Origin of the sequence: Achromobacter agilis, from assembly GCF_900496965.1 — a bacterium.
Lineage (GTDB): Bacteria > Pseudomonadota > Gammaproteobacteria > Burkholderiales > Burkholderiaceae_B > Achromobacter > Achromobacter agilis.
On the sequence record NZ_UFQB01000009.1, the window covers coordinates 1 to 111531 of the forward strand.

Annotated in this window: 104 protein-coding genes, 3 tRNA genes, 3 pseudogenes and 1 riboswitch (1 of these 111 only partly in view); of the genes and pseudogenes, 61 read left to right on the top strand and 49 right to left on the bottom strand. The window is 65.6% G+C overall.

Features of this window, described 5'->3' with window-relative positions:
- From AGI3411_RS12535 to hisN, 8 genes and pseudogenes are all read right to left on the bottom strand, one after another.
- A pseudogene (locus AGI3411_RS12535) lies at positions 1-76 on the bottom strand (GTP-binding protein); the annotation flags it as partial.
- A gap of 57 nt (positions 77-133) precedes the next feature.
- A tRNA-Thr gene (locus AGI3411_RS12540) sits at positions 134-208 on the bottom strand.
- Between the two features lie 10 nt (positions 209-218).
- A tRNA-Gly gene (locus tag AGI3411_RS12545) sits at positions 219-292 on the bottom strand.
- Positions 293-438: 146 nt separating this feature from the next.
- Positions 439-525: transfer RNA gene (locus AGI3411_RS12550), tRNA-Tyr, on the bottom strand.
- A 113-nt stretch (positions 526-638) separates the two neighbouring features.
- Positions 639-1802 (bottom strand): iron-containing alcohol dehydrogenase, encoded by a 1164-nt coding sequence (locus tag AGI3411_RS12555; RefSeq protein ID WP_129527705.1) that lies wholly within the window; start codon positions 1800-1802, stop codon positions 639-641.
- Between the two features lie 24 nt (positions 1803-1826).
- Positions 1827-3215: an aldehyde dehydrogenase family protein gene (locus AGI3411_RS12560; protein ID WP_129527706.1), complete on the bottom strand. Its 1389-nt coding sequence runs from the start codon at positions 3213-3215 to the stop codon at positions 1827-1829.
- 30 nt (positions 3216-3245) lie between these two features.
- Positions 3246-4631 (bottom strand): glutamine synthetase family protein, encoded by a 1386-nt coding sequence (locus AGI3411_RS12565; protein ID WP_129527707.1) that lies wholly within the window; start codon positions 4629-4631, stop codon positions 3246-3248.
- Positions 4632-4691: 60 nt separating this feature from the next.
- On the bottom strand, positions 4692-5498 hold the full coding sequence (gene hisN, locus AGI3411_RS12570; RefSeq protein WP_129527708.1) for a histidinol-phosphatase: 807 nt from the start codon (positions 5496-5498) through the stop codon (positions 4692-4694).
- A 226-nt stretch (positions 5499-5724) separates the two neighbouring features.
- Here hisN and AGI3411_RS12575 point away from each other — a divergent pair, with 226 nt between their 5' ends.
- From AGI3411_RS12575 to AGI3411_RS12590, 4 genes are read left to right on the top strand one after another with little or no spacing between them, the layout of a single operon-like run.
- Positions 5725-6732 (top strand): ABC transporter substrate-binding protein, encoded by a 1008-nt coding sequence (locus tag AGI3411_RS12575; protein ID WP_129527709.1) that lies wholly within the window; start codon positions 5725-5727, stop codon positions 6730-6732.
- Between the two features lie 35 nt (positions 6733-6767).
- Positions 6768-7775, top strand: coding sequence for an ABC transporter ATP-binding protein (locus AGI3411_RS12580; RefSeq protein WP_129527710.1), 1008 nt, complete (start codon positions 6768-6770; stop codon positions 7773-7775).
- Positions 7776-7806: 31 nt separating this feature from the next.
- On the top strand, positions 7807-9489 hold the full coding sequence (locus AGI3411_RS12585) for an ABC transporter permease subunit (protein WP_129527711.1): 1683 nt from the start codon (positions 7807-7809) through the stop codon (positions 9487-9489).
- 17 nt (positions 9490-9506) lie between these two features.
- Positions 9507-10268 carry a DeoR/GlpR family DNA-binding transcription regulator gene (locus AGI3411_RS12590; protein WP_129527712.1) on the top strand — a complete coding sequence of 254 codons (762 nt, stop codon included), beginning with the start codon at positions 9507-9509 and terminating at the stop codon, positions 10266-10268.
- Positions 10269-10277: 9 nt separating this feature from the next.
- Here the strand turns inward: AGI3411_RS12590 and AGI3411_RS12595 are convergent, their stop codons facing one another.
- The 4 genes from AGI3411_RS12595 to AGI3411_RS12610 form a co-directional block, all read right to left on the bottom strand.
- On the bottom strand, positions 10278-11270 hold the full coding sequence (locus AGI3411_RS12595; protein ID WP_129527713.1) for a Bug family tripartite tricarboxylate transporter substrate binding protein: 993 nt from the start codon (positions 11268-11270) through the stop codon (positions 10278-10280).
- 160 nt (positions 11271-11430) lie between these two features.
- Entirely contained in the window at positions 11431-13029 is a 1599-nt protein-coding gene (locus AGI3411_RS12600) for a rhodanese-like domain-containing protein (RefSeq protein WP_129527714.1), read from the bottom strand.
- A 5-nt stretch (positions 13030-13034) separates the two neighbouring features.
- Positions 13035-14219, bottom strand: a complete 1185-nt coding sequence (gene metC, locus AGI3411_RS12605; protein ID WP_129527715.1) for a cystathionine beta-lyase — start codon at positions 14217-14219, stop codon at positions 13035-13037.
- A 2-nt stretch (positions 14220-14221) separates the two neighbouring features.
- Positions 14222-14809, bottom strand: coding sequence for a cysteine dioxygenase family protein (locus AGI3411_RS12610; protein WP_129527716.1), 588 nt, complete (start codon positions 14807-14809; stop codon positions 14222-14224).
- A gap of 115 nt (positions 14810-14924) precedes the next feature.
- Between AGI3411_RS12610 and AGI3411_RS12615 the strand changes: the two genes are divergently transcribed.
- A complete protein-coding gene (locus tag AGI3411_RS12615) occupies positions 14925-15800 on the top strand; it encodes a LysR substrate-binding domain-containing protein (RefSeq protein WP_129527717.1) in 876 nt (291 codons plus the stop codon).
- Positions 15801-15812: 12 nt separating this feature from the next.
- Here AGI3411_RS12615 and AGI3411_RS12620 read toward each other — a convergent pair whose 3' ends face one another.
- The 6 genes from AGI3411_RS12620 to mnmG form a co-directional block, all read right to left on the bottom strand.
- Entirely contained in the window at positions 15813-16817 is a 1005-nt protein-coding gene (locus AGI3411_RS12620) for an asparaginase (RefSeq protein ID WP_129527718.1), read from the bottom strand.
- Positions 16810-17730, bottom strand: coding sequence for a ParB/RepB/Spo0J family partition protein (locus AGI3411_RS12625; protein ID WP_129527719.1), 921 nt, complete (start codon positions 17728-17730; stop codon positions 16810-16812). The genes AGI3411_RS12620 and AGI3411_RS12625 overlap by 8 nt, the downstream gene beginning before the upstream one ends.
- 43 nt (positions 17731-17773) lie before the next feature.
- On the bottom strand, positions 17774-18598 hold the full coding sequence (locus tag AGI3411_RS12630; protein WP_129527720.1) for a GNAT family N-acetyltransferase: 825 nt from the start codon (positions 18596-18598) through the stop codon (positions 17774-17776).
- A 9-nt stretch (positions 18599-18607) separates the two neighbouring features.
- Positions 18608-19408 carry a ParA family protein gene (locus tag AGI3411_RS12635; RefSeq protein WP_129527721.1) on the bottom strand — a complete coding sequence of 267 codons (801 nt, stop codon included), beginning with the start codon at positions 19406-19408 and terminating at the stop codon, positions 18608-18610.
- The gene (rsmG, locus tag AGI3411_RS12640) at positions 19405-20061 is read right to left on the bottom strand and encodes a 16S rRNA (guanine(527)-N(7))-methyltransferase RsmG (RefSeq protein ID WP_129527878.1); all 657 of its coding nucleotides are present in this window, start codon (positions 20059-20061) and stop codon (positions 19405-19407) included. Before rsmG ends, AGI3411_RS12635 begins: the two co-directional genes overlap by 4 nt.
- A gap of 134 nt (positions 20062-20195) precedes the next feature.
- Positions 20196-22115, bottom strand: a complete 1920-nt coding sequence (gene mnmG / locus AGI3411_RS12645) for a tRNA uridine-5-carboxymethylaminomethyl(34) synthesis enzyme MnmG (protein WP_129527722.1) — start codon at positions 22113-22115, stop codon at positions 20196-20198.
- Positions 22116-24039: 1924 nt separating this feature from the next.
- Between mnmG and AGI3411_RS12650 the strand changes: the two genes are divergently transcribed.
- On the top strand, positions 24040-24870 hold the full coding sequence (locus AGI3411_RS12650) for a hypothetical protein (RefSeq protein WP_129527723.1): 831 nt from the start codon (positions 24040-24042) through the stop codon (positions 24868-24870).
- Between the two features lie 79 nt (positions 24871-24949).
- Here the strand turns inward: AGI3411_RS12650 and AGI3411_RS12655 are convergent, their stop codons facing one another.
- A complete protein-coding gene (locus AGI3411_RS12655) occupies positions 24950-25156 on the bottom strand; it encodes a cold-shock protein (RefSeq protein WP_006216596.1) in 207 nt (68 codons plus the stop codon).
- A 233-nt stretch (positions 25157-25389) separates the two neighbouring features.
- Complete coding sequence (locus AGI3411_RS12660; protein ID WP_129527724.1) at positions 25390-26436, bottom strand: AbrB family transcriptional regulator; 1047 nt, start codon at positions 26434-26436, stop codon at positions 25390-25392.
- Between the two features lie 101 nt (positions 26437-26537).
- On the opposite strand from AGI3411_RS12660, the gene AGI3411_RS12665 reads away from it, so the two are divergent.
- Positions 26538-27704, top strand: coding sequence for a pyridoxal phosphate-dependent aminotransferase (locus AGI3411_RS12665; RefSeq protein ID WP_129527725.1), 1167 nt, complete (start codon positions 26538-26540; stop codon positions 27702-27704).
- Between the two features lie 184 nt (positions 27705-27888).
- Here AGI3411_RS12665 and AGI3411_RS12670 read toward each other — a convergent pair whose 3' ends face one another.
- From AGI3411_RS12670 to AGI3411_RS12690, 5 genes are all read right to left on the bottom strand, one after another.
- On the bottom strand, positions 27889-29415 hold the full coding sequence (locus tag AGI3411_RS12670; protein WP_129527726.1) for a tripartite tricarboxylate transporter permease: 1527 nt from the start codon (positions 29413-29415) through the stop codon (positions 27889-27891).
- Positions 29412-29849 carry a tripartite tricarboxylate transporter TctB family protein gene (locus tag AGI3411_RS12675; RefSeq protein WP_129527727.1) on the bottom strand — a complete coding sequence of 146 codons (438 nt, stop codon included), beginning with the start codon at positions 29847-29849 and terminating at the stop codon, positions 29412-29414. The genes AGI3411_RS12670 and AGI3411_RS12675 overlap by 4 nt, the downstream gene beginning before the upstream one ends.
- A 113-nt stretch (positions 29850-29962) precedes the next feature.
- Positions 29963-30961, bottom strand: a complete 999-nt coding sequence (locus AGI3411_RS12680; RefSeq protein ID WP_129527728.1) for a Bug family tripartite tricarboxylate transporter substrate binding protein — start codon at positions 30959-30961, stop codon at positions 29963-29965.
- Between the two features lie 132 nt (positions 30962-31093).
- Entirely contained in the window at positions 31094-32551 is a 1458-nt protein-coding gene (locus AGI3411_RS12685) for a sensor histidine kinase (RefSeq protein WP_129527729.1), read from the bottom strand.
- Positions 32541-33218: a response regulator gene (locus AGI3411_RS12690; protein WP_129527730.1), complete on the bottom strand. Its 678-nt coding sequence runs from the start codon at positions 33216-33218 to the stop codon at positions 32541-32543. The genes AGI3411_RS12685 and AGI3411_RS12690 overlap by 11 nt, the downstream gene beginning before the upstream one ends.
- A gap of 490 nt (positions 33219-33708) precedes the next feature.
- Here AGI3411_RS12690 and AGI3411_RS12695 point away from each other — a divergent pair, with 490 nt between their 5' ends.
- Positions 33709-35091 (top strand): ClcB-like voltage-gated chloride channel protein, encoded by a 1383-nt coding sequence (locus AGI3411_RS12695; RefSeq protein ID WP_129527731.1) that lies wholly within the window; start codon positions 33709-33711, stop codon positions 35089-35091.
- 43 nt (positions 35092-35134) lie between these two features.
- On the opposite strand, the gene AGI3411_RS12700 is transcribed toward AGI3411_RS12695, so the two are convergent.
- A complete protein-coding gene (locus tag AGI3411_RS12700; protein WP_244240339.1) occupies positions 35135-35587 on the bottom strand; it encodes a GNAT family N-acetyltransferase in 453 nt (150 codons plus the stop codon).
- Positions 35588-35798: 211 nt separating this feature from the next.
- On the opposite strand from AGI3411_RS12700, the gene AGI3411_RS12705 reads away from it, so the two are divergent.
- On the top strand, positions 35799-36134 hold the full coding sequence (locus tag AGI3411_RS12705) for a hypothetical protein (protein WP_129527733.1): 336 nt from the start codon (positions 35799-35801) through the stop codon (positions 36132-36134).
- A 4-nt stretch (positions 36135-36138) separates the two neighbouring features.
- Here the strand turns inward: AGI3411_RS12705 and AGI3411_RS12710 are convergent, their stop codons facing one another.
- Complete coding sequence (locus AGI3411_RS12710; protein ID WP_129527734.1) at positions 36139-36723, bottom strand: hypothetical protein; 585 nt, start codon at positions 36721-36723, stop codon at positions 36139-36141.
- A 57-nt stretch (positions 36724-36780) separates the two neighbouring features.
- Between AGI3411_RS12710 and AGI3411_RS12715 the strand changes: the two genes are divergently transcribed.
- Entirely contained in the window at positions 36781-37137 is a 357-nt protein-coding gene (locus AGI3411_RS12715; protein ID WP_129527735.1) for a winged helix-turn-helix domain-containing protein, read from the top strand.
- Positions 37138-37160: 23 nt separating this feature from the next.
- Here AGI3411_RS12715 and mnmE read toward each other — a convergent pair whose 3' ends face one another.
- Positions 37161-38513 carry a tRNA uridine-5-carboxymethylaminomethyl(34) synthesis GTPase MnmE gene (mnmE, locus tag AGI3411_RS12720; protein ID WP_129527736.1) on the bottom strand — a complete coding sequence of 451 codons (1353 nt, stop codon included), beginning with the start codon at positions 38511-38513 and terminating at the stop codon, positions 37161-37163.
- A gap of 115 nt (positions 38514-38628) precedes the next feature.
- On the opposite strand from mnmE, the gene AGI3411_RS12725 reads away from it, so the two are divergent.
- From AGI3411_RS12725 to AGI3411_RS12770, 10 genes are all read left to right on the top strand, one after another.
- Positions 38629-40215, top strand: a complete 1587-nt coding sequence (locus tag AGI3411_RS12725; protein WP_129527737.1) for an ABC transporter substrate-binding protein — start codon at positions 38629-38631, stop codon at positions 40213-40215.
- 22 nt (positions 40216-40237) lie between these two features.
- A complete protein-coding gene (locus AGI3411_RS12730; protein ID WP_129527738.1) occupies positions 40238-41212 on the top strand; it encodes an ABC transporter permease in 975 nt (324 codons plus the stop codon).
- Positions 41209-42129: an ABC transporter permease gene (locus AGI3411_RS12735; protein WP_129527739.1), complete on the top strand. Its 921-nt coding sequence runs from the start codon at positions 41209-41211 to the stop codon at positions 42127-42129. Before AGI3411_RS12730 ends, AGI3411_RS12735 begins: the two co-directional genes overlap by 4 nt.
- An 11-nt stretch (positions 42130-42140) precedes the next feature.
- Complete coding sequence (locus tag AGI3411_RS12740) at positions 42141-43151, top strand: ABC transporter ATP-binding protein (RefSeq protein ID WP_129527740.1); 1011 nt, start codon at positions 42141-42143, stop codon at positions 43149-43151.
- Positions 43148-44167: an ABC transporter ATP-binding protein gene (locus AGI3411_RS12745; protein ID WP_129527741.1), complete on the top strand. Its 1020-nt coding sequence runs from the start codon at positions 43148-43150 to the stop codon at positions 44165-44167. Before AGI3411_RS12740 ends, AGI3411_RS12745 begins: the two co-directional genes overlap by 4 nt.
- Positions 44168-44226: 59 nt before the next feature.
- The gene (locus tag AGI3411_RS12750; protein WP_129527742.1) at positions 44227-45426 is read left to right on the top strand and encodes a M20 aminoacylase family protein; all 1200 of its coding nucleotides are present in this window, start codon (positions 44227-44229) and stop codon (positions 45424-45426) included.
- A gap of 315 nt (positions 45427-45741) precedes the next feature.
- Positions 45742-46665, top strand: a complete 924-nt coding sequence (locus tag AGI3411_RS12755) for a TauD/TfdA dioxygenase family protein (RefSeq protein ID WP_129527743.1) — start codon at positions 45742-45744, stop codon at positions 46663-46665.
- Positions 46666-46711: 46 nt separating this feature from the next.
- On the top strand, positions 46712-47755 hold the full coding sequence (locus AGI3411_RS12760; protein WP_129527744.1) for an ABC transporter substrate-binding protein: 1044 nt from the start codon (positions 46712-46714) through the stop codon (positions 47753-47755).
- A 1-nt stretch (position 47756) separates the two neighbouring features.
- Positions 47757-48587, top strand: a complete 831-nt coding sequence (locus tag AGI3411_RS12765) for an ABC transporter ATP-binding protein (RefSeq protein ID WP_129527745.1) — start codon at positions 47757-47759, stop codon at positions 48585-48587.
- Between the two features lie 9 nt (positions 48588-48596).
- Positions 48597-49475 carry an ABC transporter permease gene (locus AGI3411_RS12770; protein WP_129527746.1) on the top strand — a complete coding sequence of 293 codons (879 nt, stop codon included), beginning with the start codon at positions 48597-48599 and terminating at the stop codon, positions 49473-49475.
- Here AGI3411_RS12770 and AGI3411_RS12775 read toward each other — a convergent pair.
- Positions 49450-49678: pseudogene (locus tag AGI3411_RS12775) on the bottom strand (hypothetical protein); the annotation flags it as partial. The gene AGI3411_RS12770 and the pseudogene AGI3411_RS12775 sit on opposite strands and share 26 nt — an antisense overlap.
- Here AGI3411_RS12775 and AGI3411_RS12780 point away from each other — a divergent pair.
- Positions 49671-49940 (top strand): annotated as a pseudogene (locus AGI3411_RS12780) (GlxA family transcriptional regulator); the annotation flags it as partial. The pseudogenes AGI3411_RS12775 and AGI3411_RS12780 sit on opposite strands and share 8 nt — an antisense overlap.
- Before the next feature lie 32 nt (positions 49941-49972).
- Here AGI3411_RS12780 and AGI3411_RS12785 read toward each other — a convergent pair.
- The 5 genes from AGI3411_RS12785 to rpmH form a co-directional block, all read right to left on the bottom strand.
- The gene (locus tag AGI3411_RS12785; RefSeq protein ID WP_129527747.1) at positions 49973-51418 is read right to left on the bottom strand and encodes a catalase; all 1446 of its coding nucleotides are present in this window, start codon (positions 51416-51418) and stop codon (positions 49973-49975) included.
- Positions 51419-51670: 252 nt separating this feature from the next.
- Positions 51671-53353 (bottom strand): membrane protein insertase YidC, encoded by a 1683-nt coding sequence (gene yidC, locus AGI3411_RS12790; RefSeq protein WP_129527748.1) that lies wholly within the window; start codon positions 53351-53353, stop codon positions 51671-51673.
- A gap of 48 nt (positions 53354-53401) precedes the next feature.
- Positions 53402-53695: a membrane protein insertion efficiency factor YidD gene (yidD, locus tag AGI3411_RS12795; RefSeq protein ID WP_129527749.1), complete on the bottom strand. Its 294-nt coding sequence runs from the start codon at positions 53693-53695 to the stop codon at positions 53402-53404.
- On the bottom strand, positions 53692-54063 hold the full coding sequence (locus AGI3411_RS12800; protein WP_129527750.1) for a ribonuclease P protein component: 372 nt from the start codon (positions 54061-54063) through the stop codon (positions 53692-53694). The genes yidD and AGI3411_RS12800 overlap by 4 nt, the downstream gene beginning before the upstream one ends.
- A 52-nt stretch (positions 54064-54115) precedes the next feature.
- Positions 54116-54250, bottom strand: coding sequence for a 50S ribosomal protein L34 (rpmH, locus tag AGI3411_RS12805; protein WP_006228069.1), 135 nt, complete (start codon positions 54248-54250; stop codon positions 54116-54118).
- Between the two features lie 393 nt (positions 54251-54643).
- Between rpmH and dnaA the strand changes: the two genes are divergently transcribed.
- The 7 genes from dnaA to AGI3411_RS12840 all read left to right on the top strand — a co-directional run bounded on the left by dnaA (position 54644) and on the right by AGI3411_RS12840 (position 64184).
- Positions 54644-56107, top strand: coding sequence for a chromosomal replication initiator protein DnaA (gene dnaA / locus AGI3411_RS12810; RefSeq protein ID WP_129527751.1), 1464 nt, complete (start codon positions 54644-54646; stop codon positions 56105-56107).
- A 2-nt stretch (positions 56108-56109) separates the two neighbouring features.
- Positions 56110-57219, top strand: a complete 1110-nt coding sequence (gene dnaN / locus AGI3411_RS12815; protein ID WP_165359161.1) for a DNA polymerase III subunit beta — start codon at positions 56110-56112, stop codon at positions 57217-57219.
- Positions 57220-57316: 97 nt separating this feature from the next.
- Positions 57317-59764 carry a DNA topoisomerase (ATP-hydrolyzing) subunit B gene (gyrB, locus tag AGI3411_RS12820; protein WP_129527753.1) on the top strand — a complete coding sequence of 816 codons (2448 nt, stop codon included), beginning with the start codon at positions 57317-57319 and terminating at the stop codon, positions 59762-59764.
- 267 nt (positions 59765-60031) lie between these two features.
- The gene (locus AGI3411_RS12825) at positions 60032-60883 is read left to right on the top strand and encodes an ABC transporter substrate-binding protein (protein ID WP_129527754.1); all 852 of its coding nucleotides are present in this window, start codon (positions 60032-60034) and stop codon (positions 60881-60883) included.
- A gap of 21 nt (positions 60884-60904) precedes the next feature.
- On the top strand, positions 60905-62413 hold the full coding sequence (locus AGI3411_RS12830; protein ID WP_129527755.1) for an amino acid ABC transporter permease/ATP-binding protein: 1509 nt from the start codon (positions 60905-60907) through the stop codon (positions 62411-62413).
- Entirely contained in the window at positions 62403-63752 is a 1350-nt protein-coding gene (locus AGI3411_RS12835; protein ID WP_129527756.1) for an amidase family protein, read from the top strand. The genes AGI3411_RS12830 and AGI3411_RS12835 overlap by 11 nt, the downstream gene beginning before the upstream one ends.
- Before the next feature lie 30 nt (positions 63753-63782).
- On the top strand, positions 63783-64184 hold the full coding sequence (locus AGI3411_RS12840) for an ectoine synthase (RefSeq protein ID WP_129527757.1): 402 nt from the start codon (positions 63783-63785) through the stop codon (positions 64182-64184).
- Positions 64185-64219: 35 nt separating this feature from the next.
- Here the strand turns inward: AGI3411_RS12840 and AGI3411_RS12845 are convergent, their stop codons facing one another.
- The 3 genes from AGI3411_RS12845 to AGI3411_RS12855 form a co-directional block, all read right to left on the bottom strand.
- Positions 64220-64894, bottom strand: a complete 675-nt coding sequence (locus AGI3411_RS12845) for a GntR family transcriptional regulator (protein WP_129527758.1) — start codon at positions 64892-64894, stop codon at positions 64220-64222.
- A gap of 88 nt (positions 64895-64982) precedes the next feature.
- Positions 64983-65828, bottom strand: a complete 846-nt coding sequence (locus AGI3411_RS12850) for an urea carboxylase-associated family protein (protein ID WP_129527759.1) — start codon at positions 65826-65828, stop codon at positions 64983-64985.
- A 94-nt stretch (positions 65829-65922) separates the two neighbouring features.
- Positions 65923-66846, bottom strand: a complete 924-nt coding sequence (locus AGI3411_RS12855; RefSeq protein ID WP_129527760.1) for a LysR family transcriptional regulator — start codon at positions 66844-66846, stop codon at positions 65923-65925.
- Positions 66847-67010: 164 nt separating this feature from the next.
- Here AGI3411_RS12855 and AGI3411_RS12860 point away from each other — a divergent pair, with 164 nt between their 5' ends.
- Positions 67011-67493: a VOC family protein gene (locus AGI3411_RS12860; RefSeq protein ID WP_129527761.1), complete on the top strand. Its 483-nt coding sequence runs from the start codon at positions 67011-67013 to the stop codon at positions 67491-67493.
- Between the two features lie 18 nt (positions 67494-67511).
- Positions 67512-68180, top strand: coding sequence for a flavin reductase family protein (locus AGI3411_RS12865; RefSeq protein ID WP_129527762.1), 669 nt, complete (start codon positions 67512-67514; stop codon positions 68178-68180).
- 24 nt (positions 68181-68204) lie between these two features.
- On the opposite strand, the gene AGI3411_RS12870 is transcribed toward AGI3411_RS12865, so the two are convergent.
- Positions 68205-69137 (bottom strand): LysR substrate-binding domain-containing protein, encoded by a 933-nt coding sequence (locus tag AGI3411_RS12870; protein WP_129527763.1) that lies wholly within the window; start codon positions 69135-69137, stop codon positions 68205-68207.
- 171 nt (positions 69138-69308) lie between these two features.
- Here AGI3411_RS12870 and AGI3411_RS12875 point away from each other — a divergent pair, with 171 nt between their 5' ends.
- The 6 genes from AGI3411_RS12875 to AGI3411_RS12900 all read left to right on the top strand — a co-directional run bounded on the left by AGI3411_RS12875 (position 69309) and on the right by AGI3411_RS12900 (position 74567).
- Positions 69309-70220 carry an amino acid ABC transporter substrate-binding protein gene (locus AGI3411_RS12875; protein WP_129527764.1) on the top strand — a complete coding sequence of 304 codons (912 nt, stop codon included), beginning with the start codon at positions 69309-69311 and terminating at the stop codon, positions 70218-70220.
- 93 nt (positions 70221-70313) lie between these two features.
- Positions 70314-71063 carry an amino acid ABC transporter permease gene (locus AGI3411_RS12880; protein WP_129527765.1) on the top strand — a complete coding sequence of 250 codons (750 nt, stop codon included), beginning with the start codon at positions 70314-70316 and terminating at the stop codon, positions 71061-71063.
- Positions 71064-71067: 4 nt separating this feature from the next.
- Positions 71068-71757 (top strand): amino acid ABC transporter permease, encoded by a 690-nt coding sequence (locus AGI3411_RS12885; RefSeq protein WP_129527766.1) that lies wholly within the window; start codon positions 71068-71070, stop codon positions 71755-71757.
- Positions 71758-71823: 66 nt separating this feature from the next.
- Positions 71824-72558, top strand: a complete 735-nt coding sequence (locus tag AGI3411_RS12890) for an amino acid ABC transporter ATP-binding protein (RefSeq protein WP_129527879.1) — start codon at positions 71824-71826, stop codon at positions 72556-72558.
- A gap of 5 nt (positions 72559-72563) precedes the next feature.
- Positions 72564-73619 carry a threonine aldolase family protein gene (locus tag AGI3411_RS12895; RefSeq protein WP_129527767.1) on the top strand — a complete coding sequence of 352 codons (1056 nt, stop codon included), beginning with the start codon at positions 72564-72566 and terminating at the stop codon, positions 73617-73619.
- 42 nt (positions 73620-73661) lie between these two features.
- Positions 73662-74567: an EamA family transporter gene (locus AGI3411_RS12900; protein ID WP_129527768.1), complete on the top strand. Its 906-nt coding sequence runs from the start codon at positions 73662-73664 to the stop codon at positions 74565-74567.
- Positions 74568-74652: 85 nt separating this feature from the next.
- Here AGI3411_RS12900 and AGI3411_RS12905 read toward each other — a convergent pair whose 3' ends face one another.
- On the bottom strand, positions 74653-74949 hold the full coding sequence (locus AGI3411_RS12905; protein WP_129527769.1) for an acylphosphatase: 297 nt from the start codon (positions 74947-74949) through the stop codon (positions 74653-74655).
- A 161-nt stretch (positions 74950-75110) separates the two neighbouring features.
- On the opposite strand from AGI3411_RS12905, the gene AGI3411_RS12910 reads away from it, so the two are divergent.
- The 5 genes from AGI3411_RS12910 to AGI3411_RS12930 all read left to right on the top strand — a co-directional run bounded on the left by AGI3411_RS12910 (position 75111) and on the right by AGI3411_RS12930 (position 80484).
- Positions 75111-76007, top strand: a complete 897-nt coding sequence (locus tag AGI3411_RS12910) for a phytanoyl-CoA dioxygenase family protein (protein WP_129527770.1) — start codon at positions 75111-75113, stop codon at positions 76005-76007.
- A gap of 205 nt (positions 76008-76212) precedes the next feature.
- Complete coding sequence (locus AGI3411_RS12915; RefSeq protein ID WP_129527771.1) at positions 76213-77376, top strand: alpha-hydroxy acid oxidase; 1164 nt, start codon at positions 76213-76215, stop codon at positions 77374-77376.
- 123 nt (positions 77377-77499) lie between these two features.
- The gene (locus tag AGI3411_RS12920; protein WP_129527772.1) at positions 77500-78573 is read left to right on the top strand and encodes an extracellular solute-binding protein; all 1074 of its coding nucleotides are present in this window, start codon (positions 77500-77502) and stop codon (positions 78571-78573) included.
- A gap of 67 nt (positions 78574-78640) precedes the next feature.
- Positions 78641-79576, top strand: a complete 936-nt coding sequence (locus tag AGI3411_RS12925; RefSeq protein ID WP_129527773.1) for a 2-hydroxyacid dehydrogenase — start codon at positions 78641-78643, stop codon at positions 79574-79576.
- 74 nt (positions 79577-79650) lie between these two features.
- Positions 79651-80484: an AraC family transcriptional regulator gene (locus AGI3411_RS12930; protein WP_129527774.1), complete on the top strand. Its 834-nt coding sequence runs from the start codon at positions 79651-79653 to the stop codon at positions 80482-80484.
- 9 nt (positions 80485-80493) lie between these two features.
- On the opposite strand, the gene AGI3411_RS12935 is transcribed toward AGI3411_RS12930, so the two are convergent.
- On the bottom strand, positions 80494-81390 hold the full coding sequence (locus AGI3411_RS12935; protein WP_244240340.1) for a LysR family transcriptional regulator: 897 nt from the start codon (positions 81388-81390) through the stop codon (positions 80494-80496).
- 192 nt (positions 81391-81582) lie between these two features.
- Between AGI3411_RS12935 and AGI3411_RS12940 the strand changes: the two genes are divergently transcribed.
- The 3 genes from AGI3411_RS12940 to AGI3411_RS12950 all read left to right on the top strand — a co-directional run bounded on the left by AGI3411_RS12940 (position 81583) and on the right by AGI3411_RS12950 (position 86476).
- A complete protein-coding gene (locus AGI3411_RS12940; protein WP_129527775.1) occupies positions 81583-82563 on the top strand; it encodes a Bug family tripartite tricarboxylate transporter substrate binding protein in 981 nt (326 codons plus the stop codon).
- A gap of 138 nt (positions 82564-82701) precedes the next feature.
- Positions 82702-84768: a hydantoinase/oxoprolinase family protein gene (locus AGI3411_RS12945; protein ID WP_129527776.1), complete on the top strand. Its 2067-nt coding sequence runs from the start codon at positions 82702-82704 to the stop codon at positions 84766-84768.
- Entirely contained in the window at positions 84752-86476 is a 1725-nt protein-coding gene (locus AGI3411_RS12950; protein ID WP_129527777.1) for a hydantoinase B/oxoprolinase family protein, read from the top strand. Before AGI3411_RS12945 ends, AGI3411_RS12950 begins: the two co-directional genes overlap by 17 nt.
- On the opposite strand, the gene AGI3411_RS12955 is transcribed toward AGI3411_RS12950, so the two are convergent.
- The gene (locus AGI3411_RS12955) at positions 86463-87266 is read right to left on the bottom strand and encodes a GntR family transcriptional regulator (protein ID WP_129527778.1); all 804 of its coding nucleotides are present in this window, start codon (positions 87264-87266) and stop codon (positions 86463-86465) included. The two genes, AGI3411_RS12950 and AGI3411_RS12955, sit on opposite strands and share 14 nt — an antisense overlap.
- A 239-nt stretch (positions 87267-87505) precedes the next feature.
- Here AGI3411_RS12955 and AGI3411_RS12960 point away from each other — a divergent pair, with 239 nt between their 5' ends.
- From AGI3411_RS12960 to AGI3411_RS13000, 9 genes are all read left to right on the top strand, one after another.
- On the top strand, positions 87506-88534 hold the full coding sequence (locus tag AGI3411_RS12960) for an ABC transporter substrate-binding protein (protein WP_129527779.1): 1029 nt from the start codon (positions 87506-87508) through the stop codon (positions 88532-88534).
- A 12-nt stretch (positions 88535-88546) separates the two neighbouring features.
- A complete protein-coding gene (locus AGI3411_RS12965; RefSeq protein ID WP_129527780.1) occupies positions 88547-89608 on the top strand; it encodes an ABC transporter ATP-binding protein in 1062 nt (353 codons plus the stop codon).
- Positions 89605-90471: an ABC transporter permease gene (locus AGI3411_RS12970; RefSeq protein WP_129527781.1), complete on the top strand. Its 867-nt coding sequence runs from the start codon at positions 89605-89607 to the stop codon at positions 90469-90471. The genes AGI3411_RS12965 and AGI3411_RS12970 overlap by 4 nt, the downstream gene beginning before the upstream one ends.
- Before the next feature lies 1 nt (position 90472).
- Positions 90473-91273: an ABC transporter permease gene (locus AGI3411_RS12975; protein WP_129527782.1), complete on the top strand. Its 801-nt coding sequence runs from the start codon at positions 90473-90475 to the stop codon at positions 91271-91273.
- Entirely contained in the window at positions 91273-92430 is a 1158-nt protein-coding gene (locus tag AGI3411_RS12980) for an NAD(P)/FAD-dependent oxidoreductase (RefSeq protein WP_165359162.1), read from the top strand. Before AGI3411_RS12975 ends, AGI3411_RS12980 begins: the two co-directional genes overlap by 1 nt.
- Positions 92414-92722 carry a (2Fe-2S)-binding protein gene (locus AGI3411_RS12985; RefSeq protein ID WP_129527783.1) on the top strand — a complete coding sequence of 103 codons (309 nt, stop codon included), beginning with the start codon at positions 92414-92416 and terminating at the stop codon, positions 92720-92722. Before AGI3411_RS12980 ends, AGI3411_RS12985 begins: the two co-directional genes overlap by 17 nt.
- Positions 92719-94161 carry an FAD/NAD(P)-dependent oxidoreductase gene (locus AGI3411_RS12990; RefSeq protein WP_129527784.1) on the top strand — a complete coding sequence of 481 codons (1443 nt, stop codon included), beginning with the start codon at positions 92719-92721 and terminating at the stop codon, positions 94159-94161. The genes AGI3411_RS12985 and AGI3411_RS12990 overlap by 4 nt, the downstream gene beginning before the upstream one ends.
- 127 nt (positions 94162-94288) lie before the next feature.
- A complete protein-coding gene (locus AGI3411_RS12995; RefSeq protein WP_129527785.1) occupies positions 94289-95452 on the top strand; it encodes an NAD(P)/FAD-dependent oxidoreductase in 1164 nt (387 codons plus the stop codon).
- Positions 95449-95835 (top strand): RidA family protein, encoded by a 387-nt coding sequence (locus tag AGI3411_RS13000; protein ID WP_129527786.1) that lies wholly within the window; start codon positions 95449-95451, stop codon positions 95833-95835. Before AGI3411_RS12995 ends, AGI3411_RS13000 begins: the two co-directional genes overlap by 4 nt.
- Here the strand turns inward: AGI3411_RS13000 and AGI3411_RS13005 are convergent.
- The 5 genes from AGI3411_RS13005 to AGI3411_RS13025 all read right to left on the bottom strand — a co-directional run bounded on the left by AGI3411_RS13005 (position 95810) and on the right by AGI3411_RS13025 (position 101869).
- Positions 95810-97090 (bottom strand): amidohydrolase family protein, encoded by a 1281-nt coding sequence (locus tag AGI3411_RS13005; RefSeq protein WP_129527787.1) that lies wholly within the window; start codon positions 97088-97090, stop codon positions 95810-95812. The two genes, AGI3411_RS13000 and AGI3411_RS13005, sit on opposite strands and share 26 nt — an antisense overlap.
- 156 nt (positions 97091-97246) lie before the next feature.
- Entirely contained in the window at positions 97247-98197 is a 951-nt protein-coding gene (locus AGI3411_RS13010; protein WP_129527788.1) for an ABC transporter permease, read from the bottom strand.
- A 10-nt stretch (positions 98198-98207) separates the two neighbouring features.
- Positions 98208-99278: an ABC transporter permease gene (locus tag AGI3411_RS13015; RefSeq protein WP_129527789.1), complete on the bottom strand. Its 1071-nt coding sequence runs from the start codon at positions 99276-99278 to the stop codon at positions 98208-98210.
- Between the two features lie 36 nt (positions 99279-99314).
- Positions 99315-100844, bottom strand: a complete 1530-nt coding sequence (locus AGI3411_RS13020; RefSeq protein WP_129527790.1) for an ABC transporter ATP-binding protein — start codon at positions 100842-100844, stop codon at positions 99315-99317.
- The gene (locus tag AGI3411_RS13025; protein ID WP_129527791.1) at positions 100841-101869 is read right to left on the bottom strand and encodes a BMP family protein; all 1029 of its coding nucleotides are present in this window, start codon (positions 101867-101869) and stop codon (positions 100841-100843) included. The genes AGI3411_RS13020 and AGI3411_RS13025 overlap by 4 nt, the downstream gene beginning before the upstream one ends.
- Positions 101870-102343: 474 nt before the next feature.
- Here AGI3411_RS13025 and AGI3411_RS13030 point away from each other — a divergent pair, with 474 nt between their 5' ends.
- From AGI3411_RS13030 to AGI3411_RS13055, 6 genes are all read left to right on the top strand, one after another.
- Complete coding sequence (locus AGI3411_RS13030) at positions 102344-103273, top strand: DedA family protein/thiosulfate sulfurtransferase GlpE (RefSeq protein ID WP_129527792.1); 930 nt, start codon at positions 102344-102346, stop codon at positions 103271-103273.
- A 50-nt stretch (positions 103274-103323) separates the two neighbouring features.
- Positions 103324-104250 carry a 2-dehydropantoate 2-reductase gene (gene panE, locus AGI3411_RS13035; protein ID WP_129527793.1) on the top strand — a complete coding sequence of 309 codons (927 nt, stop codon included), beginning with the start codon at positions 103324-103326 and terminating at the stop codon, positions 104248-104250.
- 266 nt (positions 104251-104516) lie between these two features.
- Positions 104517-105128 carry an NAD(P)-dependent oxidoreductase gene (locus tag AGI3411_RS13040; protein ID WP_129527794.1) on the top strand — a complete coding sequence of 204 codons (612 nt, stop codon included), beginning with the start codon at positions 104517-104519 and terminating at the stop codon, positions 105126-105128.
- Positions 105129-105276: 148 nt separating this feature from the next.
- The gene (locus tag AGI3411_RS13045; RefSeq protein ID WP_129527795.1) at positions 105277-105735 is read left to right on the top strand and encodes a nuclear transport factor 2 family protein; all 459 of its coding nucleotides are present in this window, start codon (positions 105277-105279) and stop codon (positions 105733-105735) included.
- Between the two features lie 44 nt (positions 105736-105779).
- A complete protein-coding gene (locus AGI3411_RS13050) occupies positions 105780-106349 on the top strand; it encodes a flavin reductase family protein (RefSeq protein ID WP_165359163.1) in 570 nt (189 codons plus the stop codon).
- 4 nt (positions 106350-106353) lie between these two features.
- On the top strand, positions 106354-106857 hold the full coding sequence (locus tag AGI3411_RS13055) for a nucleoside 2-deoxyribosyltransferase (protein WP_129527796.1): 504 nt from the start codon (positions 106354-106356) through the stop codon (positions 106855-106857).
- On the opposite strand, the gene AGI3411_RS13060 is transcribed toward AGI3411_RS13055, so the two are convergent.
- The gene (locus AGI3411_RS13060) at positions 106854-107522 is read right to left on the bottom strand and encodes a TetR/AcrR family transcriptional regulator (protein WP_129527797.1); all 669 of its coding nucleotides are present in this window, start codon (positions 107520-107522) and stop codon (positions 106854-106856) included. The genes AGI3411_RS13055 and AGI3411_RS13060 overlap by 4 nt on opposite strands.
- Before the next feature lie 151 nt (positions 107523-107673).
- Between AGI3411_RS13060 and AGI3411_RS13065 the strand changes: the two genes are divergently transcribed.
- On the top strand, positions 107674-108873 hold the full coding sequence (locus AGI3411_RS13065; protein WP_129527798.1) for an arabinose transporter: 1200 nt from the start codon (positions 107674-107676) through the stop codon (positions 108871-108873).
- Between the two features lie 41 nt (positions 108874-108914).
- Here AGI3411_RS13065 and ribB read toward each other — a convergent pair whose 3' ends face one another.
- Both ribB and AGI3411_RS13075 read right to left on the bottom strand, forming a co-directional pair.
- On the bottom strand, positions 108915-109634 hold the full coding sequence (gene ribB / locus AGI3411_RS13070) for a 3,4-dihydroxy-2-butanone-4-phosphate synthase (RefSeq protein WP_129527799.1): 720 nt from the start codon (positions 109632-109634) through the stop codon (positions 108915-108917).
- A gap of 113 nt (positions 109635-109747) precedes the next feature.
- Positions 109748-109902, bottom strand: a riboswitch (FMN riboswitch).
- 113 nt (positions 109903-110015) lie between these two features.
- The gene (locus AGI3411_RS13075; RefSeq protein WP_129527800.1) at positions 110016-110534 is read right to left on the bottom strand and encodes an SET domain-containing protein; all 519 of its coding nucleotides are present in this window, start codon (positions 110532-110534) and stop codon (positions 110016-110018) included.
- Between the two features lie 107 nt (positions 110535-110641).
- Here AGI3411_RS13075 and AGI3411_RS13080 point away from each other — a divergent pair, with 107 nt between their 5' ends.
- Positions 110642-111531, top strand: the 5' portion of a protein-coding gene (locus AGI3411_RS13080; protein WP_129527801.1) for a bestrophin family protein. It continues 31 nt past the right edge of the window; only the first 890 of its 921 coding nucleotides appear in the window; it begins with the start codon at positions 110642-110644; the stop codon falls past the right edge of the window.

Genomic DNA, 111531 nt, shown 5'->3' on the forward strand with positions numbered 1-111531 from the left:
TTTTGCCGTGGTCAACGTGACCAATCGTACCCACGTTCACGTGCGGCTTGGTACGTTCAAACTTGCCTTTTGCCATGGCTGACTCCTGACCTGGATTGCGCTTCTGACTGAAGAAAAGAACTTTGGAAATTAGTGGTGCCCATGGCGCGGATCGAACGCGCGACCTCTCCCTTACCAAGGGAGTGCTCTACCACTGAGCCACATGGGCATATAAAGCTTGGAGCGGGTGAAGGGAATCGAACCCTCGTCGTAAGCTTGGAAGGCTTCTGCTCTACCATTGAGCTACACCCGCGGCATACCCTTTCACCTTCTCTTTCCCAAACCCTTCAACTTCAAGCCCGGAAAACCTTGAGACCTTCTTTGCAAAGGCCATCTGGCGTTCCGAACCCTACATTGTAAATCCAGGCCAACTGCGCCTGGATTCGAGGAATGGGTCTCTGGTGGAGGAGGTTGGATTCGAACCAACGTAGGCGCAAGGCCAACAGATTTACAGTCTGCCCCCTTTAACCACTCGGGCACTCCTCCAGAGGAGAATTCGAGATTATGAACACTTTCAAATCCGCTGTCAAACGATTCGGACGAAATATTCAGAATTCTTGTTCAGCCACCCCCGCGTTTGCGCGCAGAGGGGGCGAAGCTTACAGGTTTCCGCGAATCGCTGCACGAAAAAGCTCGGCGTACTGCCCAGCCGTGTAATCGACCGGGTTGGTGCCGGCCGACGGATCCTCCGCCGCCATGCGCCCCACCCGCTCCGCCTGGGCCTCGTCGATGCCGATTTCCGCCAGCGTATGAGGGATGCCGACGGCCTCGCGCAGGGACAACACCCAGTCCAGCACGGCGCCGGGACCCGGCCGCGGCAGATCCAGATAGCGCGCCAGCGCCTCCAGCCGCGGCGCCACCGCCTGTTGGTTGGCCTTCAACACGTAGGGCATGAGGATGGCGTTCAGCGTGCCGTGGTGCGCGTCGTACAGTGCACCCAGCGGGTGCGCCAGCGCATGCATGGCGCCCAGCCCGCGCTGGAACGCCGTGGCCCCCATGCTGGAAGCCACCAGCATCTGCTGGCGCGCCTGCAGGTCGCTCCCGTTTGCCACCGCCTGGGGCAGGTACTCCTTGATCAGACGCATACCCTCGATCGCGATACCGGCCGCCATCGGGTGGAAGAACGGCGAACAGTACGCCTCGAGATTGTGCGAAAGCGCATCCATGCCGGTCGCGGCCGTTATCTTCGGCGGCAGGCCGACCGTGAGCTCCGGGTCCAGGATCACGATGGCCGGCAGCATGCGCGCGTGGAAAATGATGCGTTTGACCTCCGCGGACTCGTCGGTGATGACGGAAGCGCGCCCCACTTCGGATCCCGTGCCGGCGGTGGTCGGCACCGCCACCACCGGCGCCATGCCGGCCAGGTCGACCCTCAGGTAGTTGTCGCCGACGTCCTCGAAATCCCACAAGGGCCGCGTCTGCCCCGCCATCAGCGCGATGGCCTTCGCCGCATCCAGCGCCGACCCGCCCCCCATTGCGATCACGCCGTCATGGCGCCCTTGCCTGTAGGCCTTTACCCCGTCCTCGACGTTGCGGCCCGTGGGATTGCCCTTGATCTCGTGGAACAGGCCGCAATCGAGGCCCGCCTGCCCGCATGCGGCCACCGCGCCGCTCACCATCGGCAGGGCCGCAAGCCCGGGATCCGTCACGAGGAGGGGCCGCGCCATGCCGAGTTCACGGCACCAGTCTGGCAATTCCTTGATGCGGCCGGGGCCGGCCTTGATGGCGGTCGGGTAGTTCCAATTTACGCTGGGCACGGTCATGGTTCTGTTCCTGTGGGCCGCGTGTCAGACGCTGCGCAGATGAAAGGATTTGGCTTGCGTCAACTGTTCGTATCCGACCGCCGACAGCGATACGCCTCGCCCCGAATTCTTGACGCCGGTCCAGGCCAGAGCAGGATCGAGGTAATCGCAACGGTTCATGAAAAACGTGCCCGTGCGGACCTGGCGGCCGATGCGCAGGGCGGCCTCCTCGTCCTGCGTGAAGGCCGCCGCCGTCAGGCCATAGGGGCTGTCGTTCATCAGGGCAATGGCTTCCTCGTCGCTGTCGACCGCCATGATGCCGACGACCGGCCCGAAACATTCGTCGCTCATGACGCGCATACGGTGATCGACTTGCGTCAGCAAGGCTGGCGCCACATAAGGCGAGTTTTTACTCGCCTTATCGAAATGCGAGGAATCCATCAGGTTCCTAGCGCCGGCGGAAACGGCCTCATCGACGATATCCCGGATCTCGGCGGCGGCCCGCGCACGCACGACGGGTCCGAGCGTCGTGTCGGCATGCAGTGGATCGCCCAGCACATAACGACGCGTCAACGCGGCGGCCCGTTCCACGAAGTCGTCGTACCGGGACCGTGCCACATAGATACGCTGAATGCCGCAGCAGGACTGACCCGAGTTGAAGTAGGCACCGTCCACCAGCGTTTCGACCGCATGGTCGATCTTGGCATCCGCCCGCACGTATGCCGGATCATTGCCGCCAAGCTCCAGGCCGACGCCGATGAACCGTCCGGCCGCGCCCTCCTCCACGGCGCGCCCGCCTCGCACCGATCCGGTGAACGACACATAACCGATTTCCGGCGCGCGGATCAGCCGCTGCGCAATATCGTGGTTCGCATGCAGGTACTGGAACACGCCCTTGGGGGCACCTGCCTCGCGAAACGCGCGTTCGATGAATTCCGCGCACAACGGTGTCTGGTCCGAATGCTTGAGGATGACGGCGTTTCCCGCCATCAACGCCGCAACGATGCTGTTCACCGCAGTCAGCAAGGGATAGTTCCATGGCGCGATCGTAAGCGCGACGCCGATGGGCTCGCGGCTGATGAAGCGCGTGAAACCCGTCTGCGCCGGAACCTGGATGGGCGCCAGCGCGTCGCCCGCGATCGCGATCATGTGGCGCGCGCGGGCTTCGAAGCCCGCCACTTCGCCAGGGGTGTAGCGCAAGGGCCGCCCCATCTGGATCGTAATGGCGCGCGCGATCTCATCCTTGGACGCGACGAAACGGTCCACGGCTTCCGACACGATGCGCCCCCGCGCTTCCACGCCCAGCGCCTGCCAGCCCAGCTGCGCGGCCTGGGCGTCGGCAAGCGCCCGCGCAATCTGGGCTTCGCTGGCGTAGGGGCGGCGGACGACTTCGCGCCCGTCGATGGGGCTGATGGTGATGAGTTCCTGGGTCATGGCTGCCCTGTGCAAGCGAATGGATGGGGATCAGATGATTTCGAAATAGCGCGCCAGTTCCCAGTCGGTTACGTGGCGCCGGAACTGCCTTTCTTCCCATTCGCGCGTCGCCACGTAATGCTCGACGAAGGCGTCGCCGAACAGATGGCGCGCGGCCTCGGATTCGCGCAGCCGCTGGGCGGCCTCCCACAACGTGCTCGGCAGCCGCAGATGCGCGGGAAACTGCTGTGTATAGGCATTGCCCTGCACCATCGGCTCGGGCGCCAGGCCCTGTTCGATACCGTGCAGGCCGGAAGCCAGCGCGGCCGACAGGGCCAGGTAGGGATTGGCGTCGGCCGACCCGATGCGCACTTCGACGCGCTGCGATTTGTCGCTCCCCGGAATGAGCCGCAGCGCGGTGGTACGGTTCTCCATGCCCCAGGTGGCATCCAGCGGCGCCCAGTACCCGGGCACGAGGCGCGAATAGCTGTTGACCGTCTGGGCATACAGGGACATGAACTCGGGCAGGTAGCGCTGCACCCCCGCCATGAAGGACGCCTGCGTCGCGCTCATGCCGTGCGGCCGCGACTCGTCGTGAAAGGCGGAGCGCCCGGTTTTCCTGTCACGCAGGGACAGATGGATGTGGCCGCTTTGGCCCGGATGATCGTGCGACCATTTCGCCATGAAGGTCGCCATCAGGCCGTTCTGCTGCGCCAGGGCCTTGGTGAAGGTCTTGAAGAGGAACGCCTTGTCGCCGGCGGCCGCGGCCAGGTCGACTGCGATGGCGGCCTCCAGCACGCCCGGCCCGGTCTCGGTATGCAGGCCCTCGATGGGCATGTCCATGCGTTCGCACATGTCCAGGAGCTTGCGGTAGAAATCGCCTTCGACCGTGCTGCGCAACACGGAATAGCCGAAATTGCCCGGGGTCCAGTTCTCGAGGTTGCGGTAGTTTTTCGCGCGCACGGAGTGCGGCGTTTCGCGGAACATGAAGAATTCGTACTCGAGGGCGGCGTAGGCCTCATAGCCCATGGCCGCCGCGCGATCGAGGACCCTGTGCAACAAGCGCCGCGGGCAGATGGCGCCCGCGTCTCCCTCGAATTCGGCCAGAAACAGCAACATGTCTTCGCCCCCCGGGCCCTGCTCCAGAGGCAGCCTGCGGCCGGTCTGCGGAAGAATCCTGAGTTTGGCGTCGGGATAGGCCGTATGCCAGCCCGTGTACTGGGTGTTGTCGTAGAGCTGATCATCCAGGTCCCAGCCGAATACGACGTCGCAAAATGCCAGCCCCGAACGCAGCGCGCCCAGAAACTTGTCGCGGCGCAGGTACTTGCCCACCATGACGCCGTCGATGTCGGACAAACCGACCTTGATATGCGAGAGCGAGCTGGCTTGCACCAGCCGCTCTGCGTCCTCCACCGTTGCTACCCCTAGTGCATGCATGCTCGTTCACCTTGCTGTGGCTGAAGCGTTGCGTTGACCTGCGGGCGGGCGGCGCGGCGTTCAGGTCACGGCCGCCCCCAGCACCCGCATCGCCTGGCGATGCAGTTGCGGCGTGGCGGCCGCGACGACGCGGCCCTGCGATTCGAGGCCGAGGGGCTGCCCCGACCAATCGGTAATGACGCCGCCGGCCCCTTCGATCACGGGCATCAGCGCCAGGTAGTCATACGGTTGCAGGCCAGCCTCGACCACCAGGTCGACATGGCCGCTGGCCAGGAGCCCGTAGCTGTAGCAGTCGCCGCCGAAGCGGCGCATGCGCGCGGCCTGCGCCAGTGCGTCGAAGGCAGCCAGTTCGGCGCCGGCGAAGATGTCGGGCGAAGTGGCGTAAAGGATGGCCTGGCGCAATTCAGAGCACCCGCTGACGCGGCAGGCCTCGCCATTCAGGCTTGCCGGCACGCCGGCCGCCCCCACCCAACGTTCATCCAGCATGGGAATGTCGATCAGCCCCAACACGGGCTTGCCCTTGTGCAGCAGCGCCAGCAGGGTGCCCCACAGCGGGTTGCCGGAAATGAAGGCGCGCGTGCCGTCTATCGGGTCCAGCGACCACATCAGCTCGGCCTCGGCGTGCGAGACGCCGAATTCTTCGCCGAAGATGCCGTGATCGGGGTAGTCCCGGGCGATGGCCTCGCGCAAGGCAGCCTCGACCTCCCTGTCGGCCTGGGTGACCGGGCTGTCGTCCGCCTTGGTGTCGACCGCCAGCGGATGCCGGAACCACTTGCGCGACAAAGGCCGGACCCGGTCCGCCAAGGTGTGGGCGAACGAAGAATAGGCGGCCAGCTGCGTCGCGGATAACGGCAATGAGGTTTGCATCGACGATGCCTCCGGGCGTGGCGCGGGCTTGCAGCCCCTGGGGGGCAATTTCGGATTGGGGCGGCCCTACGCCAAAAAAACCCCTCATACAGGTTTTTCCAGTCTAGACACGTTGCCACAAATTTGCAAACATACCTAAAACTGCAACCCGCCTCCCTGTTTTGCTGGCCGCAGTCCGCATACGTAGCTCGCCACCGTTGCCGTGTATTCCAACCGGAGTCCCATCATGCAATGTATGAAGAAGCTCAGTCTTGTGGTTGCAGTAATTTCCCTAGGTTATGCGCAGGCGCATGCCGGCTCGATCACCGTTTACACCGCGCTCGAGGAAGACGAGATCGCGGCCTACCTGAAGGCGGCCAACGCAGCCATGCCCGATCTGAAAGTGAATGTGCTGCGCCTGTCCACAGGCGATCTGGGCGCACGCCTGATCGCCGAGGCCTCGAACCCGCAGCAGGACGTCATCTGGGGATTTGCCGTCAGCAACATGCTGGACCCGCGCCTGCAAAACCTCCTTGAGCCGTATGCGGCCAAAGGCATCGACGCGCTGCCCGCCCGTTACAAGGGCGCGGACAACAAGTGGTTCGCGGCCACCGGCTACGTCGCCGCCTTCTGCGTCAATACCGACAGGCTGAAATCCAAGAACCTGCCGATGCCCACGTCCTGGGAAGACCTGACCAAACCCGTCTACAAGGGCGAAATCGTCATTCCCAGCCCCGCCGCGTCCGGCACCGGGTATCTCCAGATCGTCGCGCTGCTGCAGGGCCTGGGCCAGGAGAAGGGCTGGGCGCTGCTGAAAGACCTCGACAAGAACGTGGCGCAGTACACGCCCTCCGGCTCGCGCCCCTGCAAAATGGCGCGCGCCGGCGAATACGCGATCGGCGTGTCCTTCGCCTTCCCCGCCATGCAGTCCATCGAGGAAGGCTACCCCATCAAGATGGTGATTCCATCCAAATGGGTGGGCTACGAGCTCGAGGCGTCCGGGCTGATGAAAACGGCGAAGAATCCGGCGGACGCCAAGCGCTTCCTGGACTGGACCCTGTCGGCACAGGCGGGCGGCCTGTACAGCAAGTACAAGGAGCTCGTCACCATCCCCGGCGCCGCTCCCAACAAGGCGGCGCAAGCCGCGGGCCTGCCCAAGGACCTGGGCACGGTGCTGTACCCCGTGGACTTCCAGAAGTCGGCGGCGGAACGCGACGCCACGATCAAGACCTGGCAGCAAACCATCAAGCGTTGACGGCAGCGCCGGCCGCCGCCCGTCCTGGAGACGCCATGTACCTGGAATTGCGCGGGATACGCAAGACTTTCGACGGCTCGGCCGCGCTGGAAGACATCGACCTGTCCGTGGGCGAGCACGAGTTCGTCTGCCTGCTTGGCCCCAGCGGCTGCGGCAAGACCACGTTGCTGCGCATCGTGGCGGGGCTGCTACCGTTCGACCGGGGCGCCATCACCCTGGGCGGGCGGGACCTCAGCGCGCTGCCGGCGCGCAAGCGCGGCTTCGGCATCGTGTTCCAGTCGTACTCGCTGTTTCCCAACATGACCGTGGCCGAGAACGTGGGCTACGGCCTGCGCATCCGCGGCGAAAGCCGCGACCGCATCGCGTCGCGGGTGCAGGAGTTGCTGGCGCTGATCAAACTGCCCGATCATGCCGGACGCTATCCGCATCAGCTGTCGGGCGGCCAGCAGCAGCGCGTGGCCCTGGCCCGCGCGCTGGCCGTGGACCCGGCCCTGATCCTGCTGGACGAACCCTTGTCCGCGCTGGACGCACGCGTGCGCACCGACATGCGCGCCGAGATCCACGAGGTGCAGCGCCGCCTGAAGATCCCCACGATTATGGTGACGCATGACCAGGAAGAAGCGCTGACGCTGGCGGACAAGATCGTCTGCATGAATGATGGGCGCATCGAGCAGGTAGGGTCGCCGGCCGACCTGTACCTGCGGCCCCGCACGCGCTTCGTGGCGAATTTCGTCGGGCTGAGCAATCTGTTGCCCACCGATTGGGTACGTGACGCGATGCCCGAACTGCTGGCGACGCGGCCCGAAGGCGCCAGCGAGCGCTATGAAGCCTGCCTGCGGCCCGAAAACCTGCGCGTGGCGGCGGACGAGCGTGGCGCGGGCCGGGTGCAGGACATGACCTTCATGGGCAACCTCACCCGCTTGCGCGTCGCCTGGCGCGGGCGCGAGCTGGTCGTGGAACAGCACGGCGCGGCCGGCCTGTCGCGCGGCGCCCCCGTACGCCTGGATGCGGAGCCCGGCCAATGCGCCTGGGTGAGCGTATGAGGGACGCATCCATTCGTGCCGGAGCCCCCGCGTGAGCGCGGCCCACGCGAGCACGGCCGTCGCCGCGCCGGCAGGCCGCGCCCCCTGGTCCGCGGACCGCCTGCTGCTGTGGACCTGCGTCGGCATCCCGATGGCGGGCTTGGCGCTGTTCTTCCTCTATCCGCTGGCGACCGTCGCCTGGCATAGCCTGGTCGAAAAGGACGGCTCGATCGGCCTGGGCAACTATGCTGAGGTCTTCGCCACCCGGGGAATCCTGACGGCCACGCTGAACAGCCTGGTCATGAGCTTCGCCACCACGGCCGTCAGCATCGTGCTGGGCTTCGCCATTGCCTATGGCCTGGACCGCAGTTGCATGCGCGGCAAGGCCGCCGTGCGGGTGGCGCTGGTGCTGCCCTTGCTGGCCCCGTCGCTGGTGCAGGGCCTGGGGCTGATATTCCTGCTGGGGCGCAACGGCCTGGTGCATCGCTGGACTGGCTGGGAAATCGATATCTATGGCTTCTGGGGCCTGCTGATCTCCAACGTGTTCTATGCCCTGCCCCAGGCCGTCCTGATCCTGCAGGCGGCCTTGCGCAACATGGACGCGCGCTATTACGACGCGGCGGAAGTCATGGGCGCATCCGGCGCCCGCCAGTTCTTCGACATCACCCTGCCCAACTGCAAGTTCGGCCTGCTCAGCGCGGCCTTCGTCGTGTTCGTCATCACCATCACCGATTTCGGCAATGCGGCCGTGATCGGCGGCAACTACCGGGTGCTGGCCACCGAGATCTACAGCCAGGTCTCCGGACAGATGAATTTCGGCATGGGCTCCGTGGTGGGCATCCTGCTGTTGCTGCCGTCGCTGATCTCCGTGCAGATCGAACGCGTGGCCTCGCAGCGCCAGTTCGGTTCGGCCTCGCCCAGCGGGCTGAAGGTCGCGCCGCAGCCCGCCCGGGGGCGCGACGCCGCCTTCTGCGCCGGCGTGCTGCTGGCGAGCAGCACAATCATCGTCACGGTGGCCACGGTGGTCTTCGCCAGCTTCATGCGGCTCTGGCCCTATCGCATGGAATGGACGCTGAAGCACTACGACATCACGGTCAGCGGCGGCTACACGCCGCTCTGGACATCCCTGTACCTGTCCCTGGCCGCCGCGGGCGGCGGGGTGCTGCTGCTGTTCTTCCTGAGCTTCGGCGTGTGCCGTATCCCGCGCGCCTGGGCCAAGCCGGTGTATATGCTGTCGGTGCTGCCGGTGGGGGTGCCGGGCCTGGTCCTGGGCCTGTCGTACATCTTCGCCTTCAACGCGCCGGGCACGCCGCTGTATGCGCTGTATGGCAGCGCTGCGCTGATCGCCCTGTGCAACTTCTACCACTACCACACGCAGGGCTTCCTGACGATGATGACGGGCATGCGCGCCGTGCCGCAGGCGTTGGAGGAAGCGATCAGCTGTCTGGGCGGGGGCACGCTGCGGGTGCTGCGCGACGCCGTGCTGCCGCTGATCGGCCCGACCGTGCTGGGCGTCTTTTTCTTTTTGTTCATGCGGTCGATGGTCACCCTGTCGGCAGTGATCTTCCTGGTTACCCCTTCCATCAGCGTGGCGCCGGTTTCTGTCCTGCGCCTGGACGAAGCCGGGTTCGTATCGCAGGCGGCGGCCTATTCAACGCTTATCATGCTGGTCGTTGGAGGATCCCTGATGGTATTGCGCGGGCTGATTGCCTGGGCCGCCCGGCAGCGGACATAGACTAGGAAACATCGGACATGTGGCAAGAAGAGCGGTATCAGAGAATCCGCGCCCTGCTGTCGTCATTGCAGCAGGTATCGACCGACCGTATCGTCGGCGAACTCGGGGTATCCCGAGAAACGGTCAGGCGGGATCTGCTGGAACTGGAAGCATTGGGGGAATTGCGCCGTGTGCATGGCGGCGCGGTACCCATCCACAGCGAACCGCCCATCGCAGAGCGCGTGCATACCCGCGTCAAGTACAAGCGCGCCATCGCCCGCGCCGCCGCGGGCCTGGTATCCAGCGGCCAGACCCTGTTCCTGGACGCCGGCAGCACCACCAGCGTGCTGGCCGACGAACTGGCCAAGCTGTCGGGCCTGACCATCATTACCAATTCGTTCGACGTGGCCCTGAAGGTGGGCACCGCGGGCAGCGGCGCGAACCAGCTGATCATGCTGGGCGGCTCGGTGGACGGCCCGGTATGCGCCACCGCCGGCGATATCACGATCGGCGAGATCCACCGCTACCGCGCCGACCTGGCCCTGCTGTCCCCGGTGGGCGTGGATGCCGAATGCGGCGCCACCAACTACGACCTGCGTGAAGCCGAGGTGGCGCGCGCCATGACCGCCAGCGCCAAGCAACTGGTGCTGTTGGCCGATTTCAGCAAGATCGGCCTGTGCAGCCGCGTTTCCTACTGTAGCGCCGACCGCATAGACCATCTGGTCACCAACGCCAGCGCGCAGAAATCGCCGGCGTACGCCGCCTTGAAATCGGCGGTCGGGCGCATCCTGGCGGTGTGAAGCGGAATCTCAATCCAGCGACACGCCCGCGGCCTTCACCATGCCGGCCCAGTAGACCGTGTCTTCCTGCAGCCGCGTCTTGAACGCGTCGGGCTGGCTGCCCACCGCCCAGCTGCCGCCACTGTTGATCTTCGCGACAACGCTGGGCGACTTCATCGCCTGCCCCACCGCCTGCGCCAGATAGGCGATGCGTTCGGGCGGGGTGCCCGAAGGCGCGAAAAGGCCGTACCAGTCGTCGGCGGTGATGCCCTCCATGCCCGCCTGCTTGAGCGTGGGCGCCCCCTTGAACAGGCCGATGCTGTTCTCGTGGCTGAGCGCCAGGATGCGCAGCTTGCCCGCCGCCACCATGGGCTCGGCCGACGCCGGCGAAGTGATCAGCATGTCCACGGTGCCGCCCATCAGATCGGTGATGGCGGGCGCGGCGCCCCGGTATGGCACGTGCACGAGCTTCACGCCGGCCTTCTGCGACACCAGCGCCCCCATTAGATGGCTCATGGTGCCGTTTCCTGGCGTCGCGTAGGTGATGACGCCGGGCTGCTTGCGCGCGGCATCCAGGTAGTCGTTCAGGGTCTTGTACGGGCTCTCGGTGCGCGCCACGAGCACCAGCGGGGCGGACGTGATCTGCGAGATGGGCACGAAGTCCTTGACGGGATCGAAGCCCACGTTCTTATACAGGCGCGGATTGACCGCCATCACGCTGGTTTGCGACATCACCAGGGTGTAGCCATCAGGCTTGGCCCGCGACACCTGCGCGGTGCCGACATTGCCGCCGGCGCCCGAGCGGTTTTCCACCACCACACTCTGGCCCGTGATGGCGCCCAGTTCCTGCGCGAGGAGACGCGCGACGCCGTCATTGCCGCCGCCCGGCGGGAACGGCGACACGATGGTGATGGCCTGCTTGGGATAGTCGGCCAATGGCGCGGGCGCCTGGGCATGGGCTGCGCCCGCGCACAACAAGCCGGCAAAGGCCGCGGTCCTGCAAACGTATGCGATCTGCTTCATCTGGATTTCCCCTTGTGTTGGCGGCCGGATACTCGGCCGTCCGTTGCATTTCGGTTCGCAATGAACCGCCCGCACCCCGGCGGCGTCGGCCGCGGGGCGTACTGTCTGGATGAATGCGTTTGCCGCGCCGCAGGCCTGCATTGGCCCGCGGCGCTACTTCTCAGCGGACCGGAAAGCGGTAAGCCGCGCGTTCGCGATCGTCGATCTGCCTGACCAGATTGGTTTCCCAGGCCAGGTACTGGCGCGCCGCGGCCTTGTTGCCGTCGTGGCGGTCATGCACGAAAAACAGGTAGTCGATGCAATCCGCGTCGGCAGGCGCATCGGGGGTGGATTCCAGCGCGATACCCTGTGCGGACCAGCTGGCCGGCGTGCCGGCATTGGCGCTGATGTCGTTCACGCCCAGCGCCAGCAGGTCTTGCGCCGCCCAGGCGGCCAGCGCGGCGTCTTCGGCCAGCAGCACCACCGGACGCGAAACGTCCAGGCGCAGGCGGTCGAAGCGCGGGCGGATGGCCCAGCGCGCGCCGGCGATATGCTTGGCGCGATAACGCATCCCGGGACGGATATCGACGAGCTGCGCGCCTTGCGCCATCGCGGCGGCCAGTTCGGCTTGGCCCAGCACGCGGATCTCCGGCGCCGGGGTCTCTTTCGCGCCGGTCTCCAGCCGGGCGTGCACGCCTTCCTTCAGCACGCTAGCATCCCAGCCCATCTGCCGCAGCCAGCTGGCGATGACCGGCGCGCGCACGCCTTCGGAATCGAAGACGACGATGCGCGCACCTCGCACGGCCACGTACTGGTCCGTGGCCTGGATCAGCTGGCCCCCGGGCGTATGCTGCGCGCCGGGCAGGGAGCCCTGGAGGTACTCTTCCGCGCTGCGCACATCGCACAGGAACGTGCTGCGTGCCGTGTCGCGCAGCCAGGCCTGAACCGCTTGCGCGGAAACCGTGGGCACGCTGTGGCGCTCGGCCAGCGCCGCGGAACGCTGCGCCAGCGCGGGCACGTCCTGCGGCGCGATGTCGTCGCCGTAGCGGCGGAGCGCGCCGTGCTCCAGTTGCAGGTCTTCCAGATACCAGCCCTGCGTGCCATTTTCCAGGGCATACACGGGATTGGGCACGCCCAGATTAATCAGCGTCTGCGCGCCGATGATGCTGCGCGTGCGGCCCGCGCAGTTGATGACAATAGTGGTCTGCGGGCTCTTGGCCAGCGTATGGGCGCGCAGCGCCAGCTCGCCGTTGGGGCAGCAGACGCCGCCCGGAATGCTCATCTTCTGGTATTCGGCATAGGGCCTGCCGTCCAGCACGATCAGGTCGTCGCCGCGCCGCTGGCGCTCGGCCAGCTCGCGGGCGCCGATGCGCGGGGTGTGGAAGACTTCTTCGGCCAGCTCGCCGAATGTTTTGCTGGGCACGTTCACGCCGGCGAAGGCGGCGTAGCCGTCTTGCCGCCATTGCGCGATGCCGCCCGCCAGGCGGTGCACATTGGTGTAGCCCAACGCGGCCAACGCACGCCCCGCGCGCGCCGCCGTGCCGTCGGCGCCGCCCTCGTCGTAGATCGCCATCCGCACGTCGCGCCGCGGCGCCAGGCGCGTGATATCCACCTCCAGACGGCTGTAGGGAACCGGCACGGCGTAGAACAGGTGGGACTCGCCGTATTGGCCGTGTTCGCGCACGTCCAGCAACGCGATTTCGCCGCCATCATGCAGCCATTGCTTGAGCGTGTGCGAATCAATGTCGGCGACTGAATGGTCTTGGGTGGGATGCATCATCGGATTCAGAGGGGACGGGAAACAGGGGAAAGCGCGGACAGCGCGTGTTCGAGATCGGCGATGAGGTCTTCGGGATCCTCGAGGCCGATATGCAGGCGCGCCATGACGCCGCGCCGCCCGGTATCGGGCAACGACCGGCTGGTGTCCAGCCGCACGGGGATCACTAGGCTTTCAAAGCCGCCCCACGAGGCGCCGATGCCGAAGAGCCGCAGGCTGTCGATTAGGCGTTCGACATCCGCCTCGCCGAATTCGCCCGAGAACTCCACCGTCAACAGGCCATTGGCGCCGCTGCAGTCGCGCTTCCAGATGGCATGCGAGGGATCGCCGGGCAAGGCCGGGCACAGGACGCGCGCCACTTCCTGGCGGCCCAGGAGCCAATCCGCTACGCGCAGCGCGCTGCGCGCATGCTGCGCCATGCGCAGAGGCAGCGAGCGCATGCCGCGCAGCACCAGGAACGCATCGTCGGCGCCGACTGTCTGGCCCAGGTCGATGGTGGCGCGTTCCAGCGCGCGCCAGGCGCGCGCATTGGTCACGACGGCGCCCATCATCACGTCGGCGTGTCCGCCCAGGTATTTGGTGGCCGCCAGGATGGAGATATCTGCGCCGAGCGTCAGCGGCTTGTAGAGCAGGCCGGACGCCCAGGTGTTATCCACAGCCAGCCAGCAATCATGCCGGCGGGCCCGTTCCGCGAGCCCGGGCAGGTCCGGCATCTCGTAGGTCAGCGACCCGGGCGACTCCGCATAGATCATCCGCGTGTTGGGGCGGATGAGCGCGGCAATGCCCGTGGCATCCGGCCGGTAGTACGTATATTCGATACCCAGCCGCGACAGGTGCTCGGCGCAGAAACGGCGCACGGGCTCGTAGACGGCATCGGTAAGAAGCACGTGGTCGCCCGCCCGCAGGTAGGCGAGCAGCACGGTGGCGATCGCGGCCTGGCCGGTGGGATACAGCTTGGCGCGATGGCCGGCCTCGAGTTCGACCAGCGCGTCTTCGAGCGCGTGCGTGCTGTCGGTGCCGCGCGCGCCATAAGAAGGCAGGCGTTCCTCTTCGCGGCGGGCGCGCGTATCGCGCCAGGCCTGCACGCTGTCGAAGACATAGGTGCTGGCGCGCGTGACGGGGGTATTGACCCAGCCTCGGTGGGGACGCCCGGCGCGCAGCAGGCGCGTCGCGGGCCGAAAGGGCTTGTCCATGGTCAGCGGCGGGTTTGCACGCCGATCGGCATGACCTTGCACGTGCCGGACTCCAGATCGAACGCCAGGCGCTCGGTCAGCGTCTCCAGCGCGCGTCCGTACATATGCAGATGGCGGATGACGCTGTCTCCCTGGATTTCCACAGCGTGGATATCGTCAGGCATCAGGGCGATGCCCGCGCCCGGGCCCACCACGACGGTTCCGGTCTTTTCCAGGCGGCCAACGCCCGGCTTGGAACCATCGTCGACGCGATCGTAGACGTAGTTGTATTCCACGCCCTCAACGGCGGCGATACAGGCCCACGTCGTGTGATTGTGCGGAACGATCTGTTTGCCGGGGCGCATGACGTTCAGGTACAGCGCGTAGCGCTTGTCGGCATCTTCGGCGATCAGGTAGCGCGCCTGGCGCTCGCCGTCCTCCGGCGCGGGATAGCGGTCCGCCGCCCACCAGTCGGTGTGGCCGGCCAGCCCGACCAACTCGTCGAGCACGACCTTCAGGCTGTCTCGGTTCAGCCCCTTATTTCCTACAGTTTTCTTAATATTTCCGATGGCGTCGTCGATGCCAGCCTGATGAGGATGCGGATTGCTCACTTTGGTTTTCCCTGAGTTCAGTCGTTATTGGATTTAATGTATCCCCCCGCCCGACCTCGAACAATTTAAATTGCCTTAATATCCCATTAGCGTTCCTAATACTTTTGAGCCCTCAATGCGCAACCTGGATCTGGACCTGCTCCGTACCCTGACCGCCATCGCCCAGTACGAGACGTTCTCGGAAGCGGCCAATCGGCTCTATAAGACGCAGTCGGCCGTTACACAGCAGATGCAGCGGCTGGAATCCACCATCGGCCAGCCCTTGTTCGAAAAGCAGGGCCGCAACAAGGTGCTGTCGTCGCACGGCCGGCGCCTCGTCGCGTACGCCCGCCATATGCTGGCCATCAACGACGAGGCCCTGCGCGCCCTTCAGGACGGGCCGCTGGAAGGCGACCTGCGGCTGGGCGCGCCGCTGGACGTGGCGGACACCATACTTCCCACGCTGCTCATGCACATCGCGCGCTCCGCGCCACGCGTGAAACTGGAGATCCGCACCGATCGCAGCCCCTTCCTGATGGACGCGCTGCGGGCCGGCGAGATCGATCTCACGATCTCCACCCGCTTCGATCAAGACTTCGAGGGCGTTGCGCTGCGGACATCCCCTACGGTGTGGCTGGCGTCCGCGGACTATGTCCACGACGTGCACGCGCCCGTGCCGCTGGTACTGGCCGACGAACCCAGCATCTTCCGCCGCCTGGCCCTCAATGCGCTGGAACAGGCGCAAGTGCGCTGGCACACCAACTACGTGGCGCCGAATCTGGTGGGGATAAAGGCGGCGCTGCGCGCCCGCCTGGGCGTGACGGCGCGCAGCGTGGAATTGCTGGGGCCGGAGATGCGCGTGCTGGGCGAGAAGGAAGGATTGCCTCCCCTTCCCGACGTGACGTACTTCCTGTGGATAAGGCGTGACCTGATCAATCCGCTGACGCGGCAGGTCTATGACATGCTCAGGGCCAACCTCGGCCTCGCGCAGCAGGGCGACGTGACGGCCTAGCCGCGACGGTGTTCAATAGCGGTCGAACAGGCGCTGCAAGGCCGCCGGATCGCGCGTAACGGACAGGCCGAGCATCAGCAGGATGCGTGCCTTTTGCGGGTTCAGGTCGCGCGCGGCGACAAACCCCATCCCGGCATCGTCCAGCTCGACATCGCGCGCCACGAATCCGCTGCCGGTGCGGCTGGAACGCACGACCGCGACGCCGCTCGCGGCGGCCCGCAGCAGGCCGTCAATGGCCAGGTCGGTTGCGTTGCCGTCCCCGACACCCGCCAGCACGATGCCGTCCGCGGCGCCGGCCAGGAAATCGATCAGGTCGGCCTGCAGATTGGCGTGGGCGTAGACAATGTCCACGCGGGGCCATCCCGCCCTTTCCAGCAATGCGAGTGAAAACTCGCTTTCTGCCGTGTGCGTGGTGGTGTTGCGGGAGTAGAAGAACGGCGCGGCGCCGTGCATGACGCCGGCACGGCCGCGATTGGGCGACGAAAACGCGCACAGGCCCGCGCTGGCGATCTTCTGGATTTCGCGGGCGTAATGCACGTCTTCGTTCATGACAACCAGCGGCCCGCGGCCGCGGGCCTCGGGATGGCGCGCCAGCGCCACGGCGTTATACAGATTGGCCGGCCCCTCGGCGCCCAGCGCGGTGGCGGGGCGCATGGCGCCCACCAACACGATGGGCTTGTCGTGGCGGATGACCAGGCTCAGGAAGTACGCCGTTTCCTCCAGTGTGTCGGTGCCATGCGTGATAACGATACCGGCCACCGACGCGTCCTGGCACAAGGCGTCCACGCGCATGGCCAGCGCGCGCCATACGTCGTGCGTCATGTTCTGGCTGCCGACGTTGGCGATCTGCTCGGCGCGGATGTCGGCAATGCCGGCCAGCTGCGGCACGGCGGCCAGCAGGTCGCCGACTGAAAACGAACCCGCCTTGTAGCCCGCGGAGGTCGCGTTGGCCTGGGCGCCCGCGATCGTGCCGCCCGTCGCCAATACTGCGATGACAGGCAGCGCGCGATCAGGCATCCACCACTCCGGAGAGGCCTTGGCGTTCCAACAGAGAATTCAGGTGTTCCCAACCGTGGAAGTCGATGACGATCTGGCCCTTTTCCTTGGCGCCCACCTTGAGCGCGACGCGCGTGCCGAGATGATCGGACAAGGCCTCTTCCAGACGGGTCAGGTCGCGCGACGCGCCGTTGGCCTTTTTCTTGGGCGAGGCGGATGCATCGGCGTCCTTGGCGGTCTTGGTGACCAGCTTTTCGGCTTCGCGCACCGACAGGCGACGCGCGATGATCAGGTTGGCAAGCTGGATCTGCGTGGCAGCGTCCACCGCCAGCAGCGCGCGCGCATGGCCCATGTCTACGTCGCCGGCCAGCAGCATGGTCTGCACCGGCGCGGCCAGGTTGAGAAGGCGCAGCAGGTTGCTGGTGGCGGAGCGCGAACGGCCGATCGCTTGCGCGGCCTGCTCGTGCGTAAGGCCGAATTCGTCCAGCAGCCGGCGCACGCCCTGCGCCTCTTCCAGGGGGTTCAGGTCTTCCCGCTGGATGTTTTCGATCAGCGCCATGACGGCCGCGTTCTCGTCGGCCACTTCACGCACTAGCACCGGCACTTCTTTCAGGCCGGCGATCTGGGCGGCGCGGAAACGGCGCTCGCCCGCGATGATTTCGTAGTGGCCGGGAGCGGCCTCGCCCAATGCGCGCACAAGAATGGGTTGCATGATGCCTTGCGTGCGGATCGATTCGGCCAGCTCGCCCAATGCGCCCTCGTCCATGCGCGTGCGCGGCTGGTATTTGCCGGCGCGCATCTTCGATACGGGCAAGGTGGACGGCGGACCCTCGGGCTTGGCCACGGCCTTGCCGATATTTTCGATGGCGGGCGCGTCTGCTCCGAGCAAGGCGTCCAGTCCGCGACCCAATCCCTTGGGTTTCTTGGTGGCCATAGTTAAATCCTCTTTCCTTCTGTTTTTGTATCTCGAGCTGGGCTCAGGCGTCCGCGTGCTCGGCGGGCAAGCGGTACCAATACGCGTAACAGTCTTTGAAACCGTAGCGGCCGTACAAGGCGCGCGCGGCTGAATTTTCCGGCTCAACCTGCAAATAGGCTGTCGTGGCGCCGCCGGTAGCGCCCTCTGCCAATAAATGTTCCACCAGGGCGCCGGCGTAGCCTTTGCGCCGCTGCCCCGGATCGGTGACGATGTCGAACAGGCCCAGCAGGTCGCCGTCCCGGACACCCAGGCCCGCGGCGACGCGTCTTCCCGCGGCGTCCGTCGCCAGCACCGGCAGGATATCCACAGCCAGTCCTTGGAGACGCTTGCGGTGTTCATCGACGTGCTCGGGCAATGAGCCGCGCATCTCTCCTACCACCGCCGCGAAGCGATCGGCATCGACCGAAAGAAATAGCAGGTCGCCCCTGACGCTGGGCCTGGGGACGAGCGGCATGCACATGACTCGGGTCTCGTCGGTGAAGGTATAACCGCGGGACTCCAACTCGGCGTCGAGGGAAAAATCGGGGCCGATGGAGGTAAGGCGCAACACCATGGGCAAGCCATGGCGCGCATACAACGAAGAACAATACGCCAGCCGCTCGTCCAACGTACGTGTGGATAACCCCAGCACATTCACGCTGCGGACGCGTTTGACAGGCGAATGCGCAAAACGCACCAGCCAGCCATCATAAAGCACCTGCGCGCCGACCGCCGTCGCATTCAACGCGGCCTCTTCCAGACGCACGCGCAGGCTGTCGCGCACGTCGACGGACGGCGTACGCGTGGCGGTTGTCTGCATCGGAGCAAAGAGCGCGGTGGCGTGCATGGATACGGCTTACTTCAGATCCTTCTTTACGCGCTCGATCATTTCGGCACCAAATGAAATGTAGGCCTGCGCGCCGCGTGACGCGCGGTCGTAGATCACACCGGGCATGCCGTAACTGGGTGCTTCGGCCAGGCGCACATTGCGCGGCACGACGGTCTTGAAGACCTTGTCGCCGAAGTGCGCTTCGAGCTGGGCAGACACTTGCTGTTGCAGTGTCATGCGTGGATCGAACATCACGCGCAGCAGGCCGATGACGCGCAGGTCGTCGTTGATGTTGCGATGCACGCGCTTGATGGTATTGACCAGATCGGACAGGCCTTCCAGCGCGAAGTACTCGCACTGCATCGGAATGATGACGCCATGGGCGGCGGCCAGCCCGTTGAGAGTCAGCAGGGACAGCGTGGGCGGGCAGTCGATCAGGACGAAGTCGTACTGACCCGTAACGGTATCGATTGCGGCCTTCAGCTGGCGCTCGCGCTGTTCCATCTGCACCAGGTCGATCTCGGCGCCGGAGAGTTCCCGGTTGGCAGGCAGCACGTCGTAGCCGCCGGATTCGGATCGCACGCGGGCCTGCTCGATGCCGGCTTCGCCGATCAACACCTGATACAGGTTCGACTCGAGTGAGTTCTTGTCGATGCCGCTGCCCATCGTGGCGTTGCCTTGAGGGTCCAGGTCCACCAGCAGCACGCGTTGGTTGTGCGTCGCAAGGCCCGCCGCCAAATTGATGGCGGTCGTCGTCTTGCCCACTCCGCCCTTCTGGTTGGCAATGCAGAATACGCGGGCGGTTGTGCTGGGGGGTATGTTCTTCATAGGGTTCCTTGACTACGGCGCATCCAGATCAGGCAGCGTTCCGCTTGCAGCTCCGGCACGTTCAGCGGCTGAATATGGTCGACTTGCCATTCCCCACGCGCATGCAGCGCCTGGATCTCATCCTCGGGGAGCTTGCCCTTCATGGCGACGAGGGTACCATCGTTGCGCACGTGACGACCTGCGAGTTGAGCAAAATCGTCCAAGGACGCGAAGGCCCGCGAGGTCACAATGTTGCACTCGGCCGGGGCCAGCGTTTCGATGCGCGCGTGTTGCGCCTGCAGGTTGGGTAAAGCCAGGACTCCGCTCATCTGGCGCACGAATGCGGTCTTCTTTTCAACCGCGTCCACGCAGGTCACGGACCAATTGGGCCTCATGATCGCCAGAACAACGCCAGGCAGGCCTCCGCCCGATCCGACGTCGTAGACCTTGGCCGCAGCGCCGGACGCGCCCAGCGCCTCGCTGAAGGGCCCTACGGCGGCCAGGCTATCGAAGAGATGCTGGACCAGCATCTGTTGCGGATCGCGAATCGCCGTGAGGTTGTAGGTGCGGTTCCAGCGCTGCATCTGGGACAGATATTCCAGCAGCTTTGCCATGGCGCCCGCGTCGGCGTCCAGCTCCAATTGCTCGCATGCGCGAGCAAGGCGGCTGGCCATATCGGCGCCGGTCTGATCGGTGCGGCCTTCGTGCTGCGCACTGCGGTATTCGCCCTTGGGGCGGCCCGGCGGGCTGATGGGATCGCCTTCGTGCTGCGCACTGCGGTATTCGCCCTTGGGGCGGCCCGGCGGGCTCATGCCGCTTGCTTGCGCGAGCCGTAATGCAGGCGCTTCAAGTGGATGAGGAGCAGCGAGATGGCAGCGGGTGTGACGCCGGAAATCCGGGCGGCCTGGCCGATGGTCTCAGGACGATGCGTCTTGAGTTTCTGACGCACTTCGAACGACAGGCTGGTCACCGCCTCGTAGTCGACGTCTACAGGGATCGGCTGCTGTTCGTGCGCAATGTGCTTCTGCACTTCGTCCTGCTGGCGGGCGATATAGCCGGCGTACTTGACCTGGATCTCAACCTGCTCGGCGAGCACCTCATCGTCCGCCACGCCGGGACCGGCAAGCAGCGTGCCGTCCGTATTGCGGGCCGCCATCAGCGCTTCATAGGAAACGTTCGGCCGTTTCAGGAGATCTGCTAGTGAGTACTCACGTTCAATCGCCTTGCCCAGCAGAGGTTCCGCCACTTCCGCAGGCAGCACCCGCGGGTTCACCCACGAAGATTTCAGGCGTTCGACCTCGGCAGCCACCGCGTCGCGCTTGCGGTTGAAAGTATCCCAGCGCACATCGTCGACGATGCCCAGCTGGCGGCCAATTTCAGTCAAGCGCAGGTCGGCATTGTCTTCGCGCAGGCTCAGGCGGTATTCGGCCCGCGAAGTGAACATGCGATAGGGTTCGGTCACGCCGCGCGTGACCAGGTCGTCCACCAGCACGCCCAAATAGGCTTCGTCGCGTCGCGGCGTCCATTGCTCGCGGTCCAGCGACAGAAGCGCCGCGTTGGTGCCCGCCAGCAAACCTTGGGCCGCTGCCTCTTCGTAGCCCGTTGTGCCATTGATCTGGCCGGCAAAAAACAGGCCCTCTATCGCTTTGGTTTCGAGCGTGCTCTTCAATCCACGTGGATCGAAGTAATCGTATTCGATGGCATAGCCGGGGCGCAGAATGTGCGCATTCTCGAGACCGGGCAGGGAATGGATCAGATCCAGCTGCACATCGAACGGCAGGCTGGTCGACACACCATTCGGATAGACCTCGTGCGTATCCAGGCCTTCCGGTTCGAGGAAGACCTGGTGCGACTCCTTGTCCGCGAAGCGGTGAATCTTGTCTTCAATCGACGGGCAATACCGCGGGCCCACGCCTTCTATCACGCCGCTGTACATCGGCGAACGGTCCAGGCCGCCGCGGATGATGTCGTGCGTACGGGAATTGGTGTGGGTGATCCAGCAAGGCAGTTGCTGAGGATGCATCCCGACATTGCCCAGATAGGAAAACACGGGGATGGGATTCAGATCGCCCGGCTGCTCCTCCAGCACGCTGTAGTTGATGGAACGGCCATCAATACGCGGAGGCGTGCCGGTCTTCAGGCGCCCTTGCGGAAGCTTGAGCTCTTTCAGGCGCTGGCCCAGGGAGATTGCGGGAGGATCCCCTGCCCGGCCGCCCGAGTAATTCTGCAGGCCCACGTGGATCAGGCCGTTCAAGAAGGTACCGGCGGTGAGCACCACGGTCTTGGCCCGGAACTTCAGGCCAATCTGGGTAACGGCACCCACGACACGGTCGCCCTCTACCATCAGATCCTCGACGGCCTGCTGGAACAGCCAGAGGTTTGGCTGGTTCTCCAGGCGGCCACGGATGGCTTTACGGTACAGCACGCGATCGGCCTGGGCACGGGTCGCGCGCACCGCCGGCCCCTTGGACCCATTCAGGATGCGGAACTGAATCCCCGCTTCGTCGGTAGCCAAAGCCATCGCGCCGCCCAGGGCGTCGACTTCTTTGACGAGATGGCCTTTGCCGATCCCACCAATGGAGGGATTGCAAGACATTTGACCTAGGGTTTCGATGTTGTGCGTGAGCAGCAGCGTCTGGGCGCCAGTGCGGGCAGCTGCCAATGCCGCTTCAGTGCCGGCGTGGCCGCCACCGACAACGATGACATCGAATGCGCGGGGATAGTCCATGATGGGGAGGTAAGAGAGCGTTCGGTGTTCATTATAGAGGCAGGCATTGCATGTTTCACGTGAAACATGTTTCGGTGCAGCAAAGGAGCCCCCCGAGTGTCTTGCGGCGTAGGCAAATGGCAACGGCGTACGTCGGATTCCGCACAATATGTCGGCATTTGCCGGTGTTTCCCTGGGATGTTCCACGTGAAACAACGGCACCGGCATGGCCTCCACGCCATCGACTGCGCTGTCAGTATGTGAAGCCGCCAGCCTATCGCGGTTGACGCGTTGATCCGATTGGCCCAGCAACCGCCGACGTTGGCCAACAGTCTGTTCCACCTGAAATGTTGGCCTTCGAAACTGACCACCCGCGCGCGATCCGGCAATGCGTGGATTGTCTATCGGAGTCCGATACGAGCCTCCACCGGCCTATAACGGGCTCGCACCGATACTCTTCTCACGCCCCATCATCCCCAAGGATGGGGGTAGTGTTTCACGTGGAACATCTACCACGCGCTTATCGACCGTGCACTCGAAGCAAGGATAAGCACTCTCCTGCAGTATCTTTGGCGCTTGCGTGCGAACACATGACGCCAGGTAGGCCTAGTATCTACTCGCGCGGCATAGAGACATGGCTCGATCAGTGTTCCACGTGAAACATCGGTAGGCCTGCGTACTGTTACGCGGGTAGGCTATGCAGGTTGGCCTTTACCCCGCCGATGGAATTGCTACGTGCTCCATTCATAGTCAAAACCGTAGAAAGCGTCCGCACGAGCCAACCGAGCAGACCTGGACGTGATCATTCAATGGATGTTTCACGTGGAACATCGGAAAGGATGTATGCCTCTCCACCTCGAGCCGCTGGCAACTTGTCCCTAGAACACTACGCCCATGACACTTAATGGCTACGGAGTTCAGACCAGATTATTCAAAATTAATTGTCGCGGCGTGTTCTGATGATTGAAGGTTTGGCAGTTCGACCCGCGGATGTTCCACGTGGAACACCCTTTTGCGCAAGAAATCGTGTCACTCAGAAGTGCAATTCACGTGAAATTTCTGCTTGGAGCCAGAGTCAGCACGGTGCTCCCTAAAAAATGCATGCCTATGTTTCACGTGAAACAGCGGATCTGAATAAGTAGGATCCGCGCAAGCATGTCAGACCCAGTGCAAATAGATAAAAGAAACTGCCTAATCGCTGCTCCCTTCTGTGCAAGAAATACGAAAAAAAACTGACATTTTTCCCCCTACCCTACCCCTACCCCTAAACAAACCACTTTTTCTCAGTTTCACGTGAAACATGAACAGACCCAACGGTCGACCAGAAGCGCGAACAAGGTATTCTGAGGAGCCGGCAAAGTCGCATCGAAGAATCTGGACGACGACCGATATCTCGACGATGGGCCTGGCCGAGACATCCAACCGTTCGCAACAGCTTGTCGATGAAGCCCATCATCGGAGAAATTCACTGCCCGCTGAACTTCTTAGCCGAAACCATGCCACTGCGGAACCCATCATCCAGTCGCGTGGCTACCTGCAGATTCTCCGAGAGGTTGGCCTATGCTCTCCGAATCCTGGCCATCAAGTTCATAACAGAGTTATCAACAAACCCTTTATGCCCTGCGTTGCCTGAAAGGCGTTTCACGTGGAACAACTCTGGGGATAAGTCGGCAGGGCAGATCCAAATCCGGCAGGCCAGACGACGAAAGCTGCCGCACCTGTAAACAACCCAGATCCATGAAAATGCACAAATGCGCAACGCCTTCCCTATGGGGCGCGCTGTGCACACATTCAAGAAAGGAAGAAATGGTTTGCCAGAAATGGCTGCTTGGACTGCGCGCTTAAAGCACGAATCACCGTGGAAAACTTTGTGGATAAGATGAAGTGAGCGGCCAACATGTCTCAAGATCCGGGGTAGGCCGCGAGGGACAGCAGGGAACCTGGCGTGTCTTCCAAGGTCAAAATCGCCAACCATGCGATTTGTCTGACTTATCCCCAGCGTTATCAGATGTGGTATTTATCCTGCGGACTTGCCGAGTTCGTGGATCCCGCCCCGTCGCACGATTCGTTGACCAAGCAAGCATCTTGCGCTTCCCGCCAATGCCGCACCATCATCCATTTGGCTGAGATCCAGGTTATCCTCAGCGCGCTGTGGAAAACCCGTAGAACAGCACCCGCGTCGAAGCCAGGTTCTCATGCGTCACCCAGCCGCGCTCGGCCGGCCTGCGCCGCTTCGCTTGACTGGCGGTGGCGACCGCCAATCTTTCCTCGCTCCGCCCCGGCGTTATCCGAAAGTCTGAATCGGCCTTCCTATCCCCATTTCTATCCACAGGCGCAGGCCTCGAATATGGAGGCCGAAAGGCGTAATTCTGTGCATAACCGGGATGGGGATATCTTTGTGAACAACCGTCCCCGGTTGGCCCAAAATCGAAGCGATACCGATTGGGAAGATAAGGCTGCCCTGCCCTGGGCTTACCGCAGATTCCAGCCAAAATCGTGCCAAACACATGTATTTGCTAGGGAAATATCGTGTTTTCCCTTCGGCATGACCGAGGCCGCACTGGTTCAACGACGAACCATGGCGCGCGGAAATCGATTCAAGAAAATAGGGATAACTGTGCAAAACCCAGGGCAAGATAACCCGCTTGCTTCATTACTGAGCACCAAAAGCCTCATGCCCAAAAATAATTATCCACAAACTTATCCACGGGTCGAGGATATGTTAGTAAACACTAACAATCCGCGCATGCGGAGAGAAAATCAGGGCCGCAAATGAAACAACGCCCCAGACCCGAAGGTCTTGGGGCGTTGTAGCCAGGTCGAACCTGGCGGACGGGAAATTGGGATTTCCCGATTTAGAGCGGGCGAATTTCGGCCGCTTGAGGTCCTTTCGGACCATCCTTAACTTCGAATTCGACTTCCTGGCCTTCGTTCAGGCTGCGATAGCCGCGGCCCTGGATGGCAGAAAAGTGTGCGAAAACATCGGTACCACCGACGTCCGGCGTAATGAAACCGTAACCCTTGTCAGCGTTGAACCACTTAACTTTGCCCTTCTGAGCCATTTTTTCTAGCGTCCTGTAATTAACTCGAAATGCAATGAATCAAGGACGCCGTGAGAACTGAACGACCGGTAGCGATACCTGCGTTGCTGCTGCGTTCCCGCTTGCTGCCAAGCTGCAGAACGAGTCCGCGCGCTGCTTGAATCAACTGCCTGACCAGCATACTCACCACGCATTACAGACTCATATAGTTGTTTTCCCCAATGTCGTATTTTTCAGACTTGAACACGTCTGATTCACGCAGATTCCGCCTGCCGCGCGGCCAGGACGGCATAGAGCGGCCCGGTAACAATCACGACGAATACCATCCGAGTTACATGGAATGCCGTCACCACCGGCACGCCCAGCTGCAACACTTTGGCGGTAATGGCCATCTCGGCAATGCCCCCCGGCGTGGTGCCCAGGATCAAGGTGGGAATAGGCGCGGCAGACCACCACGATAGCAACGCGCCCAAACCGAATGCCAGCGCCAGGGCGGTAATCGTGAAGGCCGCAACCGCCGCAATGAAACGCGGCGCCGCCCGGAAAAAATCCGGCCGGTAACGGTCGCCCAACGACCAACCGATAAACAACTGCCCCACCTTCGGCACATAGTCCGGCAGAGCCGACAACTCGATACCGGAGGCCGTCAGCATCATGGCGACAAGCATCGGGCCCAGCACCCAGGGATTTGGCAGCCGCAGCTTCATGAAGGCCGTTCCGCCGATGCAGGTCAGGGCAATCAGCAGCGCCAATCCGGCACCGTGAACCTCGCGCGGGCCCGGAATGGTGGGATCCAGCCCCGCAACGCCCCACCACTGAAAAATGAACGGCACCGTGACGACGACAAGCAGCACCCGCACACTGTGCGCCGTCGCCACCCGGTCTATGCGCGCGCCGTGGCGTTCCGCGAGGCTGGCCATCTCGCTTGCGCCGCCGATCGCCGACGCGAACCACGCCGTCTTGAAATCCACGTCGGTGTAACGGCGCAGGATCGCCGTGCCCATGAAAGCCAGCGCCAGCGCGAACAGCATGCCGACGATGATGGGCCCCGCGTTGCTGCCGATGTGTCCGATCACCTGGGGTGTGAAATAGAGGCCCAGCGACGTTCCGATTACCCACTGCCCGCCATTGCGCGCCGGCCTGGGGCAAGCCGTGCCCAGGCCTCCGATGCGCGTCGCGGCCGTCAGCAGCAGCGCGCCAAGCATCCATGGCAGGGGAATATGCGCCCGCACCGCCAGCAACGCTCCGATCAGCGCAATCGCAAAACCACCCAGCACCCTCCACCCTATATTCCGCACCACGTCCCCTTCCGCGCCCTAAGCTCACGAGAAAACCGAATTATGAGTTAGTGGGATACTTACGAAAACTCTCTTTGCTAGCAGCGTCCACTTCTCCGTTCACCATGATCCGATCCAAACTTCCCGACGTTGGCACCACCATCTTTACCGTGATGAGCCGCCTGGCCATCGAACACAAGGCGATCAACCTGGGCCAGGGGTTTCCCGATTTCGATCCGGATCCTGCCCTGTGCGAGCTGGTCTCCAAGGCCATGGCCGACGGCCATAACCAGTATCCCTACATGCCCGGCGTCGCGCCCCTGCGCGAAGCCATCGCCGCCAAGACGCGCGAACTCTACGGCCATGCCTACGACCCCGAAACCGAAATCACGGTTACCAGCGGCGCCACGGAAGCGTTGATGGCCACCGTGCTGGCGGCCGTGGGCAGCGGGGACGAAGTCGTCGTCATCGAACCTTGCTACGACTCCTACCTGCCCGCGATCCGGCTGGCGGGCGGCACGGCGGTGCCGGTGCCGCTGCGGGCGCCCATCGAAGACGACCCGTACTACCGCATCGACTGGCAGCGCGTGCGCGACGCCATCACGTCGAAAACGCGTCTCCTGATGCTGAACTTCCCGCACAACCCCACTGGCGCGGTGCTCGACGACAGCGACCTGGATGCCCTGGAAGCCATCGTGCGCGACACCGGCGTCCTGCTGGTCTCCGACGAGGTCTATGAGCACATCGTGTTCGACGGCAAACCGCATGCCAGCATCGCGCGCCGCCCCCTGCTGGCCGAGCACGCCTTCGTGATTTCTTCCTTCGGCAAGACCTATCACACTACCGGCTGGAAGATCGGCTATTGCTGCGCCCCGCGCCAGCTCAGCGCCGAGCTGCGCAAAGTGCACCAATTCATGGTCTTCACCGTGCCCTCGCCCATGCAGTTCGCGCTGGCCGAATTCATGCGCGATCCCAAGCCCTACCTGGATCTTCCGGCCTTCTACCAGGCCAAGCGCGACCGCTTGGCGCGGGGTCTGGAGAAGACCCGGTTCCGCCCGCTGCCCAGCCCCGGAACGTTCTTCCTGCTGGCCGACTACAGCCACATTTCCAAGCAGAACGAGGCCGATTTCGCGCGCGATCTCACCGTGAAAAACGGCGTCACCGTGATACCCGTATCGGCGTTCTACCGCCAGCCCGACGCGCCCGAATCGAACCACCGCATCGTGCGATTCTGTTTCGCCAAAAAGGATGCCACGCTGGACGCCGCATTGGAACGCCTGGCGCAAGTCTGATCCATTCAGAATTGCGTTTCACCCCCTGAAAACAGCATCATTTCTTCAAATATCGAGTAAAAGCTCATATTTAAATTCTGCTGCTTTCAAGCTATAAAAAAGGGGCGCCGCGAGGCGCCCCATGCAATTTCCGGTGACGATCCGGCGCGTCTGCGGGCTCTCCAGCGGACGCGCCGGCATCCCATCAAACCGGATCGGCGGCAACCTTTCTCGCGGCCCGTGCCCGGCGCATGATCTGCGGCACGATCACGACGGCGGCCGCGCCTGCCCACAAGGCGATCGCGACAGGGCTGGCGAACAGCACGCTCACGTCTCCGTCCGTAATCGACAAGGCGCGGCGCAGATTTTGCTCCATCATGTCGCCCAACACCACGCCCAACACCAGCGGCGCCATCGGCACACCGAACTTGCGCAGGAAGTAGCCCAGCGTCCCGATACCGGCGACCAGCAGCAGATCGAAGGTACCCGCGTTGATCGCGTACACGCCGATGTAGCTGATGCAGAGAATGCCAGGCACCATCAGCCAGCCCGGTACCGACAGCACCTTCGAAAACAGGCGCACGAGCGGCACGTTCATGATGAACAGCAGAACGTTGGCGACGAACAGCGAAGCGATCAATCCCCACACCAGGTCGGGCTTGGATTCGAACAGGACAGGGCCCGGCGTGATGTTGTAGAGGGTCAGCGCGCCCATCATTACCGCGGTGGTGCCCGAACCGGGCACGCCCAAGGTCAGCATGGGAACGAAAGAGCCGATGGCCGACGCAGTCGCGGCGGCTTCAGGCGCCACCAGGCCGCGCATATCGCCCTTGCCGAACTTCGCCTCCGGGTCTTTGGCTTCGATGATGCGCTTCTCTTGCGAGTAGGCTACGGCCGCGGCGACGCTGGCTCCCGCCCCCGGCAGCACGCCGACGCCGAAACCGACGAACGCGCTACGCACGACGCTCCACCAGGTGAATATCAGCTCTTTCAGGTTGAAGATCTTGCGGCCACTGGGCTTGACCTCGACGCTGTGGCCCGCCATCACTTTTTCGAGCATTTCCAGCATCTCGCTGACCGCGAACAACGCGATCACGACGACGACGAAATCGATGCCGTCGGCCAGGTGCACCGACTCGAAGGTATAGCGGTAGACGCCCGAATTCGCATCCACGCCCACGACCGAAATCGACAGCCCGATCATCGCGGCGAGCACGCCCTTCACAGGCTGCTTGCCCAGCAAGCTGGTCAGGCAGCAGAACGCGAAAATCATCAGCACGAAGTACTCGGCGGGGCCGAATGCGAGCGCCCATTTCGCCAGGAGCGGCGCCAGCAGGATGATGCCAACCACCGACACGATGGCGCCGAAGAACGCCGACCAGGCAGACAGCGACAAGGCGACGTTGGCCAGGCCCTGGCGCGCCAGCGGATAGCCGTCCAGCGTCGTCATGATGGCGCTGGCCTCGCCGGGCACGTTCAGCAGGATGGAGGTGATGCGGCCGCCGTACTCGGCGCCCACATACACCGCCGCCAGCAGGATCAGCGCCGTCTCGGGCGGCAGGTTCATGGCGAAGGCGATCGGAATCAGCATCGCCACGCCGTTGATGGGACCCAGCCCCGGCAACACGCCCACCATGGTTCCGAAGAAGGAGCCGATGGCGGCCACCAGGAGGTTCGTCAGCGAAAAGGCGACGCCGAAGCCAATGGTCAAATGATCGAGAATGGCGCTCATATCAGGCTCCCCAGCAGTCCGCCCGGCAGGACGACGTCCAGCACTTTGTCGAACAGCACGAAAAAGAAAAGGCTCATGACGACGCCGCCGATGGCGCATTTGATCCAGCCGCCCCCGAACAGGCGTCCGACAAATACCGTCATCAACGACGTGGCGATCACGAAGCCCAGCCACTGGAACAGGAAGGCATAGGCGGCGGCAAACACCACCATCAGCGCAATGCGGCCGTTGGCGCCCGGAGGATTCGCCTCGACCGCATGGCCGCCCTTGTAGACGAGCCACAGGCCGCACAACCCGATGATCAGCGCCAGCAGCAGGGGGAAGGCGCGCGGGCCCACCGGTTCATAGGCGAATGGGGCTTCGATTCCCCATCCCGCCGCGGTCATGAAGACAGAAAGCGCCAACGCCGCCAGCCCCAATATTCGATCGTTCATGATCACTTTTCCGTTGTAGTCGCATCGCGCGGCGCAGCGTCCCCCGCCGCCGCGGAAAAAACCGCGGCGGGAGAGCCCTGTCGGGCGCAATCCTGGGAGAAAAGGCCTGGCGCTTACTTCTTGACCAGACCGAAGGAATCAGCCAGTTCGCCGTACCGTTTGACCTGATCCTTCACGTACGCGTCCAGTTCGGGACCGGTCTTGTTGAACGGAAACAGGCCCTGCTGTTCGCGCAGCTTGCCAAACTCGGGGGAGTTGCTTGCCTTCTCGAAGGCGTTGATCCAGAACTGGTAGTCGCTGTCGGACACCTTGGGACCCACGTAGAAGCCGCGGATGATCGGCCACACGATGTCGTAGCCCTGCTCCTTGGCCGTGGGCACGGTGCCCAGCTTGCCCGGCAGGCGCTGATCGTTGAACACGGCCAGCACGCGGATCGGAGCGCCGCCCTCGAGCATGGTGAACGCTTCGGCCGCGTCGCCCATGTAGGCCTGGATATGGCCGCCGCGCAGCGCCGTCACGGCCTCGCCGCCGCCTTCAAAGGCAACGAAGCGCATTTTCTTGAAATCCACGCCGGCCGCCTTGGCGGTCAGCGCGGCCTTCATCCAGTCCTGGCTGCCCACGGTACCGCCTGCGCCCAGCACGATCTTGGTCGGATCCTGCTTGAAGGCTTCCATCAGGCCTTTCAGGTCGGTGTACGGGGAATCGTTGCGAACCACCGCAACACCGTAGTCCGTGCCGATAGCGGCCAGCCAGCGCACATCGTTGACGTTGTACTTGCCGAACTTGCCCTGGGCGAGGTTCAGCAGCGAACCGCCCGAAAACGCCACGATGGTGCCCGGCTCGTTGGGATGCTGGGCCACGATGTTGTTGTAGGCCACGGCGCCGATGCCGCCAGGCATGTAGACGATGCGCATGGCGGTCTTGAGCGCGCCGCTTTGCTTCAGGCCTTCCGTGGCCAGGCGGCAGGTCAGGTCGAAACCCCCGCCGGGCTGGGCCGGCGCGATGCATTCCGGGCGGCGGGGCTCTTCGGCTGCCTGGGCGGCGCCCAGGGACAGGGTAATCGCGCCAAGCGCCGCAACGGCGGCCAGGCGCAGCTTCAGACTCGTCTGCATTCTTGCGTCTCCGAGATTTATAGGTCTAGGTATGGCTGGAAGCCCCGCCCTGACGGTTTTCCGCAATGGCTGCCCCAGTGGACGCAACCGTACAAAATCGAAGCTTTCCAATACCTTTCAAAAGCTGTCGTTTTAATGACGCATCGCAGCATCCGGCGTTGATTCGAGGGTAAACACCAAGGCAGCCCTCAAGCCGGGCAACGGCGCCCGGTTTTCCAGGACGAGGCGCGCGCCCAGGATTTCGGCAATGGTGCCCACAATGGCCAGCCCCAGGCCGGCGCCAGGCTTGTTCTTGCCGGCCGCTCCCCGGCGGAAGCGGACGCAAGCGCGGGCGATGTCTTCCGCGGACATGCCCGGGCCGCTGTCCTCGACAACCAGCCGGGCCTGCCCGGCATCGGCCTGGATCCGCACGGTGACCTCCCCTGTGGGCGAGGTGTAGCGGATGGCGTTGTCCACCAGGTTGCTGACCGCCTCGCGCAGCAGCCAGTCGGCCCCCTGTACGACCACCGGCCGCTGTTCGGCCTCCAGGCCGATGTCCAGCTGGCGGACCCGGGCCGTGGGAAGCAGAGTCCGGATGACGCCATCGGCCAGGTCGACCAGGTCGACGGATTCAGGGACGAAACCGCCTTCGGCCAGGGAAGCGTCCTTAGCGCGCGCCAGAGCGAGCATTTGGTTGGTGGTACGTACGGCCCTGTCCAGGCCCTCCTGCATCGCCAGAAGGGCTGTACGGACCTCCTGGGGGTCTGTTTCTCGCAGGGCATAGGCCGTCTGGGTACGCAAAACGGACAGCGGCGTGCGCAATTGGTGCGAGGCGTCGTCCAAGAACTGGCTCTGGACCCTCGCCTGAGCCGCAAAACGGGCCATGTGGAGGTTTACGGCCGCAACCAGGGGTAGGACCTCCCCTGGCATGTCGGACGCGCTGACGGGGCTTAAATCGTCTGCAGACCGCCCTTCCACTTCCTGCCGTAATCGGACCAGGGGCCGCAAGGCCATGAAAACGCCCAGGATGATCAGCAGGACGCTGATGAGGATCACGGCCAGGTCCCGCTCCACGGAGCGCACCAGGACCTGGTGGAGGAACGCCTGGCGGGTATCCAGGCCTTCCGCGACCTGCACAATAACTCGTCCCCCTTTGTTTGCGTACAGGGGGGGATCCATGGGGCGCGCGAGCGCCGCGACGCGGACCGGGGTTCCCTGGTAGGTCGCATAGAAAAAACGCGGCTCGCCGGAAACCAGCGGTTCCGCGGGCATGGGCAGGTCGGGATGGCCGATTTCCGCCAGCCCATCTTCGGTCGCGACCCGGTAGAACACGCTGCCATTGGCTGTCAGCTCGAAAAATTCCAGCATCAGGTACGGCTGCTCCATGGCTAATCCACCGCTGGCTGTGGATATGTTGTGGTCGATGGCGCGCAGCGCTCCGGAAAGCGAACGGTCATAGGCAATGTCGACTTGGTTCCGCAACTGGTGGTTGGACAGCCAGAGCGCGCCCATCATCACGAAAACCAGCGTCGGAATCAGCCACCAGAGCAACTGGGTCTTCAGGGTCCGGTTCCGTTTTTGCCCGGTTTTTTTCGCACTTCTAGTTGTCAACAGCGTTCTCCAGGCAGTAGCCCATGCCCCGCATGGTCACAATCTGCACGCCGGTATCTGCCAATTTTTTGCGCAAGCGGTGTACCAGGACCTCGATCGCCTCCAGGTTGATGTCCGCGTCGTCCGTAAGGATGCGGTCCAGGATCTGCTGCTTGTTGATGGGTTCGCCGCTTTTCTGGATCAGCACCCGAAGTACGGAATGTTCACGTGGGGATAACTGCAGGGGCTGTCCGTTGACCGTGAATTTTTGCGCAGCAGTTTCGAAAACCAGGTTTCCCAGGGTAAGCCGCGGATGTTCGCGTCCACGGCTGCGCCGGATCAGCGCAATCAACCGTGCTTCCAACTCTTCCACAACGAACGGTTTCGGCAGGAAATCGTCAGCGCCCTGGTGAAGGGTCCCGATTTTTTCGGCCAGCGAATCGCGCGCGGTCAAGACCAGCACCGGCGTACGGTCGTCCCGCGCGCGGATCTTCGCCAGCAAGGTATGGCCATCCATGCCGGGAAGTCCGAGATCCAGGATGACGGCATCGAATTCTTCGATCGCCAACCGCCGTTCTGCAACCAGCCCGTCATCAGCCCATTCGACAACGAAGCCGGCATGCCTGGCGAGGCTTCTGGAAAGCCAGCGGGCAAGTTCGGCTTCGTCTTCTATCAGAAGGATGCGCATGGACGGAGTCCGGGGGGGGATGGCTGGGCGGAATGGGAAAACATGTTTGGCTTTTCCTTTATTTCTCTTTATATAAAGACTAATGATTAATAAGGGCTGTGGATAACTACCTTAACCTTGAAAACCTCTTTTTTTTCATGAGCTTGGAGCCGTTTTTGCCTGTGCAAGAACTCTGTGTGGGAAAAAAGTTGAAGTTGGACAAGATTTTGACCCCTGCCCGAAACCCCTGCTTGTTCAACTTGCCTCCACAAAATGTGCACAACCAGCCGCCTTAGGAGTTATCCACAGGCCGATTTCCGGAATCGGGTGGCAAAAGTGGCACTTTTACCCCGAAAAACGCGCTTTGGCACCCCCCGCTTTTTTGCCCTTCCAGAGGCCTGCAGAGGCTCCGTAAGCCGTCTTCGCAACCCGGGATCAGGGGGGAGGCATCTGGCCTTTCTTTACAGGGGACTGAACAAAAAGTGAGCAGGTTTCGCCGTAGAATCGCGCCATGGCGAGAGAAATCAGAATCAAGAATTCGGGCTGGGCGACCTGGCTGAGAAGCCGTCTGCTGGCCGACAATCTGCCGGTTACGGTGTGTGCAGCGGCGTTGATGGGCCTGTTTGGCGCGCTGGCCACTGTCGTCTTCCGGGAATTGCTGGGCTGGACGCAAATATTGCTCGGCGGGGGCGATGTTCCCCACGGCATGGTGTCCCTGGCGCGTGGACTCAGTCCCTGGCAGCGGTTTCTGATGCCGGCTGTCGGGGGCGCGATCGCAGGCGCGATCCTGCAGCTGGCCGCGAAACGGTTGCCCAGGCGTGGCGCGGCGGACTACATGGAAGCCATTGCGGTTGGGCGTGGCATCATCGGGTTCCGCCAGACGGTGGCCCGCAGCCTGTCATCCATTTTTTCCATCGGATCGGGCGCTTCTATCGGGCGAGAAGGCCCCATGGTGCAGCTCGCGGCGATGCTGTCGTCCTTGGCGGGCCGATACCTGGTCCTGCCGCCCAGGCATTTGCGGCTGTTGGTCGCCTGCGGCGCCACCGCGGGCATCACGTCCGCCTACAACGCGCCGATCGCCGGCGCGTTATTCATTTCCGAGATCGTCTATGGCGCGATTTCGTCCGCGACGCTGGTGCCGCTGATCGTATCGTCCGTCGTGGCCAACATCGTGACGCGCCAGATCCTGCATTACGATGCCGTGTTCCATATGCCGCCCTTCGATTTCGTGTCCGGCTGGGAAGTCATCAACTATCTGGGACTGGGCCTGATCGCCGGCCTGGCGGCGCCGCAATTCCTGCGGTTCCTGGACGTGGCGCGCAGCGCCTTCGGCCGGCTGCCATTGCCGTTGTGGGCCAGGATGGCCATGGGCGGCCTGATCGTGGGCGCCTTGTCGGTGGTGAATCCCGAGGTCTGGGGGAATGGCTATAGCGTGGTCAACAGCATGCTGCATACGCAGTGGGCGTGGCAGGCCGTTGCCGCCATTCTGTTGCTGAAGACGCTGGCGACCGCGGCCAGCGTCGGTTCGGGCGCGGTGGGCGGCGTCTTCACGCCCACGCTGTTCGTGGGGGCGGCGCTGGGCGCTTTGTATGGCACCGGCCTGCAGGCCTTGTTTCCCGCCGGCGATCTGTCGGCGGTATCCAGCTATGCCATCGTCGGCATGGGGGCGCTGCTGGCGGCCACCACCTATGCGCCGTTGATGTCGATCTTGATGATATTCGAGATGACGCTCAGCTACGAAGTGATGTTGCCGCTCATGTTGGCGTGCGTGACCGGCTATGTGATCGCGCATCGTATCCGGCCAGATTCCGTCTACGCGAAATCGCTGGCCAGCAACCGGCGCGCGCGGCTTGCAGCAGCTGGCGGGAAAGACGAAGAAAAGTCCTCACTATGAATTACGAGTAAATACTCGTATTTTTTAACGAAGAAAAAGACCTTCAGGAAAGCGCTTTCTTCATGAAGACGCGCTTCAGGCCGATCTCTTCGGCACGGTGCGTTTCAACGTAACCATGGCCGCGGTAAATGCTGATGTTCTCGGTCATCTTTTCCTGCGTGTACAGGCGGATGCTGGCGTAGCCGAGGCGGCGCGCCTCGTCTTCCGCGAACCGGAGCAGGCGGCTTCCATAACCTTTGCCTTGGGCGTCGGGCGACACGGCAATATTGTCCAGCAGCAGGCAGTCCGCCTCGGGAATCAGCACCAGGATGGCCTGGATGCCATCTTGCGTTTCCAGCACGCTGACCACGCCCTGCGCGACGCGGGCGCGGTAGTCGTCCAGCATGGGGCCTGGCGTCGCGCCGATGCGCAAGATATAAGGCGCGTATGCGCGCTCGACGATCTGTTCGATCGCGGATAGGTCGTCGGCGGTGGCGGGACGGATGTCGAATGGCACGGGGATCCTGGACGCAAGGAAAACCATCGAATCGCCGGCCCGCATGCCGTCCGGGCGCGGGCTGGCGAACCCAGAATATACGGAGGTTTCGCCCCCGCGGGAATGCCCGGCAAAATAGTTATAAAATTTATAATAAAAATGTCGCGTCACGCTTCTTTTGAAGTATGCGGCCCCAGGAAAAATTGCTGCGCGGTTCCCCACAGGAGCGTTCATGGCATCCGGAAAGTCCGTTCCGGCGGGTAGCGGCCCGCCCAATCTCTGGGAGGAGTTCTCCAGGTTCCACGGGGCGTGCGCGGCCGTTCTGGGCCGCGCCGAGCGCTGCCTGGATCAGGGCGAAGCGCTCTCGGAAAGCGAGAAGTCGGAACTGCGGACCATGGCGCTGAACCTTGGCGCGCTTGGCCGGTTGCTGCATGGCAAAAGAGGCCGCGATATGCGCCTGCTGGCGGAACGCCTGGACCAGGTTTTGAAACGCTGCGGCTTGGAAGCTGCGGCGCGGGACCTGGACGGCGAAGAGCCGGAACGGGATCCGGCGACGATGGCGAACTGAGCGTTCAGTCGGCCGCGTTCTCCTTGACTGCGCTTGCCCGCGGCCCGGCGGGGAGCCACCGCAGCAATGCCACGACGGTCTTCAGCGCGTACAGCACGAACAGCGACCCCGTTACGTCTCCCGTGAACATCGCTACGAATCCGCCCGGCAGCGCGGCTCGTTCCCCCTGGAAGAAAAACCAGGGGTGGTGGATCGTCGTGTTTACCAGCGCATAGACGACCGCGCAGACGACCAGGCGCCAGGCCGTGAGGTTACCGAGGTCCGGCCGCAGATGCAGCGCCGCCCGCGCCCAGCGATAAGCCAGGTAGGGAGCCGCCGCGGCCATGATGCCGCCGGCCAGGGAGCGCACGACATCGTCAGGGAAGTAGTAGAAAAAGCAGGCGATCCAGGACCCGATCAACAAGCCGATCGCGGCCGGCAAGCCGAGCAGCAGCGTGCCGACAAGACGTACGCCCGCAGGCAGATAGATCCAGTTGATGCCCCGGACGAACTCCAGGTTCGTGAATACCCACTCGTTGACTGCAAGACTTGCAAGGAACAGGATAGCCGTCGTCAGGGCCCATTTTGCCTGACCTAGAATGTTGTCCATATCCTAAGTATCATCGTCCACTTTTCGCCCTGGCATCGGTCGCCGCACGCATTATCCATGAAAGAACGAAAGAGGCCCGCCGACATCTATATGCGCTTCCTGCGTCTTGCAGAAGCGCTGCGCGGCTTGCCTTCCCTGCCATCGTTGGACCCGGTGGAGGAACGCATCCTGACGCTCGTCGCCCGCGCCTCCCAGGAAGAACGCCGCCTGTCCGTGCGCGATGTCATGGCCGTGGACAGCATCGGCTCGCCTGCGACACTGCATGCCCGCCTGAAGTCCATGCGTGAAAAGGGCTGGGTCCTGCTCGTGGATACCGAGGATGCCCGCCGCAAGCAGGTCGAATTGAGCCAGGCCGCGCTGCAGCATTTCGACCGCTTGTCGGAATGCCTGGTGGAAGCGGCCCGCAAACCGTAGCGGCATGCGCTCGGTGGCGCGACCTATTTCCCGATGCAGAAGCTGGAAAAAATCTCGCCCAGCAGGTCGTCGCTGGTGAACTTGCCGGTGATGCTGGACAGGCTGTCGTGAGCCAGGCGCAGCTCTTCCGCGAAGAGGTCCAGGACCCGGTCGTCCTGTCCGGCATGTTCGCCCGCGAGCGCCAGGTGCTCCGCGGCATCCTGCAGGGCGCGTAGATGCCGTTCGCGCGCCAGCCATGGGGATTCGGCCCCCGGGTTCCAGCCTGCGATCTGCAGCAATTCCGCGCGCAGCGCATCCAGGCCGATGCCGCTCTTGGCTGAAATGCCCAGGTCGCCCGGGCCCGCGGCGAAGGCGGTGGACAGCAGGTCTACCTTGTTGAACACCTTGAGGACGGGCGTGCGGGGCGGCAGACGGGCGGTGATCTGGGCGTCCAGCTCGTCGCCGGGCTGGGTGGCGTCCTGCAGGTGGAGGATGACGTCCGCGCGCTCGATTTCCTGCCAGGTGCGGGCAATGCCGATGCTCTCGACGGTATCCTCGGTTTCCCTGAGGCCGGCCGTGTCCACGATGTGCAGCGGCACGCCGTCGATGTGGATCTCTTGCACCACCTTGTCCCGGGTGGTGCCCGCGATCGGCGTGACGATGGCGATGTCGTCACCGGCCAGTGCATTGAGCAGGCTGGATTTCCCGACGTTGGGCTGCCCGGCGAGAACGACATGAAGGCCTTCGCGCAGGATCACGCCCTGGCGGGCCTGCGCGATCAGCCCAGCCAGGTCGGCGGCCAGCGCTTCGAGGGTGGGCCGCGCCTGGTACTTTTCCAGGAAATCGATTTCCTCTTCGGGGAAATCGAGTGTGGCTTCGACCAGCATGCGCAAATGGATGATGCGGTCGGACAGGTCGTTCACGCGGGCTGAGAACTCCCCTGACAGGGAGGCCATGGCGCCGCGCGCAGCCGCCACCGACGATGCGTCGATCAGGTCGGCCACGGCCTCGGCCTGGGCCAGATCCATGCGGTCGTTCAGGAAGGCGCGGCGCGTGAATTCACCGGGTTCGGCCAGCCGGACGCCGAGGTCTCGGCCGGCGGCCAGGCAGCTTTCCAGCACGCGCCGCAACACGGCGGGACCGCCGTGGCCTTGCAATTCCAGCACGTCTTCGCCGGTGTACGAATGAGGCGCCTGAAAGTAGATGGCGATACCTTCGTCCAGCAGTTCCCCGGTTTCGGCCTTGAACGGCAGGTAGTGCGCGTGGCGCGGGGTGAGCTCGCGCTGGAACAGGTGGCGCATCAGCCCGGAGAGGTCCGCGCCGGAGACGCGCACGACGCCGATGCCGCCTCTTCCGGGGGCGGTGGCAATGGCGGCGATGGGGGCGTAGGCGGACATATTTCAGCGAAGGCGAAGCGAGAACAATAAGGGAATATAACTGTTGCGCGGGGGCTTGTTTGGTGGTTACTGTGGCCCGGAGGTTCAAAACCCGAAACAACTCTGGGAGATCACAATGGCATCTCGGTTTTCGCGTGTCTTGGCCTGCGGCTCGGCCGCGGTGATTCTGGCGTTTGGCACACTCAGTTCGGCCATGGCCCGCGATCTGGTGATCGCCTTGAAGACCGAACCTTCTTCCATGGATCCGCAGTACCACGCGCTCACGCCCAATACGCAGATCTCCCAGACTATCTTCGACACCTTGGTCGCGACCGACGCGCAACTCAAACCGCAGCCCGCGCTTGCCGAATCCTGGACCGTGGACGGCAAGGTCTGGACGTTCAAGCTGCGCCCCAACGTGAAGTTCTCCGATGGCACGCCGTTCACGGCGGAAGACGTCGTCTTCACCTATGCGCGCGTGCCGAAGGTTCCAAACAGCCCGTCGCCGTTCACGCTGTACCTGGGGTCGGTCGAGAAGACCGAAGCGGTGGACCCGCAAACCGTGCGCATCACGACCAAGGACGTGGCGCCGAACCTGCTGGTCAACCTGGCCCAGTTGCCCATCATGTCCAAGAAGGCGGCGTCGGGGCCGGCCGCCGAAGGCAAGACGACCACCGAACTGAACAGCGGCGATGGCCTGATCGGGACCGGCCCGTACAAGTTTGTGTCATGGAAGCGGGGCGCGGAGTTCGTGCTGGCGCGTAACGATAACTACTGGGGCAAGAAGCCCGAATGGGACCGCGTGGTCTACCGTCCGATCAGCAACGCGGCGGCGCGCGTGGCGGCGCTGCTGGCCGGCGACGTCGATATGATCGAGGATCCTCCCACCGATGACCTGCCCAAGCTGAAGGCCGACAAGAAACTCTTCGTCGAAGAAACGCCGTCGGTGCGCGTGGTGTACGTCGCGCTCGACCAGTTCGCGGAGCCCTCGCCCGGCGTACAGGGCACGGACAAGAACCCCATGAAGGACAAGCGCGTGCGCGAGGCGCTGTCGTTGGCCATCAACCGCCAGGCGCTGGTCGAGCGCGTGATGGGCGGCGTGGCGCTGCCGGCGGGCAATTTGCTGCCCTATCCCATGTTCGGTTCGAGCAAAGAGCATTCGAAGGCGCCCAAGGCCGATGTCGAAAAGGCCAAGGCCCTGCTGAAGGAAGCCGGCTATCCCAACGGTTTCTCGATCACGCTGGGTTCGCCGTCGGGGCGCTACGTCAACGATTCGAAGGTGGCGCAGGCAATCGCCTCGATGTGGACCCGTATCGGCGTGAAGACCAGCGTGGACGCCCTGGCGCCCCCGGTGTTCTTCAAGAACCGCGACAGCTACGCGTTCTCGGCGTACCTGGCGGGCTGGTCAGTGACGAGCGGCGAAATGTCCAACGCGTTGACGTCGTTGCTGGTGACGCGCAATCCCGAAGCGGGTCTGGGCACCACCAACCGAAGCCGCTACTCGAATCCCAAAATGGATGCGCTGGTGAAGGAAGCGTCGTCCACCATGGATGAGGCCAAGCGCGCCCAACTGCTGTCCCAGGCCAGCAATATTGCCATGGACGACTACGCGATGCTGCCCATCCATTTCGAGCTGTCGGTGTGGGCCATGAAGAACGACATCCGCTATCAGGGCCGGCCGGACCAGGTCACGCTCTCGCAGTTCGCGACCCTGAAGAAGTAACGCGGGCGGCGGGCGGCATCTCGTGCTTGCAACGATCGTAAGAAGGCTGCTGCAGACCATCGTCGTCATGCTCGTCATGTCGGCGCTGGTCTTCGCCGGCATCTACATGGTGGGCGATCCGGTGTCGATGCTGGCCAGCCCGGAGGCCACCGAGGCGCAGCGCGCCGCGGTGCGCGCGTCGCTGGGCCTGGATCTGCCGCTGTGGCGGCAGTATCTGATCTTCATGGGCCAGGCGGTGCGCGGCGATTTCGGCAACAGCTTCCTGACGGGCGAGCCCGCCATGCACCTGATCCTGGAGCGTATGCCGGCCACGGTGGAGCTGGCATGCGTGGCCATGCTGTTGTCGGTGCTGATCGGCGTGCCGCTGGGCATCCGCGCCGGCCTGAAGCCGAACGCGCCCGCGTCGCGCGCGATCATGACGGGATCGGTGCTGGGCTTCTCGCTGCCGAATTTCTGGGTCGGCCTGATGTTCATCATGGTGTTCGCGGTGATGCTGGGCTGGGTGCCGGCGGGCGGGCGAGGACAGACGGTCAGCATCGGCTCCCTGCAGCTGAGCGTGCTGACGCTCGACGGCTGGCTGAGCCTGGCGCTGCCTGCGGCCACGATCGCATTCGCCAAGTGCGCGATGATCATCCGTGTGACCCGGGCCGCCACGCGCGAGGCCCTGCCCATGGATTACATCAAGTTCGCGCGCGCCAAGGGCCTGTCGGAAAGACGCGTGCTGGGCGTGCACCTATTGAAGAACATCCTGATCCCGGTGGTGACGGTTGCGGGCCTGGAGTTCGGCCAGGTGATGGCGTTCGCCGTCGTGACCGAGACCGTGTTTTCGTGGCCGGGCATGGGCAAGCTGCTGATCGATTCCATCATCAACCTGGACCGTCCGGTGGTGGTGGCTTACCTGCTTCTGATTGTGTTCTTCCTGGTCATGCTGAACCTCGTGGTGGACATCATCTATACGGTGCTGGACCCCCGCGTACGCCTGGATAGCCGCCGATGAATACGCCTGCCTCCATCGCCGCCGCGCCGGCAAAATCCAAGGAGCAGACGCCCTGGCGCCGCTTCCTGTCGGATTTCTTTGCGAGCAAGCTGGCCACGGTGGGCCTGGTCATGCTGGTCGTTATCGTGGGCGCTGCGCTGCTGGCGCCGTGGATCGCGCCGCAGAATCCGTACGACCTGGCCGTGCTGGACATCATGGATTCCAAGCTCGCGCCCGGCAGCGAAAGCGGCGACGGCGCCATGCATTACTGGCTGGGCACCGACGGCCAGGCGCGCGACCTGCTGTCGGCCATCCTCTATGGCATGCGCACGAGCTTGCTGGTGGCGACCGTGTCGGTGCTCGCCGCCTTCGGCATCGGCGCTACCGTGGGGCTGATCGCGGCCTATTTCGGCGGCCGCATCGATGCCCTGCTGATGCGGATTGTGGATATCCAGCTGTCGTTTCCGGCGATCCTCGTTGCGCTGATGCTTCTGGCGATCCTGGGCAAAGGTGTGGATAAGGTGATCATCGCGCTGATCGTCGTGCAGTGGGCGTATTTTGCGCGGGCGGCGCGGGGCGCGGCGTTGGTCGAGCGCGGCAAGGAATACGTGGAGGCGGCGCGCTGCATGTCCCTGTCGTGGGGGCGCGTGCTGTTTCGCCATGTGTTGCCGAACTGCATGCCGCCGCTGATCGTGATCGCCACCATCGACCTGGCGCACGCCATCGCGCTGGAAGCGACGCTGTCGTTCCTGGGCGTGGGCGTGCCGGTGACCGAGCCTTCGCTGGGCATGCTGATCTACAACGGCTTCGAATACCTGCTGTCCGGCCAGTACTGGATTTCCTTCTTTCCCGGCATCGCCCTGGCGCTGGCCATCATCGCCATCAATCTGGTGGGTGACCACCTGCGCGATGTGCTCAACCCGCGCCACGAGAATTGAGGGGCGGCGCCATGCAGACATCGCTTGTGGAAAAACCATCGGCAGCGCCCAAACCGATTCTCGAGGTGCATGGGCTGAAGACGCACTTTTTCACGCGCAACGGCGTGGTGAAGGCGGTGGACGGTGTGGACCTGACACTGGCCGAAGGCGAAATCCTGGGGCTGGTGGGCGAATCGGGGTCGGGCAAGAGCATTACGGGCTTTTCGCTGATGGGGCTGCTGGACGCGCCGGGCCGCATCGTGGAAGGCCAGCTGTTGCTGAACGGGGAAGACCTGCGTTGCGCCACGCCCGCGCGCTGGCGCCAGTTGCGGGGCCAGGAGATCGCGATGATCTTCCAGGACCCGATGATGACCCTGAACCCGGTATTGCGCGTAGACACGCAGATGATCGAGGCGGTCCAGGCGCACAGCAATGCGACGCGCGCACAGGCGCGCCAGCGTGCGCTGCAGACCCTGGCGATGGTGGGCATCCCATCGCCCGAAGAACGTCTGCGGACCTATCCGCACCAGTTGTCGGGCGGCATGCGGCAGCGCGTGGCGATCGCCATCGCCCTCTTGAACTCGCCGCGCCTGATCATTGCGGACGAACCGACGACCGCGCTGGACGTGACGATACAGGGGCAGATCCTGTTCGAAGTGCAGAAGCTGTGCCGCGAGACCGGCACCGGGCTGATCTGGATCACGCACGACCTGGCGGTGGTGGCCGGGCTGGCGGACCGCGTGTCCGTCATGTATGCGGGCCGTGTGGTGGAAACCGGAAGCACCGAGGCCGTGATCAGCCATCCCATGCATCCGTACACGCATGGTCTGATCGCCTCCATTCCCACGCCGGAATCCCGCGGCCAGCCCTTAGTGCCGATTCCCGGGATGACGCCGTCGCTGCTCAACCTGCCGCAAGGCTGTGCGTTCCGGGGGCGATGTCCACGCGCGACCGAGGCCTGTCTGGCCGAGCCGCAGCCCGTGGAAGTCCGTCCGGCGCAATGGGTGCGCTGCTGGCATGCAGGAGGCCCAGACATCAAATGAGCGCAGCGGAACACGACACCGCCCATCCCATCCTGTCGCTGCGGCAGGTCGAGCTGCGCTTCGTGCAGCACGTGGACCTGGCCGGCCGCATTGCCAACCTGCTGGGGGCGGGCCTGAAGACACAGGTCGTGCATGCCGTGGCCGGCGTGGACCTCGACGTGATGCCGGGCGAAGTGATTGGCATCGTGGGCGAATCGGGCTGTGGAAAATCCACCCTGGGCCGCATCGTGTCGGGGATCCTGCCGCCGACCGCCGGAGAAGTGCACTACCGGGGAAAGCCGGTACGGGAACTGACGGGGCCGCAACGGCGCGCCTACGAACTGGGCGTGCAGATGATTTTCCAGGACCCCTATGCTTCCCTGAATCCGCGCATGCGCGTGCGGGAAATCATCGGCGAAGCTCCCGTGGCCCATGGCCTGGTCCGGGCGCGGGACAAGGCGGAGTACGTAGCCGGGCTGATGCGCCAGGTTGGCCTGGATGCGAGTTTTTCACAGCGTTATCCCCATCAATTCTCGGGCGGCCAGAGGCAGCGCATCGGCATTGCGCGGGCCCTGGCGCTCAAGCCGTCCGTCATCGTTTGCGATGAAGCCGTCGCGGCGCTGGATGTATCGATCCAGGCCCAGGTGCTGAACCTGTTCGAAGCATTGCGCGCGGAACTGGACCTGACCTATCTTTTCATCAGCCACAATCTCAGCGTCGTCAGCCATATTTCGGATCGTGTGGCTATCATGTACTTGGGACGCGTGGTGGAACTGGCGCCCACCGATACCGTTTTCCGGCACGCCAACCATCCATACACCCAGGCCTTGCTGAAAGAACTGCCCACGCTGAAGCCCGGGCGGCGCACCTACCTGCCGATCAAGGGCGAACTGCCCTCGCCGCTGGATCCGCCGACGGGCTGCGCGTTCCATCCGCGTTGTCCACATGCCATGCCGCGCTGCAAGACAGAGCGGCCGTTGCTGAAGGAAGTCGCGCCGGAGCAACTCAGCGCCTGTCATTTGAATGATGCGGCCTAGGCCCTGGCCAGGGCCGGCGAACCGCCAATTTCCACACTTACCGATTATCCACAGCCATCATGAAAACCATCGACGAAATCGAACGCGTGCACGGCGATCTGACCGCGCTGCGCCGGGATATCCACGCGCATCCCGAACTGGCGTTCCAGGAAACGCGTACCTCCACGCTGGTGGCCGAGCGCTTGCGCGGCTGGGGGCTGGAAGTCCACACCGGCCTGGGGAAAACCGGCGTGGTGGGGGTGCTGCGCGCAGGCAGCGGCAAAAAGACGATCGGCCTGCGCGCCGACATGGACGCCCTGCCCATGCCGGAGCACAACCGCTTCGCGCACAAGTCCACCATCAGCGGACGCATGCACGGTTGCGGCCATGACGGCCATACGACCATGCTGCTGGGCGCGGCGCAATACCTGTCCACGCACCGGGATTTCGATGGCACGGTCGTGTTCATTTTCCAGCCGGCCGAGGAAGGCGGCAACGCCGGCGCGCGCGCAATGATGCAGGACGGCCTGTTCGACCGCTTCCCGTGCGATGCGGTGTTCGGCATCCACAACATGCCCGGCATGCCGGTCAACCAGTTCGGGTTCCGGGCCGGGCCGACCATGGCTTCCAGCAACCGCTGGGACATCGTCATCAAAGGCGTGGGCGGCCACGCGGCGCAGCCGCATGCATCGGTGGATCCGATCATCGTGGCCGCCGATATGGTGCATGCCCTGCAGACCGTGATCTCGCGCAGCAAGAATCCGCTGGACCAGGCGGTGCTGTCGATCACGCAGATTCACGCGGGCGACGCGTACAACGTGATTCCGGGCGAAGCCGTGCTGCGCGGCACCGTGCGCACGTATACGGTGGAGGCGCTGGACAAGATCGAGGCGGACATGCGGCGCATCGTCACCACCCTGCCGCAGGTATATGGCGGCACGGGCGAACTGGACTTCGTGAGGGCCTATCCCCCGCTGGTGAACTGGGAGAATGAAACGGCCTTCGCCGCCCAGGTCGCGGAGGACGCATTCGGCGCCAAAAATGTGCTGCGGGACATGCCGCCCTTCATGGGCGCCGAGGACTTCTCCTTCTTTCTGGAAGCCATCCCCGGCACCTATCTGTTCCTGGGCAATGGGGATGGCGGACATCGGCTGGAAAGCTACCATGGCATGGGCCCGTGCCAGCTGCATAACCCGAATTACGACTTCAACGACGCCCTGCTGCCAGTTGGCGCAACCTATTGGGTGAAATTGGTGCAGGCCTTCCTGTCCAAGGCCTGATTCTCGCAAGCTATTGATTTTAAAGGCGCAGGCTGTCATGGCTTGGCGCCTTTTCTTCTGTCCGGGCCAAGTTGTGCACCGGCTATCCACTGGCTGTCCACTGCCTATCCACCGGGATATCCCCTGGCTATCCACCGGTTTTCCCTGGCTTGTCACTAGGCTTATCCCTAGAGTTATCCACAGGCCGGAAATTTCTCTTTATGACGCAAGGGCTTGAACAAACGCCGAATAATTCGTTTGCCCAGCGGTAACGGGTTTTCATAATGGATCGCTCCAATGCCGGCCTGGCCGGCGAGTCACTGCAAGGAGCGATCCATGTCCCAGAGCAACGCGCTGCGCCGGTCCGAAGCGTATGCGGCACCGAGGTACGCCTCCGTTCCCGCGCCTCAGGATTTCCTGGTCCGGCCCCTGGCGGGCCCGGTGGGCGCGGAGATCGTCGGCATCGATCTGTCGCAGGAACTCGACGCGGCTGACTTCGCCCGGGTGCACCAGGCGCATCTGGACCACCACCTGCTGGTGTTCCGCGACCAGCACATTACCCCGCAGCAGCACATCGATTTCAGCCGGCGCTTCGGCCGCCTGATGATCCACGTGCTGCATCAATTCCACCTGCCCGGGTATCCGGAGATCCTCGTCGTGTCCAACATCGTGGAGGATGGCAAGCCGGTGGGGCTGGGCGATGCCGGCAAATACTGGCATTCGGACATCTCGTACAAGGAATTGCCCAGCCTGGGGTCGCTCCTGCATGCGCAGGAACTGCCGGCGCAAGGAGGCGACACGCTCTTCGCCAACATGCATCTGGCGTATGACACGCTGCCCGCCGCGCTGCGCGATGCCGTCGACGGCAAGCGCGCCGTGCATTCCTACCTGGCCAAGTACGGGCAGTTGCAGAAGGAAGGCGCCTGGCGCCCCAACCTGAGCGCGCAGCAGGTGGCGCAGGTGCAGGAGGTCGTGCACCCCGTGGTGCGCACGCACCCCGAATCCGGCCGCCGGGCGCTGTTCGTCAGCGAAGGCTTCACGACGCGTATCGAAGGCCTGCCCGAAGACGAAAGCCGGCAGATACTCGACGAGCTGTTTGCGCACAGCATCCGTCCCGAGCATCTCTACCGCCACGCGTGGCAGCCCCACGATCTGGTGTTCTGGGACAACCGCTCGCTGATCCACCTGGCCGCCGGCACGCCGGACCATCTGCGTCGCAAGCTGTACCGCACCACCATCGAAGGCGATACGCCCTTCTGAAAACGCCAGCCTCCGCCCGAACAACGACTTATCCACAAGGATCGCCATGCGTTTTTCTTCCGCCCTGCGGGACCGTTTTGTCCGAATCGCCACCGGCGCAGGCCTGGCGCTGGCGCTGGCCGTTCTGGCGCTCGCCTCGCCGACCCCGGCGATGGCGGAAGGCCGTATCCGCATCGCGGAGCAATACGGCATCGTGTATTTGTTGTTGAACGTCGCCCGCGACCAGCAACTGATCGAGAAGCACGGCAAGGCCGAAGGGCTGGACATCTCGGTCGAATGGGCCAAGTTGTCCGGCGGCTCGGCGGTAAACGACGCGCTGCTGTCGGGGGCTGTGGATATCGCGGGTGCGGGCGTGGGGCCGCTGCTGACGATCTGGGATCGCACGCGCGGCAAGCAGAACGTGAAAGGCGTCGCATCGCTGGGCAACTTTCCCTACTACCTGGTCAGCAACAATCCGGACGTGAAGACGATCGCGGACTTCACGGACAAGGACCGCATCGCGGTTCCCGCGGTAGGCGTGTCGGTGCAATCGCGCGTGCTGCAGCTGGCGTCGGCCAAGCTGTGGGGCGATGCGCAATTCAATAAGCTGGACAAGCTGTCCGTCGCGTTGCCGCATCCGGACGCCGCGGCCGCGATCATCGCCGGCGGCACCGAGATCACGGCGCATTTCGGCAATCCGCCCTTCCAGGAGCAGGAACTGGCCGAGAATCCCAAGGCGCGCATCGTGCTCAAGTCGTACGACGTACTGGGCGGACCCAGTTCCTCGACGGTGCTGTTCGCGACCGAGAAATTCCGCAAGGAAAATCCCAAGACCTACAAGGCGTTCCAGGCCGCGCTGCAGGAGGCGGCAGTCTTCGCCGCCGCCCACCCGGAGCAGGCCGCGGATACGTACCTGCGCGTCACAGGGGCCAAGCTGGACCGCGGCTTCCTGATCAATGTGATCAAGAACCCCGACGTGCAATTCAAGCTGGAACCCCAGAACACCTACGCACTGGCCGAGTTCATGCACAAGGTCGGCGCGATCAAGCACGCGCCGGCGAGTTGGCGTGACTATTTCTTCGACGATCCGCTCACGGCGCAAGGCAGCTGATATGGGCCTGACCGCCGCCGCGCCTGTGGATAAACCCGAAACGGCCACGCCTTTGCTGCTTGTGGATAAGGTGTCGATCGAATACAAGACGCGCGATCGGCGGGTACGCGCCACGCACCAGGCCAGTTTCGAGGTGCATGACGGGGAACGGGCCATTTTGCTGGGGGCGTCCGGCTGCGGCAAGTCGACGTTGCTCAAGGCGATAGCGGGGTTTATCCCGCCCACCGAAGGACGCATCGAGATCGATGGACAACCCGTGCGCGGCCCCGGGCCGGACCGCATCGTGGTGTTCCAGGAATTCGACCAGTTGCCGCCCTGGAAGACGCTGCGCCAGAACGTCGCGTTTCCTCTCCTGGCTTCGCGCAAGCTGGGCCGGCGCGAAGCGGACGAACGCGCCATGCATTACCTCGACAAGGTGGGCCTGTCCGCCTTCGCCGATGCCTATCCGCACACGCTGTCGGGCGGCATGAAGCAGCGCGTGGCCATCGCCCGCGCCTTGTCCATGCAGCCGCGCGTGCTGCTGATGGACGAACCCTTCGCCGCGCTGGACGCGCTGACGCGCCGCCGCATGCAGGAAGAGCTGCTGGCGCTATGGGAAGACGTGCGATTCACGCTGGTGTTCGTTACGCATTCGATCGAGGAGGCTCTGGTGCTGGGCAGCCGCGTATTGCTGCTGTCGCCGCATCCGGGCCGGGTGCGGGCCGAATTGAATGCCCACGCCTTCGACCTGCACAGCCAGGGTTCCGCGGCGTTTCAGTCGGCCGCGCGGCGTATTCACGACTTGCTGTTCGAGCCGGCCCCGCAGCCGCGGGCCGAACTGGCCGCGGCCTGAGGGACACGTATGAGCAATGCCTATGCCGGCCCGGTTCCGGTCCGTCCGGAGATCGAGCATGATTTGCCGCCCTTGCCCGCGCAGGCGGCCGAAAGGCCGCTGCCCTGGCATGAACGCCTGTGGCAGCAGGCCGGCCTGCGCAAGCTGGTCATCCTGGCGCTCCTGGCCGGCATCTGGGAACTGGCGGCGCGTTATACCGACAATGACCTGCTGCTGCCCGGCGCCGTGCAGACGGCGCAGGCCTTCGTCCAGGGCATGGCGAGCGGCGAATTGCCGGCGCGCGCCGGGCAGTCCCTGCGAGTGCTGGTGCAGGGTTATGCCGCCGGCGTGGCGCTGGCTTTCGTGCTGACCACGCTGGCCGTGTCGACGCGCTTCGGGCGCGACCTGCTGTCGACACTGACCGCCATGTTCAACCCGCTGCCGGCCATTGCGCTGCTGCCGTTGGCGTTGCTGTGGTTCGGCCTGGGCGAAGGCAGCCTGGTGTTCGTGCTGATCCATTCCGTGCTGTGGGCGCTGGCGCTGAACATGTATGCGGGCTTCCTGGGCGTGTCGGAGACCCTGCGCATGGCGGGCCGCAACTACGGCCTCGGGGGCCTGCGCTACGTCCTGCAGATCCTGGTGCCAGCGGCGCTGCCCGCCATCCTGGCCGGGCTGCGGATAGGCTGGGCGTTCGCCTGGCGCACCTTGATTGCGGCGGAGCTGGTGTTTGGCGCTTCCAGCGGCAAGGGCGGCCTGGGCTGGTACATCTTCCAGAACCGCAACGAGTTATACACAGACCGCGTGTTCGCGGGGCTGGCCGCCGTGGTGATCATTGGCCTGCTTGTGGAAAACCTCGGGTTCGACACGCTGGAGCGGCTGACGGTCAGGCGCTGGGGCATGCAGCGTTGACGCCGGGCCCGGCCGCATAGCGGGGCGCGACGGTGTTGCTGGACAGATGGCCCGCCATGGCCTGGCGCGCGGCCTCGTAGGCATCCCACTTTTCGCCGGCGTGCAGTGAGGGGATGGTGGCCGCCATAGACGCCATTCAGCGTTTCCGGAGAAACGGCGACGATGGACGCGATGTTGATGATCGCGCCGCGGCCGCGCGCCACCACGCACTGGCATTGGGCCGAGGCCTTGCAGCGGCGCCACCCGGGCATACAGGTCGAGGCCGACCGCATTTACATCGCCGATGGGCCGGTATGGACTTCCGCCGGCATGACGGCGGAGCTGGATCTGGCGCTGGCGCTCGTGGAAAAGGACCTGGCCGGCGTCGCACGCCTGAGCCCGCGCCAGTTCAGCCGGGTATTCACCGCCGAAACGGGCCAGTCGCCGGCCAAGGCCATCGAGGGGCTGCGGCTCGAGGCGGCCCGAACGGGGCCACCCCTCTTGCGGACGCGGGGAGGTTACAGCTTGAGTCCCAGCGCCTTGGCCACGCCGGCCGCGTAGGCCGGATCCGCCTTCCGGAAGTGTTCCAGCTGGCGGCGCTGGATTTCCTCGGGCACGCCCGCCATGTGGCGGCCGATGTTGCCGAACAGCAGTTCCTGCTGGGCCGGCGTCATCAGGCGGAACAAGGCGCCCGGCTGCGAGTAGTAGTCACTGTCCTCGCGGTGGTTCCAGCGATCGGCGGCCTGGCCGTCCAGCGCCAGCGGCGGCTCGGCCGCGGACGGGGTTTCCTTCCATTCGCCGAAGCTGTTGGGCTCGTAGTTCAGGGTCCCGCCCGCATTGCCGTCGACGCGCCCGGCGCCGTCGCGATGGAAGCTGTGGAACGGGCAGCGCGGCGCGTTCACGGGGATCTGATGATGGTTGATGCCCAGGCGGTAGCGGTGCGTATCGCCGTAGGAGAACAAGCGGCCCTGAAGCATCTTGTCCGGCGAGAAGCCGATGCCCGGGACCACGTTGGCAGGCGTAAAGGCGGCCTGCTCCACTTCGGCGAAGTAGTTCTCCGGGTTCTTGTTCAGCTCCAGCACCCCGACCTCGATCAGGGGGTAGTCGCCGTGCGGCCAGACCTTGGTCAGGTCGAAGGGGTTGATGTGGTAGGTCGCCGCTTCGGCTTCGGGCATGATCTGCACCTTCAGCGTCCACTTCGGGAAGTTGCCCTGTTCAATGTTGTTGAACAGGTCGCGCTGCGAGCTTTCCCGGTCGCGCGCGACGACTTGCGCCGCTTCCTCGTCGGTCAGACAGGCGATGCCCTGCTGCGACTTGAAGTGGAATTTCACGTAGAAGCGTTCGCCGTCCTTGTTGATGAAGCTGAACGTGTGCGAGCCGAAGCCGTGCTGCTGGCGCAGGTTGGCCGGGATGCCGCGATCGCTCATCAGGGTGGTGATCTGGTGTAGCGACTCGGGGTTGAGCGACCAGAAGTCCCAGGCGGCGGTGGCGCTGCGCAGGTTGGACTTGGGCTCGCGCTTCTGCGTGTGGATGAAATCGGGGAATTTCAACGGGTCGCGGATGAAGAAGACGGGCGTGTTGTTGCCCACGAGATCCCAGTTGCCCTCATCGGTGTAGAACTTGATGGCGAAGCCGCGCACGTCGCGTTCGGCGTCCGCCGCGCCGCGCTCGCCGGCCACGGTGGAGAAGCGCAGGAACAGGGGCGTCTGCTTGCCTACCTTGGAAAAAATGCTGGCGCGGGTATAGCGCGAGATGTCGTGGGTGACGGTGAAGGTGCCGTAGGCGCCCGAGCCCTTCGCATGCACGACGCGTTCGGGGATGCGTTCGCGGTCGAAGTGGGCGAGCTTTTCGATCAGCCAGAAGTCCTGCAACAGCGCCGGGCCGCGAGGACCCGCCGTTAGTGTGTTGTTGTTGTCCGCCACCGGCGCGCCCGAGGCGGTGGTCAGATGCTTCTTGTCGTTCATAGCACACTCCCTATGTCGTTCCTGGAACGCGGAGCCGTTCGTGGCCCGCGCCGTGTCCTCGACTGCCCGGCGTTGCCGGCCGGGCACATCGCCAACACATCATAGGTGGCTTACTTTACGTTGTGAAGTTGATTGATCCATCAGTTTTGATAAATAATAACTATCGATAGAGACGTTGCCGGCCAGGGCCGCCGTTGCCGCGGGCATAAAAAAACCGGCCCATCGGGGCCGGTTTTCTGGTGGAGCCGGGGATCAGCGGTTCGCCGCGGCTTCCGTCTTGCGCTGCAAGGCGCGGGTGATGGACCACTGCTGGGCGATCGACAGGGTGTTGTTGACGCACCAGTACAACACCAGGCCGGCCGGGAAGAAGAACATCATCCCGCCGAACACCAGCGGCATGATCATCATGACCTTGGCCTGGACGGGGTCCGGAGGCGTCGGGTTCAGTTTGATCTGCAGGAACATGGTGGCCATCATGATGGCGGGCAGAATGAAGAACGGGTCGCGGATCGACAGGTCGTGCACCCACAGGATCCACGGCGCGCCGCGCATTTCCACGCTGGCCAGCAGCACCCAGTACAGCGAGATGAACACCGGGATCTGCACCACCATCGGCAGGCAGCCGCCCAGCGGGTTGATCTTCTCGGTGCGGTACATCTCCATCATGGCCGCATTGAGCTTCTGCTTGTCGTCGCCGTACTTTTCCTTCAGGGCCTGCAACCGCGGTGCTACCTGCTTCATGCGGGCCATGGAGCGGTAGCTGGCGGCGGCCAGGGGGTAGAACACGGCCTTGATCAGCACGGTCAGGGCCACGATGGTCCAGCCCCAGTTGCCCAGGATGGAATGCAGCCACGTCATCAGCGTGAACAGCGGCTTGGCGATGATGGTCAGCCAGCCGTAGTCGACGACCAGTTCCAGGCCGGGGGCGAGCGCAGCCATGGCTTTCTGGTCTTGCGGGCCGACCCACAGGTGCGAATCGACGCGCGCGGCGGCGCCCGGGGCGACTTCGCCGACGGCTTCGATGCTGCGGGCGGCGTACAGGTTCTTCTGCACTTCCAGCAGTTCGTTGTTGCGCGGCTTGCCCTGCGGCGGCACCCAGGCGGTGGCGAAATAGTGCTGGACCACGGCGATCCAGCCGTTATCCGCCTGCTTGATGTAGCTCGCCTTCTTCTTTTCGATGTCGCTGAAGGTGATCTTCTGGAACTTGTCCTGTTCCGAGTAGACGGCGAAACCGGTGAACGTGTGATAGAAGCTGGACGTGTCGGCGGGGTCGTTGCCGTCGCGCTCGAGCTGCAGGTACAGCGCGGGCGTCACGGGGGCGGCGCCGACGTTGGCCAGGTCGTGGCGCACATCGATGTCGTAGCGACCGCGATGCAGCGTGAACGTCTTGGTGACCTTCATGCCGCCCGATTCGCTTTCGAATGCGACGACCAGGTTGTCGCCGGTCAGTTGGCGCTCGGAGGAGACGAGGCGGAACGGCGTCTGGTGCGTGGGGAAGCTCTGGCCGTTGGGCGCGCCAACGACACCGGTCTGCACGACGTAGTTCAGGCCGGCGGAGCGGTCCAGCAGCACCGTGGGCTTGTCCGGCTGGCCGGTGGCCGGGTACTTCAGAAGCTCGGCGCGCACGAGCTGGGCGCCCATTGTGTCGAACGTCAGGCGCAGAACGTCGGTCGTGATGACGATCTCTTCCGAGCGCGCGGTAGCGGGCGCGGCGGCGCCGGGAACGGCGGACGACGGAGCAGCTGCTGCCGGAGCGGGAGAGCTGGGCACCGAGGGCGTCGCGTTGTTCGCGGCAGCCTGCGGTTCGCTCGTGCTGGCCGCGGGCGTGGGGCCCCCGAACAGCGACGGCTTGCCGTTATGGATTTGCCAGTTGTTCCATAGGAGCAACAGCGAGAAGGAAAAAATCATCCAGAGGACGGTTCGTCGGATATCCATGGTGCCTACTGAAGTGAATACGGGCCAGCAAAGCCCGCCAGTTTAGCGTCAATCATGCTCGATGCGGTGGCTGTGGGAACAGCAATGGGTGCCATTGGTTCCCTTGGCCGGCGGAACCGGATCCAGCCCGCCCGGCGACCACGGGTGACAGCGGCCGATACGCCGGACCGCGAGCCAGAAGCCGCGCCAGGCGCCGTGGCATTCGATCGCTTCGATCGCATACGCCGAGCAGGTGGGGGTAAAGCGGCACTGCCTGCCGATCCAGGGACTCAGGAAGAACCTGTAGAACCGGATCGGGGCAATGAGTAAAGCAGCCCCTGGCTTGCGGGTTCGCCCGGTCATCGCGCGATGCGCCCAAAGTGAGCGTCCACTTCGGCTCTGACGCCGCGTTTAAGCGCGGTGAGCGTGGCGGGCGCGACTTTGCTATGCAAGCGCACGACGTAATCCTTCGCCGGCAGGTCAAGCCGCCGATGGCGGAACGCTTCGCGGATGACCCGCTTGATGGCGTTGCGCGTGCTGGCATGGGCGGCGAACCGTTTGGCGATCACCAGGCCCAGGCGGGCACAGGCATCCTGGCCAGGGGGCAGGTCATTGGAAGCGGCGCTCACAATGAAGAACGCCCCTCGGGCAAGACGCCGGCCTTTGAGGGCGGCGGCGAACTCGGAGGGGCGATGCAGCCGCGCCTCCGGGGGAAGCGTGGCGCGCGGCATGGACAGCGGATCGGGCGTCAGGTTTTTCCGGAAAATCCGGAAAGACCCGGACTTAGACGGCCAGACGCTTGCGGCCCTTGGCGCGACGGGCGCTCAGGATGGCGCGGCCAGCGCGGGTTTTCATGCGCACGCGAAAGCCATGGGTGCGCTTGCGGCGGGTAACGGAAGGTTGGTAGGTACGTTTCATGGACGATCCACAAAAAGAACAAAAGTCAGAAGGGACCTGCCCGGAGGGTTCCAGATCGCGCATTCAGGAAGCGGGTATCTAGCGGGCATTTTTGCAACATAGGCAAAAAACAACTCGTAGACGGGGCTCTGACCGGGAAAAACCCAGGCGACCTATAGAAGCTAGAACCGGCCAGTTGCCATGTCGATATGGGTGAAAACACCCCGACACGGCGAGCGCGGTCAAGCTCTCTGTGAAACCTTCTGACAGACAGAATTCGGAAAAGCCCACCATTTCAGCAAGTTTTCCCTGTCTTGTCAAACAGTTAAGCCTGCGCCGTCTGGACACTTATGCCCTACCCTGTGGATAACCCCAGCCTAGGCAAGGTAGAATCGAGGTTTGAATAAGAGCGACATGAAAGAATTCTGGCAGACCTGCGTCAGTCGTCTTGAGCAGGAACTCCCCCCCCAACAAATCAGCGCGTGGATACGACCGCTGGTCCCGCTTGCGTATGACGAGACGCAGGCGGTGCTGCGCGTTGCCGCACCCAACCGCTTCAAGCTGGACTGGGTGCGCAAGAACTTTTCCCACCAGATCGAAGCGTTGGCCGCGGAGTGGTTCGAGCGCCCGGTGCAGGTCCTGTTCGAGTTGCCTTCCCATGGCGCCGCGCCCCGCATGCCGGTCGCGCCCGTGCGGGCCGTGCAACCCGGTCAACCGCATCTGTCCGGTGCTTCCCCTTCAGGCGGCGCACCGCCGATGAGTGCCGCGGCTGTTCCCGCGGCGCCCGCCCCCGCGCCGGCCACGACGGTCGCCGCGCAGGCGGTGAACGCGGATGCGGCCAATATCGTGTACGAGCGCTCGCGCCTGAACACCGATCTGACCTTCGAAAACTTCGTGACCGGCAAGGCGAACCAGCTGGCGCGCGCCGCCGCGCTGCAGGTTGCCGAGAACCCGGGCACGTCGTACAACCCGCTGTTCCTGTACGGCGGCGTAGGCCTGGGCAAGACCCACCTGATCCACGCCATCGGCAATGCGATGGTGGCGGCGGGCACCGGCGTGCGCGTGCGCTACGTGCATGCGGACCAATACGTGTCGGACGTGGTGAAGGCGTACCAGCGCAAGGCCTTCGACGATTTCAAGCGCTATTACCATTCGCTGGACTTGCTGCTGATCGACGATATCCAGTTCTTCTCCGGCAAGAACCGCACGCAGGAAGAATTCTTCTACGCGTTCGAGGCCATGGTGGCGCAGCGCAAGCAGATCATCATCACCAGCGATACGTACCCGAAGGAACTGTCGGGCATCGACAGCCGGCTGATTTCGCGCTTCGATTCCGGCCTGACGGTGGCCATCGAGCCGCCGGAGCTGGAGATGCGCGTGGCGATTCTGCTGCGCAAGGCGGAATCCGAAGGCGTGCCCATGCCCGAGGAAGTGGCGTTCTTCATCGCCAAGCATCTGCGCAGCAACGTGCGCGAACTGGAAGGCGCGCTGCGCAAGGTCCTGGCCTATGCGCGCTTCCACGGCCGCGACGTGCTGACGGTGGATGTCTGCAAGGAAGCCCTGAAGGACCTCCTGTCCGTGTCCAATGGACAGATCACCGTGGAAAACATCCAGAAGACGGTGGCGGATTTCTACAAGATCAAAGTGGCCGACATGTACTCGAAACGCCGGCCCGCCAATATCGCCTTGCCGCGTCAGGTCGCGATGTACCTGGCGAAGGAGCTGACCCAGAAAAGCCTGCCGGAAATCGGCGATCTGTTCGGTGGTCGTGATCACACCACCGTCCTGCATGCCGTACGCAAGATTTCCGACGCCCGCGCTAAGCAAGCGGAGCTCAACCATACCCTGCACGTGTTGGAACAAACTCTAAAAGGATGAACATGCAACTCGTACAAACCACACGCGATGCATTGCTGAAACCGCTGTCGACTGTGGCGGGCATCGTCGAAAGACGCCATACCCTGCCCATCCTCGCGAACATCCTGATGCGCAAGGAAGGCAACAAAGTCGCCTTCATTGCGACCGACCTGGAAGTACAGATCACCACGCATGCCGACTTCGGCGTGGGCCAGGACAACGAGTCCACCACGGTCGCCGCGCGCAAGCTGCTGGACATCCTGAAGGCGCTGCCGGACACGGGCGACGTGCGCCTGGCGCTGGCCAGCAACAAGCTGTCGGTGCAATCGGCCAAGAGCCGCTTCGCGCTGCAGACGCTCGCCGCCAGCGAATTCCCCACCGTGGCCCAGCCCGAACAATGGGACGTTTCGCTGACCATGCCGCAGCGCACGCTGCGCCACCTGTTCAACATGGTGCACTTCGCCATGGCGCAGCAGGACATCCGCTACTACCTGAACGGCATGCTGCTGGTGTTCGAACCGGGCCGCGTGCGTGCGGTCGCCACCGACGGCCACCGCCTGGCGCACTGCTCGACAGAAGCCGACGGCATCAGCGAACGCCATGAAGTGATCGTTCCGCGCAAGACCGTGCTGGAAATGCAGCGCCTGCTGGAAGACTCCGACGAGCCCGTCTCCATCGACGTGGCGCCGGGCCAGATCCGTTTCCGCTTTGGCGACGTAGAGCTGGTTTCCAAGCTGGTCGAAGGCAAATTCCCCGATTTCACGCGCGTGATTCCGACGAACTACACGCGCCATTTCCTGGTCGGCCGCGAAGCGCTCCAGGGCAGCCTGCAGCGCGCCGCCATCCTGACCACCGACAAGTTCAAGGGCGTGCGCCTGCAACTGGCGCAGAACCAGATGAAGATTTCGTCGTCCAACGCCGAGCAGGAAGAGGCGCAGGAAGAAATCGACATCGACTACGGTCATGAAGCGCTGGACGTGGGTTTCAACGTCGGCTACCTGCTCGACGTACTGTCGAACGTCAAGGTCGACAGCATCCAGTGGTCGGTCATGCCCGACGCCAATGCGTCGGCGCTGATCACCTTGCCCGAAGACGACCAGTTCAAGTACGTCGTCATGCCCATGCGGATTTGATCCGCTCGCCTATCGTGGGTTTGTGCCGCTTGCGGGCTTGATGGCTCGCGGGCGGTCCGGCCGCCAGGCCGTTCTTTAAAGCGTTATCGATACAGACATGTCAGATCAGCAGAACACCACTCCCGAGAACAGCGGCTACGGCGCTGACTCGATCAAGATGCTCAAGGGGCTGGAGGCCGTGCGCAAGCGCCCCGGCATGTACATCGGCGACACGTCCGACGGTACCGGCTTGCACCACATGGTGTTCGAAGTCGTCGACAACGCCATTGACGAAGCCCTGGCCGGCTATTGCGACGACATCGTCGTCACGATCCACACCGACAACTCCATTTCCGTGACCGACAACGGCCGCGGGATCCCCACCGACATCCACAAGGACGACGAATTCCACCGCAGCGCGGCGGAAATCGTCATGACCGAACTGCACGCCGGCGGCAAGTTCGACCAGAACTCCTACAAGGTGTCCGGCGGCCTGCACGGCGTGGGCGTGTCTTGCGTGAACGCGCTGTCGGAATGGCTGCGGCTGACCATCCGCCGCAACGGCCAGGTGCACCAGATGGAGTTCCGCCAGGGCGAGCGCGTTGCGCCCCTGGCCGTGACGGGCACGACCGACAAGCGCGGCACCGAAGTGCGCTTCTTGGCCGACCCGATCATCTTTACCAACATCGAGTACCACTACGAGATCCTCTCGAAGCGCCTGCGCGAGCTGTCGTTCCTGAACAATGGCGTGAAGATCCGCCTGATCGACCAGCGCCAGGGCAAGGAAGAGAACTTCGCATTCTCGGGCGGTGTGAAGGGCTTTGTCGAATACATCAACCGCAGCAAGACCGTGCTGCACCCCAATGTGTTCTCGGTGTCCACCGAGTCGTCGGCGGGCGGCGTGACGGTCGGCGTCGAAGTGGCGATGCAGTGGAACGACAGCTACAGCGAAAGCGTGCTGTGCTTCACCAACAACATCCCGCAGCGTGACGGCGGCTCGCACCTGACCGGTCTGCGCGCGGCGATGACCCGCATCATCAACAAGTACATCACCGACAACGAGCTGGCGAAGAAGGCCAAGGTCGAGACGTCCGGCGACGATATGCGCGAAGGCCTGGCCTGCGTGCTGTCGGTGAAGGTGCCCGAACCCAAGTTCAGCAGCCAGACCAAGGACAAGCTCGTCTCGAGCGAAGTGCGCCCGGCCGTCGAAGAAGCCGTGGCCCGCACGCTGGAAACCTGGCTGCTGGAACATCCGAACGACGCCAAGGCGCTGTGCGGCAAGATCGTCGAGGCCGCCCGCGCGCGTGAAGCCGCCCGCAAGGCGCGCGAGATGACGCGCCGCAAGAGCGTGCTGGAAGGCGCTGGCCTGCCCGGCAAGCTCGCCGACTGCCAGGAAAAAGATCCCGCGCTGTGCGAGCTGTACATCGTCGAGGGCGACTCCGCAGGCGGCTCGGCCAAGCAGGGCCGCGATCGCAAGTTCCAGGCCATCCTGCCGCTGCGCGGCAAGGTGCTGAACGTGGAGAAGGCGCGCTTCGACCGCCTGATCGCCAGCGAACAGATCGCCACCCTGATCACGGCGCTGGGCACCAGCATCGGCCCCGATTTCAACGTCGACAAGCTGCGCTACCACCGCCTCATCATCATGACCGACGCGGACGTCGACGGCGCGCACATCCGCACGCTGCTGCTGACGCTGCTGTACCGCCAGATGCCCGAGCTGGTGCAGCGTGGCTACGTGTACATCGCGCAGCCGCCGCTGTACAAGGTCAAGGTCGGCCGCGAAGAGCGCTATCTGAAGGACGACCAGGAAGAAGCGCAGTTCATGCTGGCGCTAGCGTTGAAGGATGCCGAGATCATCTCTGGCGGCAACATCATCCGCGGCGAAGAGCTGAGCGAGCTGGCGCGCCAGTACGTGGCCGCCGACGGCGTGATTGCCCGGTTGTCGCGAGTGTTCGACGTGGCTGCGCTGTCGGCCATGGCCGAAGGCGTGGAAATCAATCTGGAGACGGCCGAGTCCACCGCGGATTCCGCGCGCCGCCTGGCCGACGCCATGCGCGATCCGGTAAGCGGCAACGGCGTGGAAGTCGTGGCCCAATTCGATGAGGCGACCGAGCGCCACCGCCTGTCGGTGCAGCGCATGCACCACGGCAACGTGCGGGTGAGCATCATCGACGCGGACTTCGTGAACGGCTCGGACTACGCCATCCTGTCCAAGGCCGCGGCGAGCTTCTCCGGAAAGGTCGGCGCGCGTTCGCTGGCCGCCCGCGGCGAAGGCGAGAAGCGCAAGGAACAGGCCGTGTCGGACTTCCGCGAAGCCATGCAGTGGCTGCGCAGCGAAGCCGAACGCGGCATCTCCAAGCAGCGCTACAAGGGCCTGGGTGAAATGAACCCGGACCAGCTGTGGGAAACCACGATGGATCCGAAGGTACGCCGCCTGCTGCGCGTGCAGATCGAGGACGCCATCGCGGCGGACGAAGTCTTCACCACGCTGATGGGCGACGACGTCGAACCGCGCCGCAACTTCATCGAAACGCATGCGCTGTCGGCGGGCAATATCGACGCTTAGGCATCGCTTCGACCGCCAGCGGCACATCAAGCCGGCCCCGGAAGGGGCCGGCTTTTTTTTGCCTTTGCCATCGTCCTGCCGCGCCCGGTGCTGGCGCTCCACGAGCGCGTTCGACGTGAAAACGCTAGGGAAAACACCCATATCCCGTGCCTTCCCATTGCCGCAGAATCGCAAAAATTGTTCAACAATCCTGGTTCGGGATGCACCTCCCGGAATGGGGCAGGCCCAGTCTTGCCGCGGGTTCCAGGGCGTTCAATAGGGGAAATCATGTCCACTACGATTCTGGCGGCAACACGGCGCGGTATGGCGCGCGCACTGGCCGCTTTCATGTTGTGCGCAGCATCTCCGCTGGTTCTGGCTTCCGCCACCATCAAGGCCGATAGCCTGACGGTCGGCTCCGACCTTACCTATCCGCCCTATGCCTACATGGAAGGCGGCAAGCCTGCCGGCTTCGACGCGGACTTCTCCCGGCTGCTGGCCGCCAAGCTGTCGCTGACGCCGGTGTTCGTCGATACGCGCTTTCCCGACCTGATTCTGGGCATGCGGGCGCACCGCTTCGATACCGTCGCGTCCGCCCTGTACGTGACGCCCGAGCGCACCAAGCTGATCGACTTCATTCCGTATCTGAAGACCGGCGCTTCGCTGGTGGTGCTGGCCGCCAGCCAATACGCGCCGGCGGGCCCGGAAGCGTTGTGCGGCAAGCGGGTGGCCTCGATCAAAGGCGCGTCCTGGACGCCCAAGCTGCAGAAGGTCTCGCGCGAGACCTGCCAGCCCAAGGGGCAGGGCGAAATCAAGGTGCTCGAGTTTCCGACCTCTCCGGAGGCGATGATGGCGCTGCGGTCTCAGGCGGCCGACGCCATGATCGAGGATGCGGCGGTGGTGCACGGCATGCTGGAGCAATCCAGGGATGGCCTGAAAGTGACCTCCACCTCCCTGCTCTATCCGATCGTGATCGGGCTGGGTATCAACAAGGAATCGAAAGCGCTGCGAGAGGCGCTGGCCGGCGCGCTGCAGCGTGCCCGCGAAAGCGGCGAGTATCAGGCGCTGCTGGCCCGCTATGGGCTGGAAGCACCCTCGGCCGCCGAGATCCAGGCTGCCCTGACGGGCCAGGCCCGGTAACGTCGCGACGGAAGCCGGAACATGCATTTCGATTGGGATTACGCCGTCAGCCTGCTCTGGGATACCGACTTCTGGAAGGCGTGCTGGGTGGTGGTGAAGCTGAGCACGGCGACCTGGGTGATCGGCGTGGCGGCGGGATTCCTGCTGGCGCTGGGAAAACAGGCGAAGAATCCCGTCGTCAGCCGTCTGGCGGGCCTGTACATCTGGTTTTTCCGCAGCCTGCCGCTGCTGGTGCTGTTGGTGTTCATCTACAACCTGCCGCAGGTATTCCCGGCCGCGGGTGCGTTGCTGTCGGACCCGTTCTACGCCGGCCTGACCGCCCTGGTCGTGAGCGAGACGGCCTTCATCGCGGAAATACACCGCGGCGGAATCCTGGGCGTGCCGCGCGGACAGATCGAAGCGGGACGGGCGCTGGGCATACGCTATGCGGGCATTCAGCGCATGATCGTGATTCCGCAGGCGCTGCGTATCGCGCTGCCCGCCCTGAGCAATGAATTCATCACGATCGCCAAGCTGACCTCGCTGGTGTCGGTGATCTCTCTGGCCGAGATCCTGCTCGTGGGCCAGCGGCTGTACACGCAGAACTTCCTGGTGTTCGAGACCATGCTTGCGGTGGCGCTGTACTACGTGCTGATCGTCACGCTGTTCGACAAGCTGCTGGGATGGCTGGAATCGCACATGAACATCCTGCGGCGCGCGCCCAAGCCGCTGGCGCTGGATGAGCAGGCGCGGCGCGCGGTGCAGGAAGGCGCCTCGGGGCCCGCGATGAAGGCCCCCGGCGACGAGCCCGCGCTGGAAGTGCGGCAGGCGCGCAAGCGCTTCGGCGATCACGAGGTGCTCAAGGGCATCGACCTGACGGTCAAGGCGGGGGAAGTCATCAGCATCATCGGTCCGTCCGGATCGGGCAAGACGTCCTTGATCCGCACCTTGAACGGACTGGAGACCCTGGACGGCGGCGAGGTGCTGCTGCATGGCAAGCCCTTTCTCGGATCGCCGGGCGCGGGCGCGCAGGCCGGGCCCGGCGAGCGGATCCTCGATATCGGCATGGTGTTCCAGAGTTTCAACCTGTTCCCGCACAAGACGGTGCTGCAGAACGTGATGCTGGCGCCGGCCTACCACCGGCGCGGTAGCACCGGCGCGCTGCGCTGCGAAGCGCTGGTGCTGCTCAACAAGGTGGGCATGCTGGACCACGCCCACAAGTATCCGCATCAGCTCTCTGGCGGCCAGCAGCAGCGTGTTGCGATCGCCCGCGCCCTGGCCATGCGGCCGTCCATCATGCTCTTCGACGAGCCCACCTCGGCGCTGGACCCCGAACTGGTGGCGGAGGTGCTGAAGGTGGTTGAAACGCTGGCGCGCGAGGGCATGACTATGCTGATCGTGACGCACGAAATGGGATTCGCGTTCAAGGTGTCGGACCGCGTAGTGTTCATGGAGGCCGGCCGCGTGTTGCTGGATGCGCCTCCCGCCGAGGTGCTGGGCAGCGCGGATCCGCGCGTGAAAGACTTCCTGAGCCACGTTCATGTCTCCTGATCAATCCGATGTGTCGTTGCGGGCGGTGTCGGCGTGCCTGGCGCAGATGTCCGCGGATCCTGACGCCGCGGCGCGTGCGCTGCTCTTGCGCCGCGACGAGGTCGCCCTGGCCGAGGCGCAGGCGCGCGACGCGTTGCGCGCGCTGGCGCCCGGGGGCGAGCCGCTGGCTGGCATGGTGCTGGGCGTGAAGGCCTGCTTCGATGTGCAGGGGTGGATAACCCATGCGGGCTCGCGGGTGCTGTCAGACGCGTCGGCCGCGGCCGAAGACGCTCCCCTGGTGCGCAGGCTGCGGCGCGCGGGGGCCGTGTTGCTGGCACAGAACAACATGACCGAGTTCGCCTACGGCGCGCTCGGCCTGAATGCGACGTTCGGCACGCCGCTCACGCCATGCCTGGCCGACATGCCCCGCGTGGCGGGCGGGTCCAGCAGCGGCGGCGCGGTGGCGGTGGCGCAGGGCATGGTGAATCTGGCCGTGGTGTCGGACACCAGCGGGTCGGCGCGCATCCCCGCGGCGTTCTGCGGGGTTGCGGGTTTCAAGCCGTCCCGCGGCCGGTATCCGGACGCGGGCATGATGTATTTGTCGCCGTCGTTCGATGTGCCGGGCATCATCGCCGCAGATGCCGCGCAGTGCCTGCGTGTGGATAAGGCGCTGGCGTCTCGGGAAGCGCTGTTTCCGGCGCCGGCCGTGCGCGGCACTGGGCCGCTGGCGAGCAGGAATTTCGTGGTGCCGGACCATGTCGAGGACCTGCTGGATCCGGAAGTGCGGCGCGCTTTCTCGGCATGGCTGGAGCGGCTGATGGCCGCGGGCGCGGTACTGCGGCGCCTGCCGATGCCCTGCGTGGCGCAGGCCGGCCCTGTGGCGCGCGACGGCGGCATTATCGCGGCCGAAGCCTACATGCTGCACGCGCCGCGCCTGGCGACGGATGCGGCCCGCTACGATCCCCGCGTGGGGCCGCGCATGCTGCTGGGGGCGCAGGTTCCTGCGCATGCCTATCTTGCGGCGCAGCGGCGGCTGGCGGAATTGCGCCGGGAATACGACGCGGCGATGGCGAGCGCGGGCGCGGACGCAGTGCTGACGCCGACCGTGCCCATGCTGCCGCCGACGTTGGCGCAGCTGGAAGACAACGAGGCTTACCTGAGTGAAAACTCCCGGGCATTCAGCCTGACGGAATTCGCAAACCGCCTGGACCTGCCCAGCATTTCGCTACCGGGCGATCTTGCCGACAGAAGAGCCGTCGGCCTGATGGCGACAGGCTTACGCGGTGGCGACCGCGCGCTGCTGGCTACCGCCGTGCAGATCGAAGCGGCGCTTGGATCGGCCGCACGCCGCCGGAACTGATTTCCCCACTCATTGGCTGATTAGCATCCCATGATAGTTATCCACAGCGACGAATTGACCGACACTGAACGCCACGCCCGGGGGCCGGGCTGGGAAAGCAAGCGCATCATCGTCAAGCGCGACGGCATCGGATATTCCGTGCACGAGACCCGCGTCTTCGAAGGCGCCGAGCTGCGCCTGCACTACAAGCACCACTACGAAGCGAACTACTGCATGGAAGGCGAAGGAGAGGTCGAGGACGTGGCCACCGGCACCGTCCACGCCATCAGGCCCGGCACGCTGTACGCGCTGGACAAGAACGACCAGCACGTGCTGCGGGCCGTGAAGGGGGATCTGAGACTGGTCTGCGTCTTCAATCCGCCCTTGAGCGGGCAGGAGACGCATCGGGCGGACGGCAGCTACGCGGAGCCGGAACGAGAGCAGCGCGCCTAGGCGCATGCGGGCGCCTGGCGCGTGCCTGGCGCCCGCTATTTGGCCTGCTGCTTCAGGCGGGTCAGCACGGCCATCAGCGTGCGTTCGGAATCGTCCAGGTATTCCGTCAGGGTTTGCGCCGCCAGATCGCGGCGTCCTTCCACGAGCAAACCGTGGATGCGGCGTTCGCGTTCGATCCAGTCGGGCGTCTGGATACGGCTTTCATCGACCTCCGACGCGAACACCAGGCGCAGCTGAGCGCAAAGCGTAAGAAAGAACTCGTCCAACAGCCGGCTGCCCAGCTGCGCAACGATGTGCTGGTGCACTTGCAGGCTCAACGTGCCGACGGTGCGCCATTGTTTCCTGGACAACGCGCGTTCGGCCGCGTTGATGGTCGTGTGCATCTTGTCGAGCAGCGCGGGCTGCAGCGGCAGCCCGCCTTCGATGGCCTGAAGTTCCAGCGCGCGGCGGGCCGCATAGATCTCGCGCAGGTCCTTGCGCTCCATGCGCCGGACCACGACGCCCTTGTGGCGGATGAATGTGGCGAGCCCTTCGCGGCCGAGCTGGTGCAGGACCTCGCGGATCGTATTGCGCGACGCGCCGTAGTCCGCCGCGAGATCGACTTCGACCAGTTGCGTGCCGGGCGGCAGTTTGCCTTCCATGATGTCGTCGCGCAGCTGGTGGCTGATGCGTTCGGCGATCGAGATTCCGCTGTCGCGTTCGGCGGGCATGATGGCATGGGCTCCTATAGAAAAGCGCCGCGGCTTGGCCGCGGCGTGGGGGCAGCAAGCCGAAGGCGCGGCGTGGGGGGATTTCCCTTTATTTCCACTCGACCTTTTCAGGGTGCAGTCCGTGGACGCCCTTATACGGTGAAACCTCGGGCGCTGTCCAGCCTTGCAGCAAGGCCGGATCCAGCGCGTAGACCTCCACGCCGAGCGGACGGCAGACGTCGATGGGATCGCGCGCCTCGGGGCCCCACATCGGCACGGACAAGTCGCCGCCCGGGCAGGTGGATAGCGCGCACAGCAGGTCCATTTCGGCGAAGAACTCCAGGTAGTCGCCCGGCTTGGCGGGGCACGCCTTCATGAAGTACTTGTCGTCGTCGTTCAGACCGGTGACCTGGAACACATTGAGCACGTCGTGCACGTCGAATTCGGTCAGGCCGTGGGGCGCCACCGCGCGGGTCAGGTTGGAGTGGCAATGGAAGTGGAAATCCTCGCCGCTTAGCAGCTTGTTCACGTAAGGATCGCAACGCGTGCCGAGCAGGTCATGGACGCGGCCGCCGTCGCTGTCGATGCCGTAGCCGGCCAGCGTGTCGTCGGTGATCGTGACCATCGGACGCAGGTACGGCAGCGTGGACCAGATGCGGTCATGCGTGCTGACATGCGCTTGCTGCAGCTGGCGGGTGCGCGAGGCCCACATGCGTTCGCGCGGGTTGTGCAGGTTCCACATGTTGAAGTCCGCGACCTGCGGGCCTTCGAGGGTCACGATGCGGAATACGTGGCCGGCGGGCACCTTCCAGGCGAAGCCGCTGCGGATGGGAACGACGTGGGATTCGACAAGCTTGCGCTGCGCCGGGTCGGCGATGAGCGTGCGGTAGAAGTCCCGGTCCACATTCAATACCGAACCCTTGCCTACCTGGTACGCCGCGGGGTAATTCGACATGGTCTGCCTCCTGATTCGATCCTGGAATCCATGCCAGGATTGTTGAACAATCATGGGGCAGTATACAGGAGCCAAGAGCGGCGGAAAGCCCTTTTCAAAAGGGTTGCGAAGCACTCCCGGAGGCGTCGCAAACCTGTTTGATCGTCTGGCGCAGCCAGCGGTGGGCGGGGTCGCTGTCCAGCCGCGGCGGCCAGGCCTGCACGACGGTGACCGGGGCCAAGGGCACCGGCACTTCGAACGCGCGCAGCTTCAGGCCCAGCCGCTCCACGCCGGGCATGAGGTCCTTGGGCATGGACGGCAGGATCAGGTCGGAATCGGCCAGGGCGAACATGGCGGAGTGAAATGTAGGCGTGATGAGCGAGACGTGCCGTTCCAGGCCCCGCTCGGCCAGTGCCGTGTCGATGGGGCCGTGCGAGCGGCCGCGGCGCGATACGCTGATATGGTCGTAAGCGGCGAAGCGCTGCGGGGTGATGTTGCCTTCGAAAATGGCGTGTCCGGCGCGCGCGAGGCCGCAGAAGGCGGTGGTGAAAAGGCCTTGCACCTTGATGTCGGCGCCGAACTTCTGCGATGAGCCGATGTAGAGATCGGCGTTGCTGTCCAGGGCATCGCCATCGGCCTCGCCTTCCGAGACGAAGCGCAATACGGTGCGCGGGGCGTGGCGGCGCAGATGCTCGCGCAGGCGGCCGCCGTAGCCGCCCACGAATACGTCGTTGGCGCGCAGCGTGAAGACGCGCGCCAGAGTGGCCAGGTCGATGTCCTGGCTGAACTCGGTGAACACGGCTTGCGCCTGTTCCACCACGCTCTTCACCCGTCCGTGCAGGGCGAGTGCCCGCGGCGTGGGCGCAAGCCCCCGGCCCGAACGCACCAGCACCGGGTCGCCCAGCGTCCGACGGATGCGGGCCAGACTGCGGCTTACGGCTGGCGTGCTGAGGTTCAGCCGGCGCGCCGCGCCGGCGACGCTGCCCTCCTGAATCAGCACGTCCAGGGTCAGCAGCAGATTGAGGTCTAGCGATTTCATGCGGCCAAGCATAGCGCGGGAGGATGGGCGGCCGAGGCCTGGGAGTTGCCCGGCGTGCATTTCTGGATTGCATATGGCGGCATTCCCCGGCGTACGGGCCGGGGCCAATATGCCCATTTCGGCGGCGCCTGGGCGCCTGCCTGACGAGAACCTAGGAGAAAAAAATGGCGCTGGAAGTTCTGGAGCTGCATCATCACGCGGTGCGCATGCCGCTGGGCAAAGTCGCGGCCATGGGCGCGTTCTATGGGGAGGTGCTGGGGTTGGATACCGACCAGGGCCGATGGGAGATTCCGGGCATCGCCGGATACTTCCTGGACATGGGCAACGATTGCCAGATCCATTTGCTGGGCAGCGACGGCCCTTCGCCGTATTCCCAGGGCCCGGGGCGCGACCCGGTGGAAAACCATGTGGCGCTGGCGGTGCGCGACATCGCGGCGGCGGAAGCTGAACTGCGGCGCCTGGGCGTAGACCATTGGAAGCTGGACAACGTGGCGGCGCCCGAGCTGATGCAGCTGTTCCTGCGCGACCCGGTGGGCAACCTGATCGAACTGCACCAGATCGGCCGTTGCCGCTGCAAGCGCAGCGACCGCGTGTTTGCCGATGCGAAGGCCGCCGAAGGGGCCGCGCCCACGCCGGCGCGGGATTGAGGCGGCAGGGGATCAGCCATGTTCATCGACCTGAATGACCTGGAGGGGCCGGCCCGCTACAAGCTGCTGACCGCAACGATCGTGCCGCGGCCCATCGCCTGGATCGTGTCGCGAGACGCCCATGGAGCGACGAACGTGGCGCCGTTTTCGTTCTTCAACGTGATGTCGGGCGACCCGCCGCTGATCTGCGTCGGCATCGGCGTGCGCGGCAACGCGCCCAAGGATACGGCGCGCAATATCGCTGAACGCGGCGAGTTCACGGTGAGCCTGGTGTCGGCCCCGCTGGCCGCCAGGATGAACGTGACGGCGGTGGATTTTCCGGCCGGCGTGGACGAGTCGCTGGAAGCCGGGCTGGTCCTGTCGCCGTCGAGAAGCATCAGCGTGCCGTGGGTGGCGCAGTCGCCGGTGGCGTTCGAATGCCGCGTGCACGAGCTGATCCGCATCGATCGCCGCACCCTGGTGGTGGCCGGCGTGACGGCCATGCACGTGCGCGACGAGCTGGTGGCCGATCGGGACAACCTGTACCTGGACGGCCCCGGCATGGACCTGCTCGCCCGCCTGCACAACCCGGGCTGGTACTGCCGCCCGCAGGCCGCGTTCCAGATGCCCCAGATGACGCTGGCGCAATGGGAGGCGCTGAAACTGTCCGGCGAAGCGGACCGCTATCTGGAGCAGGATCTCACTTGAAAGGCGGCGTGCGCCCGCGCGCCGTCAGCGCGCCGCCCGCGCCTTCAGGTCGGACATCTCTTCGAGCATGAGCTGGTGGGCATAGCGCGAGAACACGCTGACCAGCCGCGTGCGGGTGTGGTACGGGGGATAGAGCAAGGCCACCGTAACCGGCACCGCCGGACTGAACGGGCGGACTTCCACGCCGTTGGCTTCGAATTCCTCGCGGGCGGCCAGCGGATTGATGAGCGCCACGCCGAGACCCGCGCCCACCAGGGCGCAAATGGACGAACCCAGTCCGGCCTCGGCCACGATCTGCCTTTCGACCCTGGCCGTCTTGAATACGTCGTCGATCCTTTCGCGCAAGGGCGTGCCGCTGGTGAACGCCACGAACGGCTCGCCGGCGAAGTCGGCGGGCTTGAGCCGTTTCAGCCGGGCCAGGTGGTGCCCCTTGGGCACCACCGCCACGCAACTCATCGAGAGCACCGGTTCCACCTGGATGCCGGGCGAGTCTCCCGACAGCATGGCCAACCCTGTATCGCAGAACCCCGAACTGATCCAGTTGTGCACCGTGCTGGCATTGCCGGAATGGATGGACACCATGACGTCCGGGTATTCCGTCTTGAAGGCGGCGACGATGCGCGCCAGTAGGCCGCCGGCCAGCCGCGGCATGGCGGCCACGCTCAGGCGGCTGGCGCTGAATGAGCGGATGCTGGCCGCCGCCGATTCCAGGCCGGCCAGGCCGATGAAGGTTTTTTCCACCTCTTGAAAGAAGCGCGATCCGTCCTGCGTGGGGGTCAGGCGGCTGCCGTTGCGGTCGAACAGGGGGAACTGGGTGATGGCTTCCAATTGCGCGATTAAGCGGCTAACGTGCGGCTGCGAGGTATGCACGCGCCGCGCGGCGGCAGTCATCGAGCCGGTCATCATGACGGCCCGGAACGCCTCGATGTGTCGCAAGCCCATCCGTGGAATGGCCATATCAAATCCGTATAGAGGAATACTCGATTGGAACTGGATAAAACCATACTGCTAGTTGATACTTTTCGCCAGCCGCGGGGCTCATCGCGGGACGAGGCGGTTTCCTGCGGGCCGGGAAACGCCGATCGTAAATATAAGCATGCGCCGCTCATCCGGCGCCAAGGGAATCAGATGAAAGCACTTGCTGTGATCTCCGTCGCCACCGCCCTGCTCGGCAGCGCCGCCTCCGCTCACGCCGCAGGCCCGAGCCGGCTGGACAAGATCAAGGAAACCGGCGTGATTACCCTCGGCCATCCCGAGACCTCGGTCCCGTTCGCCTACCTGGACGGCAACCAGAAGCCGATCGGCTACACAGTGGAAATCTGCCAGGAAGTCGCCCAGTACGTAAAGGCGGCGCTGAAGCTGCCCAAGCTGGAGGTGCGCTACAACCCGACGACGTCGGCCACGCGCATTCCGCTGTTGGCCAACGGCACCATCGACCTGGAATGCGGCAACACCACCAACAACCTCGACCGCCATAAGCTGGTGTCGTTCGCGCCCACCACATTCGTGGCGCAGGTGGTGCTGGTGGCGCGCAAGGACGGCGGCGTGGATCCCAACAACCTGGAGTCTTTCCGCGGCAAGTCCATCGCCGCGCAGGCCGGCGGGCAGACCTTCCGGCTGATCTCGCAGCTGAATGCGAAAGGCAACCTGGGCATCACCATGGCGCCCACCAAGGACACCGCGGAAACCCTCCTGATGGTGGAATCGGGCCGCGCCGCGGGGTCCGCCAACGACGACGGCATTGCCTATGGGGTGGTGGCTTCGGCGAAGAATCCGGACGTGTTCGTGATCGGCAAGAAGGGCCTGGAAGTGGCGCCCTACGGCATCATGGAACCCAAGGACGATCCGGCCTTCAAGAAGGTGGTGGACGACGCGGTGCTGGACCTGATCAAGACGGGCAAGGTGGCCGCGATCTACGACAAGTACTTCAATTCGCCGATCCCGCCCAAGCAGATCAACCTGAAATACCCCATGAGCGACGCCCTGAAGCGCGCGCTGGCCAATCCCACCGATTCCGGCGACCCCAAGGTATACGAGTAAGGGGGCGGCCCGCGGGAGGAGCTTCCTCCCGCGGGCCTTGCCGGGGCAAGAACGCCGGCAAGGCGCGGACGGCATCGCCACCGAGGGGCAGGCATGAACTACAACTGGAGTTGGGGCGTCTTCCTGGAGATGTCGCCGGACGGCGTGCATACGTTCCTGGAGACGATTCTGATCGGCGTGGGCTGGACCCTCGCGCTGGCGCTGACGGCGTGGGTGTTTTCGCTGCTGCTGGGGTCGTGGCTGGGCGTCATGCGCACTGCGCAGTCGCGCCTGATGAACGCGGTCGGCGCGACCTACGTAGAGCTCTTCCGCAACGTGCCGCTGCTGGTGCAGATGTTCCTGTGGTATTTCGTGCTGCCCGAGCTGCTGCCGCATGCCTGGGGCCTGGCCATGAAGCAGATGCCGCAGCCCTGGGGCCAGTTCGTGCCGGCCTTGCTGTGCCTGGGATTTTACGGATCGGCGCGCGTGGCCGAGCAGCTGCGCGCGGGCATCCAGTCGTTGCCGCGCGGCCAGTTCCAGGCGGGCACCGCGCTGGGCCTGACCGAGGCGCAGGTGTACCGCTACATCATCCTGCCCGAGGCGTTTCGCATCGTGCTGCCACCGCTGACTTCCGAGTTCATGGGAACCGTCAAATATTCGTCGGTGGCGCTGACGATCGGCCTTCTGGAGTTGACCGGCCAGGCGCGTTCGATGGCGGAGTTCAGCTTCCACATCTTCGAGGCTTTTTCCGCCGCGACGGTGATTTACCTGATTCTCAACGGCATCGTCGTCCTGGGCATGCGGACGATCGAACGCCGCGTGGCGGTGCCCGGCCTGATCGGCGCCGCGGCCAAGAGGCCCTAGCATCATGGGCAAATTCGATTTCGACGTCATCGGCAGCGCTCTGCCGTACCTGTTCCAGACGGGCATGACGTTCACGCTGACCCTGACCGCGCTGGCGGCGGTGATGGGGCTGGCGCTGGGCACGCTGCTGGCCATGATGCGGCTGTCGCGGTTCCGGATACTGTCGGTGCCGGCGGGCATCTACGTGAACGTGATGCGTTCGATCCCGCTGCTGCTGGTGATCTTCTGGTTCTACTTCCTGGTGCCCTACATGGCTGCTTGGGTGGTGGGCTCGCCCACGCCGTTGCGCGTGGGCGCGTTCAACTCGGCGGTGATCACGTTCACGCTTTTCGAGGCCGCGTACTTCTGCGAGATCATGCGCGCGGGCATCCAGTCGATCGCGCGGGGCCAGGTATCGGCCAGCCTGGCCTTGGGGCTGACGCCCTGGCAGGGCATGCGGTTCGTGGTGCTGCCGCAGGCGTTCCGCAACATGGTGCCCGCGCTGCTCACGCGCGTCATCATCCTGTTCCAGGACACCTCGCTGGTGTATGTGCTGTCCCTGACCGATTTCCTGGGCGCGGCGGCCAAGATCGGCCAGCGCGATGGCCGCCTGGTGGAGCTTTATCTGTTCGTGGCGGTGGTGTATTTCGTCATCTGCTTCACGGCATCCCGCCTGGTCAAGCTGCTGGAAAAGCGCACGCGGGTGCTGCGCTAGCCGGCCGTTTCCGTCCTCTCCAAGTTATCCACAGGTTCAACGATGCAACTTACCCCCAAGCCCCCGATGATCGAGATCAGGCAGGTCAGCAAGTGGTACGGCGCGTTCCAGGTGCTCGATGATTGTTCGACGACCGTCGGCCGGGGCGAGGTCGTGGTGGTCTGCGGGCCGTCCGGGTCCGGCAAGTCCACGCTGATCAAGACCGTCAATGCGCTGGAACCCTTCCAGAAGGGGGACATCGTGGTCAACGGCATTTCGGTGGGCGACCGGCGCACCAACCTGCCCAAGCTGCGCGCCGTGGCCGGCATGGTGTTCCAGCATTTCGAGCTGTTCCCGCACCTGTCGGTGACCGAGAACCTGTGTCTGGGCCAGGTCAAGGTACTCAAGCGCGGCAAGGATGAGGCCCGCCAGCGCGCGCTGGCCCTGCTGGAGCGCGTGGGCCTGTCCGCGCACAAAGACAAGCATCCGGGCGAATTGTCCGGCGGCCAGCAACAGCGCGTGGCGATCGCCCGCGCACTGTCGATGGATCCGGTGGTGATGCTGTTCGACGAACCGACGTCGGCCCTGGACCCCGAGATGGTCAACGAGGTGCTGGATGTGATGACCGACCTGGCGGGCGACGGTATGACGATGATGGTGGTGACCCATGAAATGGGATTCGCCCGCCGTGTGGCCGACCGCGTGATCTTCATGGACGGCGGCAAGATCGTGGAGGACTGCGCGAAGGAGCAGTTCTTCGGCAATGTGGAGGAGCGTGCCCCGCGCACGCGCCAGTTCCTTTCCAAAATTCTGCAGCACTGATAGCCATGACCCAGCATACCCCCGCCGCCCAGCGCGCGCCCGTCGACCTGCGCAGCGATACCGTTACCCACCCCACCGAGGCCATGTACGAGCGCATGCGCGCCGCGCCGATCGGCGACGACGGCCTGGATGGCGATCCCACCGTGCGTGAGCTGGAGGCGCATGTGGCCGCCAGCCTGGGCAAGGACGCCGGGCTGTTCGTGCCCAGCTGCACCATGGCCAACCTGCTGGCCGTGCTGGCGCAGACGCAGCGCAACGAGCAGGTCGTGCTGGAATCTGCGGCCCACATGTACACCTCGGAACGCGGCGCCGCCACCTTCACCGGGCTCTTCTACCTGGGCGTGGCCGGTACCGACGGCGCGATGGACCTGGGGCGCCTGGAGGAAGCGCTGCTGACAGGCGGACACCGGCTGAAAACCTCGCTGGTGGCGATGGAAACGTCGCACAACAATGCGGGCGGCACCGTGCTGCCCCTGGATCATATGCAGGCGGTCCATGGCATGGCTAGCGCCGTCGGCGCGGCGGTGCACCTGGACGGCGCCCGCCTGTTCAACGCGGCCGTGGCGCTGGGCGTGGCGCCCGGCGACATCGCCCGCCATGCCGACACCGTGTCGTTGTGCCTGTCCAAGGGCCTGAGCGCCCCAGTGGGCGCCGTGCTGGCCGGCGGCGCGCCCGTCATGGCCAGGGCGCGGGTGCTGCGCCGCATGCTGGGCGGCACGCAGCGCCAGTCCGGCATCATGGCGGCGGCCGGCCTGGAGGGCGTGCGGACGATGGGCGGCCGGCTGGCCGAGGACCACGTCCGCGCCCGCCGCCTGAGCGACGGCCTGAATCGGCTTGCGCCAGCGCTGTCGGCGACCGTGCCCCAGACCAATATCGTGCAAGTGGAGACGGCCGCAAGCGGCATGAACAACGCGCAGTGGGTCGCGGCGCTGCAGGCGGCCGGCCTGCTGGCCCGCCCCTGGGGCCGGACGCGGCTGCGCTGCGTGACCCACCGCCATATCCGCGACGAGGACATCGATGCGGCCGTGCTGGCCTTCGAAACGGTGCTGAACCGCCACTGATCTGCTCCGTTCCGGCGCCTGCGGCCGATGCGATAATGCCGCATGTCCACGACCCACCTTTCCCGAAAAGACTATCTCTGCGCATTGGCGGTCGTTGTCATCTGGGGTTCGAACTTCGTCGTCATGAAGATCGGCATGCGGGGCCTTTCCCCCATGATGCTCGGCGCCTTGCGGTTCGCCCTGGCGGCCTTCCCCCTGATCCTCTTCGTGCGTCCGCCGAAGCTGCCCTGGCGCTGGATCGCGGCCTATGGGCTGGTGCAGGGCCTGGGCCAGTTCGGGCTGCTTTTCACCGCGCTGAAATTCGGCATGCCCGCGGGCATGGCCTCGCTGGTCATCCAGACCCAGGCGTTCTTCACCTTGCTGCTGGCCGCGCCCCTGCTGCATGAGCGCGCGCAGCGCCATCATTGGATCGGGCTGTCCGTGGCCGCGCTGGGGCTGGCGGTCATTGCCGGCGGCCGCGGCGAAGGGCCGGGTCAGATGACGATGCTGGGCTTTGTCCTGACCCTGGGCGCTGCGTTCATGTGGGCCGTGTCCAATATCATCGTGCGCCTGGCCAGCCGCAAGGCGCCCGGCTACGACCCGTTTGCCTTCATCGCCTGGAGCAGCGCCGCGCCGGTGCTGCCCTTCCTGCTGCTGGCCGTGCTGATCGACGGCTGGGAGCCGGTGGTCGGCATGGTGGCCGGCATGGGCTGGGGCGAGGCGCTGTCGGTGCTGTACCTGGCGGTGCTGGCGACCTTGCTTGCCTACACCTTGTGGACGCAGTTGCTGACGCGCCACGCGGCGGCCAAGGTTGCGCCGTTTTCGCTGCTGGTGCCGGTGGTGGGGTTGTGGGCGGCGTCCATGGCCTTCGGCGAAAGCCTGCTGCCCCTGCAATGGCTGGGAGCGGCCGGCGTCCTGGCCGGCCTGGTGCTCAACCAGTTGGGTGGGCGCTGGCTGCGCACCCGCTGAGCCTTACGGCGGATATCCTCCCCATTCTTTCCACCGTTTTTCAGCCTATCGGATTACGCCGTCCTTGCGGACCGGGCGGGCGGTCTCAGAGCTGCTCGAAGCGGATGTAACGCTTATCGGTGTACTCCCTGCGCGTCGTGAGCGCTTCCACGGCGGCCCCAGGGGGGCCGCGGCGCAGCCATTCCAGCATGTGATCGACCTGGTCGGGCGTGCCCTGAACCAGGGCTTCTACCGTGCCGTCCGGCAGGTTCTGCACCCACCCGGTCGCGCCCAGCAGGTGGGCGCGGCGGACGGTGGCGTGGCGGTAGCCCACGCCCTGCACGGTACCGCTGATGGTGACGAGGACGGTTTCGAGGTAGGGGGCGGATTTGGGGTCTTGCATGCGGTTTCCTTCGGATGATGCGCCGCCCTTCGCAACGAGCGTAGGCGGTATTGGCTACAGCGGATGATCTATAGGCCCGACGGGCATCGAAGCGATACGTTAGAGCTCATGTCAAAACGTGCCAACGGGAACACCCGCTACCAGAGCTTGGAGAAGCCATTATGGAAGAGACCAGTTTGTTGTCGGAAGTTGAGACAGCGCGCTACAGGGAACAGGGGTATCTGGCCCTGAAGGACATCTGCCCGCAAGACGAAGTGGGCTACATCCGCAGGACCCTGATGGAGCTGTTCACGAACAAGACCGGCTACAACGAGGGCGCGCAGTACGACTTCGTCAGCCGCGACGATCCATCCAAGCCCGCCAAGTTTCCCAGTTTGCACGATCCGCGCCATTATGCCCCGGGCCTCCTGAAGACCGTGTATCACGAGCGCACCCTGGAGCTGGCCCGCCAGCTGCTGGGCGAGGACGCCGCCCTTTACGGCGAGCACGCCCTGCTCAAGCCGGGCCCGGACGGCCCCGAGACGCCATGGCACCAGGACGAGGCGTTCCGGTCGCCGGATTTCATCTACAACGAACTGAGCATCTGGCTGGCGTTGCAGCCCGCCACGATGGAGAACGGCTGCATGCAGTTCATCCCGGGCTCGAACAAGTGGGAGGTGCTGGAGCACCGTTCGCCGGGCGGGGACAAGAGCCTGCATCCGCTCGAATGCTGCGGCGATTTTCCCCGCGAGCAGGCGGTGCCCGAGCCGCTGCAGCCGGGCGGCATCACGGTGCATGACGCCCGGACCCTGCACTTCACCGGCCCCAATATTTCGCAGGCGCCGCGCCTGGCGTATATCCTCATCTACAACACGCCGCCGGTCTACAAGCCGGGCCGCCGCGAGTTCCCGTGGCTGGAAGGCCGCTGGACCGATAGCCAGACCCGCAAGAAGCAATGGCACAAGCGCGGCGGGCTGGCCGTGGACGTCATGCGCCGCCTGCCGGGCGCGCGCCTGACCAGTCCGCGCTGGGTGGCGTGGGCCACGATCCGGGCCGTCTCCAAGGTCTGGCCACGATAGGGGGCGCAGGGGCCGGAAGAGCCCTTGCGACAGGGGGGGCGACCGAGGCCGGCAAGCGACGCTTGCCGGCCTCGGCGCGTATACTGGGCGGCGCCGCGGGGTGCGTGAGCCCGGCGGACCCGCCACGGGCCATCCGCAGCCGGTGCCCGGGATCTAAAAATAACGAGTCGCAGCTGGCGCCCCACATCACTCCATAGATCACTCCATGACCGCTAACCTTTCTACGATCACCTGCATCGAAGATTTGCGCGCCATTGCGCAGAAGCGCGTGCCGCGCATGTTCTACGATTACGCGGATTCCGGCGCCTGGACCGAAGGCACCTATCGCGCCAACGAAAGCGACTTCCAGAAGATCAAGCTGCGCCAGCGTGTGGCGGTGAACATGGAAGGGCGGTCGCTGCGCACCACCCTGGTGGGCCAGGACGTAGTCATGCCGCTGGCCATTTCGCCCACGGGCCTGACCGGCATGCAACATGCCGACGGCGAAATCCTGGCGGCCAAGGCGGCGGCGGACTTCGGCGTGCCCTTCACGCTGTCCACCATGAGCATCTGCTCCCTGGAAGACGTGGCGGCGGCCACCGGCAAGCCCTTCTGGTTCCAGCTCTACGTGATGCGCGACCGCGAATTCGTGGGCAACCTCATCGACCGTGCCAAGGCCGCCGGCTGCTCGGCGCTGGTGCTCACCCTGGACCTGCAGATCCTGGGCCAGCGCCACAAGGACATCAAGAACGGCCTGTCGACGCCGCCCAAACCTACCCTGCGCAACCTCATCAACCTGGCGACCAAGCCGCGCTGGTGCATGGGCATGCTGGGCACCAAGCGCCGCACTTTCGGCAATATCGTCGGGCACGCCAAGGGCGTGAGCGACCTGTCGTCCCTGTCGTCGTGGACGGCCGAGCAGTTCGACCCGCGCCTGAGCTGGGACGACGTCGAATGGATCAAGCAGCGCTGGGGCGGCAAGCTCATCATCAAGGGCATTCTCGATGTCGAGGACGCGCAGTTGGCCGCCAACAGCGGCGCCGATGCGCTCATCGTCAGCAACCATGGCGGCCGCCAGCTCGACGGCGCCATGTCGTCCATCGCCGCCCTGCCCTCGATTGCCGACGCCGTCGGCGACAAGATCGAGGTGTGGATGGACGGCGGCATCCGTTCGGGCCAGGACATCCTGAAGGCCGTGGCGCTGGGCGCGCGCGGCACGATGATCGGCCGCGCCTTCCTGTACGGCCTGGGCGCCTACGGCCAGGCCGGCGTGAAGCGCACGCTGGAAATCCTGTACAAGGAAATGGACACCACCATGGCGTTGTGCGGCCGCCGCTCGATCGCGCCGGGCGACCGCAGCATCCTGCTGCCGGGGACCTACCCGACCTGAATGGGTCGGCATGGATGAGAAAGCCTGGACGCCTGGCAAGCGTCCGGGCTTTTTTGTTGAAGGGCGCGCTCCGGAAGAATGACGCCCGATCGCGCTGATAGAGGCTCAAACGCTGGAGTCACCATGACGGACAAGAAACAGGGCGCGGCGCGCCGCCGTGGCGCGGGAAAATGGCTGCTGGGCGCCGCGTTGGCGGCGCTGTCGCCGGCGGGCGCCATGGCGCAGCAGAAGACGCTGTACGTCGGCATGAACGGCGGCGAGATGGAGCGCGCGTTCACGCAATACGTGTTTCCGGATTTCGAGCGCGCCAATGACGTGAAGATCGTGGTGGTGCCAGGCACGTCCACGGACGTGCTGGCCCGCGCGCAGGCCCACAAGGACAAGCCGCAGATGCACGTCATGTTCCTGGACGACGGCGTCATGGCGCGCGCGATCTCCATGGGCCTGTGCGAGCCGCTTATGGACGATCCGGTGCTGAAAGAGCTGTACCCCACCGCATTGATGAAGGGCCGCATGGCCGCGGGCATCGACGTCGGCATGACCGGCCTGGGCTACAACACGCGGGTATTCGCGGAGCGCGGCTGGGCGCCGCCGACTTCCTGGATGGATCTGGCAGACCCGAAGTACAAGGGCGGCGTCGTTTTCCAGTCGGCCTCGAGCAGCACCTTCGGCCTGCACGCCTTCCTGATGTTCAACCGCATCCAGGGCGGCGGCGACCGGAACGTCGAACCGGGCTTCCGGCAATGGCCGGTTTTGGTCGGCCCCAATGTGCGGGAGTACATCCCCAACTCGGCCAGGCTGGCCGAGATGATCCAGTCCGGCGCCGCCGAGATCTTCCCGCTTACGCCGACCGCCATCGCCCGGCTAAAGCGGCGCGGTATTCCCGTGGAGTACGCGCATCCCAGGGAAGGGGCGGTGATCCTGATGGTAGGGGAATGCGTCGTCGCGAAGAACAGCGAGCCGGAACTGTCGCAGAAGCTGGCGCTGTACCTGCTGTCGGCGCAGGCGCAGGCGAAGGCGCTGGAATGGGCGGGGAACTTCCCGTCCAACAAGAACGTCCAGGCGCCGGCCGACAACGCCGAAGCGCTGAAACGCTTCCAAGGGTATATGGCGAACGCTAAGATCGTGGACTGGGATCCGATCAACGCGGCCCGGCCGGCTTTCAACGCCCGCTGGAACCGCATGATCGAACATTGAACACGACGCGCGCCGCGCCGCCTGTGGAAAAACCGCAGGCGCGCGGCGCGCCTTCCTAAGGACCGACATGCGGCTCATCATCAATTCCGGCGGAGCTCAGGCGATCGACGACTGGCGCTTGCATTTTCAGGCGTTCGCGCCCGGGCTGGAGGTGGCGGGCTGGGACGAGAGCGTCGACCCCGCCAGCGTGGACTATGCCCTCGTCTGGGAGCCCGATCCGGGCCGGCTGGCCACGTTTCCGAACCTCAAGCTCATTATCAGCGCCGGCGCCGGCGTCGACCACATCCTGGCCGATCCGCAGTGGCCGCGGCACGTGCCGATCGCCCGCATGATGACCTCGCGCACGCAGACCGAAATGGCCGAGTTCGTGCTGACGTCAGCGCTGATGCTGACCCGCGACATCAAGCGGGCTGTGGACAACCAGGCCCGTCGCCATTGGGAGTTTTTCGACGCCGTGCGTATCGCCGCCGACCTGCGGGTCGGCATCATGGGCCTGGGGCTTCTGGGCGTGTCCTCCGCGCAGCTGCTGTCGCGCGTCGGCTTCAAGGTCAGCGGGTGGTCCCGCGGCGCCAGCCGGCTCGAAGGCCTGCCGACTTACGCCGGCCAGGAGCAGTTCGGCGCCTTTCTGGCCGCGACGGATATTCTCGTCTGCCTGTTGCCCGCCACCGATGCCACCCGCGGCATCCTCAACGCCGCGACCCTGTCGCAGCTGCCGCGGGGCGCCTGCCTGATCAATGCCGGCCGCGGGGCGCACATGGTGGCGCGGGACGTGATCGCGGCCCTGGACAGCGGCCAGCTGCGCCAGGCCGTCCTGGACGTGTTCGAAGAGGAACCCCTGGCGCCTGAGTCCCCGCTGTGGTCGCATCCCGGCATCATCGTCACGCCGCATTGCGCGGCGATCCCGGACCGCAGGGAACGCGCGCGGCACGCGGCATTCCTGATCGCCGCCAACGAGCGCGGCGAGGCGCTGCCGAACATCTACGACGCGCAACGGGGCTATTGAAGCGGCGTACGCCGGCCGCGAAACCGCAAAATCTGCAAACGTCCCTTCGCTACATTGCACTCCAAGGAGCTCGCATGAAGCCAGGAACCCTGACCCAATACGCCCGGCGCCTGGACCCCGTCCTGCGCTGGCTGGCAAGCCACCCGGATGCCGATCCCGACCTGCATCAGCTGGCGGACCTGGCTTGCCTGTCGCCATACCACTTCCATCGGGTCTATCGCGCCATGATGGGGGAAACCGTGAACGCGACGGTGCAGCGCATCCGCATGCATCGCGCTGCGGCCGCGTTGGCGGGGACACAGGCTCCATTGCGAGAGGTGGCGCAGCGTGCCGGCTACGAGTCGGACGCGGCGTTCAACCGGGCGTTCGGCGCGGTCTTCGGCATTCCGCCGGGGCGCTATCGCACTGCCCGCTCCCGTCCCTTCGACCCTCAGGAGCTCGGTATGTATCCCATCACCATCGAAAACTTTCCCGGCGTCATTCTTGCGGCCCTGCCGCATCGGGGCGACTACCAGGACATCGGACCCGTGTTCGACCGCGCCTTCATGCTGGCGGGCAGCCGCGGCCTGGCCACGCCCGCCACCTGCGGATACGGCGTGTACTTCGACGATCCCGAACAGGTGCCGGTCCGGGATTTGCGTTCGCTGGCCGGCGTGCCGGTGGCTGCCGACGCGGCGCTGGGCGATGGGTGGGAACGCTTCGAAATTCCCGCAGGCCGTTGCGCCGTGCTCGTGCATACCGGCCCCTACAGCGAGATGGGCAAGGCCTACAACTGGATGTTCTCGGAATGGCTGCCGGGCAGCGGCATGGTGCCCGCCGACTTCCCCATGTTCGAGCAATACATGAACGACCCGCGCAGCACGCCGCCCGCGCAGCTGGTGACCCGCATCCATCTGCCGTTGAAGTAGGAGGCTGCCCTAGCCGAGCACGCCTGCCAGATACTGCCGCAGCCAGGCGTGCGCGGGATCGTCCTGGTAGCGCTCGTGCCAGTAGAGCGATACCGCGATGGGCGGCAGCGTCAGCGGCACTTTCTGCGTGACGATGCGCGCGCTGCCGGCCATGGCGCGGGCGATGCTGACGGGCATGGTCGCGATCAGGTCGGAGCCCTCCACGATGAACGGGCACACCAGATAGCTGGACAGGGTCGCCACGATCTTGCGGCTGCGGTTGTGTCCCATCAGGATGCGGTCGATCGCGGTGCTGAAGTAGCGTGTGTGCGCGGCCAGGTCCAGGTGCCCGTAGCTCAGGTAGGCGTCCAGGTTCCAGCGCTTGCGCAGGCAGGGATGCCCTTCGCGCACGATGCATACCGCCGGTTCCTGGTACAGGAAGCGCGTGCGCAGGTCGGGCGCCGGATCCGGGAAATAGCCCGCGATCAATTCCACATGGTTCGTGTCCAGCATGCTCAGGCCATGCTGCGGCCGCGCGGGCACGATCTGCAGCTGGAAGTGCGGCGCGTCCACGGCCAGCCGGGGAATCAGCTTGGGCAGCAAGGTGTACTGCACGTAGTCGGTGGCATAGAACGACAGCATGCGCGACGAGTGCGCCGGGTCGAACGCCTCGCGCGTGCGCGTGGCGCGATGCCAGCTTTCCAGCAGCGGTTTGAAGTTCTGATGCAGCTCCAGCGCGCGCGGCGTGGGCTGCCAGGCGCCGCCTTCGCGCACCAGCAAGGGATCGCCGAACAACTGGCGCAGCCGGTTCATCGCCGCGCTCATGGCCGGCTGGCTGATGTCGAGCTGTTCGGCCGCGCGCGATACGTTGCGGCACGCCATCAGCGCGTCGAAATGCAAAAGCAGGTTCAGGTCCGGATTCTTCACGGGGCGCCCTTATAAATGGCGTTTATAAAAATATAAACCTGCAGGACTGCTGTCATCGAATCCGCAGGCCTAGCATGGCCTTGTTGTTGCAGCGAACGAGGGTGTGGCGGCTCTGTCCGAGACGCCGGATCCAACGCCGGACACGCATGATCCGGCCACAAGGAAGTTCTATCAACAAGGGGAAACCAAGCCATGAAAAAGGGGCTGTTACGCAGTTGCTGTCGCCTCGCCGCCGGGGCCGCATTATTCGCGGCGGCCGGCTCGGCCAGCGCCGCCTGGCCGGACAAAGTGATCCGCATCGTGGTGCCGTTCGCCGCGGGCGGATCCACCGACCTGATTGCGCGCAAGATCGCTGAAGGGCTGGGCCAGCGCCTGTCCGCCAACGTCATCGTCGAGAACCGTCCGGGCGCGGGCGGCACCGTGGGCACGGAATACGTGGCCCGCCAGCCGGCCGACGGCTACACCATCCTGATGGGGTCGGTCAGCACGCACGGCAGCGCGCCCTGCGTCTATTCCAAGCTGCCCTACGACGCCATCAAGGACTTCACGCCGCTGACCGTGGTGGCCACGATTCCCAACGTGATGTCGGTAAACCGGTCGGTGCCCGCCAATACCCTGCAGGAGTTCGTGGCGCTGTTGAAGAAGGATCCCGAGAAGTACTCCTTCGCGTCCAACGGCCAGGGCACGTCCAACCACCTGGCGGCGGAGTTGTTCAAGACGACCGCCGGCGTATCCATCGTGCACGTGCCTTACCGCGGTTCCGGACCGGCGTTGATCGATCTGGTGGGCGGGCAGATCAACATGATGATGGACGTGGTGATGACGTCCTATCCCTACATCAAGGACGGCAAGATCAAGGCGCTGGCGGTGACGTCTCCGCAGCGCTCGGCCATGCTGCCGGACGTGCCCACGGTCGCGGAATCCGGCTACCCGGGCTACGAAGCCATGGTGTGGTTCGGCATGCTGGCGCCGGCGAATATGCCCGAGCCGTTGCGCCAGAAGCTCACCGATGGCCTGGTGCAGACCCTGCATACGCCCGCCATGAAAACCTATCTGGAGCAGCAGGGCGCCCAGGTGTCCGACGTGGCGGGGCCGGCGTTCGGCGCCATGATCAAGGACGAAATCAGCAAGTGGTGCAAGGTGGTGAAGCAGGCCAACATCCACCTGGACTGATCCCCGTTTGCGCGCGCTGCCGGCACGGAACAGGGTTGCGTCCGGCATCGGACCCGCCGGCACGCACGGCGGCCGGGGAGGAATTTTTTCGCGAGGCCGGCCCAGGCGGCCTGACAAGACTTTATCTGGAATGAAAACATGTATCGCATAGGGATAGACGTCGGAGGCACGTTTACCGATTTCACGATGATCGACGAGGACGCCGGCGTGGTGCACTTTCACAAAGTGCCCTCCACGCCGCACGACCCCTCGGAGGCCATCGCCACCGGCATCGGCCAGATGCTGGCGGAGCGCGGCGTATCGCCGGCGCAGGTATCGCACGTGGGCCATGGCACGACGGTGGCTACCAACCTCATCATCGAGCGCAAGGGCGCGCGTGTCGGGCTGATCACCACGCGCGGGTTTCGCGACGTTCTGGAGATCGGACGCCAGACGCGCCCGCACCTGTACGACTACAGCGTGGGCAAGCCGCCGGTGGCCGTGCCGCGCGAATTCCGCGCCGAAGTGGACGAGCGCGTGAATGCCGCGGGCGAGGTGCTTACGCCCCTGGACGAAGCGCAGGTGCGCGCCGTGGCCAGCCGGTATGCGCAGGCCGGCATCGAGGCCGTGACCATCTGCTTCCTGCATGCCTACCGCAATCCGGCGCATGAGCGCCGCGCGGCGCAGATCGTGGCCGAAGTCATGCCGGACGCCTACATCAGCCTGTCTTCCGACGTGCTGCCCGAGTTCCGTGAATACGAACGCCTGTCCACCACCGTGCTGAACGCCGCGGTGGGGCCGAAGATGGCGCGTTACCTGGAACGCTTCTTGCAGCGGGTGCGCGACCTGGATATCCGCCACGAGCCGCACACCATCCATTCCAACGGCGGCCTGATGTCGATCGCCACGGTGCGCCAGTACCCCGTGCGTACCTGCCTGTCCGGCCCGGCCGCGGGCGTGGTCGGCGCCGCGGCGGTCGGGCGCGCGATCGGCAGCCTGGACCTGGTCACCTTCGACGTGGGCGGCACCAGCACCGACGTATCGCTGGTGTGCGACGGCCGTCCGCTGTTCACGTCGCACCGGCAGGTGGCGGGGTATCCCGTCAAGACGCCGATGGTCGACATCCACGTGATCGGCGCGGGCGGCGGCAGCATTGCATGGCTGGACGACGCGGGCGCGCTGAAGGTGGGCCCGCACAGCGCGGGCGCGGTGCCGGGACCCGTGGGCTATGGCCGCGGCGGCGAGGAGCCGACCATTACCGATGCGGAGATCGCCCTGCAGCGCCTGAACCCCGTGGCCCTGCTGAACGGCCGCATGCCGGTGCATGCGCAAGCCGCCCGCGAGGTCATCGAGCAGCGCGTGGCCGAGCCGCTGGGGCTGGGCATGGAGGCGGCGGCCGAAGGCATCCTGCGCATCGCGGCGGCGAACATGAGCCGCGCCATCCGCGCGGTGTCGACCGAGCGCGGCTACGACTTGTCGCGTTTCGCCCTGTACGCCTACGGCGGCGCGGGGCCGCTGCACGCGGTGGAGGTGGCCGAGGAATGCGGCATCCCGACAGTCATCGTGCCGCAGGAGCCAGGCACCATGTGCGCGCGCGGCATTCTGCTCAGCGACATTTCGTTCGACTTCGTGCAAAGCGAGATCTCGCTTGCCAGTGCCGAGCGCTGGGGAGCGATCTCCGCGCTCTTCGAGGAATTGCGTGTCCAGGCCGGGAACTGGCTGGCCGAAGAGCGCGTGGATCCGGCCTTGCGCGTCTGCCACAGCGCGATCGATGCGCGCTACGAGGGCCAGAACTTCGAGGTGCAGGTCAACCTGGACGACACCGGCCCCGGCGGCTATGCCGAGTTCGCGCGCCGCTTCGCCGAGGCGCACGAGCGCGAGTACGGCTACACGGTGGATGACCGGAAGGTGCAGATCATCAATTGCCGCATGCAGGCCGTGGGTCAGGTGGTGAAGGCGCCGCTGGCGCCGCGCCACGTGGGCGGCGCGCTGGAAGATGCCAGGCTGGGCGTGCGCAAGACCTATTTCGGCGCCGGGCACGGCTGGCTGGATACGCCGGTCTACGACCGCGACCGCGTGCCCACCGGCGCCCGCTTTACCGGCCCCGCGCTGCTCGAGGAAATGAGTTCCACCACCGTCGTGGGTGTGGGGCACGACGCGATCGTGGACGAATACGGCAACCTGATCATCCGCTTGCAGGGAGGCTTGCATGACCAAACCCAATAATCCCGGCGCCGGCGTTGCGCTGGCGGATCCCATCGGCATGGAGGTGTTCTGCAACCGCCTGCTGTCCATTACCGAGGACATGAACAACACGCTGGTGCGCGCCTCGTTCTCGACCAACATCAAGGAACGCAAGGACTGCTCTGTGGCGCTATTCGACGTCCAGGGCAGGCTGGTGGCGCAAGGCACGCAGATCCCCTTGCACCTGGGCTCGCTGGACGGCGCGATGGGGGCGATCCTGCGCACGTATCCCGTCGGCCAGATCCGCGAAGGCGATGTCTTCATCTGCAACGACCCCTATCTGGCCGACGGCAGCCACCTGCCCGACATCAACGTCGTGACCCCCGTTTTCTGGGGCGACGAACTGCGCTTTTTCGCGGCCAATATCGCGCACCATTCCGACGTGGGCGGCGCAGTGCCGGGGTCGATCGCCGGCGGGCTGAAATCCATCTTCGAGGAAGGCATCCGCATTCCCGCCTGCCGCATCGCGAAGCATGGCGAAGCCGACGAGGACATGCTGCGCCTGATCTGCGCCAACACCCGCGATCCCGAGGAGCGCGTGCTGGATCTGCGCGTGCAGATGGCCACGAACCGCCGCGGCGCCGCCGCCGTGCAGGGCCTGATCCGCCAGATGGGATTGGACGCGGTGCTGCGCTCGGTGGATGACGTGATCGCCTATACGCGCCGCCGCCTGCTCAACCGGATCGCCGAGCTGCGGCAGGGCAGTTATACCTTCCGCAGCGACCTGGACGACGACGGCATGGGCGGCGATCCCGTGCCCATCCAGGTGACGCTGACCGTCGGCCCGGACAACCTGCATTTCGATTTCGAAGGCTCCGGCAAGCAGGCGCGCGGCGCGATGAACCTGCCGTTCAACGCCTTGCGGGCCTGCGTGTACTACGCCGTGAAAGCCCTGCTGGATCCGGACCTGGCGCCCAATGCGGGCCTGTTCGATCCGATTTCCCTGTCCGCGCCCGTGGGCACCATCACCAACCCCGAGCATCCGGCGGCGGTGGGCGCGCGCTCCATTACCGCGCAGAAGGTGGCCGGCGCCATCTTCGGCGCCTTCCGCGGCCTGCTGCCGCCCGAGAAGATCATGGCGTCGAGCAACGACTGCTGCCCGGCGATCGTGTTTTCGGGCCGCTGGCGCGGACGCCCCGGGCATTTCGTGTACCTGGAAACCTTGGGCGGCGGCGCGGGCGCGCGCCTGGATACGGATGGTATGGACGCGGTGCACGTGCACATGACCAACACATCGAACCTGCCGGTGGAAGCGCTGGAAAACGAGTATCCGCTGCTGATGGACGAATACGCGCTGATCCCGGATTCGGGTGGCGTGGGCCGTACTCGCGGCGGCCTGGCGATCGCCAAGCAGATCCGCGCGGTGGGCCCGGGCATCGTCTTTTCGGCGCGCTCGGACAGCCATACGGTGGGCGTGGCGGCCGGCGTGGACGGCGGCGGCGACGGCCGGCGTGCGCGGCTGATCCGCAACTTCGGCACGCCGCAGGAGGAAGAGCTGTTTTCCAAGACCGCGAACATCGCGCTGGCGCCGGGTGAAAGCGTGCGCATCGAAACGCCCGGCGGCGGCGGATACGGCGCGCCGGCAGCGCGGCCCCGGGCCCGCATCGAGCGCGATATCGCGGACGGCAAGATCAGCGCGGAGGCGGCGCACGCCGCCTATGGCGGCAGCGCGGCGGTCACCCCACGTTGAGCGTCATGGAGTATTTCATCCTGTCGTGGGGGAACGTGGTGATGGTGGCCAGCAGCAGCACGCCGCCATCGCCGTAGTAGCGGCGGGTGATGACGAAGCCCGCCGTCTTGGGGTCGACCCGGAGTTGCCTGGCCATCGGCGCGCCGATGGGGGTGGCCGAGAACTCCTGGTTGACCTCGGTGATGCGGTCGCCGAAGTGGTCTTCGATCAGGCGCAGAAGCGAGATGCGCGATTTGACCTCGACCTGGACGTCCGAATGCGCAGGGTCGGTGTAGATCAGCGTGCAGGCGGCGGGGGTGTCCTGGTCGTCCAGGGTCTTGATGGAGTTGATATGCAGCCAGGACAAGCCGGGTTCGCAGCCCAGGGTTTCGGCCAGCCGCTTGCCGAGCTTGACGGTGCGCACGTCCTGCACCAGCAGCGCGGCGTTGCGCGCGTACTGCAGCAGGTCGGGGAATTGCGAAATGCGTTGCGTGAAACGGGTGCCGGCGCGCGCGGTTTCGACGCGCGTGCCCACCCCGGGGCGGCGCGAAACCATGCCGGCCACCGTCAGCATGCGGATGGCTTCGCGGATGGTGTGGCGGCTGGCGTTGAACTGGTCGCACAGCGCGTGTTCGGTGGGCAGCAGCGTCATGACCGGGTAGCGGCCAGAGCGGATGTCCTGGGAGAGCGTCTGAAAAATGCTCTTGTAGCGGGGGCCGTCAGCATTGCCGCCGGGGGCCGGCGACTCCGGCTTGCCGTGCGCTTGCCGTGCCCCGCCGGGGCCGGCCGCGCGCTCGGAGGATCGGGTCATGGGAGGGCTCCTGGGATCGTTATATGGGGTTTGTACGGACAATAACCCATTGACAAGGGCATCTCGTGAGATTCATTATTTGTCCGGACATTCATGTACGGACAAATTGTACGGCGGACATGAAGTCCAGGAACGTGGGAAGCGGTCTTTTTTGCATTGCGCCCGATCGCGCGACCCTCCCGTGTCCCTGGCGGCATTCGGCAGTTCTTGCAGTTCTCTTCCAATACTCGGGGGTTCTCATGGGCAAGGTACTTGCAGTGCTCGCGGCGGCAACGGTGGCCGCCGGACTCACCGCCAATGCGGCGGCGCAGAAACTGGTGGTGGCCGGATACGGCGGCTCGTTCGAAGACATCATGCGCAAAGACATCTTCCCGCCTTTCGCCAAGCAGCATGGCGTCGAGCTGGACTATGTGGCGGGCAACTCCACCAACACGGTGGCGCGCCTGCAGGCGCAGAAGAGCAATCAGCAGATCGACGTGGCCATCATCGATGACGGCCCCATGTACCAGGCCATCGCGCTGGGCTTTTGCGAACCCATCAAAGGCCTGCCGGCCGACGATATCTACGGCACGGCCCGCTACAAGGACGACAAAGCGGTGGCCATCGGCATCGTGGCCACCGGCATCATGTACAACAAGAAGGTCTTCGACGAAAAGAAATGGGCGCCGCCTGTTTCGTGGAAGGACCTGAAGGATCCCAAATACAAAAAGCAGCTGGTGATTCCGCCGCTGAACAACACCTACGGCCTGCACGCGCTGGTGGAGTATGCGCGCGAAGGCGGCGGCGGCGAAAAGAAGATCGAACCCGGCTTCGCCACCTTCAAGAACGAAGTGGGCCCCAACGTGCTGGTCTATGAGCCGTCGCCGGGCAAAATGACAGAACTGTTCTCCAGCGGCCAGGCGGTGATCTCGGTCTGGGGCAGCGGCCGCGTGAAGGCGTTTGCCGACACCGGCTTCCCGGTGGGCTTTGTGTATCCGCAGGAAGGCGCGTACGCGCTGCTGTCGTCGGTGTGTCCGGTGGCCAAGGCCAACGCCAATCCCCTTGCCCAGGCCTTCGTGCAGTACCTGGTCTCGCCCGAGGTGCAGGAGAAGCTGGCGTCCGCCTACGGCTATGGCCCGGTCAACAAGAAGGCCAAGGTCACGGACGACCCCCGCGTGCCGCTGCCGATCGGCAAGCGCGCGGCCGACCTGATCGTGATCGATTGGGACACGGTCAACCAGAACCGCGATGACTGGAACAAGCGCTGGACGCGGGAAATCGAGCGCTGAGGACAACCAGCCATGACCTACCTAGTTTTGAACGGCCTGAGCAAGCGTTACGGCGATACCGCCGCCGTGCAGGACCTGAGCCTGTCCGTAAACCGGGGCGAATTCATTTCGCTGCTGGGGCCGTCCGGCTGCGGCAAGACGACCACCCTGCAGATGATCGCCGGCTTTGTGGAGCCCTCGGGCGGAAGCATCGTGCTGGACGGCAAGGACGTCAGCAAAGTGCCGGCCAACAAGCGGGGCCTGGGCATGGTGTTCCAGAACTATGCCCTGTTCCCGCACATGACCGCGGCGGAGAACGTGTCGTTCGGGCTGGAGATGCAGCGGGTCAGGAAGGACGAGCGCCAGGCGCGCGTGGCCGATGCGCTCAAGCTGGTAGGCCTGGCGCATCTGGCCGACCGCCATCCCGCCCGCATGTCGGGCGGCCAGCAGCAGCGCGTGGCGCTGGCGCGCGCGCTGGTTATCCGGCCCAGCGTGCTGCTGCTGGACGAGCCGCTGTCCAACCTGGACGCCAAGCTGCGCGAGGAAATGCAGCTGGAGCTGCGCAGCATCCAGCGCACGGTGGGCACCACCACCATCCTGGTCACGCACGACCAGTCCGAAGCGCTGGCGCTGTCGGACCGGATCGTGGTGATGAACCAGGGGCGAGTGGAACAGGTGGCCGAACCGTTCCAGGCATATGAAGGGCCCGCCAGCCAGTTCGTGGGCGGCTTCCTCGGCAAGGCCAATGTATTTACGCCGCGGGCCGAGCAATACGGCGGCGAAACGCGGGCCCGCATCGGCGAGGCGCACGTCTCGATGGATGGGGCCCCCGTGCCGCAGGGCGCGGTGATCGTGCGCCCCGAGAAGATCCTGTTTTCCGAGCCCGCGGCCTGTGCGCTGCCCGGCCGCATGAAGACCCGCGTTTTCCAGGGCAACCACTGGCTGTGCCAGGTGGAGACCTCGGTAGGCGAGGTGATGGTGATCCGCCAGAACGACGGCGTGCCCGTGCCGGCCGAAGGCGAGACCGTGCATCTGCGCTGGCGCGCGCAGGACATGTGCGTGGTGGCCACGCCGCCGCAAGGCCGGCCATCATGAGCGCGCGCGTCAATCCCTGGGTGCTGAGCACCCCAGCGCTGGCCGTGTACGCAACCTTTCTCGTGGTGCCGATGGCGCTGGTGATCCTGATCAGCTTCTTCGACTTCCAGTTCTACGGCGGCATGCAGGCCACGTTTACCTGGAAAAACTATTTCGAGATTCTGTCCGACGGCTACTACTACGAGATCTACGCCCGCACCTTCGGCGTGGCCGCCGCCGTGACGCTGGCCTGCCTGGTGCTGGGAACGGCAGAGGCCTATGTGCTGTCGCGCATGGCAAACCCGTGGAAGGGGCTGTTCCTGATGGTGGTACTGGGGCCGCTGCTGATCTCGGTCGTCGTGCGCACGCTGGGCTGGGCGCTGCTGTTCGGCTCCACCGGGCTGATCAACAAGGCGCTGATGGGCATCGGGCTTATCTCCACGCCGGTGGACCTGATGTACAGCAACCTGGGCGTGGCCATCGCGCTCACGCATGTTCTGGTGCCCTTCATGGTCATCTCCGTATGGGCCTCGCTGCAGCGGATCAACCCGTCGACCGAGGCCGCGGCCCTGTCGCTGGGCGCAACGCAGTTCACCGTGATCCGCCGGGTCGTCATCCCGCAGGTCATGCCGGGCATCCTGTCGGGCGCGATCATGGTGTTTGCGATGGCGGCTAGCTCGTTCGCCACGCCGGCCATCATCGGCGGGCGCCGCCTGAAGAACGTGGCCACCGCCGCCTACGACGAATTCCTGAATACGCTGAACTGGCCGCTGGGCGCGGCGCTGGCCGTGGTGCTGCTGCTGGCGACGGTCGTGGTGCTGCTGTCGGCCAACCGGATCATCGAGCGCAAGTACGGCGCGGTCTTCAATCAGGCGGGAGGCTGACATGCAATTCAAGAACGGCCCCATCGGCCTGCTGTTCCACACGCTGTTCATCCTCTTCATCCTGGCGCCCATCGTCATGGTCTGCGCGGTGGCGTTCACGTCGGAAGGGTTTATCTCCCTGCCTTCGGGCGGCCTGTCCCTGCGCTGGTTCCGGGCCATCCTGGACAACCCGCGCTTCATCGAAGCGTTCTGGTTCAGCCTGGGCCTGGGTACGCTGTCGGCCAGCCTGGCGATCGTGCTAGCGGTGCCCAGCGCGCTGGCGCTGGCCCGCAACCGCTTCCGCGGCCGCGAGGCGCTGGTGGCGTTCTTCCTGTCGCCGCTGATGATTCCGCATGTGGTGCTGGGCCTGGCCTTCCTGAAGTTCTTCACGACGGTGGACCTGGCGGGCACCTATGTGGGCCTGGTCGTGGCGCACGTGATCCTGGTCATGCCTTACGCGCTGCGCCTGGTGCTGGCGTCGGCCACGGGCATCGACCCGGCGCTGGAACGCGCCGCGCAATCGCTGGGCGCGTCCAACTGGACGGCGTTCCGGCGCGTGGTGCTGCCGTTGCTGCTGCCCGGCGTCGTCAGCGGCTGGGTGATCGCGTTCATCACGAGCTTCGATGAACTGACCATGTCCATCTTCATTGCATCGCCGTCCACGACCACGCTGCCGGTGCGCATCTTCCTGCATATCGAAGACACGATCGACCCGCTGGTGACCGCGGTGTCGGCCGTGCTGATCTACGTGACGATCATCGCCATATTCATCCTGGACCGTGTGGTCGGCCTGGAGAAGCTGTTTGTAGGAAAGGGACGCTAATGACGGACGAGAAAGAACTGGCGCCGCGCGCGCCCGCGCATCGCGGGATATACGACGCGGCGGTGATCGGCGGCGGGCTGGTCGGGTCGGCCATTGCCTATGGCCTGCGGCGCGAGCTGGACCACGTGGCCGTGCTGGACGAAGGCGACGTGGCGTATCGGGCCTCGCGCGGCAACTTCGGGCTGGTGTGGGTGCAGAGCAAGGGCATGGGCCTGCCGCGCTATGGTGTATGGACCATGACCTCGGCGTCGGGCTGGCCCCGGCTTGCCGCGCAGCTGCTCGACGAGACCGGCGTGGATGTGCACCTGGAACAGCGCGGGGGCCTGCATGCGCTGCTGAGCGAAGAAGAGCTGGAGGCCCGCGTCAAGTTCATGCAGACCCTGCTGGCGCAGCCGGGCATGGCGAAATACGACTGGAAGCTGCTCGATCGGGCGGAGGTCGCCGATCTGGTGCCGGGAATCGGCCCGGACGTGCGCGGCGCCACCTGGACGCCGGTGGACGGCATCGCCAATCCCTTGAAGCTGCTGCGCGCGCTGCACACGAGTTTTGCACAGCGGGTTGTGGATTACCTGCCGCGCCGTCCGGCGCAGCGCATCCGTCAGCGCGATGGGGTGTTCGAAATCGACACGCCCGCCGGCACCGTGCGCACGCGCAAGCTCGTGCTGGCCTCGGGCCTGTCGAACAAGGCGCTTGGCGCCCAGGTCGGCCTGGACGTGCCAGTACGCCCGCAGCGCGGCCAGATCGTGGTGCTGGAGCGCACGCGCCGCATGCTCGAGACGCCGCTGTCTACCCTGCGCCAGACCGACGAAGGCACCTGGCTGATTGGCGATTCGCAAGAAGAGGCGGGTTATGCGGACAACCAGGTCGGCCTGCCCATCCTGGGCACGCTGGCCGACCGCGCCGTGCGCACCCTGCCCGCGCTGCGCGACGTGCGCGTCGTGCGCAGCTGGGCGGCGCTGCGCGTGATGTCCAAGGACGGTTTTCCCATCTATCAGCAATCCGAAACGTGCCCGGAGGCATTCGTCGCCACCTGCCATAGCGGCGTGACGCTGGCCGCCGCGCACGCGCTCAATCTGGCGCCCATGATCGCCGCCGGCTCGCTGGCCGACGACATGGCGCCCTTCTCGACCCGGAGGTTCCATGTTCAAGAGGCTTGACGAAGCGCAGCGCCAGGCGCAGGGCGCGCCGGTGCGCGTAACGGTCAACGGGGCCGAACTGCAATGCCGCCAGGGCGACAGCGTGGCCGCGGCGTTGTTCGCCGGCGGCGTGCAGGCCTGTCGCGACACCGCTGTGAACGAGGTGCCGCGCGGGCCCTATTGCATGATGGGCGTGTGCTACGACTGCCTGGTCACCATCGACGGCCAGGCGAACCAGCAGGGCTGCATGACGGCCGTGCGCGAGGGAATGAAGATCGAGCGCCAGCTGGGCGCGCGCAAGGTGCAGGCATGATCGATACGACGCAATGCGATTTGCTGGTGGTGGGCGCGGGCCCGGCGGGACTGGCGGCGGCGACGCTGGCCGCTAAGCTGGGCGTGGACACGGTGCTGCTGGACGAACAACCGGCGCCGGGCGGCCAGATCTATCGCGCCATCACGACCACGCCCGTGACGGACCGGAACATCCTCGGCCAGGACTACTGGCACGGCGCGTCGCTGGTGGCGCCCTTTCAGCAATCCGGCGCGCGCTACGTGCCGGGCGCCACCGTGTGGGCGGTGGCCGAGCGCACCGCGCCGGAACCGGAGAAGGGCTTCGAGGTGGCTTACTCGGTGGCGGGCGAGGCGCGCATCGTGCACGCGCGCCGGCTGCTGCTGGCCACCGGCGCCCAGGAGCGCCCCTTTCCGATTCCGGGCTGGACCCTGCCCGGGGTCATTACCGCGGGCGCCGCGCAGATCCTGCTGAAGTCCGCGGGCGTCGTGCCCGCCGACCGCACGGTGCTGGCCGGCAGCGGTCCGTTGCTGTACCTGGTGGCCTGGCAATACCTGAACGCGGGGGTGAAGATCGACGCCCTGCTCGAAACCACGCCGCCGGGACGCATCAGCCAGGCTCTGCCCAAGATCTGGGGTTTCCTGCGCTCGCCCTACCTGGGCAAGGGCTTGAAGCTGTTGCGCGCGGTCAAGAATGCGGTGCCGATCACGCGCGGCGTGACGGCACTGGAGGCGATCGGCGAGGGCAAGCTGCAAAGCGTGCGCTACACGGCCGGCGGGGTCACCAGGACGCTGCCCGCGGAACAGCTGATGCTGCATCAGGGCGTGGTGCCCAATGTGAACCTGTCGCGCGCGGTGGGGGCGGAGCACCGCTGGAACGCGGCGCTGGACTGCTGGGAGCCGCAGGCCGACGAATGGGGCCTGACCTCGGTGGACGGCATCGGCATGGCGGGCGACGGCGCGGGCATCGCGGGCGCGCTGGCAGCCGAGCATCGCGGCCGCCTGGCGGCCTTGCAGGCGGCCCATCTGCTGGGCCGTATCGATGTGGCCGCGCGCGACCGCGAGGCCGCGGCGCCCCGCGGCGCGCTGGCCCGGGCCGTGCGCGGCCGCGAGTTCTTCGACACCCTGTACAGGGCGCCCGATGCCTTCCGGCGACCCACCGGCGACACCATCGTATGCCGCTGCGAAGAAGTCACCGCGGCGCAGGTGCGCGACACCGTCAAGCTGGGATGCAGCGGGCCCAACCAGATGAAGGCCTTCCTGCGTTGCGGCATGGGCCCCTGCCAGGGCCGGTTCTGCGGGCTGACGGTGTCGGAGATCATCGCCGAGGAGCGGGGCGTGCCGATGCAGGAGGTGGGTTATTACCGCCTGCGGTTCCCGACCAAGCCGCTGACCCTGGGAGAGCTTGCATCGCTGCCGCAGACGGACGATTCCCGGCAAGCCGTTGTCCGCCTGAAGAGGTAAACCCACCCCCTAAGCGCTGCGCGCGCCCCCTCGAGGGGGCGACGCCTGAAGACCGGCGGAGCCGGATCTTCGGCGTCCCCGCTGTGAACTGCGCTCCTGGGGCGAGTACTTGAAAAAGGGAATAGACATGACCGGTGCCACGCGGTCGGCGGAAGTCATCATCATCGGCGGGGGGCTGCACGGCAGTTCGGCGGCGCTGCATCTGGCGCGCGCGGGCGTGCGGGCGCTGGTGATCGAGAAAAACTACGTGGGCCGTCACGCCTCGGGCGTGAACGCGGGCGGCGTGCGCACCCTGTCGCGGCATCTGGCCGAGGTGCCGCTGGCCCTGGCCTCGCGCGAGCTCTGGTACCGCATCGGCGAGCTGGTGGACGATGATTGCGGCTTCGAGCAGCACGGCCAGGTGCGCGTGGCGGAGAACGCCGAGGATGCCGCCCTGCTGCGCGCCCGCCTGCAAACCATGACAGACCACGGCTACACCCACGAGCAGTGGATAAGTCCAGAAGACCTGCGGACGCTGATTCCGGCGCTGGCGCCCACGGTGCAAGGCGGGCTGATCGCGCGCGAGGATGCCGCCGCGGACCCCTACCGCAGCACCCTGGCTTTCCGCATGAAGGCGGCCAGCCTGGGGGCCCGCTTCCTGGAAGGCGTGCGCGTGCTTGCGGTGACGCGCCGCGACGGACAGTGGCGCGTGGAGACGGACGCCGGCACGTATACGGCGCCGCAGGTGCTGAACTGCGCGGGCGCCTGGGCCGATCGCATCGCGGCGCAATGGGGCGAACCGGTGCCGCTGACCGCGATCAGCCCCATGATGCTCGTAACGCTGCGCATGGACCATTTCCTGGATCCGGTGGTGCTGGGTACGGGCCGCGCGCTGTCGTTCAAGCAGCGCTCGAACGGCACGGTGCTGATCGGCGGCGGGCGGCGGGCCTGGGTGGACCGCGACGCGGAATGGACCGAGCTGGATTTCCGTTCGCTGGCCGAAGGCGCGCGCACGGTGTGCGACCTGTTTCCGCACATGCGGGACGCGGTGGTGAACCGGGGCTGGGCAGGCATCGAGGCGGCCATGCCGGACGAGATTCCCGTCATCGGTCGCAGCAGCCGCCACGAGACCGCCTTCCATGCTTTTGGATTTTCGGCCCACGGCTTCGAACTGGGTCCTATCGTGGGCCGCATCATGGCCGACCTGATCACGACCGGCGCGACCGGCCTGCCGATCGCGCCGTTCAGGATTGAACGTTTTACGGACCCCTCATCGGGGCCGGATTCATCCCCAAAGGAGCAAGACCAATGACTGATATCGTGCGCAAGGATTCCAACCAGCGCCTCAGCCGCATCGTGATCCACGGCGACACGGTGTACGTGGCGGGCGTAACGTCATCGGCGGCCGGCGGCATCGCCGAGCAGACGCGCGACGCGCTGGCAAAGATAGACGGCTATCTGGCGCAGGCCGGCACGGACAAATCGCGCCTGCTGTCCGTGCAGATCTGGCTGAAGGACATCGACCGCGACTTCGCCGGCATGAACGCCGTGTGGGCGGAGTGGGCATTGCCCAACGCCATGCCCACCCGCGCCACCTGCGAGGCCAAGCTCGCCGCGCCGGAACTGCTGGTCGAGATCATCGTGACCGCGGCGCGGCGGCCCGGGTTCGTCAGCGGGCCGGTGTCTGAAAGCTGACCTGGCCGGGGCGTCCGGGCAGGTTCAGGGTGGCGGTGGCGGGCGGCGTGGTCGCGATCACGTTGCCGCCGCGCATCACCATCAGGCGGGTGGCGCGCAGGCGCAGCGCCTCGACCGGGTCGCGCGCCTGCAGCAGCACCAGGTCGGCGCGCTTGCCGACCGCCAGCCCCGTTTCGTCCAACCCGAGGATCTGCGCGGGCGTGGCGGTCACCGCCTCGAAACAGGCGCGCATGGCGTCCTGGCCCGTCATCTGGGCGACGTGCAGGCCCATGTGCGCCACCTCCAGCATGTCGCCGGAGCCCAGGCTGTACCAGGGGTCCATCACGCAATCATGACCAAAGGCCACCGGCACGCCGGCGGCCAGCAGTTCCGGCACGCGCGTCATGCCGCGGCGCTTCGGATACGTGTCGTGGCGGCCCTGCAGCGTGATGTTGATCAGCGGATTGGCGATCGCGGCCACGCCGGCCTCGCGCATCAGCGGAATCAGTTTGGACACGTAGTAGTTGTCCATGGAATGCATGGACGTCAGGTGCGAGCCCGTGACGCGGCCCTGCAGCCCGAGGCGTTGCGTGTGGTAGGCCAGCGTTTCGATATGGCGTGACAGCGGATCGTCGCTTTCGTCGCAGTGCATGTCCACGCGCAGGCCGCGTTCGGCCGCCAGTTCGCACAGAATGCGCACGGATTCGGCGCCGTCCTGCATGGTGCGTTCGAAGTGGGGAATGCCGCCCACCACGTCCACGCCCATGTCCAGCGCTCGCTTCAGGTTGTCCAGCGCGCCGGGCGCGCGCAGCACGCCGTCCTGCGGGAACGCGACCAGCTGCAGATCCAGGTAGGGTTTGACGCGTTCGCGCACGTGCAGCAGCGCTTCCACGGCCAGCAGGCGCGGGTCGCACACATCGACGTGCGAGCGGATCGCCAGCAGGCCCTTTGCGGCGGCCCAGTCGCAGTACGCCAGCGCGCGTTCCACCAGCGCCTCCTGGGTCAGCAGCGGCTTGAGCTCGCCCCACAGCGCAATGCCTTCCAGCAGCGTGCCCGACTGGTTCACGCGCGGCAGGCCGAAGGACAGCGTGGAATCCATGTGGAAGTGGGCGTCCACGAAGGGCGGCGACACCAGCTGGCCGCCCGCGTCCACCGTTTGTGCGGCCTCGGCCTTCAGCGCCGGCTCCAAGGCCGCGATGCGGCCGCCGGCGATGCCGATGTCGATGTTGTGGCGGCCGTCCGGCAACGCACAGTTTCTAAGGATCAGATCGAGCATGGAGTTCTCTGTGGAAAAATTTTCAGTCGTTCATGGTAATGCGCAAGCCCTCGGCGGCATTAAACAGGTGCCCCACAATCGGGGTTGCACGGAGCCGGCTCCGCCGGTCCGTCGCGACGCCCCCTTGAGGGGGAGCGCGCAGCGCTTCGGGGGACCCTACCGTTCACCCTTGCGATAGGGCTTCATCAGGGCCTGCGGGTAGGCGGCGCGGCGCGCCATCACCACCAGGGCGAGAATGGACAGGATATAGGGCAGCATCAGATAGACCTGGTACGGCAGTTCGGGCAAGCCGGGCAAGGCCGCGCCGCCCTGCTGCATGCGCAGCTGCAAGGCGTCGAAGAAAGCGAATATCAGGGCGCCCAGCAGCGCCTTGCCGGGGCGCCACGACGCGAACACCACCAGCGCCACGCAGACCCAGCCGCGGCCGTTGACCATGTTGAAGAAGAAGGCGTTGAACGCGGCCAGCGTCAGGAAGCTGCCGGCCACGCCCATCAGCGCCGAGCCGGCCACGATGGCGCTCATGCGCAGGCGCGTCACCGACAGGCCCTGTCCTTCGGCGGCCGCCGGATTCTCGCCCACCATGCGGATCGCCAGGCCGACCGGCGTGCGGTTCAGCACCCAGGCGAGTATCGGCACGGCGGCCAGCGCGATCAGCGTCATGGGCGTCTGCCCCGCCAGCACCGGTCCAATGAGCGGAATGCCGTCCAGGAACTTCATTTCGGCGAACGGGGTGATCGTGGGCGGCGTATTTACGCTGGGGAAGGTGACGCGGTACGCGAAATAGCTGAGGCTGGTGGCCAGCAGGGTTACGCCCAGGCCGGAAACGTGTTGCGACAGGCCCAGCGGCACGGTCAGCACCGCGTGCAACAGGCCGAAGACGGCGCCCGCGAGGGCCGCGGCCAGCACGCCCACGTAGAGCGGCGCACCCAGGTACACCGCCAGCCAGCCCGTGAAGGCGCCGGCCACCATGATGCCTTCGATGCCCAGGTTGAGGACGCCGGCGCGTTCGCACAGCAGCACGCCCAGCGTCCCCAGTATCAGCGGCGTGGCCAGGCGCAGCACGGCGACCCAGAAGGCCGGGGAACTCATCAGATCCATCCATTCCATGGCGCGCTCCTCAGGCCTGGCTGCGCAGGCGGTACTGCGCGAATAACGTCGCGACCAGCATGGCGAGCAACGAGGTGGCGACGATGACGTCGGCGATGTAGTTCGGGACGGCGATGGCGCGGCTCATGCTGTCCGCGCCCACCAGCATGCCGGCGACGAAGAGGCTGGCCAGGATCACGCCCAGCGGGTGCAGGCCCGCCAGCATGGCGACCACGACGCCCGTGTAGCCATAGCCCGGCGACATGTCCAGGGTGACGTAGCTGGTGCGGCCCGCCACCTCGATCGCGCCCGCCAGGCCGGCCAGCGCGCCGGACAGCATGGCGGTGCCCAGCATGACGCGGTTCACGGGCAGCCCCAGGAAACGCGAGGCGTGGGCATTGGCGCCCACAGCGCGCATCTGGAAACCGAACACGGTGTAGCGGTTCAGCAGCCACAGGCCCAGCGCCAGGCCGGCGGCCCAGAGCAGGCCCGTATGGGCGCGCGTGCGTTCGATCAGTTTGCCCAGCTCCAGGTCGCCATTGAGCGCCACGGATTGCGGCCAGCCCATGGCCATCGGGTCTTTCATCGGGCCGTCCAGCATCATCGAGACGAACAGCAGCACGATGAAGTTGCCCAGCAGCGTAGTGACCACTTCGTCCACGCCGAGGCGGGTCTTCAGCAGCGCGGGAATGAGCAACAGCAAGGCGCCCGCGAGCGCGGCGGCCAGCATCATGCCCGCGAACAGCGCGGGCACCGGCAGGTCGAAGCCCGTGCCGTCATGCAGGCCGCCCACGGCGACCGCCGCCAGCGCGCCCAGATACAGCTGGCCCTCGGCCCCGATGTTGTAGAAGCGGGCGCGGAACGCCACGGCGCAGGCCAGGCCCGTCAGCATCAGCGGCGTGGCGCGCGTGAGCGTTTCGGACAGGGCGAAGCGCGAGCCGAACGCGCCTTCGAACAGCAGCGCGTAGGTGCGGCCCACGGGAGCGCCCGCCCACGCCACCAGCAGGGTGCAGACCGCCAGGGTAAAAAGGATGGCCGCGATGGGGGCCAAGGCCAGCGCCAGCCGGCTGGGCTCGGGGCGGCGTTCCAGGATCAGTTTCATGCGAAAAATGCTCAATAGAGAGGCGCTGACGGTCCGTCAGACGCGGGTGCCCGTCATGGCCAGGCCCACCGTGGCGGGCGTCCAGTCGGCTACCGGTTTGACGGCGACCAGCTTGCCGCCGCACAGCACGGCGATGCGGTCGGCCAGCGCGAAGATCTCTTCCAGGTCCTCGGACACCAGCAGCACGCCGGCGCCGCGCTTGCGGGCCGCCAGGAGCTGCTCGCGCACATAGGCCACCGCGCCGATGTCCAGGCCCCAGGTGGGTTGGTCGGCCACGATGAAGCGCGGCTCGCGCGCCAGCGTGCGGCCCAGGATCAGCTTCTGCATATTGCCGCCGGACAGGCTGCGCGTGCGCACGTCCAGCGAGGCCGCGCGCACGTCGAACTGTTTGGCGAGCGACGCGGCGTACGCCTTGCCCGCGCGCGCGCGGATCAGGCCGTAGCGCGCGAAGCGCTTGTCCTTCAGGTCTTCGACGATGGCGTTCTCCCACAAGGGGCTGTCGCCGATCATGCCTTCGCCGTGGCGGTCCTCCGGGATGCGGCCGACCCGCGCGGCCGTCCAGCCGGCCGGCGTCGTGGGCGCGGCAGCGTGCTCGGGGCCCAGGCGTACCGTGCCGTCGGACGGCTGGCGCAGCCCGGTCAGCACCGAGACCAGCGCCTGCTGGCCGTTGCCGGCCACGCCCGCGATGGCGACGATTTCATGTTCATGCACCACCAGGTCCAGGCCGTCCAGGCGCAGCGCGCCGTCGCGGCCGTCGCGCACGGAGACCTGCGACAGGGTGACGACGGGCGCGGTCCGCTCGGCCGCCGCCACGGCTTCGGCGTGCGGCATGACGACCTTGCGGCCCACCATCAGTTCCGCAAGCTCCGCGGGGCTGGTGCCGGCGGTATCGCGTTCGGCGACCAGCTTGCCCTGGCGCAGCACGGCCACGCGGCGCGACACGGCCATCACTTCGTCCAGCTTGTGCGAAATGAAGATCACGGCCAGGCCTTCGTCGACGAAGCCGCGCAGGGTGGCGAACAGGTCCTGCACTTCCTGCGGCGTGAGCACGGCGGTGGGCTCGTCCAGGATCAGCACGCGGGCGCCGCGGTAGAGCGCCTTCAGGATTTCGACCCGCTGTTTCTCGCCGACGGACAGCGTGCCGACCCGCGCGTCCGGATCCACGCCCAGGCCGAAACGCTGGCCCAGCTCGACCAGGCGCTTGCGCGCCCTGCCGCGGCCTGACGCCAGCTTCCACAGGGATTCCGTGCCGACCATGATGTTGTCCAGCACGGTCAGGTTGTCCGCCAGCGTGAAGTGCTGGTGCACCATGCCCACGCCGGCCGCCAGCGCGGCGTCGGGCCGGCCGGCGGGCAGGGGCTTGCCGAAGACCTCGATGCCTCCGGCGTCGGCCACGTAGTGGCCGAACAGGATCGACACCAGGGTCGATTTGCCGGCGCCGTTCTCGCCCAGCAGGGCCAACACCTCGCCCTGGGCGAGCGTAAGCGATATGCCGTCGTTGGCCGTCAGGCTGCCGAAGCGTTTGGTGATCCCCGTCAGTCGCAGGGCGAGAGGCGCTTGGTTCATCGTGCCGAGGACTTGGGTTCTTTGTCGTTGACCTTCACGCTGAAGCTGCCGTCCAGGATGGCCTTCTGCCTGGCTTCCACCTTGGCGATCAGGTCGGCCGGGATCTTGGCCGCGAACGTGCCCAGCGGCGCCAGCGACGAGCCCTTGTGCTTCATCAGCGAATACTGGCCGTAATCGTCGGCCTTGAAGGTGCCGGCCTTGACCTGCTTGAGCGCCTCGTCGATGGTCGGCTCCATGCTCCACAGGGCCGAGGCCACCACGGTCTCGGGGTACTGGGGCTGCGTGTCGATCACGTTGCCGATGGCGAGCTTGCCGCGTTCCTTCGCGGCGTCCGAGACGCCGAAACGCTCGGCGTAAAGCACGTCAGCGCCCTTGTCGATCATCGCGAAGGCGGCTTCCTTGGCCTTCGGGGGATCGAACCAGGAGCCGATGAACGTCACGGTGAATTCGGCTTGCGGATTCACTTCTTTGGCGCCGTCGATGAAGGCCTGCATCAGGCGGTTCACTTCAGGGATGGGATAGCCGCCTACCAGGCCGATCTTGCCGGTCTTGCTCATGCCGGCGGCGATCATGCCGGTCAGGTAGGCGGGTTCCTGGATGTAGTTGTCGAACACCGAGAAGTTGGGCTGCTGGGGCTTGCCGGACGAACCCATCAGGAATGCCGTCTGCGGGTAGTCCTTGGCCACCTTGCGGGCGGCGGCTTCCACCGCGAAGGCCTCGCCCACCACCAGCTTGTTGCCCTGTTCCGCGTACTGGCGCATCACACGCTCGTAGTCGGCGTTGGTGACGTTTTCCGAGAACGTGTAGTCGATCTCGCCGCGATCGCGGGCGGCCGTCAGCGCCTTGTGGATGCGCGACACCCATTGCTGTTCGACCGGCACCGTGTAGATGGCGGCGACCTTGGTCTTGGCGGGCGCCTGGGCGTGGGCAGCGCCGGAGAACAGCAGCGCGCCGGCGGCGGCGGCGGCCAGCTTGAGCAGGCCGCGGCGGGCGATGCCGCCGGACAGGGGGAACAGGGCTTTCATGCGGGTGACTCCTACGCGGGGAGGGAAAGGGATCGGGGGTGTTGCGGGCGCGCCGCGGCGGGTGCCGCGCCGCCAGGGACACGATCGCGCGCGCTGTTGCGGCCCGGCGCCAGATGGCGGCCGCCGGCGGGCAAGCCGGGACGAGCGGTCGGAAACGAGGGCGTGGGATCGGTCATTGGACGGGAGCGTACGGAGGCGCGTCCCGTCCGAAGGGGCGGATTCGCAGCCAGTCCGAGCGAAGCAAGTTGTATGCCATGGGGCATTCCCGCGACAAGTCGGGGAAACCTGATGGCCGGGCAGGATTATAGGCACCCTGGCGGGGAATCGCGGCACCGGCGTGGTGCGAGCTGTCCCAAGGGGTGGACAGCGCGCGCCTGGAACGGGCCGTTGCGGCGCGAAAGCGCGCCCGGCGCGGGTTCGCGCGTCTAAAATCCGATCATGAGCCGCGCGCGGCGCGGCGAGCTGGAAGGCCTCATGCAAGACATTCAATTGCTGCTCGAACAGTACGGCGGGTGGCTGGTGTTCGCCAATGTGCTGGTGGAGCAGGCCGGTTTGCCGGTGCCCGCCTACCCTATGCTGATCGCGGCCGGCGCCCTGGGTGGCGCGGGCGGCTGGGCCGTGCCCTGGCTGGCGGCCACGGCCGCCTGCCTGCTGGCCGACACGCTCTGGTACGTGGCCGGCCGGCGCTACGGCTCGCGCCTGCTGGGCGTGATCTGCAAGATGTCGCTGTCGCAGGACTCCTGCATCCGCCAGACGCAGCGCCTGTATCTGCGCATCGGCGTCCGGGCGCTGCTGGTCTGCAAGTTCCTGCCGGGCGCGGGGGCGCTGTCCACCGTCATGGCGGGCCTGACGGGCACCGCCTACCGCCGCTTCCTGGTCTACGACCTGGCCGGGTCCCTGATCTGGGTGGGCTCGGCCCTGCTCCTGGGCGGCCTGTTCCACAACGTCGTGAACGATGTCCTCGAGATCCTGGGCACCTATGGCGCGATGGGCCTGGGCCTGCTGGCGGCGGTGCTGGCGCTGTACATCCTGGCGCGCTTCCTGCGGCGCCGGATCCTGTTGCGCAGCCTGCGCGTCATCCCCCGCCTGTCGGTGGATGAGCTGATGCAGTGGCGCGAGGATGGCCGCAACACGCTCGTCTTCGACGTGCGGCCCGAGGCGGTGCGCGACGAGCAGCGGATCCCGGGCGCGATCGCGGTGGACCTGAAGGCGCCCCTGCCCAAGCTGGACGCCGGGGCGCTGGATTCCGACATCGTCGTCTATTGCGCCTGCCCCAACGAGGTCTCGGCGGCGCTGCTGGCGTCGCGGCTGCGCGCCGCCGGCTATCCCAACACCTGGGCCCTGCGCGGCGGATACGAGGCCTGGGCCGAGCACAAGCGCGCCGCGCCCGCGCAAGGCGCATAATTCCGCCATCGGCCCGCGCTGTCGGCGCAGGGCCCTGACAGGAGACAGACATGCGGTTGTTGTTCTTGGGCGCTGGCGGCACCGGCGGGTATTTCGGAGGGCGCGCCGCCCAGGCCGGCGCGGACGTGACATTCCTGGTGCGCGAGCCGCGCGCCGCGCGCATCCGCGAGCAGGGGTTGCGCATCCAGAGCCCGCTGGGCGATGCCACGCTGCATCCCCAACTGGCCACGCAGCAGACCCTGCAGGGCAGCTACGACGTCGTGGTGCTCAGCTGCAAGGCCTATGACCTGCCCAGCGCCATCGAAGCGATCCGCCCCGCGATCGGGCCGGACACGGCCGTGCTGCCCATCATGAACGGGGTGCTGCAATACGATGTGCTGGACCGCGAATTCGAGCCCCATCGCGTGCTGGGCGGCCTTTGCCAGATCAACGCCACGCTCGGCCCCGAGGGCGAAGTGGTGCACCTGGGCAAGCACGCCAGCATCGTCTTCGGCGAACGCGCGGGCCCGGCGCGCAGCGCGCGCTGCGAAGCGCTGGAGCAGGCGCTGGCCGGCGGCGAGTATTCCTGCCGCCTGAGCGGCGAGATCTACCAGGACATCTGGGAAAAGTACGTGTTCCTGACCACGCTGGCGGCCGCCACCTGCATGATGCGCGGGTCCGTCGGGCAAATTGCCTCCACCGATGACGGCCTCGACATCCTGCGCACGCTGCTGCAGGAATCGCAGGCCGTCGCCGCCGCGTCCGGCCACGCGGTCCGGCCCGAAGCCGACGCGTCGGCGCGCAAGATCCTGACCGATCCCACGCAGCCCATGACCGCCTCGATGTTCCGGGACCTGCGCCAGGGCCTGCCGGTCGAGGCCGACCACATCGTGGGCGACATGCTCCGCCGCGCCCGCACGCTGGGCGTGGACGCGACCTACCTGCGCACCGCTTACGCGCATCTGCAGGTCTACCAGGCGCAGCGGGCCGCCGGCTGAGCGCCCCCCGCCCCCGGTTCGCGGCCCCTGTTCAAGCGGGGCCGCGGAGCGCAAACTGGCAGGGCGGCCCGAACCGATCGATTTGCCGCCATGGCGCCCTTCTTGCTTGGTTTTCGCAAGATTGGTGCATGAAATGCAAAAAACTCTTCCGCTTTAGCGGGTTTTTTGATCGGATTTGACCGAATAGTATGGCTTTGCCTGAGCTGGACGCGCAGCGCCGCATGGTGCGGCGGCCGACCCGGCTTCCCTTTCCAAGGAGCAAGACCATGAAAGTCGCATTGATCGGAATTACCGGCCGCGTGGGTTCGCGCGTGGCGGATGAGTTGCTCAAGCGCGGCCACCAGGTCACGGGTATCGCCCGCAACCTGTCCGACGTGAATCCCCAGCCCGGCCTGACCATCAAGCAGGGCGACGCCACGGATCCGGAGGCGCTGACCTCGATCCTGGCCGGCCACGACGCCGTGATCAGCGCGTCGCGCTTTGTTTCCTCCGACGCCAAGCCCCTGCTTCATGCCGTGAAGGACGCCGGCGTGCCGCGCCTGCTGGTGGTGGGGGGCGCGGGCAGCCTGCAGGTGGCGCCCGGCAAGATGCTGATCGATACGCCCGAGTTCCCGGACGCCTACAAGCCCGAGGCTCGCGCCGGCGTGGTGTTCCTGGACGTGCTGCGCCAGGAAAAGGTGCTGAACTGGACGTTCCTGTCGCCTTCCGCGCTGTTCGAGCCGGGCGAGCGCACCGGCAAGTTCCGCGTCGGCGACGATACCCTGCTGGCCGACGATGAGGGCAAGAGCTGGATCTCCATGGAAGACTATGCGATAGCGCTGGCCGACGAACTGGAGACGCCCAAGCACTCGCGCCGCCGCTATACCGTCGGCTATTGATCCGATGGCATGCCGTCCTCGGGCGGCCGGGAAAATTGGGGCCTGGGCAAGGCCCCTTTTTCCATTGCGGGAAAGGTCACGGTGTCCGCGTATTTATTTGTAAACTGGCAGACCGCGCCAACCGGCGTCATGACCTGAGTCGTCCTGTATGCGTATGAAGTTGAAATCGTTGGCCTTCTGTATGCTGGTTGCCGCCGCCACCCTGGCGATCGCGCCCGCGCGCGCGGCCGCGCCCGAGTCCAACAAGGACATCGTGGTGGCCTTCTTCCGCATGATGTTCCAGGACCGCGACATCGACGAGGCGGTGCGCCGGTATGTCGGCCCCGGCTATACGCAGCACAATCCGTACATGCAGGACGGCATTGAGCCCATGGTGGATTTCTTCCCGGCCTACTTCGAGCAGCATCCGCAGTCCGTCGTCGAGATCAAGCGGGTGATCGCCGAGGGCGACCTGGTAATGATCCACAACCTGTGGCGCGATTCGCCGGAAGACCGCGGCCAGGCCGTGGTGGATATCTTCCGGGTGGAGAACGGCAAGATCGTCGAGCATTGGGACGTGAGCCAGGAGATTCCCGAGAATCCGGCCAACCAGAACGGCATGTTCTAGCGTCGGCCCCCCAAAGGCCCATTCGTCCTGAAAGGAAGCGGATCATGTCCCGCATCGAGCCCGTCCAACTGCCGCGCGCCTACCTGCTGCTGAACCACGGCCCCACCGTGCTGGTGACCAGCGCGCACGGCGAGGCCCGCAACGTCATGGCCGCGGCCTGGGCCATGCCCTTGGATTTCAGTCCGCCCAAGATGCTGGTGGTGGTGGACAAGAACACCTACACGCGCGAGCTGATCGAAGCGTCCGGCGAGTTCGCGCTGTGCATTCCCTCGCGCGCGCAGGCCCAGGCCACGCTGCAGGTGGGATCGCATTCCGGGCGCGGCGAAGACAAGTTCCAGGCCAGCGGCCTGGCGACGTTTCCGGCCAGCAAGATCGGCGCGCCGCTGGTCAGCGGCTGCCTGGGCTGGCTGGAGTGCCGGGTCGTGCCCGAGCCGCACAACCAGCAGGCCTACGATCTGTTCATCGGCGAAGTCGTAGCCGCCTGGGCCGCGCCGGAAGTGTTTTCGGGCAACCGCTGGCATTTCCCGGACGACGAGCGCCGCTCGGTCCATTATCTGGCCGGTGGTTCCTTCTTCGCCACGGGCGAAGCCTTCAACGTCTCCGATCCGGAGTAGTCCCATGCGCAGCGTGTATCTCGCCGGTTTCGACGTGTTCCTGCCCGATGCCCAGGCGCACGGCGAAAGGCTGAAGGCGCTGTGCGCCGCCCATGGTTTCGAAGGCCTGTTCCCCCTGGATAATCAGGCGCCCCGGGACCTGTCCGGCCCGGCGCTGGCGCAATGGATCTATCGCGAGAACGTCGCCCTGATCCGCCGCGCCGACATGGTAATGGCCAACCTGAACCCGTTCCGCGGCGCCGAGCCCGATTCCGGGACGGCGTTCGAGGTGGGCTACGCCATCGCCTGCGGCAAACCCGTCTGGGGCCATACCCGGCAGGCCGGATCGCTGATCGACCAGGTGGCTGTCGGGGCGGCGGCAGACGATGGCGTATCGCGCATGGTGGATGCGGAGGGCTACACCGTCGAAGACTTCGGGCTGGGCCTGAACCTGATGCTGGCGTGCAGCGCCCGCATCGTCCAGGGCGAGGCCGCCGACTGCCTGGCCCGCATGGCCGAGGCGCCCTAGCGGCGCACCGTTTTGGCCGCCGCCTTGCGCGGCGCCGGCCGGCCCGCGGCGGCGGGCGTGCCCAGGTATCCCATCACCGCATCGACCACCGCCTGTTCCAGCTGCTCCGGCGAGAAGCCGGCGGGCGGCTCCAGCGCCGCCGCGTGCACCAGCGATTCCATGATGCGCAGCACCACGTAGGTCGCCAGGTCGCGGTCCTGCTGCGCGATCTCGCCGCGATGGAACTCCAGCAGGTGCCGCATGCGGCGATGGATGTCCTGGTCGGCGCGGCTGTGTTCGTGCGGCTGGTCGAATAGCGGAAACTCCCGTTCCAGCACGCGGTGCAGCGCGGGTTCCAGTAAATGCGCATGCAGCATGGCCTGCACGATGGCCGCGACGCGCTCCCGCAGCGTGGCGGCGGGATTGCTGTCCAGGACCTCGTCGATGACGTCCAGCATCTGGTTGTCGTGGCGGTCGTGCAGCGCGGCGATCAGCGCGTTCTTGTTGGGAAAGTACTGGTACAGCGAACCGACGCTGACGCCGGCGGTTTCCGCGATCAGGTTGGTATTGGTGCCGGCATAGCCATGCGTGGCCAAAACGCGAGCCGTGGCTTGCAGAATCGTATCCACGGTGTGCTGGGATCTGAGCTGGCGCGGCGATTTCCGGGGCTGTGGGATGGCGGTCATGGGCGAGATAAAAGGCGAGTATAAAACATGAGCAATGGCTCATAAAATTTCCGTCAGGCGATCCCGAAGGCCGCCCCGCATGGGCGGATTATGCCATCGACGGTTTCCGTGCGATGGCGGCGGGACGCAATCACCTGTCCAAGGAATATCCATGTCGAATCTATCTGCGGCCGGGGCCATGCCCTCGGCCCACGGACCCGCGCGTTCCGTTTTCGCGCAAATCCTGCCGCTGGCGTTGGCGGTGTTCGTCGGCTTTTTCATGGTCGGCCTGCCCATGCCGGTGCTGCCTCTATACGTGGACGGCACGCTCGCCATGGGCGCGCTGGTCGTCGGCGTCGTGGCGGGCCTGCAGTTCGCCGCCGCGCTGCTGTCGCGCGCCTATGCGGGGTCCCTGGCCGATCGTCGCGGCGCCAAGCGCGCGGTAGTGGGCGGCTTCGCGCTGGGCTCGATCGCGGGGCAGTTCTATCTGCTGGCCGACGATCTGTCGGCCAGGCCGCAGGCGGCCCTGGCTGCCTTGCTTGCCGGGCGCGCACTGATGGGCTGCGCGGAAAGCCTCATCGTCACCGGCGCCTTGAGCTGGGGCGTGGGGCGCGTGGGGCCGCAGAACGCGGGCCGGGTGATGGCCTGGGTGGGCGTGGCGATCTACGCCGCCTACGCGCTGGGCGCGCCGGCCGGCATGCGGCTCTACGGCGCCGCCGGCTTCGCGGGCATCGCCTGGGCCACGGCCCTGATTCCGCTGGCGGCCCTGGCGCTGGTTTTGCCGCTGCGCGGGGTGCGCGCAGCGGGCGGCGCGCGCACGCCCTTTTATCGGGTGCTGGGACTGGTGCTCCTGCCCGGCGCGGGCCTGGCCCTGGCCAGCGTCGGCTTCGGCGTGATCACCGCGTTCGTGAGCCTGTTGTTCTCGCAGCGGGGCTGGAACGGCGCCGCTTGGATGTTCACCGCATTCGGCGCGGGTTTCATCCTGGCCCGGGTGTTCTTTGCCGGACTGCCGGATAAGCTGGGCGGCGCGCGCGTGGCGCTGGTCTGCGTGCTGATAGAAGCGGCGGGACAGTGGCTGATCTGGACCGGCTCCACGCCGGCCTGGGCCTATGCCGGGGCGCTACTGACGGGCGCGGGCTATTCGCTGGCGTTTCCGGCCTTCGGCGTGGAGGCGGTGCGCCGCGTGCCTGCGGCAAGCCGCGGCATGGCCATGGGCGCGTATGTGGCTTTCCTGGACATCGCCCTGGGGCTGAGTAGCCCGGCGGCCGGCTGGCTGGCCGGGGCGCAGGGCTACGGCGCGGTGTATGCGATGGGCGGCGCGTGCGCGCTGGCGGCGATGGTCGTGGCCGTGGCGCTCAAGGGGCGGCGCTGAGAAGCAGGGCGGCGCCGGAGCCGGCGCCGCCTTCGCAAGCATCAGGCCGTTGCAGCCATTTCCAGGATTTCATCGTCGATGGCTTCCGCCTGGCCGTCCTTCAACTGTTGCAGGTGGTCGGCCAGTTCGGCGATGGTCAGCGCCACCAGCCCGTGCAGGGCGGCATAGCGCTCCAGCGCCGCGCCGCGCATCATCGTGCCGTCGGCATTCATCAGTTCGCACAGCACGCCGGCCGGACGCAAGCCGGCCAGCACCGCCAGGTCCACGGAGCCTTCCGTGTGGCCGCGGCGGGTCAGCACGCCGCCCGGCTGGGCGCGCAGCGGGAACACGTGGCCCGGGCTGACGATGTCTTCGCTTTGCGCGGCCGGGGAAATGGCGGCGCGGATGGTGGTGACGCGGTCCACCGCCGATACGCCGGTGCTGACGCCTTCGCGCGCCTCGATGGAAACCGTGAAGGCGGTGGCGTAGCGGCTCTGGTTGCGCTGGACCATGGGCGGCAGGCCGAGGCGGTCCAGGGTTTCGCCGGGCAGGCAGAGGCAGACGATGCCGCTGCCGTCGCGGATCAGCTGGGCCATGACGGGCACGGTCAGCTTGTCGGCCGCGACGATCAGGTCGGCCTCGTTCTCGCGGTCGAAGTCGTCCATGAGAATGACCGGCCGGCCCAGGCGCAGATGATGCAGGGCGCGCTGCAGGCGGGCGGCGAAGGGCTGCGAAGCCAGGCTGGGGATGGGGGACTGCTGGGTAAGGGTAACGTTGGACATTGGAAACGCTCTCGCAAGTTGAAAGGGGCGAAAAACGTTCCAGGGCTGCTCGACAGCCGAACGCAATACCGTCGTCCGGACGCGGGCGCGCCAGGACAGGCGGAATTGTGCCGGCACATCTTCTCTCATCCGGACTATGACCGTCGGCTCTGGCATTTCACCAGATCTGCTGACCCCAGTGTCCGTGATGGACGCCGGGCGCTCGCGGGCTCGCCACATTGCATGGCATACCGCCGGTGGGGAGTTTCACCCCGCCCTGAAGACGTACTGCATGTCGTGTTAACGACCGGGTGATTGTACGCCTGTCCGGGGCGGGGCGCGGAATACGCGCGTCGCGGCCGGGGTCTTGGCCGTTCCTGGGGACGGATCCCCGCCCCGCGTTCAGGACGCGGCGTCGGCGGTTTCCGGCTTGGCGGCCTTCTGCTTTTTCTTGGGCAGCGCCAGCATCGTGCCGCGGCACGGCGGCGTGCCGCAAAGGCAGCGGTAGCCTTCCTTGAGCTTCTTGGTGATGCGGCCGTCGAGCACCAGGCCGTAGTCGTAGAACAGCTCGGTGCCGCGCGGGATATCCTGCAGCGCGACGATGTAGACGCGCTTGCCGTGCTTGCCTTCCTGGGCCTCGCAATTGGGCTCGCAGGAATGGTTGATCCAGCGCGCGTCGTTGCCTTCGTCGCCGCCGTCGATCACGCGGCCGGAGCTGAGGGCGAAGAAGAAAGTATGGAAGGGATCGTCCGGATTGGTCGGATGGCGGCGGTCTGCTTCCTTGGCGCTGATGCGCGTGCCGCCGTATTCAATGATGCGCGTACCGGCCGGGATCTTGCGTGTGGCGAAGACGCCATTGCCGTGCAGCTTGGAGCGGCGGACGACGTGCCAGGGCTTGATCGGGGTTGCTTCGGTGGTCATTGGGCGGCGGCGGTGGCGGTGAGACGAAACAGAATTATATCGGCGGCTTCTTTACAGGACGACGGGCGTATAGTGTGCGCCGCCCTGTTTCCGATCGAATACGCATCATGATCGTCCGTCCGCGTCCTTCCGCGCTGGCCCTGTTCTTTGTTCTGCGCGGTTCCATCATCCCCCGCATCCTGAGCCGCATCCTCGTCATCACGCTGCTGTCCTGTCTGGTGGTAGGGATGTACCACCGGCAATGGTTTTCGCCCGCCCATCTGTCGGCGGTGCCTTTCTCGCTGTTCGGCCTGGCCCTGTCTGTGTTCATGGGCTTTCGCAACAACGTCTGCTACGACCGCTGGTGGGAAGCCCGCAAGCAATGGGGCGAACTGATCGTGCAGGCGCGCAGCCTGGCGCGCGAGAGCGCGGTGCTGCTGGCCGCTAGCACGGCCAATCCGCTGCAGGAGCGCATCGTGCGGCGCTGCATCGGCTTTGCCTACGCGCTGGCCGCAAGGCTGCGCGAAGAGGACATGGCCGCCGCGGCGCGGCCCTGGGTGCAGCAGGACGAGGCCGAGACGCTGGCCGGATGCCGGAACGTGCCGGACGCCCTGCTCATGGCCATCAACCGCGACCTGGCCGCCTGCCTGCGGCGCGATGAGCTGAGCGACATCCTGTACGAAGGGCTGACCCGGCGCGTGGCCGCCTGCGCCGCCATCCAGGCGGCTTGCGAGCGGATCAAGTTCACGCCGTCGCCGTTCGCCTATTCGCTGCTGCTGCACCGGACGGCGTGGCTGTTCTGCCTGCTGCTGCCGTTCGGGCTGGTCGGGGCGCTGGAATACCTGATGCCGGTGGCGGTCACTATCGTGGCCTATACCTTCTTCGGCCTGGATGCCGTGGGCGACGAGCTGGAAGACCCGTTCGGCACGGACGAGAACGATCTGCCGCTGTCGGCCCTGGCCCGGGTGATCGAGATCGACCTGCTGGAAGGCCTGGGCGTGCGGCCGTTGCCCGAGCC

Bases quoted from the DNA above. Each gene is read 5' to 3' on its own strand.
- AGI3411_RS12555 (WP_129527705.1), bottom strand. From the start codon at position 1,802: ATGACCGTGCCCAGCGTAAATTGGAACTACCCGACCGCCATCAAGGCC.
- AGI3411_RS12560 (WP_129527706.1), bottom strand. From the start codon at position 3,215: ATGACCCAGGAACTCATCACCATCAGCCCCATCGACGGGCGCGAAGTC.
- AGI3411_RS12565 (WP_129527707.1), bottom strand. From the start codon at position 4,631: ATGCATGCACTAGGGGTAGCAACGGTGGAGGACGCAGAGCGGCTGGTG.
- hisN (WP_129527708.1), bottom strand. From the start codon at position 5,498: ATGCAAACCTCATTGCCGTTATCCGCGACGCAGCTGGCCGCCTATTCT.
- AGI3411_RS12575 (WP_129527709.1), top strand. From the start codon at position 5,725: ATGCAATGTATGAAGAAGCTCAGTCTTGTGGTTGCAGTAATTTCCCTA.
- AGI3411_RS12580 (WP_129527710.1), top strand. From the start codon at position 6,768: ATGTACCTGGAATTGCGCGGGATACGCAAGACTTTCGACGGCTCGGCC.
- AGI3411_RS12590 (WP_129527712.1), top strand. From the start codon at position 9,507: ATGTGGCAAGAAGAGCGGTATCAGAGAATCCGCGCCCTGCTGTCGTCA.
- AGI3411_RS12595 (WP_129527713.1), bottom strand. From the start codon at position 11,270: ATGAAGCAGATCGCATACGTTTGCAGGACCGCGGCCTTTGCCGGCTTG.
- AGI3411_RS12600 (WP_129527714.1), bottom strand. From the start codon at position 13,029: ATGATGCATCCCACCCAAGACCATTCAGTCGCCGACATTGATTCGCAC.
- metC (WP_129527715.1), bottom strand. From the start codon at position 14,219: ATGGACAAGCCCTTTCGGCCCGCGACGCGCCTGCTGCGCGCCGGGCGT.
- AGI3411_RS12615 (WP_129527717.1), top strand. From the start codon at position 14,925: ATGCGCAACCTGGATCTGGACCTGCTCCGTACCCTGACCGCCATCGCC.
- AGI3411_RS12620 (WP_129527718.1), bottom strand. From the start codon at position 16,817: ATGCCTGATCGCGCGCTGCCTGTCATCGCAGTATTGGCGACGGGCGGC.
- AGI3411_RS12625 (WP_129527719.1), bottom strand. From the start codon at position 17,730: ATGGCCACCAAGAAACCCAAGGGATTGGGTCGCGGACTGGACGCCTTG.
- AGI3411_RS12630 (WP_129527720.1), bottom strand. From the start codon at position 18,598: ATGCACGCCACCGCGCTCTTTGCTCCGATGCAGACAACCGCCACGCGT.
- AGI3411_RS12635 (WP_129527721.1), bottom strand. From the start codon at position 19,408: ATGAAGAACATACCCCCCAGCACAACCGCCCGCGTATTCTGCATTGCC.
- rsmG (WP_129527878.1), bottom strand. From the start codon at position 20,061: ATGGCCAGCCGCCTTGCTCGCGCATGCGAGCAATTGGAGCTGGACGCC.
- mnmG (WP_129527722.1), bottom strand. From the start codon at position 22,115: ATGGACTATCCCCGCGCATTCGATGTCATCGTTGTCGGTGGCGGCCAC.
- AGI3411_RS12655 (WP_006216596.1), bottom strand. From the start codon at position 25,156: ATGGCTCAGAAGGGCAAAGTTAAGTGGTTCAACGCTGACAAGGGTTAC.
- AGI3411_RS12665 (WP_129527725.1), top strand. From the start codon at position 26,538: ATGATCCGATCCAAACTTCCCGACGTTGGCACCACCATCTTTACCGTG.
- AGI3411_RS12670 (WP_129527726.1), bottom strand. From the start codon at position 29,415: ATGAGCGCCATTCTCGATCATTTGACCATTGGCTTCGGCGTCGCCTTT.
- AGI3411_RS12675 (WP_129527727.1), bottom strand. From the start codon at position 29,849: ATGAACGATCGAATATTGGGGCTGGCGGCGTTGGCGCTTTCTGTCTTC.
- AGI3411_RS12680 (WP_129527728.1), bottom strand. From the start codon at position 30,961: ATGCAGACGAGTCTGAAGCTGCGCCTGGCCGCCGTTGCGGCGCTTGGC.
- AGI3411_RS12690 (WP_129527730.1), bottom strand. From the start codon at position 33,218: ATGCGCATCCTTCTGATAGAAGACGAAGCCGAACTTGCCCGCTGGCTT.
- AGI3411_RS12695 (WP_129527731.1), top strand. From the start codon at position 33,709: ATGGCGAGAGAAATCAGAATCAAGAATTCGGGCTGGGCGACCTGGCTG.
- AGI3411_RS12705 (WP_129527733.1), top strand. From the start codon at position 35,799: ATGGCATCCGGAAAGTCCGTTCCGGCGGGTAGCGGCCCGCCCAATCTC.
- AGI3411_RS12710 (WP_129527734.1), bottom strand. From the start codon at position 36,723: ATGGACAACATTCTAGGTCAGGCAAAATGGGCCCTGACGACGGCTATC.
- AGI3411_RS12715 (WP_129527735.1), top strand. From the start codon at position 36,781: ATGAAAGAACGAAAGAGGCCCGCCGACATCTATATGCGCTTCCTGCGT.
- mnmE (WP_129527736.1), bottom strand. From the start codon at position 38,513: ATGTCCGCCTACGCCCCCATCGCCGCCATTGCCACCGCCCCCGGAAGA.
- AGI3411_RS12725 (WP_129527737.1), top strand. From the start codon at position 38,629: ATGGCATCTCGGTTTTCGCGTGTCTTGGCCTGCGGCTCGGCCGCGGTG.
- AGI3411_RS12735 (WP_129527739.1), top strand. From the start codon at position 41,209: ATGAATACGCCTGCCTCCATCGCCGCCGCGCCGGCAAAATCCAAGGAG.
- AGI3411_RS12740 (WP_129527740.1), top strand. From the start codon at position 42,141: ATGCAGACATCGCTTGTGGAAAAACCATCGGCAGCGCCCAAACCGATT.
- AGI3411_RS12745 (WP_129527741.1), top strand. From the start codon at position 43,148: ATGAGCGCAGCGGAACACGACACCGCCCATCCCATCCTGTCGCTGCGG.
- AGI3411_RS12750 (WP_129527742.1), top strand. From the start codon at position 44,227: ATGAAAACCATCGACGAAATCGAACGCGTGCACGGCGATCTGACCGCG.
- AGI3411_RS12755 (WP_129527743.1), top strand. From the start codon at position 45,742: ATGTCCCAGAGCAACGCGCTGCGCCGGTCCGAAGCGTATGCGGCACCG.
- AGI3411_RS12760 (WP_129527744.1), top strand. From the start codon at position 46,712: ATGCGTTTTTCTTCCGCCCTGCGGGACCGTTTTGTCCGAATCGCCACC.
- AGI3411_RS12765 (WP_129527745.1), top strand. From the start codon at position 47,757: ATGGGCCTGACCGCCGCCGCGCCTGTGGATAAACCCGAAACGGCCACG.
- AGI3411_RS12770 (WP_129527746.1), top strand. From the start codon at position 48,597: ATGAGCAATGCCTATGCCGGCCCGGTTCCGGTCCGTCCGGAGATCGAG.
- AGI3411_RS12785 (WP_129527747.1), bottom strand. From the start codon at position 51,418: ATGAACGACAAGAAGCATCTGACCACCGCCTCGGGCGCGCCGGTGGCG.
- yidC (WP_129527748.1), bottom strand. From the start codon at position 53,353: ATGGATATCCGACGAACCGTCCTCTGGATGATTTTTTCCTTCTCGCTG.
- yidD (WP_129527749.1), bottom strand. From the start codon at position 53,695: ATGACCGGGCGAACCCGCAAGCCAGGGGCTGCTTTACTCATTGCCCCG.
- AGI3411_RS12800 (WP_129527750.1), bottom strand. From the start codon at position 54,063: ATGCCGCGCGCCACGCTTCCCCCGGAGGCGCGGCTGCATCGCCCCTCC.
- rpmH (WP_006228069.1), bottom strand. From the start codon at position 54,250: ATGAAACGTACCTACCAACCTTCCGTTACCCGCCGCAAGCGCACCCAT.
- dnaA (WP_129527751.1), top strand. From the start codon at position 54,644: ATGAAAGAATTCTGGCAGACCTGCGTCAGTCGTCTTGAGCAGGAACTC.
- dnaN (WP_165359161.1), top strand. From the start codon at position 56,110: ATGCAACTCGTACAAACCACACGCGATGCATTGCTGAAACCGCTGTCG.
- gyrB (WP_129527753.1), top strand. From the start codon at position 57,317: ATGTCAGATCAGCAGAACACCACTCCCGAGAACAGCGGCTACGGCGCT.
- AGI3411_RS12825 (WP_129527754.1), top strand. From the start codon at position 60,032: ATGTCCACTACGATTCTGGCGGCAACACGGCGCGGTATGGCGCGCGCA.
- AGI3411_RS12830 (WP_129527755.1), top strand. From the start codon at position 60,905: ATGCATTTCGATTGGGATTACGCCGTCAGCCTGCTCTGGGATACCGAC.
- AGI3411_RS12835 (WP_129527756.1), top strand. From the start codon at position 62,403: ATGTCTCCTGATCAATCCGATGTGTCGTTGCGGGCGGTGTCGGCGTGC.
- AGI3411_RS12840 (WP_129527757.1), top strand. From the start codon at position 63,783: ATGATAGTTATCCACAGCGACGAATTGACCGACACTGAACGCCACGCC.
- AGI3411_RS12845 (WP_129527758.1), bottom strand. From the start codon at position 64,894: ATGCCCGCCGAACGCGACAGCGGAATCTCGATCGCCGAACGCATCAGC.
- AGI3411_RS12850 (WP_129527759.1), bottom strand. From the start codon at position 65,828: ATGTCGAATTACCCCGCGGCGTACCAGGTAGGCAAGGGTTCGGTATTG.
- AGI3411_RS12855 (WP_129527760.1), bottom strand. From the start codon at position 66,846: ATGAAATCGCTAGACCTCAATCTGCTGCTGACCCTGGACGTGCTGATT.
- AGI3411_RS12860 (WP_129527761.1), top strand. From the start codon at position 67,011: ATGGCGCTGGAAGTTCTGGAGCTGCATCATCACGCGGTGCGCATGCCG.
- AGI3411_RS12865 (WP_129527762.1), top strand. From the start codon at position 67,512: ATGTTCATCGACCTGAATGACCTGGAGGGGCCGGCCCGCTACAAGCTG.
- AGI3411_RS12870 (WP_129527763.1), bottom strand. From the start codon at position 69,137: ATGGCCATTCCACGGATGGGCTTGCGACACATCGAGGCGTTCCGGGCC.
- AGI3411_RS12875 (WP_129527764.1), top strand. From the start codon at position 69,309: ATGAAAGCACTTGCTGTGATCTCCGTCGCCACCGCCCTGCTCGGCAGC.
- AGI3411_RS12880 (WP_129527765.1), top strand. From the start codon at position 70,314: ATGAACTACAACTGGAGTTGGGGCGTCTTCCTGGAGATGTCGCCGGAC.
- AGI3411_RS12885 (WP_129527766.1), top strand. From the start codon at position 71,068: ATGGGCAAATTCGATTTCGACGTCATCGGCAGCGCTCTGCCGTACCTG.
- AGI3411_RS12890 (WP_129527879.1), top strand. From the start codon at position 71,824: ATGATCGAGATCAGGCAGGTCAGCAAGTGGTACGGCGCGTTCCAGGTG.
- AGI3411_RS12895 (WP_129527767.1), top strand. From the start codon at position 72,564: ATGACCCAGCATACCCCCGCCGCCCAGCGCGCGCCCGTCGACCTGCGC.
- AGI3411_RS12900 (WP_129527768.1), top strand. From the start codon at position 73,662: ATGTCCACGACCCACCTTTCCCGAAAAGACTATCTCTGCGCATTGGCG.
- AGI3411_RS12905 (WP_129527769.1), bottom strand. From the start codon at position 74,949: ATGCAAGACCCCAAATCCGCCCCCTACCTCGAAACCGTCCTCGTCACC.
- AGI3411_RS12910 (WP_129527770.1), top strand. From the start codon at position 75,111: ATGGAAGAGACCAGTTTGTTGTCGGAAGTTGAGACAGCGCGCTACAGG.
- AGI3411_RS12915 (WP_129527771.1), top strand. From the start codon at position 76,213: ATGACCGCTAACCTTTCTACGATCACCTGCATCGAAGATTTGCGCGCC.
- AGI3411_RS12920 (WP_129527772.1), top strand. From the start codon at position 77,500: ATGACGGACAAGAAACAGGGCGCGGCGCGCCGCCGTGGCGCGGGAAAA.
- AGI3411_RS12925 (WP_129527773.1), top strand. From the start codon at position 78,641: ATGCGGCTCATCATCAATTCCGGCGGAGCTCAGGCGATCGACGACTGG.
- AGI3411_RS12930 (WP_129527774.1), top strand. From the start codon at position 79,651: ATGAAGCCAGGAACCCTGACCCAATACGCCCGGCGCCTGGACCCCGTC.
- AGI3411_RS12940 (WP_129527775.1), top strand. From the start codon at position 81,583: ATGAAAAAGGGGCTGTTACGCAGTTGCTGTCGCCTCGCCGCCGGGGCC.
- AGI3411_RS12945 (WP_129527776.1), top strand. From the start codon at position 82,702: ATGTATCGCATAGGGATAGACGTCGGAGGCACGTTTACCGATTTCACG.
- AGI3411_RS12950 (WP_129527777.1), top strand. From the start codon at position 84,752: ATGACCAAACCCAATAATCCCGGCGCCGGCGTTGCGCTGGCGGATCCC.
- AGI3411_RS12955 (WP_129527778.1), bottom strand. From the start codon at position 87,266: ATGACCCGATCCTCCGAGCGCGCGGCCGGCCCCGGCGGGGCACGGCAA.
- AGI3411_RS12960 (WP_129527779.1), top strand. From the start codon at position 87,506: ATGGGCAAGGTACTTGCAGTGCTCGCGGCGGCAACGGTGGCCGCCGGA.
- AGI3411_RS12965 (WP_129527780.1), top strand. From the start codon at position 88,547: ATGACCTACCTAGTTTTGAACGGCCTGAGCAAGCGTTACGGCGATACC.
- AGI3411_RS12970 (WP_129527781.1), top strand. From the start codon at position 89,605: ATGAGCGCGCGCGTCAATCCCTGGGTGCTGAGCACCCCAGCGCTGGCC.
- AGI3411_RS12975 (WP_129527782.1), top strand. From the start codon at position 90,473: ATGCAATTCAAGAACGGCCCCATCGGCCTGCTGTTCCACACGCTGTTC.
- AGI3411_RS12980 (WP_165359162.1), top strand. From the start codon at position 91,273: ATGACGGACGAGAAAGAACTGGCGCCGCGCGCGCCCGCGCATCGCGGG.
- AGI3411_RS12985 (WP_129527783.1), top strand. From the start codon at position 92,414: ATGTTCAAGAGGCTTGACGAAGCGCAGCGCCAGGCGCAGGGCGCGCCG.
- AGI3411_RS12990 (WP_129527784.1), top strand. From the start codon at position 92,719: ATGATCGATACGACGCAATGCGATTTGCTGGTGGTGGGCGCGGGCCCG.
- AGI3411_RS12995 (WP_129527785.1), top strand. From the start codon at position 94,289: ATGACCGGTGCCACGCGGTCGGCGGAAGTCATCATCATCGGCGGGGGG.
- AGI3411_RS13000 (WP_129527786.1), top strand. From the start codon at position 95,449: ATGACTGATATCGTGCGCAAGGATTCCAACCAGCGCCTCAGCCGCATC.
- AGI3411_RS13005 (WP_129527787.1), bottom strand. From the start codon at position 97,090: ATGCTCGATCTGATCCTTAGAAACTGTGCGTTGCCGGACGGCCGCCAC.
- AGI3411_RS13010 (WP_129527788.1), bottom strand. From the start codon at position 98,197: ATGGAATGGATGGATCTGATGAGTTCCCCGGCCTTCTGGGTCGCCGTG.
- AGI3411_RS13015 (WP_129527789.1), bottom strand. From the start codon at position 99,278: ATGAAACTGATCCTGGAACGCCGCCCCGAGCCCAGCCGGCTGGCGCTG.
- AGI3411_RS13020 (WP_129527790.1), bottom strand. From the start codon at position 100,844: ATGAACCAAGCGCCTCTCGCCCTGCGACTGACGGGGATCACCAAACGC.
- AGI3411_RS13025 (WP_129527791.1), bottom strand. From the start codon at position 101,869: ATGAAAGCCCTGTTCCCCCTGTCCGGCGGCATCGCCCGCCGCGGCCTG.
- AGI3411_RS13030 (WP_129527792.1), top strand. From the start codon at position 102,344: ATGCAAGACATTCAATTGCTGCTCGAACAGTACGGCGGGTGGCTGGTG.
- panE (WP_129527793.1), top strand. From the start codon at position 103,324: ATGCGGTTGTTGTTCTTGGGCGCTGGCGGCACCGGCGGGTATTTCGGA.
- AGI3411_RS13040 (WP_129527794.1), top strand. From the start codon at position 104,517: ATGAAAGTCGCATTGATCGGAATTACCGGCCGCGTGGGTTCGCGCGTG.
- AGI3411_RS13045 (WP_129527795.1), top strand. From the start codon at position 105,277: ATGCGTATGAAGTTGAAATCGTTGGCCTTCTGTATGCTGGTTGCCGCC.
- AGI3411_RS13050 (WP_165359163.1), top strand. From the start codon at position 105,780: ATGTCCCGCATCGAGCCCGTCCAACTGCCGCGCGCCTACCTGCTGCTG.
- AGI3411_RS13055 (WP_129527796.1), top strand. From the start codon at position 106,354: ATGCGCAGCGTGTATCTCGCCGGTTTCGACGTGTTCCTGCCCGATGCC.
- AGI3411_RS13060 (WP_129527797.1), bottom strand. From the start codon at position 107,522: ATGACCGCCATCCCACAGCCCCGGAAATCGCCGCGCCAGCTCAGATCC.
- AGI3411_RS13065 (WP_129527798.1), top strand. From the start codon at position 107,674: ATGTCGAATCTATCTGCGGCCGGGGCCATGCCCTCGGCCCACGGACCC.
- ribB (WP_129527799.1), bottom strand. From the start codon at position 109,634: ATGTCCAACGTTACCCTTACCCAGCAGTCCCCCATCCCCAGCCTGGCT.
- AGI3411_RS13075 (WP_129527800.1), bottom strand. From the start codon at position 110,534: ATGACCACCGAAGCAACCCCGATCAAGCCCTGGCACGTCGTCCGCCGC.